Origin of the sequence: Pseudomonas sp. FP215, assembly GCF_030687795.1 — a bacterium.
Lineage (GTDB): Bacteria > Pseudomonadota > Gammaproteobacteria > Pseudomonadales > Pseudomonadaceae > Aquipseudomonas > Aquipseudomonas salmasensis.
Genome location: NZ_CP117447.1, coordinates 1,786,088 through 1,894,857, shown reverse-complemented (window position 1 = coordinate 1,894,857; position 108,770 = coordinate 1,786,088). Strand labels below are relative to the sequence as shown.

Sequence of the window (108,770 nt, the reverse complement as noted above, 5' to 3'; positions counted from 1 at the left end):
CACCAGTGTGCACTTCTCGTAGACGAGTTGGTCGAGACCGAGCGCATGCTGCATCGAGCGCGGGCGAATATCGCCGGGCTGGTGCAGATGAATGACCTACTGATGACGGGAAAGGCTGAGGCAGAAGAAAAGCTCCGTAATGCTGAGGATGAACTCAGTCGCGTAAATGTCGAATACTCGGAAAGAGGCAAGGAGATCATGAGCTTGAAGATGATCTCAAGCCAGAACGAACACCTGCGCAGGGAAAACCAGCGACTGCTGCTCGAGCTCACCTCGCTCCGGGCGCCACAGCCCTGACGAACGCCTGGCACGCACGCAACGCGATTATGGCGTTATCCCCGTCGTCGGTGATGCGGACAATTCGTTGCGCATGCGCTGGGTCAAGTTGGGCTCGACGGGCTGCATGAACCACGCCGACGGCGCCGGGGGCGGCAGGCACGTTGCAGCTACTGGTTGAATCCTCGATGAGGACTGACAGCCGGACATCAGCAGTAGCAAGCTGATCACGCAGGCGAGCCTGGTTACGTTGGGCATCGGACAATTCCTTGGTGTGTTGTTGGTCCTGGAGCGCGAGCTGTTGCTCGGTGGCCAGGCGCTTATCCAGTTCGGCCGACTGCTGACTCCAGGCCTCGCCAGTGATTGCATCCAGTTCCTTCTGGTGGAGGTCGCCCTGCTCCGCGATACGCTCAGCCATCTTCTTGCCCAGCCGCCAGTCCTGAACCTGCCACGCACCGGCAAAGCCGATGGCCAGCGCCAGCAGGATCGCCAGCCACAGACCGATCAGCTTCTGTACCGGCGTCATCACGGCACATCCTTGAAGAAGATGTGGTGACCAAGACGCAGCGTCTGCTTGGCCTTCGCCGCCCAGGCCGGGGCCTTGGGCATTGTTGTTGCGTAGTAGTGCGTGGCGCCGCCGGTTGGATCTGGTACCGCCCCCGACATCACCTGGTCAGCTGCACGCTGCGCCTGGGCGAACTGCGCTGCCGGGATCTGCTTGGCACCACTCAGGTAGGCGTAGTTTGGGTCGTTCTGGTTCCAGCAGCTGAACTGCCACGGCTTCAGGCAGACACCGGCGTAGCCCTCCCCCCACCAAGACTTTGCCTTGCCGTCGAACACACGGTTGCGGATGGTCCAGGCCACGGCGATCTGCCCGTCCAGCCCTTCCCCGCGGGCTTCGCCGTACAGCGTGCGCGCCAGGATGTCTCGGTCTCTCTCGGTTGCGTTCATGCTTTTCTCCAGGCGAAAAAAAGCCCGCTCAGTTGGCGGGCAATTACTCTTCAGTGATAGTCGGTGGTGGCGGTGTTTCGATCTTGGGCATTTCGAGCCGCACGTCAATCCAGCTATTCAGCGGGACATCCATCGGTGCACCTCTGCCAGGGAACATTTCGCCATCGTCGGATAGCGTCCAGCGCTGCTTGAAAAGGCGGATGATCACAGTGCCATCTTCGGATTGTTCGCTTTCTGTAACGCCGAGCGTGCGCCCCCCATCTGGCGAGCATGGATCCTGGGTTCGCCACCCTTCAAGCGCTAAGCCAAGGCTCCCAATTACCTTGTACTCACCCACACCAATGCGCTCCACGGTGACGCCCCGAGCTTCGCCGTTCACCACTCCCCATTCACCAGCAGGCACGAAGGTTTCTTCCTGAAGGTCGCGGCGCTCGCTGGTGGCCACACAGGCAATCCGCATGATTGGCGAGGCAGCAGAAAGCACGCCGCCTGAGCCCCGAGTGGTATTGCCGGTGTGGTAGATCGTGTTGAATGAGGTAGTGCTGTAATCACCGGATCTGAACCCAATGACACCGCTGCCCAGAGTGCTCATCCAAAGTTGAGCTCCAAGATAGCCTGTTCCGGGGAACGCGATATTTAGCAAAGTGCCGTAAGCGAAATTCGAAGGCTTGAACTGAGTTGTCTCGGTGATTACGCCGAATCCCGTTTCCCAAACGTTCATGGAATCGTAAATTCTGGAGTCCGATACTACTCTAGGACCAAGTCCATATGAGCCAACAGCCATAACATTTCCAGGGCCGGTTCCTATGTTGGCGTTAGATGCGGTGCCAAGCTGGGCGTTTCGCGAATAGAGCTCCTGCGTCATCGCGTTAATCTTTACCGCGCCACTGCGAGTTGTATCGCCCCCAGCGCCCGTTGGGGCTGTGCCGATATTGATTTCCTGTCTTGCCATCTATCTAAACTCCAAATTTTCAAGCAGAGAGCTTTCCAAATACAGCCGGAAGCAGAAAGTAAAAAGGATTAGTTACGCCTGTAACACTGAATCTTAAAACCGACGCCGCGAAGTCAAATCGTAGCCCAGTTGTCCGACTTTCATTATTCCCTCCCATCATTGGCATTCTTGCATTATTTATCATCAGGTAATCGCCTAGTTCATAGCTCAGCGGCACCGAATACCAATTCGTCCCGATACCTTGACCGCTGGTAGTCGAGTGGGTATATGTCCAGTTCTGCACAACTCTGGTAAAAACTGCCGCCTGAGTACCAGAATCGAATATTTGCTTGCCATCAGTTGCCCACAGTCTCAACCCATAAGATGCGGTTGGCTTCGATGAAAAGGCCGCAACAAAAATAGCGCCTGAGTGAGCCTGCCCCGATGTGATACTACACCCTGTCCATGCGCCGGGTGATCCAGCCAGCAGAACCCCTAGCTGAATGAACGACCCGTTACTTTGAGGCCGAATAAAAATAAGAGGAGGCTCCGGCGTGTCAATAGCTGAAGCAAACACAATGGAAGCGCCCGCTGTATACGTGCCTTTGTGAAAAACACACAGCCTCGCATATTCGGAATCAAGAGAGACGGATCCAGCGTCATTAACCACCTCTAGACCATAACTCATCAAGCCCACCTCATAACTATTAAACGCATCGTCGCCAGGGAAATAGAGTCATTCGGCCTCTGACCTAGAAAGTTTCTTACAGAGACTACTCCATTCCCCATCTCGCACTCCAACTGCCTATTAGTTGCCAAGCTGTCATCATTATTATTGTTGATCGGCAGCATGAAACATACTGAATTGCTAGGACTGCATCCAGGCACGGAAAACGTTTTTGTGGATCTACCCTCGCCCGCATATGAAACAAGTACGGACAAAACAACCCTATAAGTTGAAGTGCCCGTATCGAATTCCAGCATACCAGATGAAGACCATATCCTCAGACCGAAACTCATTCGCTCAAGTCTCCAATTTGGACGCGTTTGATATTACCGTTGTCCCAGAAGCGCAACGAGCGATTAGTCATCGTTGCTCTGCCCTGACCAGGAACAACGCCGTTCATTTCAAATGTCCCGTCGAAGAATAACTTCCAACCCGTCTTGCCTGGGTCATAGTTGTTCGACTGGATGTAGTTACCGATCTTGGCGTTGGTGATCGTACCGTCCTGGATGAATGCAGCATTAATGAACGTTTGCCCTCCCTGGACGGCAAACGGCACCGAACCAGCTTGGCCGATGGCGAACCTGTCGGCGTCGATGATGAACTGCGACTGCAACCCGCCAGGCCCGTTCTCTAACCCGAGCCCGATACCAGCGTACTTGTAGAGGCCGGTGGCGGTTTCGTACTGCATCCGCACCGACCAGTTCGCCGTGACCTTGCCGTCGACCGTTTGAATTGCCGTGGTGTTGGTCTGGATAGCCAGGGTGTTGCCGTTAACCGAGTTCTTGACCGTCTCAATGCTGGACGACAACGCGCCGTCGGCATTGATACGGGCGGTTTGCTCGGCTACGACTGCGGCGGCATTGTTGGCCACCTTCACTTCCACTGTGTCGGTTCGCTGCCCCTGCACCAGGTCGCCCTCGATCAGGGCGGACTGAACAGACCAGACGCCGACATAGCTCTCGTCCGAGCCGATCAGCGCCGTGTCATCCCCCTGAAGCGGTGGGTTGACCTGCAAGTAAATGCCGTCAACCCGCTGCGCCGTGGTGGTGACCTTGCCGTCGAGCGTGGTAACCGTGGCCATGAGGGTGCTTAACCCGCTGGCCGTCGCGTTCACGCCGGTTACTGGGTCGTTGACCGTAACCTTCACCGCATTGAGCTGTTGCGCCTGGGCGATGATGTCCTGGCCATGCTGGTTGATCGTCGCCGAGTTCTGCTGAACCTGGGTTACCAGGGCATTCACCGTCTGCGTTACCGTGCCGATGTCGGTCCAGTAGGTGGCGTTCGGTGGCGGGCTGTTTGCCGGTACCGGGCCGTTGGCCTGATACAGGTGCTGACCCATGCGCACGATATCGTTAAGCGCGTATTCCTTCGCAGGGACGTACTCAAGCGCGTCGACGATCTGGTCAATCAGCCCTTCCAGCTCATCCTTGGCTGCTTCAATGCGACCGTTGACCGAGCCAGGGCCGTTGCCGTCGATAAGGTTGATGCGTTCGTTGAGCAGTTGCCCCAGGGACGTCTCGTCGATTTGCCCTTTGATCTGCTCAAGGATCGGCCCAGCATCCGAGCTGGCCTGGCCCATCACCCCATTCACCACCGGATAGAACGGACCGATGTTGCCGGTACGGTCCACCAGGCGCGCCCAGAAGAACAGCGTGGCGCCCGCCAGCAGAGACTGCATCCGGTAGTCGGCCTGCGGATATGCCAGGTCGGCCAGCTTCGTCGCGGCCGGCAGGTTATTCGCCGGACCGTACCAAAGCTCGGTGCGCTGGGTATCCTCGGCGCCAGCAGGGAAGCCCCATTTGATGCCGATGCCGAACAGCTCGCTGGTGGTGGTCAGGAACGACACCGCAGGCGGAAGGCCTACCTTGCCTGTCAGCACCACCTCGGAACTGGTGCCCCAGATAGACGCCACGTCCATTGCGTTAACCGAACTGACACGGGCCACATATCGACCACTGTAGATCCCCTCAACATCCGCACCGAGGCTCCCCGTGCGCGGCAGGCGTATCCAGTTGCCGCTGTCCTTGCGCCATTCCACGTTATACGCAATAGCCCCCGGCACCGAATCCCAAGTAATACGCATGCTGGTTACAGCAATGCCCTGCGACACGACGCTGCGCGCCTCAATGCCGATGTTCTGCGGCGGAGACATCACCCCGGGGGGAATGATGCTCGTCGGCTGCGGGTCAATCCGTGCACCCGTGTCGATTGCCTGGTACTTCAGCGGCTCATGTTGAGTGGCCGCTATCTTGAACTGGTGCAGCCCTTGCGGCTCGATGGTCTGTACACGAAAGCGCATCACGGCCAGGTCAGCGCTTTCCACGGACCAGCTGCACTCCGGCTCTGGGAGTTCCGAATAGTCCGCCATGACGGTGACCAGGCGGCCGGAGACCGACTTCACAATGCGCCCTTCGGACTTGCCGCTGGGCAGGTTGAGGATCAGCCGATCCTCTTCGTGCACTTCGGCGTCGATGTCGAGCGTGATCACGCGCCTGGTCGCGGCACTGATGCGCCCACCATTTGCACGGCCAGAGAACATCTCATCAGCTACGCAGATAATCTGGCCGGGCTCGACGTTGCGGCCCTCCATGCCGGCGGTGAAGCTTACCGACCACTCCTCATACTGCTCCGACTTAAGCGCCCAAATGCCGTGGCGGATTGCTTCCCCTTCCACGGTGCAGCCGAAGCGTGAGATATCCAGCATCCGGTGCCCAAGCTCGCCGATCAACTCTTCATTGGTAACTGGGGCCGGCTGTGTCTTGAACTCATTTTCAGGATTGTCCCAGGCCACCTTCGCCCGTGTATGGCGATCAGGAAGCGCCGCAGAGACGTACTCAAATTCACCGATGATGTTCGAGCGCGTGAAGACGTAGCCGTCCTCGTTGCCGGGAATGTCCGCCACCATGGTGACCTGGGAACCGTTCCAGCAACTGCTCCCACGGAACACGCTGGCCAAGTCCGAAAGGAGTGCGTAGCCCTCAACTGAATCCTGAATGTAGACGTTGGTTGTCATGCGCGGCTGCATGCCGCCCTTCCCATCTGGAACCATTACATCGCAATAGCGGCCGATCTCGTACAGCGTCCAATGGTCCACCATGTCGGCGGTGATGCGACGGCCCAGGCCATAGCGACGGTGTAACAGCAGGTCGCGCCATACCCAGACAGGGTTGTTGGTGTAGGCAAGCTTAAAAGTGCCGTTCCAGTCACCTGTATAGGTTCGAGTCTCCGGGTTGTAGTTGGTTGGCACCTGCACAATGCGGCCGCGCATCAGGAAGCTGGCCTTCGGCGTGTCCTGGAACTGCTTCGCATCGAACTGCAGGCCGCCCAGCGCAAGGTTGGGATAGCGCAGCTTCTTGTCGATTACCTCTGTCAGCCCCTTGATACGCATCAGGTCTGCAAAGTTGGAGTCGTTGCGGTTAGGTGTGAGCCGACGCACGCGCACCAATGCGCTGGTAAAGCCTTCAGGGAGATCGATTCGATGGGTGCGCTCGTATTCAGTCGTCCCCTTGTCGTCCAGGGTCGCTGACAAAACCGTTTGATAGCTTCCACCATCTACGGAAAGATCAATGGCGTAGTCGATGCGGTAGCCGATCTGGTCGCCATTCGTCTTCACCTGCCAAATTTGCGGCCACGACAAGCGGATGCGTACCGCCGACAACTGCTGATCAGTGATAGCGCGCGTCCAGGCGTTGTCCGACTTCAGCTCAACCGGCAACCCCTGGGACGCCTCGTTTTCAATGGCCGGAAAGCCTGGGATGTGTTCTTGGTCCACAGTGCCCGGGCGGAAGTCCCAAATGGTGCCGGGGAAGTTCTCGCTACCGTCAGGCGAGACCAGCGGCGTGCCGTTGAGTTTTACCGACCGTCTATCATCGACCAGGCCAATAATTGGCCCCTCACTCAAGGCATAGAGCAGTTTCACGGTCGCGACAGAAAGCGCGGTGTCGGGTGCTTTGTAGGGCGTGTACGGCTTCTGCTCGCCGCCCTTGGCGCCCAAAACGCGGGCAGCAGTAGGCCGGCGCCGATGCTTTACAGCAGGCGCTGTTGCGATTTTGGACATGGTTTTTCCTTACTGCTGATCTTCCGAGAAGACCCCGGCCGAAATGAGGGCGCCGCCGATATCGCGCTCGCCATACAGAAGTGGCTTACAGCGGCCCTGGGCCGTGGTGGTGACAGCGCCACCGAACGCATAGGAAGGCCTGTTGCCGTCGCCCTCCTTGTCCAGCACGCCAACCGGTGACGGGGACATACTCATGGCGATGCCGCCAATCATCAGGCCCGCGCCAGCCGCTACCAAGTAGTACTGCTGGGTGATCGCGCCGATCACCACCAGGGCAAGACCGGCAATCGTGGCGAACAAGCCGCCTCCCTTGCTGCCGATCACCATTGGCGCGATGCGGATCGGCTCAACGGTGTCCTGACGCATCTCAATCTCGGTATCGCTCAGGTTCTTCTTCCCCCGGAACACTGCGTAGGTCAGACCGCGCTCTTCCGAAAAGCGCAAGAACCGTCTGAAGCCGGGGATCTTCACGCACAACGCATGAATCGCCTCAGCGCATGACGTCACGGCCAGGTGGTGTACCCGGCCAAATCGTGCGCCCAGCACACCATAAAGCATCACCAGCACCACTAGGGGTTGCGGGTTAACCGTTGTTTTCATTGCCATCAGTCAACCTCCGGCATTCGTTGGTGCCGAAGAATCAGCACGGTGTAATCAGCCCACATGCCGCCGTACACGTCTCGGGTGGATTTCTTGTTGTAGCGGTGATGCAGAAAGGTGCCCGGGGCCGGGTGTAGTTCCGGGGCGCTGGTCAGCAAACCGTCACCCAGATAGATTCCTGCGTGGTTCGGTGCAGCGGCGTTGATCTGCATGACGATCATGTCGCCCTTGCGCGGCATCGAAACCGGATAGAAACCGGCCTCCTTGTAGTATTTCTCGTAGAGGCTCTCACCATCGTTCCACCAGCCGTCCCGGCGTGGGTAGTTCGGCAATTCAATCCCATGCTCGCGCTCATAGTAATCGCGGCACAGGGCATAGCAGTCCAGCAGACCATGGCCGAACTCGCGGCCAACCAGCGGGGCCTGGTAACCATCAGGCTTGAACTCGAAGTACTCGCCAGACGGCCAGCTCACAATACCCCACGGCTTTTCATGCAATTCGCAGCTGACACGATCGGTCATGCTCGGCATGGGTGGAACGTCGGGATGAGAGTGAATGATCATCGTCACCTCGCCACGGTCCTCAGCGTCACACTTATCCTCAGGGTTGATGATGAAGTGCTCGCTCGGCGTCTTGGCATCGTTGCGGCAGGGAACGTACTTCAGCCGCCCGGCCTCTCGAATCACCACGCCGCAGCTTTCCTTCGGAAACTCCGCCTCAGCGTGGGCCTGAATTTGTTTCAGCATCGTCTTGTTCATGGTTTGCTTATCCGATCAGCGCGGCGCCTGGTGCGCCACCGAACGACAAGGGGTTGCCCTTGCCAAAACGTAATTCGCAATCACTCGGCCGGCCGCCGCAGCGATCCAGCGCCGGGTCGTCCACCGGGTTGCCGTCGAGGTCGAACATCTTGATCCCGGTGTAGTTGCAGTCCGGGCCGCGGTACTCGCCCCAAAGGCACCATTCGCACCGGTTCATGATCAGGCCGCCCGGCAACCTCTGACCTTTAACAGCAGTCGGAGGGGCCAGCGAGAACACCACCTCCTCGCGCAACAAGCTGGTGACCTGGTTGATATAGGAGATGTCGAGCCTCTCCATGGTGCTGGCCGTAGGGTTGCCCTCTGGAAAGTTCGCTGCATCCAGGTATTTCGCGTACGTCTGTCGAACCGTCAGCTTTACCCCGCTCATCCCCTGGAAGCGCCGACAGAGTGCGGTGATCGTGCCGTCGATGTTGCTGATCTTCAGCATGGGCGTGGAGTTGTTGCCCTCGACGCTTCGCCCGAACCCACCTGTTTCGTAAGGTCGGGGCATGTAAACGTCGCCCTTCCAGATGATCGGGGTGGACTGCTGGTGTGCGTGGTACCGCAAAATGCCCATACCGCGCGCTTCACCGTCCAGCTCGATCAACTGGATGATCGCGCCGGGCTCTAGCTTCTGGTCGTCCAACGTGATCATGGATTGAATACCTGCTGGAAGGTGGTGCTCAGGGTGTACTTCTTGTTGCCGTGGGTTTGCAGCTGCCAGCCTCCGGTGGTGATGAACGCCCCCTGAACCTCAAGCGGCGGGGTCCACAGAAAGTGATTTGCCCCCTTGTGCCGCTTGAAGAACTCCCGGATCGGCTTGATGTAAGCCTCACCGCCCGTGAAGGAAACGGTGTAGGCGCCAGCGACATTATTTATTCCGACCGATAACCGCTGGCTGTAGCCGTTGCCGAACTTCGACTCAAGCACGTCAGGCTGGTCGTCACCGGATGAGCCAACCCGGGGCGACCAGTTGAATACTTCTGCCATCAGCTGTTTCTCCGATTGTTTGGATCAAGTAGGCCGTTCTGGCCTTTTTCCTGCTGAATCACCTGCCGGGCGATCTTCGGCATTTCGGAACGGGCGGTGGCCAACAACGCTATGCCCATCTGCTCGTATCCTTCGGGAGCATTGACAGCTCCGCCCGAGCCGTCGCCATTGATGTGCAAGTGGATCTCCGGCGCCGATCCTGAGCCGGCGGTTGCTGCGACAGATGGAGCGGTGAAGGTCGGCGAGATGCCCGGGCTTCCGACGAATCCGCCGGTTGCGTAGCCCGGCTTACCGCTACGGTTCAGGCCGATGAGGTAATCCTTCATCCCAGGCTGATCGACCACTTCCTTGCGGATGACGACCTCGCCGCCGTGAACCACACCCTTCGGCTCAAACTTGCCACCGGGGCCGGTATAGCCACCCTCAGAGAAGCCGGCCAGCGCCATGCCGGCGACCATGCCCGCATTGGCATAGCCCGCAGCAAGCAGCGCCGCGCCCACCGGGATACCGCCCAGGATGGTCAGTTCCGCCGGTGCCTTCGCTGCAGCGATCTGCGCGTTCATGATGATCGACGCCACCGCGAACGCCTTTTGCGCTACAAACAATGCCTTGTACGCGCCGGACTGCTCGCCAGCGATCTTGCCAACCATGTCGGCGGCCTGGCCCGACAGTTCGCTGAAGGTGCCGATCACAGCTACTTTGTAGGCACCCTGAATGTCAGAAAGCCGCGCCTGGTTCGTCTGATTGATCTCGACGACTCGGTCCAGGTACTGCTGCTCGGCGGCGAGCTTCTGCTCGTTGGTGCTTTGCTGGTCGGCCAGGATCTGATCGCGCAGATCTGCCTGCATGGACAGCTGCTTGTCGTGCCACTTTTTGAGCGCTGCTTCAGCCTCGGCGATCTTTACAAGCTCCCCGGAGGGTCCACCTACCGAGGAGTCGATGCCGCCGAACTCCGGCGCCTCGGTAACCGTGGCTTTCGAGATGGCATCAGCGCCAGCGCGATAGTCGTCCGACGATAGCTTGCCGGCACGGTTGGCCGTTTCAAGCACCTGCATCCGCTCTTTCGTCGTTGCGAGCAGGGCTTGCTCTTTGGTTTGAAGGCTAGACATCAGGCCGTCATAGGCCTTTCTGGCATTTAGCGCATCAAGCTCAATCGCCTTGCCCTGAAGCATGACCTTGTTTTTCTCCGACAGCTTCGACAGCTCGCCCGTGGAGAGCTCGTAGCGGAGACGCCCTATCTCGGTTGTCTCACCGTAAAGCGCGACCTGCTGGGTAAGGTTGTCCAGGGTTTGCTTGTATGCATTGTTGAGCTGCTCAGCTTGCCGCTGGATATCCTCCGAGGCTTTCTTGGCTTTTTGTTGGGCCTCCTCAGAAGCCTTGGCCGCCGTTTCAGAACCCTTGATCGCGCCGGCTAGGATGCGCCAGCCCTCGGCAGTACCGGGGTCAACGCCCTCCCGTTCAATCCTCCGGTTCACCTCGCCAACCAGGTCGCCCCCATCCCTGACGGAGTTCAAGCGCTCAACGAGCGTTTTTGTGTAGGTGTTCCAGCCCTCAATAGTCTTCTTGTCGGGCCCCGCAATCTTTTTCAGCCCGGCGCCAGCTTGGCCGGCAGCGGTGGCCACATCGTTCAGGCGGGCGGAGAGCATATTGGCGACGTCGCCGTAATCGCCAGAGGCTTTGATCGCTTCGCCGTACGCGGATGCAGAAGCATTAATAGCCTTGGTCATCTCCTCGTTTGAGCCGATTGCTGCGACCAGTTGCTGGCTTGCCGAGTCAATACCCTGGCCGCCGGCAATGCGGCGATTGAAGTCCGTTACCGCCCGGTCGCGCTGAAATGGGTTGGCGGAGTAGGTATCGCCCCATTTGTCATTGGCTTGAGCGGCAGCGCGGATCTCGCGCAGTGCTTTCTGCGCCGCCACTTGGGCGTCGGCTTGCTGCTGAATCACTCCATCAAGCTTGTACCTGGCCTGCTCTTTGCCCAGCGCTGCAAATTCCTTGCGCAACTCCTCTACGGGCCGCTTGAGGTCGACGGAAGCCTGGCGGGCCTTGTCGCTGTTATCGCGGAAAAGCAGATAGCTTGCAGCCACTGCGCCAGCTGTGACCGCCAGACCGACAGGGCCACCCATGACTCCAAGAAGCGCTGACCCTGCACGGCCAGCCAGCGAGGTAGCGGCAGTTTGAGCGGCTTGTGCGGCTGTTTGCGCTGCTGTCGCTTGGGTATCCGCCAGCCTGGCGAGACGAAGGCGGCTAAGCGCGGCTGTATGGGCGTCAGTAAACCTCGTCGCCGCTACCTGGGATTCCGCAGCTACCAACTCAGCGGCAGTACGGCGCGCGGCAGCAGTAGCCGCATCAAGCTGAGCAGTAGTCCGGCCTATTTCGGCGGATCGGGCCTCGCGCAAGGCGCTAACCTGGTCGCGCAGTCCTTTGATTAGCTCACCTGACTTCAAGCCGACGTACGCAGCGCCCGCTGTTAGGGCCGACGCAGCCAGGACATCCATATTCTTGGCGACAAGATCAATCGCGCCAGAAAGCACCGCTGTGCTGCCGGTTGCAGTGTCAGCTCCTCCAATCCAAGCCTGAAAAGCATTTGTGAGAGCTGTAGTCGACCTGCTTACGGAAGGGGGCATTGCCTTGAACTCAGCATTCAAAACGCCAAGCTGCCCAACCAGCGCCGGTACAAGCTTATCTATCGTTATAAGGCCCTTGTCGGCCATGGCCTTGAGCTCGCTCCTGGCAACGCCCATCCCCGCAGCAAGCGCTCTCAGAACCCGATCACCACTGTCGGCGATGGAGTTGAACTCCTCTCCCCTGAGTACCCCTTGGGCCAGTGCTTGAGCGAATTGCGTGATAGCTGAGGATGCCTCCGTAGAGCTTGCGCCAGAAACCTGCAACCCCACTGAAAGGGCCTCAGTCACTCCCAGAACGTCTGAGGTGGAATATCCGAACTCACGCATCGATGATGCTGAGCGACTGAACAAACCAGCGTTGTCCGCAAATGACGTGCCAGTCCTCTGGCTGAGCTCAAAAAGCGATTTCTGGCTAACTGCAAAGTCTTCCGTGCCGGTCGTGGCCTGCTTCAGTCGGGCGTTTACTTGGTTCCAGGCGTCGGCTTGTTGAACCACATTGCCAACCGCCAGCGCCCCAGCCATCGCCGCTGCGTAGCTTCCCACTGTGGATGTAAGGGATTGCATAGCCGCACCCTGGGCGCGAACGGCTGCTTCCTGCGAGCGCCACGAACTGGTTGCATCCCTATTCCCAGAAGTGATGGTCCTGAGATAGCTCTGCCCCATGCGACTAGCGCGGGCCATTTCGCGTTGATACGCACTTGTTTCAGCGGAAACGCTTACGATCAAAGAGCGAAGTGTTTGCCCTGCCATGCTTTTCTCCAGACATTAAAAAACCCGCCGAGGCGGGTTTTCATGATTACTCAATGACTAGCTCGGGGGCTAGCCATAACTTTTCGTTCCTGTCATAGGTCATCGTGGCTTTGTAGTAGGTCCGTATACTCGCCCCGAACCCATTCTGAGAGTCCACATACGCAGACACAAAAAACGTGCATTTATGATCAGATACGGAAACAACGTCCCTGCCATTCAGATATGGGAATTCAGCTGACCCGGGAGCCTTAAGGCGTTGCTTTACGAAGTTCTGAGACATGACATAAGCCATTGTCGTGTCATCACAATCTTTCTGTGCGCGCTCAACCTCCCTATTTGGACTGCCAGCCCAAGATAGATACGCCCACCACATCCCGCCGATAATTGCGGCGCCAATGCCAAGCGTCCAGCGCAATAACCGCTCAGACCCGGTAGTTTTCGCAAACTCACGGCAAAGGCCGATTGCAAAAAAAACTATCAACGCTGTCACAATCCATAAAATAAAAGTCACTCGCCACCTCCTTTGTTGAGCGAGCGACTCTATCACCGCACAGCGGAGAAAAACGAGCCTCATCCTGCGACCTAGGTCTCCTCGGCCTTGACCATCAGGAAAGCCTTGAACATTTCTACCCCCTCCTCAGCCTGGGCCGCCTCATCAACCACCGCAGCCGCCTCATCCTTCCACTTTGGCATCAGGTCCACAGCCGAAACTTTCGCGCCTTGAGCCTGGAACACCGAAGCAGCAATGATCGAGGCCTGGATATCGCCGCGGGTGTCGCTTAGCGGTGACTCCTGGTTATAGGCCATCCACAGGAACAACTCCTCCGCGCTCATCCGTGAGCGCAGGTCCTGGAGCGTCATGCCAAGTCGGAGGGCAAGAGTCAGCATAAACGCCAACTCCGGCTCCTCCGTCAGTCGTTTCCCGCGGCCTCCACCGGGTCTTGCGCGCCAGCGCCGGCCGCTACGCCACTCAGCTCGAAAACCTTGCCGACGAGCCGGTCATGCACTGGGCTGAAAGCATCAGCTACGGAAGACACGTCCTCGTCCTGGAACACTCGAGCATTGTTCTCATCGAGCAAGGCCCGCACCAGGACGAATGCATAGAGCGGCGAGGAATGAATCTCCACCCGCGGCTCAAGCGGCGCCTCCTCGACACCTTCAGTTGCTGGAGGCTGGGCCGGAAGCCCAGCATCCTGACGGGCTTCAGCAACCGCCAAAGCAGCGCGGCGGCGATACTCAACCCAGTCGCCAGCGCTCAACGCCCTGACCACCACCTGGGCGCCCTCCCACTCGTCGATGGTGAGGCGCTCATGCTTGAAGTTGCGCATCGGGTCCAGTGCCATGGAGCGCAGATCCGCCACGGCGCCGATCTTCGTGCGCGCCATTATGGAGTCACCGGAGGCAGGTCGAAGGATACGGCGCCGGTGATGCGCACGTTGAAAGTGCCGTTGACGGTACCGTTCGGCGCAGCGTCCCAGGTGAACTGGGTCACTAGACCGAGGAAGCTTGAAGACGAGCCGTCCTTGAACAGCGACTTGAAGGCGCGCGGCTCGCCATCATCACGAGCAGTACGCAGCACGGTCTGTGCTTCGTCGTCGGCCTTCCAGTTGCCGGACATGCTGAAGGTGCCGTTGTCGGCCAGGCCTACGGTGAACTCTTTCGCCTCACTGGCGAGCACCGTTACTTCGATCTCATCCGACTGCCCGCCCTGGAACTGCGGCTGTTTGATCGTTACGGACAGATCGGCCCATTCAATGCCGACGGCCTTGGGGTCGAGTGTGGTGGTTTTAGAAACGCTGAGAGCCGTGCCCTGCGTTTTGACGAACTTCGCTTTCGTTGGAGTTTGAACGGCCATGTGGCCTCCTATGGTTGCAGGGTGTATTCCCAGCTCACGCTGAAAAGTTTGGTGTCGTTCTCGAACACATCCGCCAGGCGGTCTGCGCTGCCGGTGGTGAAGTCGGCGCCATCCGTGGTCATCGCGGTAAAGGCCAGGCCAGCAAGCGTGAGCGCCTCGAGGAAGCTCTCCCCCCATGCGTCGAGCTGAATAGCGAGGTCGCTGGATCCGTCCCAGCCGGCGAGCGTGAAACCGGTGGTGGTGCCTACCGTTTGAATCACCAGGCGTGGCTGGGCGGCGTCCACCGGCGCAACGCCGAAGTACACTCGCCCGTCGACCAGAGGCGAAAGCCTGTCGATGAGGGATTTCTCAATCATTGGGGTTACCGGGTGATGGCGTTGTCGATGCCTTCGGCCAGCTTGTCAGCAACGGCCTTTTCGATCTGAGGCAGGCTGCCGTCCCAAGATGGTCGAATGAATGGATGGGCCTGCATCTTCGATGTGCCCAGTTCCAGGAACTTCCAGTAGAACGGTGATTCGTAATCCGTTTTCGAGGTGCGCCCTTTTTTGCCGGGACGCTTGAGCGCCTTGGATTGTTTGCCCGTTGGATTTTTTACGCGAATACCGGCAGTAGCGCCGCCAGGCGTGTCAGCCTGTTTCACGCTGACCGCAATAATGTTTTTCTTCAATTTTCCCGTGCGAACTGGTGCAGTACTTCGGGCCTTGTCCCTGGCCACCCTGGCACCAGCCATAACTGCATCCCTGGCAATCTTGTTGCCCACGGACTTGGCCAGGCGTTCGAAATCGGCCTGCAGCTCACCAAGCCCCAGAACTGTCAGCGATCCGTTGCTCATTTTGGCTTCACCGTTTTGCACATGAGTTTCAGCATGTCGCGCTGGTTGGTGGCCAGCGGCGCGATGATTTCGTAAGTGGTGCCGTCGTGCACCAGGTGCTGGCCCGCCACCACGTCCTTGCGGTAGCGGATGTTGATCTCGGCGGTGACCGTGACCTGCATCTGTGACGCGGCCTCGTACATGCGACCGGAGGGAATGTTGATCTCCGCCCAGAGCTTGCCCAGGTCACCCCAAACCTTCGAGGGCTGGCCGAGGGCATCCTTGCCGTCGATGTAGCCACGGCGCATGCAGCAGTGACGCATTGGGCCGGCTCTCATCAGTAACGCTTCCTGTACATGAGCAACTGCTCAACAGCCAGCGGTACGGTGGTTGATATGGTGCCCATCGCCACGCCTTCGCGGTTTGCGAACCAATGGCCAACCAGCAACAGGATGGCCTGCTCAACGTCTGGGGTAATTCCCATCTGATCAGGTTCTACCGGCGCCGCCTCGACCAGTTCCCTGTCGCAGTGCATCGCTACGTGGGACTTGGCCGCCTCAAAGTAGCCGGCGATCAGAGCATCCTCTTCATCGTCATCGACCTTGAGGTGACTCTTCACTCGCGCCAGGTCGATCATTTACTTGGTCTCGTTGGGCTTGGCCGACTTATTCGCCGCCGGTTTCGCCTTTTCTGCGAGGCCTTTACCAATCAGCGCGTGCGCCAACTCTTCGTCCTCAACGTCGAGGGTGGTGCCGGCCGATACTCGGCCATTTGGAACCTTGAGCTTTTCGGGATCGCCCTCGAAGCCCCACAGAACTTTAATTTCCATGATATTCACCTGAGTTTTGTTCGGGGCCGTTAGGCCCCTGATGCTGGGTTGAGTTAGGCGACGTGCTTGAAGCGGCCTTTGACGAAGGCGTACTTCTTACGCACGGCCAGGCCGAGACGCTCTTCCACCAGGATGGCGCGCTGGTTCTTGATGAAGTCGTCATTGATCATGCCGACCTTGATGGTGAAGCCCATGCGATCGTAGATCCGCGCGCCTTGTTGGAACGAGCCAGTCAGGAACTCGCCGCCGGTCGTTTCGCCGTCACCCTCGTCCATGCTGTCCGAGGCAACGATTGGGCGGCCCCACAGGACCGGGGTAACAAGGCCTTGCAGGTTGGCGAACAGGTAGCGGTTCTCGCCGTCCTTCTGCAGCTCGATGTTCATCCAGTCCAGATCGGACATGACCACGGCATCGGCCGGCAGCTTAGACTGCTTGCGCGCCTGGTAGATCGCACGGCGCACGGTGTCGATGGCCGTGTCAGTGGCCTTGCTCAGCGCTGGGTCGAAAACGGTCGCCTGGGTCATGATGCCGTTCAGGTTATTACCGGTGCCATCCCCCTTCAGCAACTGACCTTCGCGCTTCAGCTCCAGGTCGAAGCGCAGCAATTCCTGAATGTAGCTGTAGAGCTGCGGAACATCGTCGAGCGCTTCGTCGGTCACCGGCATCCATACAGCAATCTTCTTGATGGTGTCGGTGACCTGCTCGAAGGTCACGTTGCTGGTTGGCTTGGCGCCACCTTCTGGCACCATGCCCGCGCCCAGGGTGTGCAGCAGTTCACGGTAGTAGGCAAACGCCTGGCCGGTTACCGGCGTGGTCGGGATCAAGTCGCGAATCAGCAGGTTCTGGCGCGGAGCGCCCTGGATGACAGGATCGTACTGAGGGGCAACCAGGCCGGCGCTGGTGACCTTAACTTCGGCCATGCTGGCCATATCGGACTTGGTGATCTCAATTTCGGCCGAGCTCTGAGTCTTTTTGGTCAGGGCTTGGTAGTTATCGTTACCCTTAACAAAGTCGATGAAGCTTTTCTTTTCCTGGTTCTGGTTGCGCAGCTTGATGCCCTTTTCTTCGAGCTTCTGCACCTGCTCGATGACACGCTCGATCTCACCTTTTTGGTTTTCGATCTGAGACTTCATCTCGGCGGTGACGGTGTTGCCCTTCTGCAGCTCATCGGCAACAGCGTCGTACTTCTTCTGCAAGCCGCCGAAACCTTCTTTCAGCTGGTTTTCGAGCGAGCTTTTTACTTCTTGGATTGGATCGGTCATGGCGACACCTTAAAAAATTGGTCAAATGTGTGTGAGAGTTTTTTCAGCTCTTCCACGGTCGCCGTGGCCTCAGTCTCACCATCGCGGTGAACTGCGGAGTAGCCGAGCGAGGCGACCGCTGCCGCCTCCTTTTGGGAGAGCCCCATGCGGTCGCGCAGGGCCTTCTCAAAAATTCTGATATCCGACTTCACGTCGGTTACTTGTGCAGCCGGGTTCATTCCGAACGGCACCAGGGATGCCTCCCAGAGCTCCGCCTGTTTGATGATTCGCACGCTTCGACCTTCGCGTTCTTCGTAGGCCGCCAAGATCGTGTTAAAGCCAATAGACATGCTGTCGAGCGTGCCTTCCTTCATCAGCTCATAGGCGTCACGGGCGTAACTCACCGCTAAGTTGACCTTGCCCTTGATGTAGAGGCCGTGGTCGTCCTGGGTGAATTCGGCAGAGCCAACAAGCCGCGTCAAGTCATGGAACAGGGCCAGCTTCAAACGGCCCGCTCGCGTGGTCTTCACTTTGGTGAATGCACCGGGAAGGATCACGTCATCGCCCAGGTCGATGTTGTTGAACACCGCGGCGTAGCCCTCGAAGTTGCCGAGCTCATCGCTGGCCTTCACCTCAAAGGGAACCTCAATCTTGCTTAGCATTGGTCTGCATCTCCCACCGGGTGACCCGGTCGTATTCTTCGCCAGCCAGGCGGGGCTCGTTTTCTTTCTCGCGGACGGCGTTGATACTTAACCAGCCAGAGCCACCAGAACCGCCAAGCGCAGCCTTGTAATAGGCCGCCCGGCCCGCGCTATCCGCACGCAGCAACCCCTCCACAATGAACTCCACAAACTGGGGCTTATCGCGGAAGAGCTTGTCGTTGATTTCATCCTCGATCGCGTCGAGGTAGGGCTTGAGCCCGAATGTCACGTAACCGCTGGTTTGCTGCTCCAGGTTCGAACCCATGATTGAGGTCTTGCCTGCGCGGTTGGCCAGGTACAGTGGTACGCCGTAGCAACCGGCAATTGCCTCTTCCTGGAACTGCTGTGACTCAATGAACTGGCTGTCCTTCTGGCTCAGGCCGGCGGGTACGATCTTAGGCCCTCCCTGCAAAATCCCCATTGACCCGATGTCATTGACGTCGCCCTTCCGGACGTCGGGGAATTTCGCCATGATTTGTTCCTGCTGAACCTTTGTCAGGAACTGGTCATAGATGACATAGCCACCAGTAAAGCCGCCCTTGCGCATGAACATCGCCGACCAGTTCTGCGCGGTCTTGGCGAGACCCATCGTTTCGGCCTGGTACTCAACAGGCGACAGTCCGTTGATTCCATCCATGCTGAACAGCTTGAAATGCAGCATGTTCTCTGGCGATACCGGGGAACGATCCCCGCCGATAGTGACCCAGTAGATCAAGTCATCAGACGTATCGATCTCGACGTTGTCAGCACTTACCGGGATGAAGCCGATCCAGTCACCGTTGTCGGCGCGCTCAATGATGCTGTACGCATTGCCCCGTAGCGCCATGTTCACCACGGCGCACTTTAGAAAGTTGAGTTTGGTCATGTACGGGTTAGGCTTTCTCAGCACCCTGGCTTGCCGCGACTTGGTGTCGGCCAGCACTCGACCCGACGGCGTATCTTCAAAGATCTTGAGCGGCAGCCCAGCGGCAGATTCGCTCAGGATCTTCACGCACGCCCAGACGATGGGGATAGTTATCGCAGCCTTGGACGTGATAGTGACGCCCGCCTTCGTGCGTTTACCCCCAGCCACCATTTCGACCTCGGTGTATTCGCCGGTCTTCGGGTCGGTGTAGCCGAACATGCGCCATGACAGCGGGTTGTACCAACGAGATGCCATATTCAGCCTATGAGTTCGAGCCGATGAGTCCGAAGAACCCATCAGCCAGGTAATTGTCGAGCCCGCTTTGGGCTTGAGGATTGAGCGACAGCAGCGAGATGGCATTGAAGGCCGCCATCAACGGGTCGATCTTCGCCAGGCCCGACGCCTGCTTGGTGATCAAAATGGCGTTTCCGGCTGGTACCACCCGCGCATTGCCGCAGCACCAGGCCATCATTGGTTGGCCGCCATGGACCAGGCCGCCCTCGGCGAGCTTTCGCTCAGTGGTCTTGATTGCACCGTTCAGCTTCCAGCCTTGGCTGATACCGATGATCTTCTCTTCCGGAATACCGGCCTCGGCGAGGGCGTCAAGAATTGCGCCGATACCGGAGGGGTCGACTCCGACCTTGTCGAGCAAGCCGGCAGCCTCGACTCTGGCCACCAGTTCAGCGACGTCCTGCACGTCGTCACCGATGGTCTCGACCAAGGTCAGGTCACCGTTGCCGGCGAAGTCTCGAAAGCGCGGTGCCTCGCTTTTGCGCCGTTCCAGCACCGACGGGTGAGCCCAGGCGTGCGTCCACACCAACCATTGCCGTGTGAGCTTGTCGCGGCCAGCTGCGGCGAATCCGAGCAAGTCATCCAGGCCACCGCCATCGATGCCAACGTCGACAACCTCAGAACGGTCAATAAGTTGCTCGAAGGTCAGGCCTTCCGGTGCCGCCTGAGCCTCCCAGAACTCAGCGCCGGCCCATCGATCCGAGCGTAGGTTCAGCCCTATCTCGATGTTGAGATGCTTAGCCAGAAATTGTTGAAGGGTGCCATCGGAGGCGCCCTGTTTCTTTTTGAGCTCGTCACCCAACCACTCAGCGCTAACCGAACGGGCTATGTTGGGGTTGGTGATGTAGAAGTTTTCTGACCTCAGGTACGCCTTGTCCTCAATCATCTGCAAGGGGAATTCGTACAAGATTCCCAGTGTTTTGCGATCGAGGATTTTGCCGTCTCGCACATTCCGCCAGTAGCTCAGCTTTTCCTTAAACACACCAGCGGGAGGGTCGTCGCTTTGGGTGGTCAGAAAGATGACCCACCCTTCTTCGCGGGAGATCTGACCGCCGAGCGCTTCCATAAACATGGATTCAGCATTGGAGCGCTTGCCGAAGACCCAAAGCTCATCGACCAAAACCTTGCCCGACTTCTTGCCTGACACGGTATCGGTATCAGCCGCAACGACCTTCAACGAGTTTCGCGTGGTGCGGTCCGTGATGGTCCTGATGTGATCCTGGATGTGGAACATTGCTGACAGCTCTGCGTCAGCCCTGACCATGGCCGCCGCCGGCTTGAATGCGTTGTCAGCAACCTCGCGGGTTGGAGCCAGGATCAGATGTTCTTCTTCCTCCCGCCAGCACAGGATCAGTGCGGTGAGCATGATGCCTGCGGCGATGGTGCTCTTCGTGTTCTTCTTGCTGATCAGCAGGCCGAACTCTCGTATCAGCTGCTTGCCAGTCTCAGCATCGTAGGCCCCGAAGATGCAGCGAACGAAATTGAACACCCACTCATCACAGCAATCCGCCATCCGTGGCTTACCTGGCAGATCAGGGACGCGTAGTTCCTTGAAGATCTGCAGGGCGCGCTCGGCCTCCTCCACGAAGATCGGCGGCGGGATAATCGATTCGCGGGCGACCAACCGCCGCTCCCAGTCGGGGCACGCTGTCGACCACTCCATAGTTAAACCTGCTTACCGTTCGTTGCGACTAATTTGGGTGGTGCCTGCCGGGAGAATTTCCCAGCGGCCTGCTCGGCTGCTTTCTGCTGCTCGTCCTTCTTTCCACCATCTGCCTTTTTGACATGGGTGTATTGAACGGCGGCAATGGCTGCCCGAACCTGTATTGGGCTGGCATCCAGCTCGCCCAGGGCGATCTTGGTCAACAAGGAAAGCATGTCCATCTCTGGAGCTGGGACCGGTACTGCCCTTTCTCGCTTCAGTGCACCGCCGTGTGGCTGCGCCTCGAACTCGACGGAGACCGCAGATGAGTTTGCTGATTCCGGCTCAACCTTCTTTTTCCGGCCAGCACCCGGCCGAGCGCCGCCAGAGTTGGGGCGAGCGCCCCCGCTCTTGCCTTTGACGCCTGCCATTTGCTGAATTCCTTTTTCAAAAGGGGGAAATAATCTGCGCGTGAGAGGGGGAGTGGTCTGGAGAAAACTCGATCCCCATATTTTGACCACCCCCTGGTCTCTTCGCGGGGAGTTGGCGTGCCGCAACGTGCGAGTGACGTGCTACAGATCGACTCAGGCGCCCTGCGCTTCCTCGCGCTGCTTCTTCGAGGAGTGGCAGGTGCCGCACAGGCTCATCCAGTTGGTCCGGTCCCAGAACAGCGTCATGTCGCCTCGATGAGGGGTGACGTGGTCAACCGTGTTGGCCGCCCTCACCACTCCCTCGCGCTCGCAGTACACACACAGCGGGTTGTCATTGAGGTGGACGAGCCGAGCCTTCTGCCACTCGTAGTTGTAGCCTCGCTGGCTTGAAGTTGTCTTGCCCGTTCTCCATGAGCCTGGCGCGGCCGTTGCCAACCTATTGCCCTGCGTCGCGACTCTGCTGCCCAAGGTCTGGAGACGTGCCATCAATCAGCATTCCGACCAGGCAACTTGAAACCGGTGACCCGATCAGCAAAGGCGCGGACCTTATCCACACCAAGCAGCCCGACCATGCCACCAAGCAAGCCGGCAGCTGACGGCGGGATGCCAATCAGCTCGAGGCCGGACAGCATCGACAATGTGATGCAGCCACACAGCAGGCTTTCAAAGAACGCAGCCTTGCGTGTGCCACCGCCATAGATGATCCGCAGCGCAGAGATCGATATTGCAAAGCCTGCGGCATAAAAGGCCGGGGCGTGCTGGCTCAGCCACGCGAGTACAAGAACCCAGGTGTCTGGCTTATCGGGCATGTTCGGCATCTCAGGTTCCTCCCTTTAGGGGAGTGAATAGATCGGCTCCAACAGCACTCCCAGCTCAGCGCGATGGGTGTGGTGGAGCCGAAAACGAAAAAGCCCCGGCAAATGCCGAGGCTCGATGTGGGTGGAGATGGAGACCCTGTCAGGCCTCTGTCGTGGCGTTTCCCTCCAGTCCCCACGCTGACTGTTACCCCTGCACGTTGCCGCCGGGCTTTGATCATCTCCAGAAAGCAAAAAGCCCAACTCTAGGGTCGGGCTTTGCTCGCGGAAAAACCGCAAAGTAACTTAAATCTATATATCGTCCCCGGGCCTGTCAAGCAGCCTGACGACGAATATCTAAAGCTCCATCAATCCACGCGACACCCGCCTTCCAGAGCTGCCGCGTCTTCTCTTCTCCGAAGCCCATCTTCTTGCCAACCTCCATTAAGGAGCTGTCGAGCCTGGTGTAGTACTTCATCAGCACCTGGCCGCATTCGGGGTAGCGCTTGAGCAGTCGCCCCATCAAGCCATCAATCATCAGGGCATCGTCGTCGGTGATCATTGGCGACAGGACGGTGTTCTCGCGGGAAGAGCAGCACGACACGCCGGAGCCCAGTACAACCCAGCGGCCCCAATGCTCCAGCAGATCCTCAGCAGTGCGCTCTCTAAAGCTCGGTGTGAAGGCCATGGCTCAATCCCCTGTGAAGTTGGTGGCACCTGGGCCACGGCGGTTGTTCTCGTTGTACTGGGCGGACTCACCTTGATGACTAGACCCGCGCTCCAAAGACTTCACCACGGCCCGCACGCTCCGCAGTTTCAGCCCCAACTGGATCACCAGGTCCTGCATCAGAAGAGCCTCAAGCGTTTCGGCGTGGACGAATCCCGAAGAGTGGCAGCCAATGCATTCGAGCTGATGGAACACGCCGCGTATCAGACCGGCTCCATGGCATGAGGGGCACTCGGTCATGGGTATCAGGCAGCGCACAAAGGCGGGGCCACAGCTCTTTTTCATCATTTTTAAACCTCGCCCTTAACAAATTGTGGTTCTGGCTCGCAGGCCCCGCCGTTCAAGGCGTCTACGAGGTTTTGCGAATCTTCATATCTAACGCCTGTCTGCGCGTGGATCGCCTTGAAGCCACGTTCATCTAACCAGTTGTGCCACTTCACCAAGGCCAGGCGCCGCTGCTCTTTGGCCTGGGTGTTGATGTAGGTGGAGGCGATCTTGCCCAGCGAGTGGTTGAGCAGCATCTCGCCGATGTGGCCGTCGACGCCGAGGTCAGTCCAGGCGGTACGTGCCACCTTGCGCAGGTCGTGACTGGTCCAGGCGCCCCGCCCTAGCCGTGTGAATACCGCGCTCGCCTGGTGGTCGCTGAGTGCCTTGCCACGGCGAGACGGGAATAGGAAAGCACCCTCGTATCCCTGGGCAATCTGGCGATCACGGTAGCGGCGCAGCAGTGCACATACCTGGTCAGTCAGTGGCACGCGCAGTTCGGTTTTGGTCTTGGTGTGTTCGGCGGGCAAAAACCACTCACGCGGAGTGAACGTAATGTCAGCCCAGCGGGACTGGCGGGTTTCGCCAATCCGGGTTCCGTGGCACAACATCATCAAGGCCAGCATGGCGTCACCCGGCGCGCTGTCGAACCGTTCGGCCAACAGGCTCACCAAGTCCTGCAGCTGCACGTCACGCAGCCGCGCCGGCTTAGGCAGGACCCGCGCCGTGGTGAAGTTGACGAACTTCATTTCCGCCATGGGGTTGACCGGGATCAGGTCCAGCTTGCGGGCCTGACGAAAGGCCACCGCGAGCAGGCGGTAAAGCTGCTGCACGTAGGACAGCGACAGCTCGGCCTGGGCCGGCCACATCAGCAGTTTGTCGAGGGTCTGGGCGCTAACGTCGCGCAGCAGCAGATCGTCCAAGCGAGGCTTGAGCTGGCAACTGATAGCCGACTTGCCAGCAGCCCGACGCTTGTCGGACAACGCGCGCGACTTGGCCATGCGATCACCGAACCAATCGAGCAGTTCACCCACGGTCACCCAGCCCGAAACACTGGCCGCGCTGTCGGCAGCAACCCGCAGGCGTACTGCCGGTAGTGCCGCGATCACCTGCTTGGCACTCAGGTCGGGGAAGCCACCGATGCGATGCCATTTGCGCTTGTTGAGCAGATACCAGGAGCCGCGCGTGCGATTCTTGGCGAAACGGAAATGCAGCGCCGGGTGGCCGGCGTCCCGCAGGTCGCGCACATGCTCAAGCTTGGCATTGCGGGCAATCTCAGCATCCGACAGCTTCACCGTCAGGGTTTTGATCTGGGTGTTCATGCGGCCACCCCTTGGACCTTGAGCAGGCCCTTGCCGATCCAATGAAGTTGGGTCTCGGCCAGGGCGCGTAGCAGGTCAGCCACTTCAAACTCACCACGTTTGCGGCCGTCGATGATCGAATGACAGCTATCGCACGCAAAGCAGGCAATCACGTCAGGCCCCTTCATGCCCATGCCCTTCTGTCCGCAGGGGATGTGTGCCAGAACGATGGTGTCGTCATCATGGCCGCAACCAGCCAAACGTAAGGTGCAGGCCTGACCCCGCGCGGAATCGCGAAGCTTCTTGGACTCAACTCTCATTCTTGCTCCCTGGCGGTTTTCCGCTCCAGTTCGATCAGCAGCTCAAGGAAGTGCTTCGCCTTCTCCAGGTCGGCCAGGCCACCCTTGTCACGCCAGCGCGTCACGTACTTGATGACACTGCCCTCGGCGAAAGGGATACCGTTTGCGTGGATGTATTCGATGGGCTGGATCTTCAAAGACTTGTAGTGGTCGCCTGATATCTGCTTTTCGAGTGCGCTCATCAAAATTTTTCCTTGCTGTAACGGCTGGCCATGCTGGTGACCTTTTGTGGCTTCTGCGGCTCAACCCAGCCCGAGGCCAATTGTTCGAATCGGCTGTACTGGCCCAGGAACGCGGCGCGGACGGTGCCGCCTGCAATGTCTCGGCCCTTGCCAATGATGATCTCGGCAATACCTTTGGCTTCGCTGTGCTCGTGATAAACCTCGTCGCGATATACAAAAAGGATGATGTCCGCGTCCTGCTCAATAGCGCCGGATTCGCGCAGGTCAGAACACATCGGGCGTTTGTTTGGACGCTTCTCACACTCGCGGGAAAGCTGGCTGAGCAAGATGACTGGAATGCCAAGCTCACGGGCCATCAGCTTCGCCGTCCGCGTCATATGGCTGACTTCCTGTTCACGACTGAAGGTGCGCGAATCTGATTCGATCAATTGCAGGTAATCGATCACCATCAGATCCAGCCCGTACCGGCGCTTGTGACGGCGTGCGGCAGCCCGCATACGGTTCATCGACATTGACGCACGGTCCGACAGGTACAGGCTGGAGTGCTTGAGCTTGCCGGCCGCACTCATCAGCTCCGCGCCGTGGCTGTGGGGAGCCTTTCCGTTCTTGATCAAGTGCAGGGGGATACGCCCTTCGGACGCCATGAAACGGTCCATCAGGTTGGTGTTATCCATTTCGAGACTGAACGCCATCACGCTCTTACCCTCACGGATAGCGGCATTGGATGCGATGTTCATGGCCAGGGTGGTTTTACCCATGGCCGGGCGGCCCGCAATGATGATCAGTTGGCCAGGCTTCAAGCCCTGCAGCTTCTCGTCCAGATCGGGAATGCCGGTGGATAGCCCGTCAATCTCGTCACCCCGGTCGGCACGGGCCTGAAGCACTTCGATGTAGTCATCCAGGATGTCCTCAGCCTTGATCACCTCGGACGTGGCCGACTGGCTGTCGACCGCCTGGGCCTCGGCCTGCACCGCTGCCACCTTGTCCACGGTGGTCTGGTCGCCGTAAGCGATATCGTTGATCCGAACGCTCAATGCGATCAGTGATCTATCCAGGCTGCGCTCACGAACGGTTCCGGCGTACGAGGCAGCGTTTGCAACGCTTGGAGTGTTCCGGGCGATATCGGCGGCGTACGCGAAGGCGGGTGAACCGCAAGGCAGGTCCCCGACACGAGCGCCGATAGTCACGATATCCACCGGCTGGCCTGCGCCATGTAAGTCCAAGATGCCGCGATAGATGGCGGCGTTATCCGCGTAGTAGAAATCCTCGACCGACAGGTCAGCACTGAGCAAGTCGATCAACTCAGGGCGCAGGAACATGGCCCCCAGCACACCGTGCTCGGCCTCAAGGCTGTATGGGTCACGCATTGAAATTACCCTCGATGACCTTCACGAAGTTGGTCGGCGCAATGAGCCAATCGAACACTGCGCGGAACGGTTTGCCGGCTCGCCCTTCTGTCTGGCCCATCAGGAAGGGGCTAGCGGCGACCAACTTGAAAAAGTCCGACCAGAAATCGAGATCCTGATGAACCACACTCTCATTCCACCGGGCGTTGAGCGTGGCTACACGGCTCTTGGTGATCATCACTACCCGAGGAAGCCCAGGAAGGGTTTCGTTGAACAGATCGACGATGGCCTGAGTTGGGCATTTCGGCTTGGAGGCTTTCGACGGATTTGCATCAACTCGAGAAGGTGATGGTTCACTTGATGGTTCTATTACGGTTCTGGGTGCGGCTGCTGCGGGGGGGGTGTGCTTCTCCTGCGGGGGTGGTGGTGCATCTGCTGCGGGGTGCACCTCCTGCGGGGGTGCGTATGCTGCGGGGGTCAGGGTGTACATAGTCGATCGTCCCATACGCTCGCGAAATGACAGAATCCCAGTTGCCCCCAGCCACTTAATTGCCGACTGAACCGTGCGCTCACCCAGGCAGGTGCGCTCAGCGATACGAGCAATAGAAGGCCAGCAAACACCCTCGTCGTTTGCGTTATCAGCCAGCGATATCAGGACAGCCTTTTGTGGGCCGCTCATGCCTTGCAACGGCCAGCACAGGCTCATGATGATGGTGCTCATGCGGAAACATCCTGGGCAGGTGCCAGGGACGCCTTCAGGTGACTGAGGCATTCCCGGCGAAATTTGGATTTAGATGCGTGCGAGTACTGGCCGCTGATCATCAGCGCGGCATCCATCGCGGCGGATTGATTTGTTGTGAGGTGTCGTGACACGTTTTTAGAGGTGTCGGAAAGTGTCGCGACATCCCTCGAACTGTTGACTGCGGGGGTTTTATTGATCATTATTCACCTCGAAATAAAGCTGTACTAAGCCGCCCTGCCAGGCGGTTTTTTTATGCCTGCGATTCAGGCGTTATGGGTGTCCGGTGCATCCGTGGTAGCTTTTTGCTTCCACACGAAAAGGTCACGGAGACCGGACATGACTGAGCTGACTGATAAAATCATCGCGACCATGAACTCCCAGAAAGGGGAGCTGATCGGGGTGCATGCAATGCTGGCTGCTATTGCTCGCTCGCTACCGCAAACACAGTTACAGGTGCTGCTGGATGAGTTCGACACAGAGGTCGCTGTAGCGCGATCCACGTTGGCGTACTCGCCCGTACCGGAAGAGGTCATTTCCGGCCTCGAAAACTACGTCCAGATGTGGAACGCGATTCGACTGGAGCCAAACCAGAATTGAGCGCTTCCCTGTAAAAGGCCTGGCGGCTTTCTTCGTCGGATCGGAGCAATTCCTTTTTGTGCGTGCCGCCGCGCTTTGATCCCATCTCTATTCCCTTCCTATGCACTGTATGAATTAACAGCTGATCCAGAATCTCTATCTGCCCTCCCCGCTTTGACGGAAGATGGCCTCATCAAGCGATCAGAGTGCTAACCGCTGCGATGGAAACGGGCGCTGCTCTTTCGCCTGGAAGCTGCCGTCAGGAAGCTCAAGCACCCGAATGTCCCGCTTAGCTGTTAGCGCCTTGTGAATTGCAGGAGCCGTGACGCGAAGAAGCCGGGCTGCCTCGGACTGGCCCTTTTTCGCAACAAACTCGTCGAGAGGGGTCTCGCTCATGATTTGAGCCTCGGTTGTAGATGAGGCCGATATTAACCATCTGTTAATTTTTAATCAATACCGATGGTTTCTTCTTATTTTTAACCATTGGTATACATTCGCGCGATGACCAAGAAACGAATACTCCCGCCCGAGCTGCTTGCCGAGTGCGCAGCTGCGCATAATTTGTTCCTCTCAAAGAAGAACGAACTAAAGCTCAGCCAGAAGAAAATCGCCGATGCGGCGGGCATGACACCGGCTGCCGTGAATCTTTACTTCAAGGGCATCAACCCGCTGAACACTAAGTTCGCCGCTGTGCTTGCGCGCATGCTTGATGAGCCTGTATCGGCTTTCAGTCCGCGTCTGGCTGAGGAAATATCATTACTGACCACCGGCCCGGCTAAGGCGACTGCAATACCTGGAGTAAGCGCTGCCGAAAAGGTGATGGAGATGATCCGAAAGCATGCAGGCAAGAGCCTCGATGCCGATGCTCAAGAGAAGATTGCCGCGGCGGCGCTCACAGCTGCCAGCGAGGCCCAGGGAAAGGTGATACAGGCAGACTTTTCTGGGTTGAAAGCGAGGTCGGATGAGCTTGTGATTCGCCAGTACGATGTACGCGCCTCAATGGGGCATGGCCAAGTACCGAATGACTACAACGAGGTAATCAGGAATCTGATTATTCGTGAAGACGTGCTCCGCGAGAAGGGTGTGTCATACACCTCCCCTCACGCACTGGCCATGATCACCGGCTGGGGCCAGAGCATGGAAGGCACGATCAACGACAAAGATCCGCTGATTGTGGACAAGGGTGTGAACGAGTTTGCTGGTGATGGGATATACGTTCTGACCTGGCTTGAGCATCTGTACATCAAGCGGATTCAGTTTTTGGACGCGGAGCGCTTCTTGCTCATATCCGACAATCCAAAACATAAAGACCAGGAAGCCAGGATGGAGGATGTAACCATTCACGCCAAAGTGCTGATGATCTGGAACGCGCGAAAGGCTTGAGCTTAAGCCCGGCTATGCGCCGGGCCTAACTTGAAGATCAGAATGGCGCGGCTTCCTCTTCGACAGCTTCCACCTCGCCTACCTCCAGCACCCTATCCTCTTCGCTTGGCGCCTCCCACTCAAGCAGCACCCCCCCGTCGTCCTGAAAGACCATATTGACGCCGTCAATTTCAGCAATTCTCCCCATTACCTCATCCCACTCTGCGTCCTTATCCGTATCCAAGCGGTGAATTACGGCTGAGCACCGATCCTGCGCCCTTGGCGAATTGATCATTGACGATACGCGCAACCCCAAGCGCTCTACCCCGGACATCTCAACTCGTAAAGCTGGCTTAACCTTCTGCGTTTTACTCATTTCTCCACTCCTTAACTGTATATCCATCCAGTTTAAGTCAGAGCATAACGCACGCCCACGAAAAATAAATTAACCATCGGTATTGACGATAAAATATACCGATGGTTAACTACATCCATCGAGTCACCCAACAGGGACTCGCAAGAGCCTCACGGCCCGCCGCTCTTTAAAACGCTGACGTGACCCAACGACGTACCGGCAACCCCGGTGGTGAGAAAGCTAAACCGTCGTCCATGCAGCCTCTGGATAGCTGCCGTACTCCCACATGTGAGTACGCGAAACCACGCACGCCAGCCGGGAAGAACACCGCCCACGAAATGTGTGACCTGGCCAGAGATATGAATCGGGCGATGCGCGTGGTGGAGAACAAACACCAATAGGAGGAAACAGCCAATGCACCAGTAAGACCAGCCGGAATCCGGACCGGCAACCCACGACGAACTGCCCTACCCAATAGGCCGCCGAGCTGCAGTTGGCAGTCGTGTAGCGAAACCTAACCCTACGACCACGGAGCCGAAGCCGATATAGGCAACGTGAACAGGGAAGCTCAAGGCCGAACAAGCGCAGCGTGAAGCCGTCGGCGGCGTAGCGCGACAAACATTGTTGACGCGGCACCCCGGTCTGACGCCAGCAGCGTGACCGGGGGTTTCACCGATAGACCTTGGCAGCAGGGCCTGACGGGAAACCAACCGGGAGTCACAACGATGGACGAAATCATCAGCGGCGCATGGAAGGGTCATCTCGGACGCGGCCTTGCGCCAAAGGAAGTTCAGTACCTGCTGGGCACCGCCCAGGGCAAGACAGCAAAAGAGATCGCACGCCAATTCGACGTGGCGGCGTGCACCGTGGCCAAGCGCCTTTCCTGCGCCATGTTCAAGCTCGGCGTGACCCGCCAGACGGCCGCAGTTGCCGAGGCCATGCGCCGGCAGATCATCTCGCCGATGTGCTTTGTGCTGGCCAGCCTGATCGCCATGCACGCAATGATCGGTGACGACTCAATGCGTCGTGATCGCCGAGTACCGGAACGCCGTACGGCCCAGGTGCGGTTGGTGCGCCGGGCCGAACAACCCGTGTTGCTCGCCTAATTCATCCACCAGAGGCATCCACCATGAAGCACGCAACAGCAATCTCCCAGCTCGAAACCCACGCATCCAACTGCGAAAACAACGCAGCCATCCAGGAGCGCGAAGGCGAACACGAAAGTGCCGCCACCAACCGCTCCAACGCTGCCGACTACCGCCAGGCAATCGAAGCGCTACGAGCCGAATAAACATCACTTGTGCACCTTGGCGACAGGGTGCAGCGGGATGACAACCGAGGACAAACCATGAACCTCTTCACACGAAAGGATGGCCTCCTTGCTCTCAAGCCTGAGCGGCAGGAGGTTTGTAAAGCAGCAGGAGTATCCGTACTGGGCTTCGCCGAGAAAATGCCCAAGGGTGGGATCTTGCTGGTCGATACCCGCCCGCGTGCTTTCGTAGGGGGCCGGGGGCCAGACGACCCGGCGGCCACCATGATCATCATCGGCAGCGTTTTCAAGCCGGATAAGACCTATTACTTCGAGAGCTTCGAGCGTGCGCTGAAGAAGGCGCTGAAGCTCGCAGCAGGAACAACCAGCGCCACGTCAGCCTGACGCAAACTGCCCGAGCACCTGGTACTCCCCAGCACCAGGCCGCATCGGGATGTGATCTGTTTGCCACGCAATGGGTGGGCCCAGTAATGGGAAGCCGGAGCGGAGGAATATGGGAGGCGAAAGCCAGTAAGCCGGGCAGCCCAGACCGGACGACAGATCACACCCCGATGCGGACGACCAATACCGCTATGCGGCCACCTGCATCAACCACCAACTGGAGAACACCATGCTCCTACTGATCCTGATCGGTGCCACGCTGAGTTTCGAGAGGCCAGAACCTCAAGTGCTTGCAAGCGTGCCTGGCGATCAAGTGCGCTTCCACCGCGAGGCCTGGCGATGTACCACCGGGGTCGCGGCGTTCTGGCGCTAACGGTCCCGCCCAAAACTCAAACTACTGCATCCGAGAATGGCCCGAACGTCCAACGGGCCTTTCTTTTGCGCGCGCCTTTACCCGTCAGCACCCTCCCCTGGGCCCACCGGCACATACCAGGCGGTCAGGGTGCTGACGAATAAACGCAACCCACTGAGGTATCCACCATGCACGCATCAATTCAACAGCGCGTAGACGGGGTTGCGGCCCTGCACATGCGCTCTCGCCTGGCCACCGCCGAGCTCTACGCCATAATCGGCAAAGAGCCGCCGGCGCAGAAGATTCGCTTTCAGATCCGCAACGCCGGCAAGGCTTACCACATCGTGGAGCTGGCAACTGAAAAGGTGAAGGGCTTCCGCTGGACCTGGAAGGATGCCAGCAACTTCGCCCAGGCCCTGGAATCTCGTGCAGACGGCGTGAAGGTGACGCTGTCGGGTGGTGCGCAATGATCGGCGAGCCAATGCCGGATCCACGGCACTCGATTATCGACAACCTGAACCAGCAGCTGGAAGCGTTCTTCGGCTCTGGCAAGAAAGCCCAGGTCATCCCGAACGGTGTTGGCGTCGATGGCCCTTTCAACGGCACCACGGCTCACCATGAGCGCCTGCGCAAAGAGCGCGACAAGCTCGCACCGTCCGTACGCGCTGAAGCAGCCAAGGGCGTCGTGGCCAGCGTCGCAGCAAAGAACCTGGGCATGCACATCAAGCGCGTGACGCTGATCGCCCAGGAGAACGGCTTCAAGTTCGCCGACACCCCATGAGACGCATCAGCAAGATAGCCGCCGCGCTGCGCAGACCGACCTGGCTGGCGTTGCCGGCAAGTGGAATAGAGGAATCAGGCAATGGCCGAGGAAGAGCAGCAGCCGACGGCGGAAGCCTTGAAGCAACGCCGCAAGCGCGAGAAAGCGGCAGCGAAGGATGCTGTATTGGGCGTCGAGAAATTTACAATTGAGGTGGCCGGCATCTTCAAGGCAGACCTCAAACGCCTGATGAAGCAGCACGGCTTCAACAACCAGCAGGAGGTGCACCAGACCCTTCTGCGCAACGTGATCGCCGCCGACTTCGAAACTGCGGCGCAGATGCTCAAGTGTGTCACGACACCTTTTGTTGTTACTGAAAAGGTGTCGCAGATCATCAGGGCGGCCGGCCTGAAGTCGCTCGCCGACGACCCACCCGAGCCTGACGACGAAATCGAAACACCAGCATAACCCACCCTACTCGCTGCATCCGTTAACCGGAGGGCGGCGCTTACCCGGAGCAACCTCATGACCAAGCAAGCACAGCAAACAGTACTCGCCGCCGAACTCCCCGAGCGCGGCCAACCTCTGGCCGGCGGTGTGTTCGTCACCCGCTACTGGCTCAACGGCGTAGAGCGTGCCCTGATCCTGCTGCCTGACGAACTCAGCGGCCAATGGGGCGAGTACGGCGTCGAGATTAAAGGCGCAGGCAGTTACAGCGACGGAGAAGCCAACACCCGGGCCATGGCCGAGTCTGGAAGCGTGATCGCCGTGAAGGCCTTGGAGCTGGATGGCTTCATCCCGTCTTGCCTGGAAGGCCAGCTGCTGATGGCGGCCAAGGCCGATGGCTTGGTGGAGCTTCGCGAAGACCGCTGGCATTGGCTGAGCTCGCAGCGCTCCGCCTACGACGCCTACGACATGGTCTTTGTAGGTGGCTGGCTCTCCGGCAACGCCAAGGACGACGAGCGGCTCGCGCGCCCTGTCCGCAGCCTTCCTATTCAGTAATTCATTTCTTCATTCGTTTTCGCAGGTGATTCCCGGGAGCGCCAGGACGGCGCTCAGACCAGAAGCTCGTCGGGAAGCGCCGGCTACCTGCACCCTTATCTCGCTCATAGGAGCATCCCATGCGTTCAAATGAACTGACTACCTACACCCGCGGCGATCTGACTATCAGCAGCCCGGACGAAGGGGTGGTGCTGAAACTCGCAACCCTGGCCATAGCCGCCGCGCCGACCATTGCGGCAAGCAGCATCCCAGCCATCGGCGAATACTGGCCTGGCGAGGGAGGTGTTAACGGCGGACTGTTCCCTGGCGGCGACAAGCCCTACTACTTGATTGTGCCGACTGGCAGCGACGCTGAGGCGACCCATGAGTGGGGCGGCTACGGGCAGGAGCTCGACGGCGCCAAATCCCCATGGGATGGACAGGCAAACACCGCTCACCTGGCAAGCAGCAATCGGGAGCACGACCACCCTGCCGCCCAGTTTTGCGCCGCATTCGAGCGCGACGGGCACAAGGACTTCTACCTGATGGCGCGTCGTGAGGCGTCCTTCCTCGAAATCACGGTGCCACAGGTATTCACCCAGGCTTACCACTGGACCAGCTCGCAGCGCTCCGCCTACGGCGCCTACAGCTTGGACTTTGAAGATGGCTGGCTCAACTACGACGACAAGTTCAACGAGCGGCTCGCGCGCCCTGTCCGCAGAAAGTTTATTTGATCATTCAATTCTTCATTCATGGGTGCGATAGCACCCTCGCTTTTCAGGAGGCCAGGGATGGCGCTGCATACGGATTTGGAAATCCACAAGGTGGCCGAGGAGTTGCTCGGGCTTTCGCTTGACCTGGTGCGCAATATCCCGCGTGACCTGAAACAGGCTGTCGGGGCAAAGATCCGAGACGAGTGCTTGCAGGTCCTGGTACTGATCGGCCGGGCCAACATGACCCGGGACAAACTGCCCCAGATCAACCTGCTGCTGGAAAGCATCTGGATGCTCAACTATTTGCTGCGCGCCCTAACCAATCGAGGGTTGATCAGTAAGGGGCAGCACGCCAAGGCAATGATGATGACGGCCTCAGTGGGCCGCCAGGCAAACGCCTGGAAGAAGTCCGCAACCGCGCCCGCTGCTTGAGGGTTAAGGCCCTCTTGCCTGTGCGCCAAATCTGGTCGAGCCGCTGACCTCCGGGTCACCGCCATGCGCACAACAGATACCGCCGGTCTAAAGCGTCCGCGTAGGTCTCGCGCAGTTTCCAAGCTGATCGGCAATGCCTTCGGTTTGGCGATGTAGATAGCTCGACAGGTCGCAGCGCTCCGCCAACAACGCCTACAACATGGACTTTGAAGATGGCTGGCTCAACAACAACGACAAGAACAACGAGCGGCTCGCGCGCCCTGTCCGCAGATTTAAGTGTTGCTCCCTTCCAGTTCGAGGATCTCGTCCAGGCTTACTACGACTGCCGACGCAACAAGCGGAACTCCGCGAGTGCCCGACAATTCGAGAAGGACATGGAGATCAACTTGCTGGAACTGTACGACGACCTGATTGCCGGCACTTACCGGCCAGGCCGATCCATTTGTTTCGTGGTCACCAGGCCGAAAGCTCGCGAAGTTTGGGCAGCAGCCTTTCGGGACCGCGTCGTCCACCACCTGATGTACAACCATGTGGCCCCGCGCTTCTACGCCAGATTCATAGCGGACAGTTGCGCATGCATTCCAGGGCGCGGAACGCTGTACGCCGCCACCCGGCTTGAATCGAAGATCCGCAGCGCCAGCGAGAACTGGTCGAAGCCGATCTTCTACCTCAAGTGCGACCTTGCCAACTTCTTTGTCGCCATCGACAAGGCCGTGCTCAGCAAGCAACTGGAAGCCAGGATCACCGAACCCTGGTGGCTGGCCCTGGCTACGCAGATCCTCATGCACGACCCGCGAGAGGATTACGAGACGCGCAGCCCGGCCCACCTGTTCAACCGGGTACCGCAGCATAAGCGCTTGGTTGCGCAGCCCGCGCGCCTCGGCTTGCCGATAGGCAACCTGTCGTCGCAGTTCTTCGCAAACGTCTACCTCGACGCGCTGGACCAGTTCGCCAAGCACCATATGCGGGCCAAGCACTACATCCGGTACGTCGATGACTTCGTGTTCCTGCATGAGTCGCCGCAACAGCTCAACCGGTGGCTGGCCGAGGTCGAAGCGTTCCTGCCCAGGCTCGGCGCCAAGCTGAACCCCACCAAGACGATCCTGCAGCCAGTGGATCGCGGTGTCGACTTCGTGGGCCACGTCATCAAGCCCTGGCGGCGTACCACCCGCAAGCGATCACTGGCCCAGGCACTGAAGCGCACCGCCGCGGCGCCGGCCGAGGATCTGCGCGAGACGGCCAACAGCTACTTCGGCCTGCTCAGCCAGGCCAGCCACAGCCATATGGACCGGGCAGCACTCGCCCGCGTCGTGCTGAAGCGCGGCAATAGCGTCAACGCCGCGCTGACCAAGACCTTTCAGAAAAAGTAACTCCCCCACTCCACCGCCCGGGCATGGCCCGGCAAGGACTCCCCATGCCTACAGAAAACAAACCGGCTGATCCATTCGGACCGCACGGCCGTACCTTTCACATTCACCTGAGCGTGCGCGGCGCAATCCGCGACTTCAGCAAGCGCCAGCTCAAGGGCATGTTCCGAGTGGATGGGCGTGAGTGCACCGCCGATGAGGCTAAGGATCATCTGCTCGAAGCGCTGGCCCAGGGCAAAGAGGTGCTTCCCTTTGGCCCGCCGTGTGAAGGCTTTGATTTCACCGGCGGCGGCTGCCCAGGCCATGACAAGGAGGTCGCATGAAGCGCATCTACCTCAGCGGCCCCATGAGCGGCTTGCCCGGGCTGAACTTCCCAACCTTCCACAGCATGACCGCCAGCCTCCGCGCCATCGGCCACACTGTCACCAACCCCGCCGAGATAAACCCAGAAGGCGGCACCTGGACCGACTGTATGCGCCGCGACATTGCCGCCCTGATGGACTGCGACACCGTGGCTACCCTGCCCGGCTGGGAGAATTCAAAGGGCGCAAAGCTGGAAGTGCTGATCGCCGAGAAGCTCGGCATGACCGTTGTGGATGCCCATGATCTGGTAACGAGGGAGGCTGTATGAACGAAGTAGATCGATTCACCCGGCAGGGTGTTGGGGCGTCTGACCGAGCGGGCTTTTGGGTTCACGCCGGCGACTTCAATCAGAAGATGTCGCAGGCGCAGGATCGGGAAGACTACCTAAAGGACCAGATCGAGAAGTGGACGGCGCTCCACGGCGAGCACTTCAAGCGCGCGGAGATCCTGAAGCTGGAGCGTGACGCACTGCAACAGCGCCTGACCGTATCGGATGAGCGGGCGGATGTGCTTGGTGGCTTGTTGCTCCAGACAAACGAACTGCTCTATGCGATCCAGGGTGACCCGGGTGCGGTGCCGTCTTCGTCGATTGATGCGATGCGCGGAAGAGTTTTTGAAGCACTAAAGCGCACCAAGCCACCAACCTGCACCTGGACTGAAGGCGGATTCTCCTGGCACACCGGCTGCGGCAAAGAATGGCAGTTCACCGATGGCGGGTTGCCGGCTGAAAACGGCATGCACTTCTGCCACTCCTGCGGGATGGCTCTGGTGGTGGACGAGGATCAACCAGAGAGCGAGCGGGAATCGTGAGCGGATTATGGATGATCAACATCCGGATGCGACGAGTTGAGGAAATTGAGCTGCATGCCCGGGCGAACCTGGCGCGGCTGAATGGGCCGAAGTGCTACCAAGGACCAGGCCGGACGTACATGCTCCACGCAAGCCAGGTTTACATCTCACGCGCATCGGCGCTGGCGGCCTTGAGTCGCAACTTGAAGGCGATCCACCAAGAACGAAACCTGAAGCAGCAGAAGCTGTTCGCCGAGATTGAATCGATAACCTCTGAGCTGGAGCATGAGCAAAATTCAGCGCCAGCCGCATAGGAGTACATCCGTACTCCACCCGCAAAACCTGTAACCCCCCCCCTTCAAAGTCAGCCGCTATAGCGGCAAGGACGAACTCGCCCAATGAAAGTTACCGACGCAGAAATCTTGCAGGCCATCTGGCGCGCGCAGGTCAAAAAAACAGCCCGGGGTGTGATCGACAACTACATCGGCGGTACCAAGGGCCTGAAGCACGATAGCGAGCAGGACCGCCACTACGCCCAATACCAGTACATGATCGGTCGAGGGAACCTGGGCATTGCGCTTGGCAAGGGCCAGCTCGCTCGGCGCTTAAAGGCGCTGATCGGCGGGGAGAACCTTCAATGGCAAGGGTCGCCAGGGCATGTCTACGAGTTCCGGACTGAAGCAGCCATGGACGTGTTCCGGTTCGCACGTATCTGGTGGGGAGCCCGCGGTGTGCCGAGCGGATGGGATGCGGACAATCAGTGTATGCGCACCATGCGGCTCGATAATTACGACACGCTCGCCGCCCAGCTCGAACAGGAATTGCTGGAGCGCTATGGCGATTTGGCGGTGACGCCATGATCACCCCCTCTGGTTCGCCTACGTCTTCATCTACAAGGTGAATAAGCCATGACGCAGACAGCGCAGGAAAAGTTCGAAGCGTGGCATTTGACCCGGTTTCCGGGAGCAAGTCTGTCGAAACGGACAAATGGTGAGTACATCAATCTGTACGTAGGCATGTGCTGGATTGGCTGGAGCGCATCCAGCGAGACGCTGGTGGTGGAGCTTCCAGCCGTCGAGGCCTGGGACAACGACGGGCGCCTGGACCGCGAGAAAGACGACACGGCTGATTGTGCAATCGGGCTGGTGCCGGTGATTGATGTACGCAATGCACTTACTGAGCTCGGCATCCCCTTCAAAGCAACAGCCTAACCCCAATCCCCCTACATGCCTGCCGGTGAGCGGCGGGCGAGGTATTCCTATGTCCACAATTGAAGAACAAATTGCCATTCTCACCGCGCCGTCCGCGCCTGCAATCGAGGTTGTCACGATGCCGCGCGTCTTGGCGGAGCAAAGCCTGGCAGCGCTTGAAGAATCGGGTGCCAGCGCCAGTAGCATCCTAGAACTGCGCGGCATCCTTGCCGAGCCTGCCTTGCAGCTATGGGCTATCCACAGCCCAGGCCCGGGAGAGGAATACCCCTGCATGGACAGGGAAGATGCAGAGCGGCGCGCAAAGGAAATTCGTGACTGCGGTGAACAGATGAAAGCCGAGCGTATTGCGCGCGGTGAAAGTGTCGAGATGTGGAGCGACTGGATAACGAACGTGGTCCCGTCACCCTGGGAGCCAGCCGAGCACTTCGAGATCATGGCTCAGGAATGGATGGATGATGCCGACAACCTGCGCCAACACGCGATCAAGCTGACTGCCGAGCGTGACGAATTGCTGGCCGACCTGCAGAAGGCTGCCTCTACCCTGCGTCGATACGAGCAGGCGCACCGTGCGAAAGGCACTGCCGACAGTATGACAAAGGCCGAGGTCAATGCCGCCCTGGCACTGCGATTCGAAGCAACCATCGCCAAATCCACCACCTAACCAACCTTCTGCCGCCCAGCGCGGCAAGGACACCCCATGTTCGCTATGAAACTCACCATGATACTGCTGGGCGCTTTTCTGTACCTGGTAGGAACACTCGCCTGGTTCGGCTGGTTCGCTATCGACCTGCTGGACACCGGCACCACCGAGGCACTGCTCTACGTCTTCGCCGGCACATGCGCCTGGCTGCTGATCAGCTTTGGCCTGGCAATCCATATCATCAAGACAGCGCGGCCCACGGTGGGCGGGAGGTAGCTATGGCAAAAGTCCTGGCGCAAATTACGGTCAAGCTGCCGCGCCTCATGGAGGCCGGGGAATACAGGAAGTTGCGGTACGTCGGTGGAAAGCCGAGCCTGCAGCAGTTGAAGAAATGGATTGAGGAAGGCGAAGTGATTGGAGAGGTAAAGGGCGGGATGTATTTCGTCGACGTGCAGGCGGCGGTCATGGGATCAAGTGACCCGCTGCTGGCCAAGATGCTGGAGATTGGGTGATGGCTGCCCGCCCCCGCACGCTGCAAAACAGAAAGCTGCCCCCAAACCTTTACCCGAACGGTAAGTATTGGCGGTACCGCAACCCGGTCACCGGCGTGATGACCAGCATCAACCGCCCACTGGAGGAAGCAATTAAGCTGGCCCGGGCGGCCAACCTCAAGTTCGCCGAGTTGGTAGTCGATGACGGCTCGCTGCTGGCCGTGCTGACCGGAGACCGGCTTCCCATGGTGAGCAACCTGCTGACGCGCTTCGAAGAGGAATGGCTACCTGATCGGTCATACGCTGCCCGCACACTGGAGGAAATCAAGTTCAAGCTTGAGCGGTACCGGCAGGACCTGGGCGACCGACTGATAGGTCAACTGGACGTGCTGGCGATGGCCGAGTATCTCGACAACTTCAGCAACAACGCCTACACGAAGCACCGCGGGCTATGGGTGCAGATCTTCGCCTTTGCGGTGGCCAAGGGCCTGGCCGAGCGCAACAACGCAGAGCTGACCCTGGTCAAGAAGGAGGCCGAGAAGAAGCGCCAGCGCCACACGCTCGACGGATTGAAGCTGATCATCGATGCCGCGACAACGCCGCCATGGCTGAAGCGCGCAATCCGCCTGGCTTTGGCCAGTCTTCAGCGCCGGGACGACATCGTCACTTGGCTAAAATCAGCAGCCGACATGGAAAAGAACACGCTGACCGTCTCCCCCGGAAAGACCCAGGGTTATGAAAACCCTGTGCACCTAAAAATCACCATGGGCGCTGCGCTGCGGGAGGTGGTTGGGGAGTGCCTGCGGTCGCCGCTCGCCTCGCCCTACCTGATCCACTACAAGCCCAAGGCCCGCCGGCGGGAACAGATAGACGCCAAGGATCACTGGACATCCGTGACGCCGGACTACTTGACCAAAGAGTTCAGCAAGGCTAGGGACGCCGCGCACGCCTACGACCATGTGCCGGCTGGTGAGCGCCCCACTTTTCACGAGATCCGCGCATTGGGCGCGTGGCTGTACGAGCAGCAGAAATTCCCACAGGAGTACATCCAGGCGCTCATGGGTCACGCGGACGAGAAGATGACGAAGCACTACCAGGAGGGGCACGACGAAAAGAAGATCGAGTATGTCGAGGTGGGCGCCGAATTGGCGTTTTGAGGTGGGGGTTTTGCAAAAGTTTTGCAAAAGTTTTGCAAATCGCAGAAAGCAAAAAGGGGTCACCGTTTACGATGACCCCTCTAGACCGCCCAGCAGAGCGGATTTTGTTTGGTAGGCGCGATTGGACTCGAACCAACGACCCCCACCATGTCAAGGTGGTGCTCTAACCAACTGAGCTACGTGCCTGCTGTGAGGCGGCATTCTACGGAATTCCGAAGGGGTGTCAACATCTTTTTTGCAGCTAACCCTATGAATATGCGAATTTTTTATTTGCGACGGGTCCACCCGTGATTTACGGGTGGCTGGCAGGCAATTTTCAACTCAGGTAGGATCGGCGCACTCGTAAAAAATATAAAACAGAGGTTCCAGGATGGCGAACACCCCCTACCCCCAGTCGTATTACGCAGCTTCTGCGAATGCAGTTGCGCCCCGTCCTGTGTTGCAAGGTGAAGTCGAGACCGATGTGTGCGTGATCGGGGCTGGCTATACCGGGCTTTCCAGTGCGCTGTTTTTGCTGGAGAACGGCTTTCGCGTCACGGTGCTGGAAGCCGCCAAGGTGGGTTTTGGTGCTTCAGGCCGCAACGGTGGGCAGATCGTCAACAGTTACAGCCGCGATATCGACGTGATCGAGCGCAGTGTCGGGCCTCAGCAGGCGCAGTTGTTGGGGCAGATGGCGTTTGAAGGCGGCAGGATCATCCGTGAGCGCGTGGCCAAGTATCAGATCCAGTGCGACTTGAAGGACGGCGGCGTGTTCGCCGCCCTCAACAGCAAGCACATGGGCCACCTGGAATCACAGAAGCGCCTGTGGGAGCGCTACGGCCATACGCAACTGGAGTTGTTGGACGAGCGTCGCATCCGCGAAGTGGTGGCCTGTGACAACTATGTGGGCGGCCTGCTGGACATGAGCGGCGGCCATATCCACCCGCTCAACCTGGCGCTCGGTGAAGCCGCGGCCGTGGAATCCTTGGGCGGTACGATCTATGAGCAATCGGCAGCAGTGCGCATCGAGCGCGGCGCCAATCCGGTGGTACACACCGCCGAAGGCAGGGTCAGAGCCAAGTTCATTATCGTCGCGGGCAATGCCTACCTGGGCAACCTAGTGCCGGAGCTGGCGGCCAAGTCGATGCCATGCGGTACCCAAGTGATCACCACAGCGCCACTGGGCGATGAAGTGGCCAAGACGCTGTTGCCTCAGGATTACTGTGTCGAGGACTGCAACTACCTGCTCGACTATTACCGTCTCACCAGCGACAAACGCCTGATCTTCGGCGGCGGCGTGGTGTATGGCGCACGGGACCCGGCGAATATCGAAGCGATCATCCGGCCGAAAATGCTCAAGGCATTTCCACAGCTCAAGGACGTGAAGATCGACTACGCCTGGACCGGTAATTTCCTGCTGACCCTGTCGCGTCTGCCGCAGGTTGGCCGCCTGGGTGACAACATTTATTACTCCCAGGGCTGTAGCGGCCATGGCGTGACCTACACGCACCTGGCGGGCAAAGTACTGGCGGAGGCCTTGCGGGGTCAGGCTGAGCGTTTTGATGCGTTTGCGGGCTTGCCGCATTACCCATTCCCGGGTGGGCAGATGTTGCGCACGCCGTTTGCGGCGCTGGGGGCTTGGTACTACGGGCTGCGGGATAAATTCGGGATGTAACCATTGTAGGAGCGAGCTTGCTCGCGAAAAACTCACAGCCGCCGCATTCATTCAGAATAAACGCGTTATCGTTGAAGTTTTTCGCGAGCAAGCTCGCTCCTACACCTACAGGGCTGCGCTTCAGAGCTGGTCGCGAGCAATCCCGCTACGAATCCGTACGATATCGGCCAATACTGCCAGCGCGATTTCCGATGGCGTCCTGCTGCCCAGGTTAAGCCCGATGGGTGCGTGTATCCGCGCCAATTCAGCCTCCCCTAACCCACCGATGCGGCGCAGTCGCTCAAAGCGTTTCTGCGAGGTCTGCAACGACCCCATCACGCCAATGTAGAACGCGTCGGTACGCACCGCTTCCATCATCGCCAGATCGTCGATACGCGGGTCATGGGTCAGCGCCACCACCGCCGTATCACGGTGACAGCCGCCGTCGGCAATAAACACCGACGGCAACTGGCGACGAATCTCCACGCCATTGAGCACCACACCTTCCAGCACTTCATCGCGCGGATCGCAGAGGATCACCTCAAAACCGAGGCCCACCGCAAACTCGGCACATGCCTGTGCCACACTGGAGTACCCGGCCAGCAACAGACGCTGAGCCGCACCAACACGGATGCGCACCCGCTCACTGTCACGCTCGATGCGCGCGCCCTGCTCGCCGTCAGCAAACAGGCTGCGCGCCTCGCTGGCCAGGCCCACCTCGCGAATCAAGCGGCGCTGCCCGAGCAGCGCCGACTCCATTTCACGCACGTGCGCCTGTACCTCGCAGTCAGGCTCGAGCTTCTCAACCAAGACATCAAGAATGCCGCCACAGGGCAAGCTGACCCGCGAGCGCGGATCGTCCCCTGCGCCATAGCGCACCACGTTGACCGCATCGAGAAACGCACCGTCGGCGACGCGCTCGAGAAAGTCTTCCTCGACGCAACCACCCGACAACGAGCCAATCCACTGCCCAGCGGCGTTCACCGCCAGCAGCGAACCCGGCGCACGCGGCGCCGAGCCGTAGGTGGCCAGCACCGTACAGAGCCAGATGCGCTGCCCGGCCACCGACCACTCCAGCGCCCGTCGCACCACTTGCAGATCCAGATGCTGCATGTCAGTGCGCCTTGTGCTCGATGGACGGCGCCTCGGCCTGCAGCTTCTGCACATCGCTCACCGCCAGCTCCGCCGATTGCCCGCCCCAACCTTGGCGCAGGTAATTGACCAGGTCGGTGAGTTGCTCCGAGCTGAGTTTTCCAGCGAAGCCCGGCATCGGTTGCATGTGCTCGAACCCGGAGAACTTCTGCTCGCCGATCCCGTCCTCGATCACCCGCACCAGGTTGCGCGGGTCTTCCAGACGCAGCGTGGTGTTGCCGCGCATCGCCACCGCGATATGCGGCTTGCCTTCGCCACCTACCGCATGGCAACCGGCACAGACGTTCAAGTATTCCTGACGACCGCGCTGGGCGCTCGGGCCAAGCTTGTCCACCGGCACTTCGACCAACGCCTTGGCTGCCGGCGGTTTATCGCCGAGCAGGAAGGTCGCCATCGCAGCCAGGTCCGCATCGCTCAGGCCCTGGGTGCTGTTGTGGAACACCGGGAACATCTCGTTGAACATCGTGCCTTGGGCGCTCATGCCGTGCTTGAGGAAGGTGCTCAGGTCCTGCTCATTCCAGCCGCGTGCGGCCAGGTCCGTGGCGAGCAGGCTGGGCGCCAGATAGCCATTGAGGATGCCGCCGGTCAGGCGCTTGTCCAGCTCCATCGCACCGGGCAGGCCGCGTGGCGTGTGGCATTCGCCGCAGTGGCCGAGCACTTCGACCATGTATTGGCCGCGCTTCCAGGCTTCGCTCTTGCCTTGGGCCGGTTCCAATTTCAGCGCTTTGCCGTACAGCACGTTCCAGCCCATCAGGCCCAGGCGCACGTTGAACGGAAAGCTCAGGCTCGTCACCGGCGCTGCGCGCTCGATCGGCTCGATGGTCTTGAGGTACGCATGAATCGCGTCCGAGTCTTCACGCGGCATCAGGTGGTACGAGGTGTAGGGCATCGCCGGATACAAGTACGCGCCGTCGCGACGCTTGCCTTCAGTCAACGCGGCGAAGAATTCGTCATCGTTGTACAAGCCGATGCCGTGCTCTTTGCTTGGCGTGATGTTGGTGCCGTAGATGGTGCCGAACGGCGAGACAATCGGCAGGCCGCCCGCAAACGGCGCGCCGCCCGGTGCCGTGTGGCAGGCCATGCAGTCAGCGGCGCGGGCGAGGTATTCGCCGCGCTTGGCTTGATCATCAGCGTGGGCAAACAATACCGGCGCAGCCAGGCCGACCGCCAAGGCCAGGCGGGTCAGAAAAAGCTTCATGCTTAACCCTCCTTGACCAGGCCGAGATCGGTCAGCACGTTGCGGGTGGCGTTGTAATAACGCACGTACCCGGTACAACGGCAGACATGATGACCGAGGCTGTCCTCGATGACTTGTTCCAGCTTGCTGTGCACGGTCGGCTGGCGTTGCAGTTTCTCCACCAACACGGTGGCCGCATTGACGAAGCCCGGCGCGCAGTAACTGCACTGAAAGGCGAACTCATCCACGAAGCGCTGCTGGATCGGGTTGAGCTCAGTGACCTGGCCCGACTCATCGCGCTTGGCGTGGCCTTCGATAGTGCGCACTTTTTTGCCTTCAAAGTAATGCGCGCCGGTGATGCAGGTGCGCACTTCTTCGCTGGTGCCGTCCGGGTTGTCGACGATCACCACGCAGGCGTGGCAAATGCCTTGGCCGCAGCCCAGCCGCGAGCCAGTGAGGTTTTTGTATTCGTGCAGGTAGTCGATCATCGGCAGGTCATCAGGGATGTCCACCGGGCCGACGGATTGACCATTGAGGGTCAGTTGAAGCGGACGGTTAGCCATTGAGGGCCTCCTTGATGCGGGCAGCCGTGATTGGCAGGTCGCGAACACGTTTACCGATGGCGTGCGCCACCGCATTACCAATGGCCCCGACAATCGGGATCATCACCACTTCAGCGATACCTTTGGACGGGTCGCTTGGCGACAGCGCCGGCAGAATCTCCGAGGTCTGTTTCCACACGGCAACGTGACGCGCCATTGGCAGGCGGTAGCGGTTGAAGTTCCAGTCACCCTCCCCCGGCCCGCCCTCGTACAGCGGCATTTCTTCCATCAAGGCGTGACCGATGCCCATGGCCACACCACCTTCGAGCTGGCCCTTGACCAACTCTTCAACCAGCACCCGCCCGCACTCGATCCACGAATGGTGATTGAGCACTTCGACCTGCGCCGAACCCTTGTTGACCTTCAACTCCACCAACGTGGCGACGGGGCTGTAGTACGTCACCGCAGCGTTGTTCAACTGGGTGGCGGGATAGCTGATGTTCTGGCGATCGAGCAGGTGGAAACCGGCCGTGCTCATCAGCGCCTGCTTGGCTTTCGGTGCGCCGTCGCCGTACTTCACCGCCAGACCGTCGAGCGGCAGGCGCTCGCGCACGCCGTCGATGCTGTATTCGGCTTCGGCCCAGCTCCAGCGGTTGAACCCGTGGACCGTGGCAGCGGTGACCAGGCCGCGCTCGTGCGCGCGCTTGGCCAGTTCTTCAAAGCTCAACGGCTGCATACCGTTGGCGGTGAGCTTGCCGTCCACCCAATGTGCGTCTTCGCGGCGTACCACATAGGGGTTGGCCTGGCCGCCGAACGGGCCCTGGCGCCAGATCTCCAGCGCTGCTGGCCACAGGCCGTGGTTGAACAGCACACGCGCCGCTTCACGGGTGGCATGGCTGAAGTAGTACGCCGAGTTGGTCGCCGAAGACGCCGACGCGAGCTTGCCCACCCAACGCGGGTTGCGCAGCAGGGTGTCCTGCTCGGCCTGGCTCATGGTGTAAGGGTTGCCGCCGGTGACCAGCTGCATTTCCTGCCACTCTGTTTCGCCAGTCTTCACTTCGTGGGCCGGGCTGCCGAGAAAATCGGCGACCACCAGCGATTGCGAAGTGGACATGCCGGTGCCGATTTCGATACCGATATGACGCAGGCTGATGCGACCGTCAGCGTTGAATTCAACACTGGCCATCGGCGCTTCGGAACCGGTGCCGAAGTCTTTCTGGCAGATGGCGAAACCAACGCCATACCAGTTATCCGGGTCGGCGGCTTCGCGTTGTTGCTTGATCGCGTCGCGGTTTTTCCATACGTCGTGCGCAGCGGCCTTGTCGAGAATTTCGTGCAGCCGCAACGCACCGGCAGGAATGGCGCCCTGAGTGTTTTTCATGCCCGAACGCAGTGCGTTCTTGCGCCGCAATTCAATGGCATCCACACCGAGGCGACCGGCGATTTCGTCGACCATCATTTCGGTCGCCGCCATGCTTTGCAGGGTGCCGTAGCCACGCATCGAACCGGCTTCAACGCCACGGGAGTGGTACGCGGTGACTTGCAGGTCGTTCTGCGGCATGTAGTAGATCGACTGCGCCGCCGTGGCGCCGACCGCAGCCACCGAGGGGCTGTAGTTGACCCGGCCACCGCCGTCGACGCTCATGTCGGCGAGGAAGATTTTGAAGCTGTGGTCGTTTTTGTCGACCGCCAACTGATAGCGGATATCGAACGCGTGGCGCTTGATGCCGCTCTGGAATTGCTCGTAACGGTCATTGGCCAGACGCACCGGCACACCAGCGCCATACAACGCAGCGAGGGCGGCGTAGTAGACGAAAATATTGTGGTCTTTGGAACCGTAACCCACGGTGTAACCCGGGTGCATGTTCAGATGGGCCAGGCCGAAGCGCGACGGCGAGATCATCTTGGCGGTCTCGGTCGCCACTTCCAATGGGCACTGGGTGGCCACCACAAAGTGCAGGGTCTTGGTCGCCGGATCGTACCAACCGTTGCCGTTGTCCGGCTCCATGGCGGCCGGTTCGATCGATGGGGTTTTGTAGCGCTCGTCAAACACCAGCCAGTTGTCCGGCGGCGTGCTGATCTGGCTCTTCATGCGCTCGGCGTAGAACAATCCGCGCTCAGTCAGGTTGCCGTGCAGGTTCGGCTGGGAATTCCACACCGGGCGACGGTTTTTCAGCATCGGGAACAGGATCGAATCCTTGAGGCTGGCGAATTCGTCTTCGTCGGCCGAGGTCGGGCCTCCCACCCGCACATAGCGGAAGCTGCCGTAGGGGTCGCCTTCGTAATACGGCACTTTGGCGCCGTAACGAATCGCCTTGTCATTGAACTTGAGCTTGTTCTTGGCCTGGCGGAAACGCTCGAAGTCGTTCCAGATCAAGATCGCCACCGGGTGACCGATGAACATCGGCACTTTGCCCTCGGGCAGCAACGGGTCCGGCGCATGTTCTTCCGGGAAGACGATACCGTCCTTGTCCAAGTCGGCAGCGGTGACGATACGATCCGGCTGCAGCTCGGCGCCAAGCCACGACAGGTCGTAGCCCGCGTAGATGTGGTCGGCCTTGATGGTTTTGAGCAACATGGCGTGACCTTGCTGCTGGGGCCAGCCCGGCATGTCCTTGGAACGAATGTCGCGGGCAAACACCTTGCTGCCGCAGACTTTCGACAAGGCATCGTTACGCTGGCGCGCCTTGCCGTTATGGCCGAGCCACTTTTCAGACGGCACGGTCACGCTGTTTTCCATCAAGGCAGCCAGCGCCTGGGTGCTGAGCGGCGTAAGCGTGACACTCACACCCGCCACCAGCCCGCCCTGGAGGAACGAGCGCCGGGTTATTTCACGGTTGGACATGGATCATCCTCTGAGCGGTTATAAATCCGCCCTTATGGTTAAGTACACCGAATCTGGAGACTTGCAGAAGCCTTTCTCGACGAATCAAAAGGCCATGATGACAGTGCAAAGTTGACCGAAGGGTTAACTTTAAAGGTTTCTGCGCCTGCGGCAAATAACCACATTGAAATTTTTTGACACAAGAACGCAAAACGGCCGACAGAATCGAAAGATCTGTCGGCCGTTTGCCGATAATGAGCGCTGGTGGTAGCGAAGAAGATGAGGTTTTTTTCAAACCCCAGACACAAAAAACCCCGGTCTTTCGACCAGGGTCTTTGCTATCGGATCAAGGTGAGCCAGTGGCTTTCCTTGTGCTTCAAGGCGTTCAGTGGGCCTTGAGGCAGATATGGCGCAGCGGACGGGACTCGAACCCGCGACCCCCGGCGTGACAGGCCGGTATTCTAACCGACTGAACTACCGCTGCGTATCGCTTGGCTGATTGAGCATGAACCCTCAACCACCTTTAAACATCTGACCGATCAGCCTTGGCTGTTCAATCTCAAGCCCGACGGATCGGACCTGGAAAATATGGCGCAGCGGACGGGACTCGAACCCGCGACCCCCGGCGTGACAGGCCGGTATTCTAACCGACTGAACTACCGCTGCGCGTCGGTGCAACCTTTAACGTTGCGTCTTGCCCTAAGGCAAAACTCTCAAGAAGTGGTGGGTGATGACGGGATCGAACCGCCGACCCTCTGCTTGTAAGGCAGATGCTCTCCCAGCTGAGCTAATCACCCTTTGCTTCGTTGAGGCCGCGAAATTTACGCAGGTAGCGGACCTAAGTCAATAGCCTGCTTGAAGTTTTTCTGAAAAAGACAAAATGACTTCAAGACGGCCACCGGCTCTACTCGCTGTAAATCATCTTCTTGCTCATGCCACCGTCCACCACGAACTCTTGCCCGGTGACGAACCCGGCCTGGCGTGACAGCAACCAGGCCACCATCGCCGCCACGTCCTCCACCGTCCCCACCCTGCCCGCCGGATGCTGGGCATGGTCGGCGTCGGTGAGCGGCTCTGCACGCCGCGCCGCCGGGTCACGTGCGTCGATCCAGCCAGGGCTGACTGCATTGACCCGCACTTCAGGCCCCAGGCTCATGGCCAAGGCGTGGGTCAGGGCCAACAATCCGCCTTTGCTGGCCGCATAGGCTTCGGTGTCGGGCTCGGATTGACGCGCCCGGGTCGAGGCCAGGTTGACGATGGCACCGCCATGGGCACGCAGGTAAGGCGCGCAGTGCTTGGCCAACAGCATCGGCCCACTGAGGTTGACCGCCAGCACGCGATTCCAGTACGCCAGGTCGAGGCTTTCCAGGGTGATGTTGCGCGGGTCGGCCACCGCCGCATTGCACACCAACGCATCCAGGCGCCCGAACTGCCCCAGCACCTCGGCAACACCCTGGGCCACTTGTTTCTCGTCGGCCACGTCCATGGTGATAAACCAGGCATTGTCGCCCAGCACCTTGGACACCTTGGCACCGCGCTCGCGGTCCAGGTCGGTCAGCACCACCTGCCAGCCTTCACTGATCAGCCACGCGGCAATCCCGAGGCCAATGCCTCGCGCCGCGCCCGTCACCAACGCCACGCGCCCGTTACTGGCCCCCGCGGCCTCCATGGACCACTCGATCACAAGGCCGCCAGCCCGCGGGCCAGGTCTGCCTGCAAGTCAGCAACGTCTTCCAGGCCCACCGCAATGCGGATCAGGCTGTCACGGATGCCGGCCGCTTCCCGCTCCTGCGGCGCCAGGCGGCCGTGGGAGGTGGTGCTCGGGTGGGTGATGGTGGTTTTGCTGTCACCCAGGTTGGCGGTGATGGAGATCAAGCGCGTCGCGTCGATAAAGCGCCAGGCGCCGTCTTTGCCGCCCTTCACTTCAAAGCTCACCACCGCACCGAAACCACGCTGCTGGCGCTGAGCCAAGGCGTGTTGCGGGTGGCTCTTGAGGCCGGCGTAATGCACCTTCTCGATACCGTCCTGCTGCTCCAGCCACTCGGCCAGGGCCTGGGCGTTGGCGCAATGGGCTTTCATGCGCAGGCTGAGGGTTTCCAGGCCTTTGAGGAAGATCCAGGCGTTGAACGGGCTCAGGGTCGGGCCGGCGGTGCGCAAAAAGCCCACCACTTCCTTCATCTGCTCGCTGCGACCGGCCACCACGCCGCCCATGCAACGGCCCTGGCCGTCGATGAACTTGGTTGCCGAGTGCACCACGATGTCCGCACCCAGCTTCAGCGGTTGCTGCAAGGCCGGGGTGCAGAAGCAGTTGTCCACCACCAGCATCGCGCCCTTGGCATGCGCGACTTCCGACAGCGCGGCGATATCCACCAGCTCAGCCAGCGGGTTGGACGGCGATTCGACGAACAACAGCTTGGTATTGGCCTTGATGGCCGCTTCCCAGCCGGACAGGTCCGCCAGGGGCACGTAGTCCACTTCAATACCGAAACGCTTGAAGTACTTCTCGAACAGGCTGATGGTCGAGCCAAACACGCTGCGCGATACCAGCACATGGTCGCCGGCGCTGCACAGGCTCATCACCACGGCCAGGATGGCCGCCATGCCGGTGGCGGTCGCCACGGCCTGCTCGGCACCTTCCAGGGCCGCAATGCGCTCTTCGAACGCGCGCACGGTCGGGTTGGTGTAGCGCGAATATACGTTGCCCGGCACTTCGCCAGCAAACCGCGCAGCGGCGTCGGCGGCAGTACGGAATACGTAGCTGGAAGTGAAGAACATCGGGTCGCCGTGCTCACCTTCCGGGGTACGGTGCTGGCCGGCGCGCACAGCCAGGGTATCGAAAGCTACGCCGTCGAGGTCGCTGTCCAACCGACCGGCATCCCATTCCTGACTCATGCTGCGACTCCTTATTCAATTCTTTATTTAAGATACAAAACCGGCCCCTCAGGGCCGGTGTTTACTCAGTTGTTATACAGATCGATGATCGCGCTGACCGCCTGGGTCTTGATCTTCGACGAGTCGTTGCGCGCCTGTTCGATCTTGTTCAGGTAGGCCTCGTCCACATCGCCAGTCACGTACTTGCCGTCGAACACGGCGCAGTCGAACTGCTCGATCTTGATCTTGCCACCGCCAACCGCTTCGATCAGGTCCGGCAGGTCCTGGTAGATCAGCCAGTCGGCGCCGATCAGGTCGGCCACGTCCTGGGTCGAACGGTTATGCGCGATCAGCTCATGGGCGCTCGGCATGTCGATACCGTACACGTTCGGATAACGCACTGCAGGCGCGGCGGAACAGAAGTACACGTTCTTCGCCCCGGCTTCGCGGGCCATCTGGATGATCTGCTTGCAGGTGGTGCCGCGCACGATGGAGTCATCCACCAGCATCACGTTCTTGCCGCGGAACTCAAGCTCAATGGCGTTGAGCTTCTGGCGTACCGACTTCTTGCGCGCCGCCTGGCCGGGCATGATGAAGGTACGGCCGATGTAGCGGTTCTTCACGAAGCCTTCGCGGAACTTGACGCCCAGATGGTTGGCCAGCTCCAGCGCAGCGGTACGGCTGGTGTCCGGGATCGGGATGACCACGTCGATGTCGTGCTCGGGACGCTCGCGCAGGATCTTCTCGGCCAGCTTCTCGCCCATGCGCAGGCGCGCCTTGTAGACCGAGACGCCGTCGATGATCGAATCCGGACGCGCCAGGTAGACGTGTTCGAAGATGCATGGAGTGAGTTTCGGCGCTACGGCGCACTGACGGGTGTGCAGCTTGCCGTCTTCAGTGATGTAGACAGCCTCGCCCGGCGCCAGGTCGCGGATCAGGGTGAAGCCCAGCACGTCCAGGGACACGCTTTCGGAAGCGATCATGTACTCGACGCCTTCGTCGGTGTGACGCTGGCCGAACACGATCGGGCGAATGCCGTGGGGGTCGCGGAAACCGACGATGCCGTAACCGGTGATCATCGCCACCACCGCATAACCACCGACGCAACGGTTGTGCACGTCGATCACGGCAGCGAACACGTCTTCTTCGGTCGGCTGCAGCTTGCCGCGCTGGGCCAGCTCGTGAGCGAACACGTTGAGCAGCACTTCCGAATCGGAGCTGGTGTTGACGTGGCGCAGGTCAGATTCGTAGATCTCCTTGGCCAGTTGTTCAACGTTGGTCAGGTTACCGTTGTGCGCCAAGGTAATGCCGTAAGGCGAGTTGACGTAGAACGGTTGAGCTTCGGCCGAGGTCGAGCTACCAGCGGTCGGGTAACGCACATGGCCAATGCCCATGTGCCCGACGAGGCGCTGCATGTGACGCTGATGGAACACGTCACGCACCAGGCCATTGTCCTTGCGCAGGAATAACCGGCCGTCGTGGCTGGTCACAATACCGGCAGCGTCCTGGCCGCGGTGCTGGAGGACGGTTAGCGCGTCATACAGCGCCTGATTGACGTTCGACTTACCGACGATACCGACGATGCCACACATGCGACGCAACCCCTACTTAATGAATCTTGACTGAACACAACTTACTGAGGCGTTTTGGCCGGCAAGAGGTGTTCCTTGAACGGAAGATCAGCGGGTACGCTGATTCCGCTGGCCAGCCACTGACTGCTCCACCCCAATATGAGGTTCTTGGACCAGTCTGCAACCAATAGAAATTTTGGCACGAGTACCGACTCCTGCCACCACGAATCCTGCTGTACCGGCCCCAGGCTCAACAACCCGACCGCCACGACCACCAGCAGCGCGCCACGCGCAGCCCCGAAGGCCATGCCGAGAAATCGATCGGTCCCGGAGAGGCCGGTGACACGTATCAACTCGCCAATAAGATAATTGACCATTGCCCCCACCAGCAGCGTGGCGATGAACATGATGGCGCAGCCCGCGATGACGCGAGCCGAAGGTGTCTCTATGTACCCGGCCAGGTAGACCGACAGTGAACCACCGAACATCCAGGCTACGACTCCTGCGATGATCCAGGTCAGCAACGACAGTGCTTCTTTTACGAAGCCGCGGCTCAGACTGATCAAAGCGGAGATGGCGACGATTGCAACGATCGCCCAATCAACCCAGGTAAATGGCACAGTGCAGCCTACGTACGGATAAGGCGGCGCATTTTAGCAGAGCGCCGGGCTATCGGTAAGCGGTGATTGCGGGTGCTTTGCAAATCAATAGATTGTGACGGGGCGATCGGATTTCAACCCCGGCACAAACCAATGTGGGAGCGGTATCTACATAGCTTAGGGCCGACGCTGAAGCTGTGGCGAGGGAGCTTGCTCCCGTGACGAACTGACAGCTGACGCTGATCTAGCTGACGCACCCCGATCAAAATGTGGGAGCTGGCTTGCCTGCGATGGCGGCCTGACAGCCGACACCTATCCACCTGACACCCCACGATCCAACTGTGGGAGCGGGCTTGCTCGCGAAGGCGGCCTTCTAGTCGACCAGTTAGTTGGGTTGGAATGAGTACATATCCATTGCTGCGGTAACGGCCACTTAGGGTTCCGCTCTGACAGCGGGTCACTTTTGGAAAAGAGCCCCAAAAGTAACCAAAAGGGCTCTTGCCCCACCACTCGGCACCTCGCTTAGGCTCGGTGTGCCCTCACTCCGGCTTGAATCCGTGGGCCGCCGCCACGCGCCATCCATGGCGCGGGGCGGCTAACCCGGCGTCCTGCCGGGTTACCCACGAATTCAAGCCTGCGTTCGGCCAGCGTGGTTTAACGGGGCGCCTGAGATCAAGATCAAAAGCAGATCAAGAGCAAGAGCGGCTCGCTTCGCATCGTGGAGTGTGTGGCCGGGCGCGGTCGACTGTGGGAGCTGGCTTGCCTGCGAAGGTATCGACTCGGTGTACCTGAATCACCGAGTTGACTGGATCGCAGGCAGGCCAGCTCCCACATTCAGGCCGTATTGCAGCCAAAGCCGGCAGTGGTTCAGCCGCGCTCGGGCTGGAAACGCACCACAAAACCGTTGAGGTTCTGCTGGCGACCCAACAAGTCGCGCAGGCGATCTGCCTCGGCACGCTCGATCAGCGGCCCGACAAACACACGGTTCTTGCCGTCGGCGCTGCGGATATAAGCGTTATAGCCTTGGGCACGCAGCTTTTTCTGCAAGGCGTCGGCACTTTCGCGATTGGCCAGGCTGGCCAGCTGGATCGACCAACTGACCGGCAAGCCATTAGGGTCGATGCGGCTCTGGCCCACATCCGGCTTGCCCGGTGCCGCAGGCTGCGGCGCTACCGGCTTGGGCGCAGGCGCAGGTGCGGCCGGCTTGGCAGCAACGGCCGGTGCCGGGGTCGGTTTAACTACCGGGACACTTGGCTGCACCGGCATCGAAGGCGCCTCTTGCGCGGCCACCTCCTCATCGGTGGGCACAGGCTCTTGCGGCAACGCCTGGGGCTCAGGCACAACCACCGGCTCGATCTGAACCTGCGGCACCACCGGCGCCTGGGGCGCGGCGGGGGCTTCAACCACCACTTGGCGCTGTTCGTCCTGGCGGGAAAACAGCATCGGCAGAAAGATTACCGCCAACGCCACCAGCACCAGGGCCCCGACCATTCGCTGCTTGTATGCGCTATCCAGTAATGCCATGTGCAGCTTCCTCCGTGGAGCGCCGGGCCAGCCATTCAAGCGCCTCGGCAACACAATAAAATGATCCGAACAACAGGATTTCGTCCTCGGCCGTCGCTACTGCGCACTGCGCCTCCAGGGCGGCAGTGACGCTTGCATACGACGTCACCGGCGCGCCAAGGTTCTGCAAGGCCGTTTCCAACTCAACCGCAGGACGGCTGCGCGGCGTATCCAGCGGCGCAACGGCCCACGACTGGACATTGGCCAGCAGTGGCGCAACCACGCCGTCCAGGTCCTTGTCGACCAATAACCCGAACACCGCCAGGCGATTGCCCGCCAGTGGGGTACGCGCCAGACGCTGCGCCAGGTACTGCGCAGCATGGGGGTTATGGCCTACGTCCAACATCAGGCTCAGGCGCTTGCCTTGCCAGTCGAAGGTTCGGCGATCCAGGCGGCCCACCACTTTGGTTGCCAGCAAGGTCGCGGCAATCTGCGCGACATCCCACGGCAGGTCCAGCAACAGATAGGCTTGCAGCGCGAGCGCGGCGTTTTCCATCGGCAGGTTCAGCAACGGCAAATCAAGCAGCTCTACCCGTTGGCCACGTGCATCCTGCCCACGCCATTGCCAATGGGTCTCGCCGATATCCAGAGTGAATTCGCGACCGCGCAGGTAGAACGGGCAATCGAGTTCACGCGCCTTGTCGAGCAAGGGTTGCGGCGGGTCCAGGTCACCACACAGCGCCGGACGGCCCTGGCGGAAAATCCCGGCCTTTTCAAAAGACACCGATTCGCGGGTATTGCCCAGGTAGTCAGCGTGATCGACACCAATGCTGGTCACCAGGGCCAGGTCGGCATCCACCACGTTGACCGTATCCAGGCGCCCGCCGAGGCCGACTTCCAGCACGACCACATCCAGTTGCGCACGCTCGAACAGCCAGAACGCCGCCAGGGTGCCCATCTCGAAATAGGTCAGGGAAGTGTCGCCACGCCCGGCCTCCAGCGCAGCAAAGGCTTCGCACAGTTGGGCATCAGTGGCTTCTACGCCATTGAGTTGCACCCGCTCGTTGTAGCGCAGCAGGTGCGGCGAGCTGTACACGCCGACTTTGAGGCCCTGGGCCTGCAACAGCGCGGCGACAAAGGCACAGGTGGAGCCTTTGCCGTTGGTGCCGGTGACCGTGATCACACGCGGTGCCGGCCGGCCCAACCCGAGGCGGGCCGCTACCTGTTGCGAGCGCTCCAGGCCCATGTCGATGGCGGACGGATGCAACTGCTCAAGGTAGGCGAGCCATTCGCCCAGGGTTCGTTGGGTCATAGGTTTGCAGGCACCGGCGGCACGACGATCGGCTCGACCTTAGGCGCAATGTACACAGGCGTCGGCAGGCCCATCATTTGCGCAAGCAGGCTGCCCAGGCGCGGGCGCAGTTCGCCACGCGGGATGATCAGGTCGATCGCACCGTGCTCCAGCAGGAACTCGCTGCGCTGGAAGCCTTCCGGCAGTTTTTCCCGCACGGTCTGCTCGATCACACGTGGGCCAGCAAAGCCGATCAGCGCTTTTGGCTCGCCAACGATCACATCGCCCAACATTGCCAGGCTGGCGGATACGCCGCCGTAGACCGGGTCGGTCAGTACGGAGATAAACGGGATGCCTTCTTCACGCAGACGCGCCAGTACCGCCGAGGTCTTGGCCATTTGCATCAGGGAAATCAGGGCTTCCTGCATACGCGCACCACCGGAGGCGGCGAAGCAGATCATCGGGCAACGGTTTTCCAGGGCATAGTTGGCAGCGCGAACAAAGCGCTCACCGACGATGGCGCCCATGGAACCGCCCATGAAGGAGAATTCGAAGGCCGAGACCACCACTGGCATGCCCAGCAGCTTGCCGCTGACCGAAATCAGCGCGTCTTTCTCGCCAGTCTGCTTCTGCGCACCGACCAGACGGTCCTTGTACTTCTTGCTGTCGCGGAACTTGAGACGGTCAACCGGCTCCAGGTCGGCGCCCAGCTCATTACGGCCGTCGGCATCCAGGAAGATGTCGATACGGGCGCGTGCGCCAATACGCATGTGGTGGTTGCACTTGGGGCAAACGTCCAGGGTCTTTTCCAGCTCCGGGCGATACAGCACCGCGTCGCAGGATGGGCATTTGTGCCACAGACCTTCAGGAACCGAGCTTTTCTTCACCTCGGAACGCATGATCGAAGGGATCAGTTTGTCTACTAACCAGTTGCTCATGCTTTCTTTTCTCCAGTACCGGTGGCTTGAACACAGCCCCGCGTATGCCCTTGAGCTAAATTCATATGTGGCGATGACACAGGCGGGACGGGGTCAGACGTTGGACCTGCCATTTCCCGCTCGTATCCTCAGCCTTCCAGACAACCTGCCAGCGCAGGGTTGCCACTTCGTTTCCGGGCCACCCACAGGCGGCGCCGGGCTGTTTTACACAGTGGTAGTTATGGACGGCGGCAGACTGCCAGCCGTCACATCCCACCCCTGCTGTCGCGCACGGCCTGCATGAACGCGCGAATCTTGCTCGGGTCCTTGACCCCCTTGCCCTGCTCCACCCCACCGCTGACGTCCACGGCATACGGCCGGACCTGTTCGATGGCCGCCTGGACATTCCCCGGGGTGAGCCCACCCGCGAGAATAACCGGCTTGCTCAAACCCTCGGGAATCAGCGACCAGTCGAACGCCTCGCCCGTACCACCGGGTACACCTTCGACGTAGGTGTCCAGCAGAATCCCGCGAGCGCCGGTATAGGCGGCGCAGGCTGCGGCAATATCGTCCCCGGCCTTGACCCGCAACGCCTTGATGTACGGGCGCTGATAGCTTTCGCATTCCTCAGGCGACTCGTCGCCGTGAAACTGCAGCATATCCAGCGGCACCGCATCCAGGGTTTCGTTGAGCTCACAGCGGCTGGCGTTGACGAACAACCCTACGGTGGTCACGAAGGGCGGCAACGCAGCGATAATCGCCCGCGCCTGCAGCACATTCACCGCCCGTGGGCTCTTGGCATAAAACACCAGGCCAATGGCATCCGCCCCCGCTTCGACTGCCGCCCGCGCGTCTTCTATGCGGGTAATCCCGCAAATCTTGCTGCGAACGGCTGACATGTCGTAGGAACCTCAGGATTGGACCGAGAAAGTCCCGGATGGTAACAAAAGCTTTTCCGGGCGTCAGCCGCCAAGTTCGCTGAAACCGGTGAGGAAGTGCGGCCCGATAAAGCGTTCCGGCAGTTCGAACTCATCGCGGTACTCCACATCCACCAGGTAAAGACCGAACGGATGTGCCGTAACCCCGCCTGTACGACGGACGCGGCTTTCCAGCACTTCCTTGGCCCACTCCACCGGGCGCTCACCGGTGCCGATGGTCATCAGCACGCCAGCGATGTTGCGCACCATGTGATGCAGGAAGGCCCCGGCACGGATATCCAGCACAATCATCTTGCCGTGGCGCGTCACCCGCAGGTGGTGGACTTCCTTGATCGGCGACTTGGCCTGGCACTGGCCGGCACGGAAGGCGCTGAAGTCATGCACCCCCACCAGATGCTGCGCGGCTTCGGCCATACGCTCGGCATCCAGCGGGCGGTGGTTCCAGGTGATTTCTTCATTGAGGTGCGCCGGGCGGATCTGATCGTTGTAGATCACGTAGCGGTAACGCCGGGCGATGGCCTTGAAACGCGCGTGGAAATGCGCCGGCATGACCTTGGCCCAGCTGACGCTGACGTCATGGGGCAAATTGATATTAGCGCCCATCACCCACGCCTTCATCGAACGCTCGGCCTGGGTGTCGAAGTGCACCACTTGGCCACACGCGTGTACACCAGCGTCGGTACGCCCGGCACACATCAGCGACACCGGCGAGTTGGCGACTTTGGACAGGGCGTTTTCCAGAGTTTCCTGCACCGTCAGCACCCCGGAGGCCTGACGCTGCCAGCCGCGATAGCGCGAGCCTTTGTATTCCACGCCCAGGGCGATGCGGTAAAAGCCTGCGGCCGCCATTTCGGCAGCCGCGTTATCTATATTTGCCAAGAACTGTGAGCCTGATGAGTTGCGCAAAGGCGGGCATTATAGGGCGTCAGGGTGCATGAGTGGACTTTAAATGTGGAAGCGGGCTTGCACATTTTTCTGCGTCGGCCGTTAGATTCGGCCGAGCATTTCCTTGGCTTCGCTACGCTGACCCTCGTCGCCTTCGGTCAGCACTTCGGACAGGATGTCACGCGCGCCGTCAGGATCGCCCATGTCGATGTAGGCCTGGGCCAGGTCAAGCTTGGTGGCCACTTCATTGGTGCCCGAGAGGAAGTCGAAATCCGGCTCATCCTCAGCACCCAGCGCGGCATCTTCAGCCGTGAAGGAAGGCCCGATCGGCGGATGTTCCAGGCTCTGGGACAAGCGATCCAGCTCAGCGTTGACGTCGTCCAGCTCCGAAGCGAAGGCATCGGGCTTGGCCGCAGGCGCGCTCGGCTCGTCCGCCAGCGACAGATCAAAATCTTCCGGCAGGTCGAATTCGTCCAGCGCAGCCGGCGTCAGGGTCGGCGGCTCTACCGGCGGCACATCCTTGATCTGCCCTTCAAGGCCTGACAGGAAGTCGTCATCAGATTGCGACGCGGGCGGGTCCAACTGCAGATCCAGGTCAAAGTCCGACAGGTCCGGCGCATCGGCCTTGGGCTCGGTCTGTTGTTTGAGCAGCGATTCAAAGGTTTGCTGGTCTTGCGCGATCTCGGCCGGTGAGGCGGCTTCCAGGTCATCCAGGCTCAGGTCGAAATCGGTGTCGAAGGTATCTGCCTGCGGGGCGGGGGCCGGCTTGTCGTCGAGCAGGTCCTTGACGTATTGCGCATCCAGGGCCGCAGCAGCCACTGCGGCACTGACACCCGCCGCCAACACGGCCATGGCCGGGAAGCGCGCCTTGAGCTGCTCGACCTGGGCATGGTTCTCACCGTTGGCCACCAACTGGCGCTCCTGGGTGACGAACCCGTCCTTGTTGTTCTGCAGGCCATAGACTTCCATCAGCTTCAAACGCAGGTCGCTGCGCTTGGGCTCGCGCTTGATGGCTTGTTCAAGCACATCCGCCGCCTGGTTCAGGTGGCCACGGTCGATATGGGACTGGGCCTGGGCCAGGGCGTCGCTGGAATTTTCCTGAGCCACGGCAACCGCCAACGGCGCCAGCACGGAAGCGACCGTCGGCACTACAGCCGGCTCAGCCACCGGCGCAGGTGCTGGCGGCGTTGCGGTGTCGAGCTTGACGCTCGGCGGCGGCACTTCAAGGCCCTCGAAGCTGTCAGGCGGCAGGTCTTGATCGATATTGGAAACGAACCCAGGCTCTTCGGCCAACGCCCGCGCCATGCGCAGGTGTTTTTCTTCTTCGCGACGAGCATTGCGATGGCGGGCCCACAGCAGCAGAAGCAGCAGCACCACCAGCAGGGCCGCACCGCCAAGGATGCCGAGCACAATCGGGTTGGTCAGCAGGTCGTTGAACTTGCCTTCAGTGCTGGCCGGCGCGGCAGCCGGCTTGACCGGTTCAGGCGCTGGCGCGGGTGTTGCGGCGGGAGCCGCAGGCTCGGCTGCAGGTTCACCCGGCAACTGCGCGGGTATCGCGGCTGTCTGCGGTTCACCCGTTTGCGCCTGCAAACGAGCCAACTGGTCATTCTTCAACTGGATCAGCTTTTGCAGCTTGTCCAACTGGCTTTGCAAGTCGGCGGCGCGGCTTTTCAGTTCTTCGTTGTCGCGCCGCGTGGTGTCGAGCTCTTCCTGGGTCATCGCCAGCTTGTCGCTCAGGGCGCGGCTGTCACCGACGGTGCCCTTTGCGCCTTTCTTGGCGGCCTCTGCCGACACCAGACTCAAGTTGTCCTTGGCCTGGGTGCTCGACGGCGCATTGCCGGCCTGGGTGCGCTTGGTCGCGTCCAACTGTGGCTTGCCGGCCACTTGGCTCTGAGGGCCACGGCGGCCCTGGCGCCAGGCGGCGTTCTGCGCGCTCACTTCGGCAATCGCTTGCGGCTGCGCCAGGGCGGTGCTTTGCGTAGCGTCCGGCAGGCGCAGGACCTGGCCGGTTTTCAGGCGGTTGATGTTGCCGTCAAGAAAGGCATCCGGGTTAAGCGCCTGAATGGCCAGCATCGTTTGCTGGACCGAGGCGCCATTGCGGTTCTTGGCGGCAATTTCCCACAAGGTGTCGCGGGATGTGGTGGTGTGCTGGGCAGGCGTGCTGGCGGCAGGTGCAGTACTGGCCGGCGCGGTGCTGGCCGGCGCGGTGCTGGCCGGCGCACTCGCCGTCGGGGCCGGCTGGTCGAACTTGGCCGGGTCGAGCAGCACGCTGTAGTCACGCATCAAACGGCCATTGGGCCATTGCACCTGCATGAGGAAGCGCACATAGGAATCGGGCAGCGGCTTGCTGGAGGTCACGCGCACCACGCTGCGACCTTCGGGATTGATCACCGGGGTGAACGTCAAGTCATCGAGGAACGCCTGGCGATCGACACCCGCGTCCACGAAGGCCTGGGCCGACGCCAGGCTGGGCGTGATCTCGGACGCCGTGAGCCCGCCCACATCGCGCAATTCGATTTCCACCGACAGCGGCTGGTTCAACTTCGACTTGAGGGTCATCTCCCCAAGCTGCAGCGCCTGCGCCATACCGGAGGACAGCGCCGAGGCGGCCGCTATTGCTAACACCAGTTTGCGAACTTGAACCATAGCCTCATCCTTTGTTTGAACGCTTCCCGCCCTGCGAGAAGGTTGGTAACCGCTGCCATTAGGCATGGCGAGCCGATAGGTCACCGACGCGCTTGTGTTTCACTTGGGACCAAGCATAGCGCCTGGTTAGAATCAATCTACAAATTGCCGCCAAGTATCTTTTACACAAGGCCTTTTATCAACAACTGCGCCAGCTCCACGGCGTTCAGGGCCGAGCCTTTGCGTACGTTATCTGACGTCAGCCAAAGATTTAGTTCCGCCGGGTCGTCGATACCGGCACGAACTCGCCCTACGTACACTACGTCTTGGCCAACGGCATCGCCTACGGCCGTGGGGTAATCACCCTCCTCCACCAGCTCGATACCCGGCGCAGCCTCGAGGGCGCGGTTCACTGCGGCCAGGTCGACCGGCGCGGCCAGTTGCAGCGACACAGTCAGGCTATCGCCGAAAAACACCGGGGCTTGAACGCAGGTGGCGGAAATCTTTAGTAAAGGTGTTTCCAGCACGGCACGCAGTTCGTGTACGAGACGTTTCTCCAGGGCGGTATGACCTTGGGCATCCGGCGTGCCGACTTGCGCCAGCAGGTTGAACGCCACTTGCCGATCGAAGAACGCCGGCTCCAAGGGGCGCACGTTCAACAGTTCGGCGGTCTGGCGCGCCAACTCGCTGACGGCCTCGCGGCCCTGGGCAGAAATCGCCAGGTTGGCGGTGACGCTGACGCGCTGGATGTCCACCACACCACGCAACGGCGCCAGCACCACCGCAAGGTAAGTGGCACAAGGGCTCGGGCTGCCGAGCTGAAAAGGTTTCTTCAACGCTTTCAGCACATGGGCGTTGGCCTGCGGCACCACTTGCGGCGCCTGCTCGGCGGGCAATGCGCCAGACAAATCGATCACCGCGCAGCCAGCGGCGGTGGCACGCGGGGCGAAGCTCAGGGTCACCGCTGGGCCTGCGGCGAAGAACGCCAACTGCACCTTGCTGAAGTCAAACGTGTCGACTTCTTTGACCCGCACGTTCTTGCCCCGAAACGGCACCGAAGCTCCCGCCGAGTTGCTACCCGCCAGCAGGTACAAGGTGCCCACCGGGAACTCCAGCTCTTCGAGAATCTGCACCAGGGTTTCGCCAACGGTACCGGTGGCGCCGATCACGGCGATTTCAAAGGTCTGGGTCATGGGATTGCCTCGGGCATTACGGGGGAGCGGCACTTTACCGGGTGGTGGCAAGTGAGGCAATTGGGCTGCTTTTTGCGGTGTGGTTGAGGGCCTCATCGCAGGCAAGCCAGCTCCCACATTTTGACCTGTGAATGTATTCAAGTGTGGGAGCTGGCTTGCCTGCGATAAGGGCTTCAAGGGCAACAAAAAAACCCGCGCCTGTCACCAGAACGCGGGTTTCTGTTATTGCCTCAAGCGATCAACGCTCCAGCAAAATCCGCAACATGCGACGCAACGGCTCAGCCGCGCCCCACAGCAGTTGGTCGCCGACGGTGAACGCGCCGAGGAACTGGCTGCCCATGTTCAGCTTGCGCAGGCGGCCCACCGGTACATTCAAGGTGCCGGTGACCTTGGTCGGGCTCAGCTCCTGCATGCTGATATCACGGTTGTTCGGCACCAGCTTGACCCAAGGGTTGTGCTGGCTGATCAGCCCTTCGATATCGGCGATCGGCACGTCTTTGTTCAGCTTGATAGTCAGCGCCTGGCTGTGGCAACGCATGGCGCCAATGCGCACGCAGATACCATCCACCGGGATCGGGTTCTTGAAGCGACCCAGGATCTTGTTGGTTTCGGCCTGGGCCTTCCACTCTTCGCGGCTCTGGCCGTTAGGCAGTTCCTTGTCGATCCACGGGATCAAGCTACCGGCCAATGGCACGCCAAAGTTCTCGGTCGGGTAAGCGTCGCTGCGCATGGCCTCGGCCACACGGCGGTCGATGTCGAGGATCGCGCTGGCCGGGTCAGCCAGTTGATCGGCGACAGCGGCGTGGGTCGCGCCCATCTGCTTGATCAGCTCGCGCATGTTCTGCGCGCCGGCGCCGGAGGCCGCCTGATAGGTCATGGCGCTCATCCACTCCACCAGGCCGGCTTCGAACAGGCCGCCCAGGCCCATCAGCATCAGGCTGACGGTGCAGTTGCCGCCTACGTAGTTCTTGGTGCCGGCGTCCAGTTGCTGGTCGATGACCTTGCGGTTGACCGGGTCGAGGATGATCACTGCGTCGTCCTGCATGCGCAGGCTCGAGGCGGCGTCGATCCAGTAACCCTGCCAGCCGGCTTCGCGCAGCTTGGGGAAGACTTCGCTGGTGTAGTCGCCACCCTGGCAGGTCAGGATCACGTCGAGGCTCTTCAACTCTTCAATGCTGTAGGCATCCTTGAGCGGGGCAATGTCCTTGCCCACGGACGGCCCTTGGCCACCTACGTTCGAAGTGGTGAAAAACACCGGCTCAATAAGATCGAAATCCTGCTCTTCCAGCATCCGCTGCATGAGCACGGAACCGACCATACCGCGCCAACCGATCAGACCTACACGTTTCATCGCAACTACACCTTGTTAAAAAGTGGGCCGTCTTGCAGCAACAACTGCAAGCGGGCCCGAGAGATTACAGATTCCGCAGCGCGGCGACTACTGCGTCGCCCATTTCTTGCGTCCCGACCTTGGTGCAACCCTGGGACCAGATATCGCCGGTACGCAGGCCCTGATCCAGCACCAGGCTGACGGCCTTCTCGATGGCGTCCGCGGCATCGCTCAGGTTGAAGCTGTAACGCAGCATCATCGACACCGACAAAATGGTCGCCAACGGGTTGGCAATGCCCTGCCCCGCGATGTCTGGCGCCGAACCGTGGCACGGCTCGTACATGCCTTTGTTGTTGGTATCCAGGGATGCCGACGGCAGCATGCCGATGGAACCGGTGAGCATCGACGCCTGGTCGGACAGGATGTCGCCGAACAGGTTGTCGGTGACGATCACGTCGAACTGCTTGGGTGCGCGCACCAGTTGCATGGCGGCGTTGTCGACGTACATGTGGCTCAGTTCGACGTCCGGGTAGTCCTTGGCGACTTCTTCGACGATTTCACGCCACAGTTGGCTGGAGGCCAGCACGTTGGCTTTATCCACCGAGCAGACTTTTTTGCCGCGCACGCGCGCCATGTCGAAACCGACACGGGCGATACGGCGGATTTCGCTCTCGCTGTACGGCAGCGTGTCGTAGGCCTGGCGTTCGCCATTGTCCAACTCGCGCACGCCCCGTGGCGAGCCGAAGTAGATACCGCCGGTCAGCTCGCGCACGATGAGGATATCCAGGCCCGCTACCACTTCCGGCTTGAGGCTCGATGCGTCGGCCAGTTGCGGATAGAGAATGGCCGGGCGCAGGTTGCCGAACAGGCCCAGTTGCGCACGAATTTTCAGCAGACCGCGTTCAGGGCGAATGTCACGCTCGATCTTGTCCCATTTCGGCCCACCCACGGCGCCGAGCAGCACGGCATCGGCGGCGCGGGCGCGGTCGAGGGTCTCGTCGGCCAGGGGCACGCCGTGCTTGTCGATGGCCGCGCCGCCGATCACGTCGTGGCTCAGCTCGAAGCCCAGGCTGTACTTGCTGTTGGCAAGCTCAAGGACCTTGACCGCTTCGGCCATGATTTCCGGACCAATACCGTCGCCAGGGAGAATCAGAATCTGCTTGCTCATGCGTTCCTCATTTCATCAAGCGACCCGCCCGTGGGCAGGTCGGGAAAAATCAATCAGCGTTCGGCGAAGACCACCAGCACATCGGTGCTGAAGGTGCCGTCGGCTTGAATGTCGTAATAATCGCGTACTTCCTGGCCCATCGCCTTTTGCAGCTCAAGGATTGCTGCACGCAGTACCTCTGGCGTGCGCATGCGCTCGACCCACGAGGTGTATTCCAGGCGCAAGCGCTGGCGGCTGCTGTTGCGTACGTGCAGGCCGGCCTCACTCAACTGGCGCATCCACTCGGCACCGGAGTAATCACGCACGTGGCTGGTGTCGCGCAGCACTTCGACGGTTTGCAGGTAAGTGTCCAACAGCGGGCTGCCCGGTGACAAGACATCCACAAATGCCGCCACGCCGCCCGGCTTGAGCACCCGGCGCACTTCACGCAGGGCCAGGCCGAGGTCGCTCCAGTGATGGGCCGAGTAACGGCTGAACACGAAGTCGAATTCACCGTCAGCGAAGGGCAGGCGCTCAGCGGCGCCGTGCACGGTGCGGATGTTGGTCAGGTTGCGGTCTTTGGCGGCAGCGGCCACCACGTCGAGCATAGGCTGGGACAGGTCGTAGGCCACCACCTCTTTGACCAGAGGCGCCACGTGGAAGCTGACATGACCGGCACCGCAGCCCAAGTCCAGCAGGCGCGCAGCGCCCTGCCCGGCCAGTTCGGCTTGCAGCACGGCGAATTCGGTGCCTTGGGCGTGCACGGCACTGCTCAGGTAGGCCGAGGCTTGCTCGCCGAATTGTTTTTGCACGACTTGGGTGTGGGCGGGGGTGGTCATGGTGGCTTTCCTTGGGTTTGTGGTGGTTGCACTGGCGCTATCGCAGGCAAGCCAGCTCCCACAGTTGGAATGCACTCCAATGTGGGAGTCGGGCTTGCCCGCGATGAGGCCCGCACGGTTTACCGCAAATCAGGCATCGCGAAACAACCAGGGCTGGCTCGCCCGATGCTTGGCTTCAAACGCAGCAATCGCATCGCCGTCCTGCAAGGTCAGGCCGATGTCGTCCAGACCGTTGATCAGGCAGTGCTTGCGGAAGGCATCCACTTCAAAGTGATACACCTTGCCATCCGGGCGGGTCACGGTTTGTGCGGCCAGGTCGACCGTCAACTGGTAGCCGACATTGGCTTCCACTTGCTGGAACAACTCGTCCACTTCAGCGTCGCTCAAGATGATCGGCAACAAGCCGTTCTTGAAGCTGTTATTGAAGAAGATATCGGCGTAGCTCGGCGCGATGATGCTGCGAAAGCCGTATTCTTCCAGAGCCCACGGGGCGTGCTCGCGGCTGGAGCCGCAGCCGAAGTTTTCCCGGGCCAGCAACACGCTGGCGCCCTGGTAGCGCTCGGCGTTGAGTACAAAGTCCTTGTTCAGCGGGCGCTTGGAGTTGTCCTGGTAGGCGTAGCCCACGTCCAGGTAGCGCCACTCGTCGAACAGGTTAGGGCCGAAACCGGTGCGCTTGATCGACTTCAAGAATTGCTTGGGGATGATCTGGTCGGTGTCTACGTTGGCACGGTCCAACGGCGCTACAAGGCCTGTGTGTTGGGTAAAAGCTCTCATCGGGTTTTCCTCAGATCAATTCGCGAACGTCGATGAAACGACCGTTGACGGCAGCGGCGGCAGCCATGGCCGGGCTCACCAAGTGGGTACGCCCACCCGCGCCTTGGCGCCCTTCGAAGTTACGGTTGGAGGTCGAGGCGCAATGCTCGCCCGACTCCAGGCGGTCCGGGTTCATCGCCAGGCACATCGAGCAGCCCGGCTCACGCCATTCAAAACCGGCTTCGAGGAAGATCTTGTCCAGGCCTTCGGCTTCCGCCTGGGCTTTAACCAGCCCGGAACCTGGTACCACAATGGCTTGCTTGATGGTCGAGGCCACCTTGCGGCCCTTGGCGATCACCGCCGCGGCGCGCAGGTCTTCGATCCGCGAGTTGGTGCAGGAGCCGATAAATACGCGGTCCAACTGGATGTCGGTGATCGCCTGATTAGCAGTCAACCCCATGTATTTCAAGGCGCGCTCGATGGAGCCGCGCTTGACCAGGTCGGCCTCTTTGGCCGGGTCCGGCACGTTCTGGTCAACGGCCAAGACCATTTCCGGCGAAGTGCCCCAGCTGACTTGCGGCTTGATCTGCGCAGCGTCGAGTTCGACCACGGTGTCGAACACCGCGTCGGCGTCGGAGACCAGGTCTTTCCAGGCTTCGACAGCGGCGTCCCAATCGGCGCCTTGCGGCGCGAACGGGCGACCCTTGACGTATTCGACGGTCTTTTCGTCCGCCGCCACCATGCCCACGCGGGCACCGGCTTCGATGGACATGTTGCAGATAGTCATGCGGCCTTCGATGGACAGGTCGCGAATCGCGCTGCCGGCGAACTCGATGGCATGGCCGTTACCGCCGGCGGTGCCGATCTTGCCGATCACGGCGAGCACGATGTCTTTGGCGGTCACGCCAAACGGCAATTGGCCTTCGACACGCACCAGCATGTTCTTCATTTTCTTGGCCACCAGACACTGGGTGGCGAACACATGTTCCACCTCGGAAGTGCCGATGCCATGGGCCAGAGCGCCGAACGCACCATGGGTGGAGGTATGGGAGTCACCGCAGACCACGGTCATGCCCGGCAAGGTTGCACCCTGCTCCGGGCCGATGACATGGACGATGCCTTGGCGCACGTCGTTCATCTTGAATTCGGTGATGCCGTACTCGTCGCAATAGTCGTCGAGGGTCTGCACCTGCAACCGCGAGACCTGGTCGGCAATGGCTTCGATCCCGCCTTTGCGCTCAGGCGTGGTGGGCACGTTGTGGTCCGGTGTGGCGATGATGGAGTCGACGCGCCAAGGCTTGCGCCCGGCCAGTCGCAGGCCTTCGAACGCTTGGGGCGAGGTCACTTCATGGATGATGTGACGGTCGATATAGATCAGCGACGATCCATCATCGCGACGTTTCACTTCATGGGAATCCCAAAGCTTGTCGTAAAGCGTTTTGCCGGCCATCAGTCGGTCCTCATCAGCGGTGCTTCTATACGCCGGGCTTTTCAATAACCCTTTGGCTTGTGAGGCTGATGGTATGGCGCTACATTAAATAACTCAAATTCATATTTTTTATGCTTTGGATTACCAACTGGAATAGCACCATGGACCTGGCCAACCTCAACGCCTTTATCTCCATCGCCGAGACCGGCAGCTTCTCCGGTGCCGGCGAACGCTTGCACCTGACCCAGCCGGCCATCAGCAAGCGCATCGCCGGCCTGGAGCAACAATTGAAGGTACGGTTGTTCGACCGCCTGGGCCGCGAAGTCGGTTTGACCGAGGCCGGACGGGCCTTGCTGCCCCGCGCCTATCAAATCCTCAACGTGCTGGACGACACCCGCCGCGCCCTCACCAACCTCACCGGCGAGGTCAGCGGGCGCCTGACCCTGGCCACCAGCCACCATATCGGCCTGCACCGCCTGCCACCGGTCCTGCGCACTTTCACGCGGCAATATCCGAATGTGGCGCTGGATATTCAGTTTCTGGATTCAGAAGTGGCCTACGAAGAAATCCTCCACGGCCGTGCGGAAGTCGCGGTGATCACCCTGGCGCCAGAGCCCCACAACCTGGTACGCGCTACCCGCGTGTGGGACGACCCCCTGGATTTTGTAGTGGCGCCAGAACACAGCCTGATCAGCAACGGCTCCGTCAGCCTGGCCGATATCGCCGGGCATCCGGCGGTATTTCCCGGTGGTAACACCTTTACCCACCATATTGTCAGCCGCCTGTTCGAGGCCCAGGGCCTCACGCCCAATATCGCGATGAGCACTAACTACCTGGAAACCATCAAGATGATGGTCTCCATCGGCCTGGCCTGGAGCGTGCTACCGCGCACCATGCTCGACGATCAGGTGGCAAGTATCGCTTTGCCGGGCATACAGCTCAGTCGCCAGCTAGGCTATATCGTGCACACCGAAAGGACGCTGTCGAACGCTGCGCGGGCTTTCATGAGCCTGTTGGATGCACAGGTCGATCTGCCAGGGTTACCGGCATGACACTGTGTGGGCCAGGGGTTTAGGTCAAACCGCGCGATTTTCTCAATGAGCCAAGGCCCTTTGATAATGCGCAACCCCGTTGACCCGGTTCCACCCCTGCCCCGCATCTACGCCCTGGACCCTCAAGCGGCGGAACAAAGCTGGGACAGCGCCCCGCAACTGCTGACGGCCCTCAATGCCGCGCGGCTGGGTGCCTGGTCCTGGGAAATCGACACGGGAAGAATCAGCTGGTCGCGGGGTACCCAAGCGTTATTCGGCTTTGACCCGCGCCAGCCTCTGCCCAAGGACCTCGACTACCTCGACCTGCTGGCCCCGCAAGACAGTGCGCGGGTGGTGCGCGGCTTTCATGCGGTGCTCGCCGGAGAGCCGCTCGACCGCGCCATGCACCACCGCATCCAATGGCCCGATGGCAGCCAGCACTGGCTGGAAATCAGCGGCAGCCTGGTTCCCGACAAAGCCGGACGGCGGCGCATGATCGGGGTGATCCGCGAGATCACCCACCAACGCGACCGTGAACACGCCCTCAGCCATTCGGAAAAACGCTTCGCCACCCTGTTCCACCTGTGCCCGAACATGGTGTTGCTGACGCGCCAGGCTGACGGTTTGATCAGCGAAGCCAACCAGTATTTCGAGATGCTGTTCGGTTGGCCAGTGGCCGATGCCATCGGCCGCACCACCCTGGAACTGGGCTTGTGGCGCCACCCGGAACAGCGTGCGCTGCTGGTCAAGGCCACGCAGCGCAAGGGTGAACCCATCACCATGGAAGTGCAGTTCTGCGCCAGCAACGGCCAGATCCATGACGGCACCCTTAGCGCGCAAAAGGTCGAACTGGACGGCGAGGCGTACCTGATCAGCACGTTCCTGGACACCACCGAACGCAAAAACGCCGAGCAAGCACTCAAGGACAGCCAGGAGCGCCTGGACCTGGCCCTGGACTCCGCGCAACTGGGCACCTGGGACTGGCACATCCCCAGCGGCATGCTTTACGGCTCAGCGCGTGCCGCCCAGCTGCATGGGCTGGAGCCAGCGCCGTTCCATGAGTCTTTCGAGGCGTTTTTTGAAGGCATGTCCGATGAGGACCGCGAGGGCATGCGCCATGCGTACCGCAGTTTGCGCGAAGGCCCGGGCGGCAACTATCAGCTGACCTATCGCGTGCAAATGGAAGACGGCAGCCCGCGCTACCTGGAGAGTCGCGCACGCCTGTATCGTGACGAATCAGGCAAGCCCCTGCGCATGGCCGGTACCTTGCTGGACATCACCGACCAGGTCGAGCGCGAGCAACGGCTGACCGCCTCGGAAGAGAAGTTCGCCAGCCTGTTCCAGGCCAGCCCCGACCCGATCTGCGTCACCTGCCTGGAGAGCGGCGCCTTTATCGAGATCAACCCGGCGTTTACCCAGACGTTTGGCTTTACAGCCGCCGAAGTGCTCGACAAAAGCGCCGAACAAATCGGCCTGTGGGACGACTCCAGCAAGCGCCTGCAGCGCATCGAGCAGGTGATACGCGAACAGGCCCTGAGCAATGTGGCCATCGTGGTGCATCACAAGGATGGCCAAAGCCTGACCTGCATGATTTCCAGCCGCTTGATCAAGGTCAGCGACCAGCCATGCATCGTCACCACGCTGCGCGATATCACCCAACAGCAACGCTCGGAAGCCGCACTCAAGGCCAGCGAAGAGAAGTTCGCCAAGGCGTTCCACTCCAGCCCCGACGCGATTTCCATCACCGAGCGCGACACCGGCCGCTATGTAGAGGTCAACGACGGCTTTTGCCGCCTGACCGGTTACCGCACCGAAGAGGCCATCGGCCTGACCCTGTACCAGATCGGCATCTGGGCCGACGAGAACCAGCGCGCCGCACTGTTGGCCGAGTTGCAGATCAAGGGGCGTATTCACCACCTGGAAATGCTCTGGCGCAACAAGCGTGGCGAGGTGCTGGCGGTAGAGGTGTCGGTGGAACCGATCACCCTGAATGAAACCCCCTGCCTGCTGCTGACCGCACGGGATGTGAGCCTATTGAAGAATGCCCAGGCGCAGATCCGTCACCTGGCCTATCACGACCCGCTGACCAACCTGCCAAACCGGGCACTGCTGATGGACCGCCTGAGCCAGCAGATCGCCCTGCTCAAGCGCCACAACCTGCGCGGCGCCCTGCTGTTTCTGGACCTGGACCACTTCAAGCACATCAACGACTCCCTCGGCCACCCCGTTGGCGACACCGTGCTGAAAATCGTCACCGCCCGCCTGGAAGCCAGCGTGCGCATGGAGGACACCGTGGCGCGCCTGGGCGGCGATGAGTTTGTGGTATTGCTCAGCGGCCTGGAGGGCACCCGCCAGACGGTCAGCAGCCAGGTGCAAGCGCTGGCCGATACCCTGCGCGAATTGCTCTCGGAGCCGATGTTTCTCGACGGCCATCGGCTGCAGGTCACGCCCAGCATCGGCGTGGCGTTGATCCCCGACCACGGCACCACCCCTGCCGATTTGCTCAAGCGCGCCGACATCGCCCTGTACCGCGCCAAGGACTCCGGGCGCAACACCACGCAGATGTTCCACAACAGCATGCAAAAAACCGCCAGCGAGCGCCTGCGCATGGAAACCGACTTGCGCCTGGCCTTGTCCCGCGGCGAATTCAGCGTGCACTACCAGCCCCAGGTGGATGCGCGCGGCAACAGGATAATCGGCGCCGAGGCTCTGGTGCGCTGGCAGCATCCTCAGTTGGGCGCGCAGTCGCCGACGGAATTTATCAAGGTATTGGAAGACAGCGGCCTGATCCTGGAGGTGGGTACCTGGATTCTCGATGAAGCCTGCGGCGCCTTTGCCCAGTTGATTGCCGACGGCCTGGTGGACCCGCTCAACTTCAGCCTGTGCGTGAACATCAGCCCCCGGCAGTTTCGCCAGAACGACTTTGTGGAACGGGTGGAGCACAGCCTCAAGCAACACGGCTTGCCGTTCAGCCTGCTGAAACTGGAAATCACCGAAGGCATCGTGATCCAGAACCTCGACGATACCGTGGTGAAGATGCGTCGCCTGAAAAAGCTCGGCGTGAGCTTTGCGATGGATGATTTCGGCACCGGCTACTCATCCTTGACCTACCTCAAGCGCCTGCCGGTGGACGCGCTGAAGATTGATCAATCGTTCGTGCGCGATGCGACCCACGACCCCAATGATGCGGAAATCATCCGCGCCATTGTGGCCATGGCCCGCAGCTTGAACCTGGAAGTCATCGCCGAGGGGGTGGAAACCCTGGAGCAGCTGGCGTTCCTGCAAAAGCTCGGCTGCCACTTATTCCAGGGGTATTTGCACAGCCGACCGCTGCCAATCGAGGGGTTCAGGCGGCTGCTGGATGAGGCATACCCAGCAGGCGGCTGACTTGGTTCAAGTCCGTCTCGCGGCGCAGGGCCGTGAACAACTCCACTGCCTCCGGGTAGTTACGCGTGAGCATCGCCAGCCATTGCTTCAAGCGGCCGGGCGCCTGCTTTTCCGTGAGTTGCGCCACCGACTGGCGCCAGAACTCCTGAAGCATGGGCTGCATCTGCGCCCAAGTCATCTCGACCACGTCTTCGCCGGCTTTGGCGGCAACAATCTGCCGTGCCAGATCGGGCCGCGCTACCAGGCCACGGCCCAGCATGATGTCTTCGGCGCCGCTGATTTCGCGGCAACGCTTCCAGTCTTCGACGCTCCAGATATCGCCATTGGCAAATACCGGTACCTTGACCACGTCCTGCACCCGCGGGATCCACTCCCAATGGGCTGGCGGCTTGTAGCCATCAGCCTTGGTGCGCGCATGCACCACGATATGCGCCGCGCCGCCCTCGGCCAAGGCCGTGGCGCACACCAGCGCGCCATCCGGGCTGTCGAAGCCCAGGCGCATCTTGGCGGTCACGGGAATATGCGCGGGTACGGCGCGGCGCACGTGCTCGACGATCTGGTTGAGCAGCTCCGGCTCCTTGAGCAGCACCGCGCCACCCCGGGATTTATTCACGGTCTTGGCCGGGCAACCGAAATTCAGGTCGATCACCTCAGAGCCCAACTCACAGGCCAGGGCGGCATTTTCCGCCAGGCACACTGGATCGGAGCCGAGCAACTGCACCCGCAACGGCACACCGGCCGCCGTGTGGGCACCGTGCAGCAGTTCAGGCGCGAACTTGTGGAAATAGGCAGGCGTGAGCAGGCGGTCGTTGACCCGGATAAATTCGGTCACGCACCAGTCGATACCGCCCACGTGGGTCAACACGTCCCGCAGGATGTTGTCGACCAACCCCTCCATGGGCGCCAAAGCAATTTGCATGGAAAACACTCAACAAAAATCGTGGCGCAGTTTACTGGGTTTCCAGCGACAACCGTTAACCCCCTGTCAGGGCGGGGCCGTAACCGTCGATAAACTCGGCGGGCATGCGCTTGGGCTTGCCGCTGGACAATTCAATGCACACGAAGGTGGTTTGCGCACGCAGCAGGGTCGCACCATCACGGGGGCGTACCAGCTGGAAACGACGGGTCATTTTCAGGCGTTGGTCCCAATCGACGATCCAGGTGGCCAGTTGTAATTCGTCGCCCTCATAGCCTGCCGCCAGGTAGTCGATCTCATGGCGCACCACAGCCATGGCGCGATCCAGGCGGCGATACTCGGTGAGGTCCAGCCCCAGGCGCTGGGAATGGCGCCAGGCGCAACGCTCCAGCCACGAGACATACACCGCATTATTGGCGTGCCCCAGGCCGTCGATGTCCTCAGCCGCAACCTGCAGATCGATGATGAACGGCGTTGCCAAATCCCAGCCCATGCCTTGCTCCAGTCGATTGATGTCGGCGGGGCAGTGTATCAGGCGCTCTGGCGCTCCTGTAGACGGCAGCCGGCCAATAGGGCGAGTACAGCGTCGATCACCTGCGGGTCGGCGAGCACTTTCTGGTGGCCGCCCTGCTCCAGGCGCAGCAGGCGGCTGTCGAACCAGGCTTCGTGAATGGCTTGAGCCGCCCTGACCGGAACGAAGGTGTCGTCTTCGGCGTGGACGATCAGGCCGGGAATGTTCATTTGGTAGTGGGCCACGTCCAGGTGCTTGAGCGGCATGCCCATGCTCAACTCCACTTCCTGGATAAAGGCTGAGCGCGCCCGTGGCGGCAAGCCGACCATGCGGGTGAACCCACGCAACACATCCAGAAAGCGCGACGGCGCGGCAATGCTGACCAATGCCTGTGTACGCAACCCCAACTGCACCGCCAGCATCGCACTGGCGCCGCCCATGGAATGGCCGACCACCGCATACAGCGGCGGCAGCTCGGCCGCCGCCTCAAGCATGGCGCGGGCAAACAGCAGCACATGGGCTTCACGCCCTGGTGAACGGCCGTGGGCGGGACCGTCCAAGGCAATCACTGAATAGCCGTTGTCGACCAATGCCGTAATCAAGCTGGCGAATTGAGTGGGCCGGCCTTCCCAGCCATGCATCAGCAGCACCGCCGGGCCTTGCCCCCATCGCAACGCCGACAGGCCGAAACGCAGGGTAATGCGCTCCGATTGCGCCAACAACGGCAGCTCCCAGTCACGCGGCGGCAGATCGCGCGGGGTCATGAAGGTGCGACGCATCTTGCTGGCGACCGCATGCGGCGCAAGGCGCCCCACCGTGCCATTGAAACCACGAACCCAGGTCAATGCGCCCATCTTGCGTCCCCTTTTTCAGCGTACCGCCGACTTGGCCGCACGTATCACGCGATCCGATAACTCGCCCGGCCCCAGCGCCCGCGCCAGGGTCAGCCCACCCACCATCAAGGCCATGTCCGCCAGGGCCTTGTCGATCTCTTCGGGGCTGCCGGCCAATTGCGCGGCCATCAACTCGACGTGTTCGTTCAAGACCTCGCGAAAAGCGTCCGGCAAGCGCCCCATCTCCCCCACTGTCGCGGGCAACGGGCAGGCCTGGGTCGTGGAGTCGCGGTGCTTGCGTGACAGATAAAATGCGGCGACCAAGGTGCGGCGCTCTTCGCCGGTCAGTTGCTCGTCCAAGTCATCGATGGAGGCGCGGCGCTGCGCCAGTAGCTGGTTGAACGCTTCCAACATCAAGGCGTCTTTGCTTTCAAAGTGCGCGTAGAAGCCTCCGACCGTCAGCCCCGCCGCCCCCATCACTTCGCCCACACTAGGCTCAGCCGGGCCACGCTGGATCAACGCCGCGCTGGCAGCCTGCAAAATACGTTCGCGGGTTTGCGCTTTTTTATCGCTCATCGAAGCCTCCGTCTCTCATGGGTTGAATATTATTACCATAATAATATTTGGCAAGCGACAAGCACGACCGCCCGTCAGAACAGAAAAATGAGTAATAAGGAGGGAATTGGCCAAACGCCAGACAAACAAAAGGGCCATTCAATAATTGAATGACCCTTAAAAATCCCGCAGAGCGGGTAATCGTGGCGTCCCCTAGGGGACTCGAACCCCTGTTACCGCCGTGAAAGGGCGGTGTCCTAGGCCACTAGACGAAGGGGACACAAACCTTCTATACAACTGATCAGCGCTGAGAACTGATCGATTCAAGGACGGTGTGGCCGGAACCTTGAACCTGTAAAATTGGTGGAGCTAAACGGGATCGAACCGTTGACCTCTTGCATGCCATGCAAGCGCTCTCCCAGCTGAGCTATAGCCCCGGATTTTTCGTCTCGCGACGCAGCAGACCTTTCGAGCTGCTTGTTGAAACTGGCGTCCCCTAGGGGACTCGAACCCCTGTTACCGCCGTGAAAGGGCGGTGTCCTAGGCCACTAGACGAAGGGGACAAAACCTTCTGCACATCTGATCAGAGCTGAGACCTGATCAATTCAAGGACGGTGTGGCCGGAACCTTGAACCTGTAAATTGGTGGAGCTAAACGGGATCGAACCGTTGACCTCTTGCATGCCATGCAAGCGCTCTCCCAGCTGAGCTATAGCCCCTCATCGGTGAGGACGGGGCGAATCTTAATGGCGGTTTGGAAACGTGTCAAATTTATTTTCAACAATTTCCAAAATTTTTTGCCGGGATAACAATCACTTACCGACGAAACCCCGGAAAACCGGGGTTTCGTGCCGCAAGCGGCCTGCTTAAGCGATAGCGCCCAGCAGCTTTTCCCATTCCTTGTTTTCTTTCTTCGACACACCACCAAGCAAATCAAGGGCTTGGCGCAGGCGGAAACGGGTCAGGTCCGGGCCGAGGATTTCCATCGCATCGAGCACCGACACCGAACTGGCCTGCCCGGTGATTGCGGCAAACATCAGCGGCATGGCATCGCGCAGTTTCAGCTCAAGGGATTCCACTACCGCCTGGATGGTCGCCGTGATTGCATCCTTCTCCCACTGACGCAGGCTTTCAAGCTTCCACAGGATCAACTGCATCAGCTGGCGAACCTGGTCACCGGAAAGCTTCTTGGACTCGAACAGCTTGGGATCGGGATTCACGCCACCAGCAAAGAAGAAACTGGCCAAGGGGGCGACCTGGCTGAAGGTCTCTACCCTGCCCTGCACCAGCGGCGCGATCTTCATCATGTACTCGGGGTTCAACGCCCACTGCTGCACGCGGCTGGCGAACTCTTGCACCGGCAGGTCACGCAGCCACTGGCCGTTGAGCCACGACAGTTTCTCGATATCGAAGATCGGCCCGCCGAGGGAGACGCGGGACAGGTCGAAGTTGTCGACCATTTCCTGCAGCGAGAACTTCTCGCGCTCGTCCGGCATCGACCAGCCCATGCGGCCCAGGTAGTTGAGCATCGCCTCGGGCATAAAGCCCATGCGCTCGTAGAACGTCACCGACGTAGGGTTCTTGCGCTTGGACAGCTTGCTCTTGTCCGGGTTACGCAGCAGCGGCATGTAGCACAGCTGCGGTTGCTCCCAGCCAAAGTATTCGTACAGCAGAATGAGTTTCGGTGCCGATGGCAGCCACTCTTCGCCGCGCAGCACGTGGGTGATGCCCATCAGGTGGTCATCGACCACGTTGGCCAGGAAGTACGTCGGCAAGCCGTCGGTCTTCATCAGCACCTGCATGTCCATGCGGTCCCACGGGATCTCGACGTCACCGCGCAGCATGTCCGGTACCACGCACACGCCTTCGCTTGGCACCTTCATACGGATGACGTGAGGCTCACCGGCCGCCAGGCGCGCAGCCACTTCTTCCTTGGACAACAGCAACGCACGGCCATCGTAGCGCGGGGTTTCGCCACGGGCCTGTTGCTCGGCGCGCATCTGGTCCAGCTCTTCGGCGGTGCAGAAGCACGGGAAGGCATGGCCCATATCGACCAGTTGCTGGGTGTACTGCTTGTAGATGTCGCTGCGCTCGCTCTGGCGATACGGGCCGTGAGGGCCGCCCACGTCCGGGCCTTCAGCCCAGGTAATGCCCAACCAGCGCAGGGCATCGAAAATCTGCTGTTCGGACTCACGGGTGGAGCGCAGTTGATCGGTGTCTTCGATCCGCAGGATGAACTCACCGCCATGCTGCTTGGCAAAGCAGTAGTTGAACAGGGCGATGTAAGCAGTACCGACGTGGGGATCCCCAGTGGGCGATGGCGCAATGCGCGTGCGGACGGTGGTCATGGCAGGTCTCGAATGGGCGATATAACTGAAAATTCAAACAAGGGGCGAATGGTAACAGCCTGGGGGATATCTGGAAAACCGAGGCGCGGCCATCGCAGGCAAGCCAGCTCCCACATTTTGAACGCATTCACAGATCAATGTGGGAGCCGGTTGCCCGCGATGAGCATAGGTATCTACACAACTTTGGGGATGACGCCGAACCTGTGGCGAGGGAGCTTGCTCCCGTCGCGGCCTGACAGCCGACGCTTATCTACCTGACGCGCCGCAGTCCAAATGTGGGAGCTGGCTTGCCTGCGAAGACGGCCTGACAGTCAACACCGTTGGACCGGGTGCATATCCATTCCTGCGGTAACGGCCACTTAGGGTTCCGCCCTGACGGCGGCTCACTTTCGAAAAGCGCGAAAGTAAGCAAAGCGCTCTTGCCCCACCACTCGGCACCTCGCTTAGGCTCGGTGTACCCGTAATCCGCCAGTGATTTGGGGGGCCGCCGCCACGCGCCATCCATGGCGCGGGGCGGCTAAACCGGCATCCCTGCCGGTTTACCCTCCAAATCCCTGTCGAATTCCGGCCAGCGTGGTTTGACGGGGCGCCTAAGATCAAAAGCAGATCAAGATCAAGAGCGGCTCGCTTCGCATCGTGGTTACCGTTGAGCGTTACAGTCTTGTGTAGATACCTATGCCGCGATGAGGCCAGCCCAATCAACGCAAATCAAACAGCCAACAGCCGCTCACGCAACTTGCCAATCTCATCGCGCGTCTGCGCCGCTGCCTCAAACTCCAGATCCCGCGCCAACTGGTACATCTTCTCTTCCAGTTGTCGAATCCGCTTGGTGATCTCACTCGGTGAGCGCAGTTCGTTCTCGTACTTGGCGCTCTCCTCGGCGGCCTTGGCCATGCCCTTGCGCTTCTTGCTGCGCGAGCCGGGCACGGTGGCGCCTTCCATGATGTCGGCAACGTCCTTGAACACACCTTTGGGGGTAATGCCGTGTTCGAGGTTGAACGCGATCTGCTTGTCGCGACGGCGCTGAGTCTCGCCAATCGCCCGCTCCATGGAGCCGGTGATGCGGTCGGCATAGAGAATCGCACGGCCATTGAGGTTACGCGCCGCTCGGCCGATAGTCTGGATCAACGAGCGTTCGGAGCGCAGGAAGCCCTCCTTGTCCGCATCCAGGATCGCCACCAGCGACACTTCCGGCATGTCCAGGCCTTCGCGCAGCAGGTTGATCCCCACCAGCACATCGAAGGTGCCCAGGCGCAGGTCGCGGATGATCTCCACGCGTTCCACGGTGTCGATGTCCGAGTGCAGGTAACGCACGCGCACGCCGTGGTCGGCCAGGTAGTCGGTCAAGTCTTCGGACATGCGCTTGGTCAGGGTGGTGACCAGCACCCGCTCTTCCAGGGCCACGCGTTTGTTGATCTCCGAGAGCAAGTCATCGACCTGGGTCAGCGCCGGGCGGATTTCGATTTCCGGGTCCACCAGGCCTGTGGGTCGCACTAGTTGCTCGATAACGCGGCCCGCGTGCTCGGCTTCATAGTTGCCGGGCGTGGCGGAGACGAAGATCGTCTGCGGGCTGATGGCTTCCCACTCGTCAAAGCGCATCGGCCGATTGTCCAGCGCCGACGGCAGGCGGAAACCGTACTCCACCAGGGTTTCCTTACGTGAGCGGTCGCCCTTATACATGGCGCCCACCTGCGGCACGCTGACGTGGGATTCGTCGATCACCAGCAAGGCGTCCGGTGGCAGGTAGTCATAGAGCGTCGGTGGCGGCGCCCCGGAGTCGCGGCCCGACAGGTAGCGCGAGTAGTTTTCGATGCCGTTGCAGTAGCCCAGCTCCAGGATCATCTCCAGGTCGAAGCGGGTGCGCTGCTCCAGGCGCTGGGCTTCCACCAGCTTATTGTTGGAGCGCAGGTATTCCAGGCGCTCGGCCAGCTCGACCTTGATGCCCTCGATGGCGCCCATCAGGGTTTCGCGCGGGGTCACGTAGTGGCTTTTGGGGTAGAAGGTGAAGCGTGGCAGCTTGCGGATCACTTCACCGGTCAACGGGTCGAAGGCTGACAGGCTTTCGACTTCATCATCGAACAGTTCGATGCGGATGGCTTCCAGGTCGGATTCGGCCGGGTAGATGTCGATCACATCGCCGCGCACCCGGAAGGTGGCGCGGGCAAAATCCATGTCGTTACGGGTGTACTGCAGGCTCGCCAGGCGGCGCAACAGTTCGCGCTGGTCGAGTTTGTCGCCCCGGTCAACGTGCAGCACCATCTTCAGATAGGTTTCCGGGCTGCCCAAGCCGTAGATGCACGACACCGTGGTGACGATGATCGCGTCCTTGCGCTCAAGCAACGCCTTGGTGGCCGAGAGGCGCATCTGCTCGATGTGGTCGTTGATCGATGCATCCTTCTCGATAAAGGTATCGGAGGACGGCACATAGGCTTCGGGCTGGTAGTAGTCGTAGTAGGAAACGAAATACTCCACCGCGTTGTTCGGGAAGAACGCCTTGAACTCGCCATAGAGCTGCGCCGCCAGGGTTTTGTTCGGCGCCAGCACCAGGGTTGGGCGGTTGGTCTGGGCGATCACATTGGCGATGCTGAAGGTCTTGCCGGAACCGGTCACCCCAAGCAGCGTCTGGTGCGCGAGGCCGGCTTCGATGCCTTCGACCATCTGACGAATGGCTTCCGGTTGATCGCCGGCGGGTTCAAAACGGGTAACGAGCTGGAAATCCGACATAACGTACCTCGTGAAGTCACCCCAGACTCGACACCGCCAGGGACGAAATAGCTCAGCAACCCGCGAATAATCATCGCAGGTTGCAGGAAAAAACCATGATAGCTGTAGAAGTGGTGTCGAATGTGACGGGTTTCAAGGCCGTCGTCCTACACGACCTTTCTCCTCAATGTTGCAATAAGACTAACGGTCAGCAAATAAACCGAAAAACATGGCCGAAAAGCCGTTTCCGTTGTCGCTCTCAGCCGTGATGGCCTCTATACTAGCTCCCCGTTTGTGCACCGCTCTAGTGCATTCGGCTGGAGCGCGACACGTCCCTCCTACCCCCCATAGAGCTGCCGCAAAAATGAGCCTGTTCTCCGCTGTCGAAATGGCACCACGCGATCCAATCCTGGGCCTCAACGAAGCATTCAACGCCGATACACGAACCACCAAGGTGAACCTTGGCGTGGGCGTTTACTGCAACGAGGAGGGGAAGATTCCACTCTTGCGTGCCGTTGCCGAAGCGGAAGCCATTCGTGTGGCGCAACACGCCGCCCGTGGCTACTTGCCGATCGACGGCATCGTGGCGTACGACCAGGCCGTGCAAAAACTGCTGTTTGGCGCTGAGTCGCCGCTGTTGAGCGAAGGCCGTGTGATTACCGCCCAGGCCGTGGGCGGCACGGGCGCGCTGAAAATCGGCGCCGACTTCCTCAAGCAACTGCTGCCCAACGCCGTCGTCGCCATCAGCGACCCGAGCTGGGAAAACCACCAGGCGCTGTTTGAAAAAGCCGGTTTCCCGGTGCAGACCTACCGCTACTACGACGCCGCCACCCACGACGTAAACCGTGCCGGCCTGCTCGAAGACCTAAACGCCCTGCCGCCGCAGTCCATCGTGGTGCTGCACGCCTGCTGCCATAACCCGACCGGCGTCGACCTCAGCCCGGCCGACTGGCAAAACGTGCTGGACGTGGTCAAGGCCAAGAACCTGGTGCCATTCCTCGACATGGCCTACCAGGGCTTCGGCGACGGCATCCACGAAGACGCCGCCGCGGTGCGCCTGTTCGCGGAATCGGGCCTGACCTTCTTTGTGTCCAGCTCGTTCTCCAAGTCGTTCTCCCTGTACGGCGAACGTGTTGGCGCGCTGTCGATCGTCAGCGAGTCCAAGGAAGAAAGCGCGCGCATCCTGTCCCAGGTCAAGCGTGTGATCCGCACCAACTACTCCAACCCGCCCACCCACGGCGCAGCCATCGTTGCCGCCGTGTTGAACAACCCTGAGCTGCGCGCCCAGTGGGAAGCCGAGCTCGCCGAGATGCGCCTGCGCATCCGCGGTATGCGCGAGCAGATGGTCGCCGAACTGGCCAAGGCTGCTCCAGGCCATGACTTCAGCTTTGTCGGCCGTCAGCGCGGGATGTTCTCCTACTCCGGTTTGAGCGTTGAGCAAGTCACCCGCCTGCGTACCGAGTTCGGCATCTATGCGCTGGATACGGGTCGCATCTGTGTAGCGGCGCTGAATCAGTCGAACATTGGTGCGGTGACCAAGGCGATTGTCCAGGTGCTGTAAGCCGGCAAGCGTTATACGAAGGGGGAAGCCATGGGCTTCCCCCTTTTTATTGGCGAACACACTAGACTGAACACCGACTGCCCCCTTGCTGTGAGAGCTTTATGAGAAACGACGACCTGGACCTGCGCGCCGACCGCGACGAACTGCACGACTACGCCCCACGCGCACCGCAAGCCAAGCGCCAGAAGAGCCTGGTGCTGCAAGTGGCGCTGGGGGTATTTCTGGGTGGGCTGGCCTTGTGGCTGGTGCAGTTGGGTGCAACGGCGATCATGGCCAAGCTGGCCATGGGCACCCTGCAATTTGGTGGCTGATGAAGTTCAAGCCCCCTATAACTGTAGGAGCGAGCTTGCTCGCGAAAAACTCACAGACGCCGCGTTTATTCATGAAGCACGCGTAATCGTTGACGTTTTTCGCGAGCAAGCTCGCTCCTACAGGTATCAGGGCTTGCCCCTTTCACATTGGATTTAGGTTGCCACCAGATCGCGTTCTTCCAGCAGCTTTACGAAACTGTTCAAGCTCTGCGACACCGTGCCCCGGCGCCAGATCAGCCAGGTATTGAGCAGGCGGAAGCTGTCCGTCAACGGCCACACACTCACCGCCGCACACCCCGGCATACTCTCCAGCATGCTGCGTGGCATCAGCGCCAGCCCTGCCCCGGCGCTGACACACGCCAACATGCCGTGGTACGACTCGATCTCGAAGATCCTGCCCGGCACCGCGCCATCCTGTGAGAACCAGCGTTCGAAGTGATGCCGGTACGAGCAGTTGGAGCGAAACGTATAGATGTTCTCGCCATTTACCTCCTGCCCCCGGGTGATCGGCGCGTGATGCAGTGGCGCAATCACCACCATCTCCTCCTCGAACACCGCCACGCCTTCCAGCGTGGAATGCAGCACTGGCCCATCGACAAAGGCCGCCGTTAGCCGGCCCGACAGCACCCCTTCGATCATGGTGCCCGAGGGGCCGGTGCTCAGGTCCAGCTCGACCTTGGTGTATTGCTGGTTATACGCCGCCAGTAACGCCGGGATACGCACCGCCGCCGTGCTCTCCAGCGAGCCCAGGGCAAAGGCGCCCTGGGGCTCCTCCCCCGCCACCGTCGCACGGGCTTCTTGCACCAGATCAAGAATGCGCCGTGTATAGCCGAGGAAATTCCACCCGGCCGGCGACAGGCGCAGGCGGCTTTTCTCGCGGATGAACAACTCCACGCCCAGGTCCTGCTCCAGTTGTTTGATGCGCGTGGTGAGGTTCGATGGCACGCGATGAATCAACTGCGCGGCGGCGCTGATGCTGCCTTGCTCGGCAACGGCCTTGAAGATTTCCAGCTGCACCAGATCCAAATCATTCTCCATTCATGAATGTATTGCTTAATATTATTCAGTTTCCAGAAAACATACAGCCCCGTACGCTGGCCCCATTCCACTCATTCAGCTGGACGGTGCCATGAACAACCCTATTTCCCACCAGACCCACGCCCTGTCGATCAACCCCGCCAGCGGCGAGACAGTCGGCAGCTACCCCTACGAAAGCGCAGAACAACTGGATGCCGCCCTCACCCGCGCGACCCAGGCCTTCCGCACCTGGCGCCGCACTTCGGTAAGCCAGCGCGCCGAATACCTGCTGGCCCTGGCCGCTGCCCTGCGTGAACAGGCTGAAGACATGGCGCAAATGATCACCCTGGAAATGGGCAAACCCATCGCCCAGGCCCGCGCCGAGATCGAAAAATGTGCCCAACTGAGCGAGTGGTACGCCGCCCATGGCCCGGCGATGCTCGCCCCGGAGCCCACCCTGGTGGACAACGGCAGCGCGCAGATCGAATACCGCCCACTGGGCCCGATCCTCGCGGTGATGCCGTGGAATTTCCCGGTGTGGCAAGTGCTGCGCGGCGCGGTGCCGACCCTGCTTGCCGGCAACACCTATGTGCTCAAGCATGCGCCCAACGTGATGGGCAGCGCCTACCTGATCCAGCAGGCGCTGCGCAAAGCTGGTTTTGCTGAAGGCGTATTTGAAGTAATCAACGTCACCCAGGACGGCGTGTCCACCGCCATCGCCGACCCACGCATCGCCGCCGTGACGCTCACCGGCAGCGTGCGCGCCGGTATCGCCATCGGCTCCCAGGCCGGCGCCGCCCTGAAGAAGTGTGTACTGGAACTGGGCGGCTCCGACCCGTTTATCGTGCTCAACGACGCCGACCTCGACGCCGCTGTGCAAGCCGCCGTGATCGGCCGTTTCCAGAACAGCGGCCAAGTCTGCGCCGCCGCCAAGCGCCTGATCATTGAGGCCGGTGTGGTGGACGCCTTCACCGCCAAATTCGTTGAGGCCACCCGCGCCCTGGTGATGGGCGACCCAGTGTCAGCCAACACCTATGTGGGCCCGATGGCTCGCTTCGACCTGCGCGACGAGCTGCATGGCCAGGTACAGGCCACGCTGGAAGAAGGCGCTACCCTGTTGCTGGGCGGCAACAAAGTCGTTGGCGCTGGCAATTACTACGAGCCGACCGTGTTAGCGAACGTCACCGACCAGATGACCTCGTTCAAACAGGAACTGTTCGGCCCTGTGGCGTCGATCATCACCGCCCGCGATGCCGAGCATGCCGTCGCCCTGGCCAACGACAGCGAGTTTGGCCTGACTGCGAGCATCTTCACCAGCGACGCGGCAAAGGCGCGGGGTATCGCCGATCAGTTGGAAACCGGTGGGGTCTTCGTCAATTCGTTCAGCGTGTCAGACCCTCGGGTGGCGTTTGGCGGCGTGAAGAAGAGTGGGTTCGGTCGCGAGTTGTCGCACTTCGGCGTGCGCGAGTTTTGCAATGCGCAGACGGTGTGGCTGGATCGTAAGTAGCTTGCCAAGAGCCACAAATCAGCCTTGGCGCGCTTCAACAATTTATGTGCCGCCGCACGCACTGCACCAACCCGTCCAGTGCCGGGGGATTCACCGGCGCGAGCACACAAACCGTGTGCTCACGCTTGCCCTCCGCGACTGTCAGGGTGTAATGCACCCGGCCTGGGTTGCCAGGCTCGGGATCGGTACTTTGCGGCAACTTGAAAAAATCGGCCGCTTCGATCAGTTGCCGTAACTCCAGCTGGTCGGGTTCGGGCAGCGAGTCCAGTTCCACCGTACGCGGCTTGGCCAGCCCCGGAAAATACGCCGCCCCGCCGCTTTCCTTGATTGAAATTCGCATGGCTGTTCCTCGCCGCCCAGGCGGCTTCGTCAAACGTTTATGCCCACCGCTTTCCAGCCGGCCTTGACCGCCTTCTGTTCATCCTTGTTCACGCCATAAAGCTGGCCGGCAACGTCGTGGGTGATGCGCGCAAAACGCAAAAACCCGGAGTTGGGCCGCAGCCGCGAATCGCGCAGTGCGTCGTACCATATACGCCCGGCACGCTCCCAGGCGAACCCGCCTATATTGATCGCCACCTGATAGAACGCATGGTTGGGAATGCCGGAATTGATATGCACCCCACCATTGTCCTCGTAAGTCTGTACAAAATCATCCATGTGCCCCGGCTGCGGGTCTTTGCCCAGCAGCTTGTCATCAAAGGCGGTGCCTGGCGCTTTCATCGAGCGCAGGGCGGTGCCTTTGATCTTTTTGGTAAACAGCCCCTTGCCGATCAACCAGTCGGCGTCCTCGGCCTTTTGCTTTAACGCGTATTGCTTGATCAACGAGCCGAACACGTCCGATAACGACTCGTTCAGCGCGCCAGACTGGTTGAAGTACATGAGCTTGGCCTCATCCTCGGTCACGCCATGGGCCAACTCATGGCCGATGACATCGAGTGCCACGGTGAAGCGGTTGAATAACTGCTGGTCGCCATCGCCAAACACCATCTGGGTCGAATTCCAGAACGCATTGTTGTAGTCCTGGCCGAAGTGCACGGTCGCGTCCAGGGCCATGCCCGCGTCGTCGATGGAATTGCGGTCGAACACTTGGTCGAAAAAGTCGAAGGTTGCGCCCAGGCCGTCATAGGCTTCATCCACCGCAGCATCGCCACTGGCGGGCTGCCCTTCGCCACGGATCAGCTTGCCGGGCAGGCTGTCGGTGTTGTTGGCGCTGTAGATCGAGCGCTGTTTTTCACTGCCCGCCGCCAATGCCATCCGCGCGGGGCTTTTGGCGGGTTCGGCGACCATGCGCAACGAGCGGAACGTGCTGTCCTTGGCACGCGTGCGTAACGCGACCTCCCGTTGGGCTTTGTCGCCGTGGCGAGCGATCTGATCGAGCATGTACGGCGGAATCAGGCAGAAAATCGGATTGCGCGGTTGGCGAACACACATGAGCTGGCTCCTTTTTGGCGTGTGATGAACGTCCGGGTAACGTTTTTCAGGATAGCCCTGGGATCGCCACCCGGGCCAAATTGTCATGAGTTTGTGTTGCAGTGGTGTTTATCCGAGGCCCATAAGGAACATGCCCATGCCCGCCCGCACAGTCAAAATCGACCTGTCGCACCGCCCCAGGCTCGCCGATCTGCGACCGTTGATCGCGCCCAGCCCCACCCTGCTGGAAGCCAGAGCCGCGACGCCGCGTGTCACAGCGGCCAAGGACCTCAAAAACCGCGTTGGCTACGTCGACGATTTCCTCAGTGACTTCGTGGTGCCATGGCCCACGGTTGGCGAGCCACTGGCGGGCGACGTGCAACCCAAGCGCCTGGACTACACGCATTTCTCCATCACCATGTCGCGCTCTCGACGACTGGCGCTGTACGTGGGGGTAAATATCGACGGCGCCAAGCATGTGGACATTGTGCGCAGCAACGACTCCTGGGCCTACGATGGCCGCCTGCCCACCGACGCGCAGGTCGGTGAAGACCTGTACGCCGGCAACGGCCTGGACCGCGGCCACCTGGTGCGCCGCCAGGACCCCAACTGGGGCGACGAGGCGACCACGGCCAACCTCGACACCTTCCACTTCACCAACTGCTCGCCACAGATGAGCGGCTTCAACCAGAAGACCTGGCTGGAGCTCGAGGACTATATCCTCGACAACACCCAGCGCTGGAAAGCCCGGGCCACGGTGTTCAGCGGCCCGGTGTTCAGCGACAACGACCGCGTGTATCGCGGGGTAAAAATCCCCCAGGCGTTCTGGAAAGTGGTGGCCTACCTCAGCGACGACGGCAAACCGTCCGCCAGCGCTTACATGATTGACCAGCGCCGCGAGCTGGACCAATTGGACCTGGTGTTCGGCCAGCTCAGGACCTACCAACGCAGTGTGATTGCGATCGAACAATTGACCGGCATTCGCTTCGGCCAATTGGCTGACTACGACGGCTTCAGCAACGAAGAGCGCGCTACCGGCACGCGCATCGAAGCCCTGATCCGCGGCCCCCAAGACATTCGGCTCTAACCACTCCCCCTGTAGGAGCGAGCTTGCTCGCGAAGACCGTCAACGATAACGCAGGGGCGCCTGATGGCCCGCGATGTTCTCAAGTTCTTCGCGAGCAAGCTCGCTCCTACAGGGCGTGATCGCTTACCATACCGGCGCCGGTTCCCACGTGGGACTAATAGGGAATTCGAAACGCCGCCCAGGCGTCAATCGAAACTGCCCCCGCAACTGTAGGTGCTGAGCCTGCCCCTGAATGCCACTGGACCTTGTCCGGGAAGGCGGGGGCGTGGCGATGACGCATCAGTCAGGAGACCTGCCGGCCCAGCAACATCACTAACCGGCGGGGTGTCCGGGAAGGACATCCTGGCCCTGCGCACCTGTAGCGTCCCAGGGCGTATTTCCGAGCCGTAACTCCCCAGCTGCACCCCTGGCTCACTCGGAGATCGCCCCATGCTGCCACGTGTTACCGCCCTGCTCGCAGGCTTGAGTGCCTGCGCCCTGGCCCACGCCACGCCAAGCCACTACCCGCTGACCGTGGAAAACTGCGGCAGCAGCCTGACCTTCCAGCAAGCACCCGCTCGCAGCGTGAGCATCGGCCAGGCCGCCACCGAGATGCTTTATGCCTTGGGCGTGGGCGATAAAGTGGTAGGCACCTCGCTGTGGTTCAACAACGTGTTGCCACAGTACAAAGCGCAGAACGACCGCATCGAGCGCCTGGCCAACAACGAGCCAAGCTTTGAAGCGGTGATCGCCAAGCGCCCGCAACTGGTGGCCGCCGAACTGGAATGGGTGGTGGGCCCGCAAGGCGTGGTCGGCACCCGTGAGCAATTCCATGAGCTGAAGATCCCCACCTACGTGCTGCCGTCCGACTGCGAGGCCAAGGACAACCTGGTCGGCGCCGACGGCACGCGGTTGCAACCGTTTCGCATCGAGACGATTTACCAGAGCATCCAGCAGCTTGCGCAGATTTTCGACGTGCAGGCGCGCGGCCAACAGTTGAACGATGAGCTCAAGGCGCGCCTGGCCACATCCATCGCCACCGCCCAGGGCAAAGGTTTGAAGCAGGCCAGCGCACTGGTGTGGTTCTCCAGCGCCGAAATGGCCAGCGACCCTTATGTGGCCGGCCATAAAGGCGTGCCGCAATTCATGCTGCAAACCCTGGGCCTGCACAACGTGGTGCAGTCCGATGAAGAATGGCCCGCCGTCGGCTGGGAAACCATCGCCAAGGCCAACCCCACCTTCCTGGTGATTGCACGCATGGACCGTCGCCGCTACCCCGCCGACGACCACGAGAAAAAACTCGCCTTCCTGCGCAGCGACCCCGTCACCCGCAACATGGACGCGGTGAAACACAACCGCATCATCATCCTCGACGCCCTGGCACTGCAGGCCAGCCTGCGCACGTTCGACGGCCTTGAACAACTCGCTACGGCCATCGACGGCTACGACCTGGGCCAATGATGCGCACCGTCATTGCCCTCGCCCTGCTGTTGCTCGCCCTGCTCGCTGGCGTGGCCATCGGCGAAACCGCCATCAAACCGCAGGTGGTGCTGCAGGTGCTCGCCAATAAGCTCTGGGCCGCGGGCTACGCGCTGGACCCGATCGATGAAGGCGTGGTGTGGAACTACCGCCTGACCCGTACGCTGGTGGCCGCAGCCTGCGGTGCCGGGCTGGCGACCTGCGGGGTGATCTTGCAATCGTTGCTGCGTAACCCGCTGGCAGACCCGTACCTGTTGGGTATCAGCGCCGGCGCCTCCACCGGGGCCGTGCTGGTCGTGCTGATCGGTGTGGGCGGCGGGCTGGTGTCGCTGTCGGCAGGGGCGTTTGTCGGCGCCATGGCCGCGTTTGCGCTGGTGATTCTGCTCGCCCGCGCCAGCGGATCGTCCAGCGGCACCGGGCAGATCATCCTCGCGGGCATCGCCGGTTCGCAATTGTTCAATGCCCTGACCGCGTTCCTCATCACCAAGTCGGCCAGTTCCGAACAAGCCCGCGGCATTATGTTCTGGCTGCTGGGTAACCTCAGCGGCGTGCGCTGGCCGTCGGTGTGGCTGGCGGTGCCGGTGGCGGCGCTAGGGCTGGCGGTGTGCCTGTGGCATCGTCGCGCACTGGATGCGTTTACCTTTGGCAGCGACTCGGCGGCCTCCCTGGGCATTCCGGTGCGCCGCGTGCAATTTGTGCTGGTGGCCTGCGCCGCGTTGGTCACGGCGGTGATGGTGTCTATCGTCGGCTCCATTGGTTTTGTCGGGCTGGTGATTCCCCACGCCGCGCGCCTGTTGCTCGGCACCGGGCATTCGCGGTTACTGCCGGCCAGTGCCTTGGGCGGCGCGCTGTTTCTGATCGCCGCCGATGTGCTCTCACGCACCCTGATCAAGGGCCAAGTGATTCCCGTTGGGGTGGTCACGGCGCTGGTAGGCGCGCCGGTATTTGCGTTGATTTTGATTGGCCGGAGGAACGCCCGATGAGCGTGCTCAGTTGCAGCGGCTTGGGTTTCAAGGTGCGTGAGGCCCAGTTGCTGCACGGTATCGACCTGGACGTGCAGGCGGGCGAAACCCTGGGCATCGTCGGGCCGAACGGCTCGGGCAAGTCCACCCTGCTCAAACTGCTCGCCGGTTTGCGCCCGCCGGCCAGCGGCGAAGTGCGCCTGGGTGGCAAGCGGCTGGGTGAGTTGTCGCGCCGCACCATCGCGCAACAGCTGGCGGTGGTGGAGCAACAGGCCGACACCGATGACGCCATCCGTGTGTTCGACGCCGTGGCCCTGGGTCGCACGCCATGGCTGTCGGCGTTGAGCCCGTGGTCGCGTGAAGACGACGCCATCGTGCACCAGGCGCTGCACGACGTAGACGCTACCCACCTGAGCCAACGCGCCTGGCGCAGCCTCTCTGGCGGCGAACGCCAACGCGTGCACATCGCCCGCGCCCTGGCGCAGCGCCCGCAGATTTTGTTGCTGGATGAGCCGACCAATCACCTGGATATCCAGCATCAACTGGCGATCCTCAAAGGCGTGCAAGGCTTGCCGGTGACCACTTTGATTGCGCTGCACGACCTGAACCAGGCACTGACCTGTGATCGCCTGGCCGTGCTGGATCGTGGGCGTCTGGTGGCGCTGGGTACGCCACTGGAAGTGCTGACGCCACAGCGTTTACAAGAGACATTCGGAGTGCAGGGGCATTACCTGACGGACCCGTTCGACGGCGCAAAAATCCTGCGCCTGCGCTCCAACTGAAACTGAACCTGTAGGAGCGAGCTTGCTCGCGAAAAACCCACAGGCGCCGCGTTCATCCAGGAAATACGCGTTATCGTTGACGTTTTTCGCGAGCAAGCTCGCTCCTACAGAAGTCGGTGCATATGGGTGGTCTGCCAGATCGGGTCTGCCTCGACATCTACCACCTCGAACCCCTGCCGCCGCCAGAAATCAATCGCCCCCGGCAGAAACGGATGGGTGTGCAGGTAAACCACTTTCACACCCGCCTCCCGCGCCAGCGCCTCCAATGAGCGGTATAACCGGCCCGCCAGGCCCAAGCGACGGAACGCCGGGCGCACATACAGGCGCACCACTTCCACTGTCTTGCAGCCCCGGTAGTCCAACTGGGGAAAACGACCGTCATAAGGCCGATAGCCCACCGCAGCCACGATTTGGCCGTCGGCGCGGGCAATCAAAAACTGCCCGCCACCCTGAAGGTAAACGGCTTCGAACTGCGCCAGATCATGGGGCATTCCGGTTGTGCTGAGCGTTGGAAACAGCTCATCGCGAGCCTGCAAAGCGAAGCTCAGCACCTCGGGAATGTCAGCGGCTTTTACCGCCTGAATGCTAACGCCCATTGCCAAGGATTCGACCTGTTATCCACTGGCGGCTGTACGCCAACACCCTGTCGGCCATCGCCACCGGAAAATGAATAAACCCATGAGCCGCCTCCGGCAGCAGGTGCGCCTCAACCCCTGCCCATCTCTCGGCAATCAGCAGGGTGTCATCCTTGAGCGGGTCCAACTCGCCCACAAACATCAACGCAGGCGGCAACCCTTCAAAATCCCCATACAAGGGCGACAACGGCGGCTGCTGGCGCGCTTCGTCGCTGAGCCCCGGGGTCAGCAGGCGCAGCGCGTCGACCATGCCCGGCCCGTCCAGCAACAAGGTGTCCGGCCCGGCCGTGCGCACGCTCGGTGTGCCGGTCAAATCGTAAACGCCGTAGTACAGCACCGCCCCGCTCACCCGTTGCAGCAACTCGGGCCATGGCTTGAGCGCCAACAAGGTGGCCGCCGCCAAGTGCCCACCGGCCGACTCACCGACAAAAATCACCGGCAGGCCGGCAAACTCCGGGCAGTCGGCCAACAGCCAACGCGCCGCCACCAGGCAGTCGTCCAGCAGCCCTTCAATCGGCGTATCGACCGCCAGCCGGTAATCCACCGACACCACCGCGACGTCGCAGGCATTCACCATGCCCAGGTTCAAGTCGTCATCCATTTGCGCATTGCCGATCACCCAGCCACCGCCGTGGATATCCAGCACCACGCCTTTGGGCTTGCCGCTGGGGCGCAGGATGCGCACGGGCACCGTGCCCAGCTTTTTCAGCTCCACCACAGGCGCCTTCTTGAACGTCTGGCTGGCGCGCAGCAGTGCCTGGATCAGGCGCGGCGTGACGCGGTTGCGGATCTTGAACCGCGGCGTCCACGCCAGTTTCTGATTGAAGCGGCGCATCTGCGCCAGTTCGGGCTCGCTGGCGGGCCAGTGCTGGTAGGCCATCAGCGGTTATTACGCAGGATCGAGAAGTTCAACGCCGCGGCCACGCACAGCCACACCAGGTATGGGAACAGGATCAGCCCGGTAATCAGGTCCAGGCGCACAGCCAGCAGCACCATCGCTGCCACGGTCAGCCACAGCAGCACGATAATCACCATCCCTGCGAGCAACCGATGGGCACCGAAGAACACCGGCGTCCACAGCGTGTTCAACGCAATCTGCGCCGCCCACAGGGCCAATACCATTTCGCTGCCGGGGATCAGGGTCAGGCGGTAGCCGGCCCAGGCCAGCAGCAGGTAGATGATCGTCCAGGCCACCGGGAACAGCCAATTGGGCGGGGTGAAGCTGGGCTTGACCAGGGATTCGTACCAGGCGCCCGGTTTGAAGATCACCCCGGTACTGGCGGCAGCGGCGCAGGCAAGCAGGAAGATGAAGAAAGTCATGGTCGGTCCTTGAGGTCGAGTGGGTGGAAAACAACGCTCTGCTTTCAGTGACTCAAATCAGCGCGCATAAATTCAATGTGGGGCGCAAAAATGACATGCGGGCGGCCTCTTCTACGCGTCATAAAAAATGGTTAAGGTTCTGAAACCTATCGATCTGCGCTGGATTGAACAGCTCGCCCCGAGGCAACCCTTGCCCCCTATCGCCGATCACCGTAGCAGCCCCTGGTCAGTATTTCTGATCTTCCTGCGCCTGGGCCTCACCTCCTTTGGCGGCCCGATCGCGCACCTGGGCTATTTTCGCGAAGCCTTCGTCATTCGGCGCCAGTGGCTGAGCGAGCGCAGCTACGCCGAACTGGTTGCCCTGTGCCAATTCCTGCCCGGCCCGGCCAGCAGCCAAGTCGGCATCGCCCTGGGCCTGTCACGCGCGGGCTACAGCGGCGCAGTGGCGGCCTGGGCCGGGTTCACCTTGCCGTCGGCCATCGCTCTGATTCTGTTTGCCGTGGGGCTGACCCATTACGGTGGCGCCCTGCCCAATGGCGCGCTGCATGGCCTCAAAGTTGTCGCCGTAGCCGTGGTGGCCCAAGCCGTGTGGGGCATGGCGCGTACCCTGTGCCGAGGCGCCTTGCGGATGGCGTTGATGTTGATTGCCGCAGGCGTGGTGCTGCTGACACCCTCCGCCTGGGCTCAAGTCGGGGTCATGATCGCCGCTGGCATGGCTGGCCTGCTGTTGTTCAAGCCCCAGACCCGTGCCGAGCCCGACGCACTGCCCATCGCCATCAGCCGCCGTGCCGGGGCCTTGTGGTTGATGCTGTTTGTGCTGTTGCTGATGGGCTTGCCGATCCTCGCCGGCTGGGTGTCCAACCCCACGCTGGCACTGGTAGACGCCTTCTACCGCACCGGCTCACTGGTGTTCGGCGGCGGCCACGTGGTGTTGCCCTTGCTGCAAGCCGAAGTGGTGCCCAGCCAATGGGTGAGCAACGACGTGTTCCTGGCCGGCTACGGCGCCACCCAAGCCGTGCCGGGCCCGCTGTTCACCTTCGCCGCGTTCCTTGGCGCCTCCATGAGCCACGCCCCGAGTGGTTGGCTTGGAGGGGCAATCGCCCTGCTGGCGATCTTCGCACCGTCGTTTCTGCTGATCTTTGGCGCGCTGCCTTTCTGGGCCAGCCTGCGCAAAAGTCCGCGTACCCAGGCGGCGCTGGCCGGTGTCAATGCGGCGGTGGTCGGCCTGCTGTTGGCAGCGCTGTATCGGCCGGTCTGGACCAGCGCGATCTTCAACGGCTACGACCTCGCACTGGCGTTGCTGGCACTGGTGGCGTTGATGGTGTGGAAACTGCCGCCCTGGTTGGTAGTGATAAGTGGCGGCCTACTCGGCACGTTACCGAACTTGTAGGAGCGAGCTTGCTCGCGAAAAACTTACAGGCGCCGCGTTAATCTGAAGGCACGCGTTATCGTTGACGTTTTTCGCGAGCAAGCTCGCTCCTACAGCATTGGGGCTACAATCTTGAGCCATGGCCAGCGCGCCTGATAACTCCTGGCCTTGTGCAAAAACAGCTCCGGCTCCGGATGCAAAGGGTTGATACGCAACACCCCCTGCTCCACATCCTCCAAGCCATAAGGTGCATACACCTCGCCCGAGGCAATCTCCAGCGCAATGCAAGTACCCGCCACCAGGTACCGATCAACCCCCTGCCGGGCCGAATGCAACTGCGGATAGGGCCGGCCAAACCGCTGGCCGTACCAAAGGTGAACCCGCGCCTGATTCCTGACCTCCACGTTCACGCCCAGGTCTTGGAATAGCACCTGCGCCGCACGAATTACCGCGTCTTCCGCCTCGTAAGACAGGTCCTCGTCAAAGTAAAAAACGTCGTAGTCCTTCACGCCCTGATCAGCCGGCAGATTCGCCTGATGATTCCACACCGCCTGGAACAGGCAGCCTGCCGTAAGCATGCATTGCTGCACACCAAGATCCGGCAGACGCGCGGTGATTTGCGCATTGATCGGATTGGCCATCGCCAATTCAAGCAGGGTGTCGACAGTCAATGTCATGTTCAATCCTCCATCGTCAGCGCCAACCATAACACCGGAATATGGCACTTCTGTAGGAGCGAGCTTGCTCGCGAAAAACCCAAACGATCACGCAGCGCCTGAAGGCAAAATCCGATTCCCCTGCCGCACCTTGTTCCATTGCCTACACGTGCATCTGCCGCCGGGCGCCGATACTGCTTATCCCTACCTTTAGTCGGATATTGCTGAGGGTTTTAGCGCAACGGCTAGCCTTCAGCCTAGCGTAAGGGATAACGCTGAACTATCGGTCCATGAAGGGCCAGTACGCCTCGTCGTCCCGACGCTTTATCTGCTGAGGAGACGATAATGAAAATAACCTTGAAACGGTTGGCGTGCCTGGGTGCAAGCTTCACCAGCGCGCTCGCCATGGCCGATACGGCCAGCCCGCCGGTACTGTCACCTGCGATCCCCTTCGACGTCACCGCCAACTCCCCCATCACCCTGGATAGCCTGCAACACGATTTCGACGTGCTGTCGTGGCAGACCTTCGTCGCCCTGAACTGGCCCGCCAACGCCGACGGCAGCGCCAACACCTCGGCGCAGATCGGCGCGCCGGGGCAGACGGTTTGGGAGTCGTGGAAGGAGAGCTACGAGATTTTCCTGCCCCAAGGCCAGAAGCCTGTCGCCTGGAACCAGAAGGCGCCGCTGCCCCCGGCCTGCCAAGGCAAGGGAGACCTGCCCGTGCTGCAGCAGATGGGCAAGGTCGCCGGTGTGCTCGACGAGACCATCCAGCCGTTCAAGACCGGCCCACTGGTGGATCAGAGCGGCACTTACACGCGCAACGCGATCATGGTCAACCAGCCAATGTTCGACAACATCGTCAACAATGGCCTCTATAGCAAGGAAGGCCAGCAAGCGTTCCTGAGCAAGGCCGACAACCGCATCGCCTTCTCCTGCGGCGTGAAGGACAAGCAGGTCGGCGCGATCATGGTCAAGTCGGCCTGGAAGGTACTCGGCGGCAACGACAACCCGCAGGAATTCCACGCCGTCGACGCCCTGGTCTACACCCCTGGCAATACCGACCCGAACACAGGCGCGGTGATCCCCGAGTCGTGCAGCGCGCAGAAGGTCGGGTTGGTCGGCCTGCATATCGTGCACAAGACCAAAAATGCGCCGCAGTGGGTGTGGTCCAGCTTCGAGCACGTGCGCAACGTGCCGGAAAAGACCACGCCGATGAACGAACGCAAGGGGCCCTACCTGTTCTACGACGCCCAGGCCAGCAACCTCCCGGTGAACGAGCCGCCCGCGCAACCGTGGGACCCGTCGAAGAAAGCCACACCTTCGCAGATCGTGCGAGAAATACCGCTCACCGCCGCGACCCACCAGCTCAATGCGCAATGGCAAGGCGCGCTCAAGGGCACGGTGTGGGCCAACTACCAGTTGATCAGTACCCAATGGCCAACCGCCCCCGCCGATGACTGCCAGGCACCGTCGCCAACCAACCCGCTGGGTACGCCTGCGCCGAACTTTCTGGCCAACGCCACGCTGGAAACCTACAACCAGGGCACTACGCCGCAGGCTTCATCCAGTTGCATGGAGTGCCACAACAACGCGACCACCCGGGTGACCCAGTCACCGCGCACCAGCTTCGCCGATTTCACCTTTCTGCTTGAACGTGCCCAATCCACCGGTGCCAAGGAGTGATGCCATGAGCGACCCGAACCTGCAAGACTTCGTCGACCTGTCCGCCGTGCTCACTGGCCTGTCAGCCAAACTGCTGGCGCCCTCCCTCGACCCGATCAAACTGCCGCCGCTGTTCTTGGCCACAGCCCAGCAAGGCATGGGTACCGCAGCGTTGAACAACCTGCTGGGGCTGTACGCCAGCATCAAGAGCCAACCGCCTGAGCAAATCGCCAGCACCGTGCTCGGCAACTCAGACCCGCAAATCGCCCAGGGCGCCCGCTCGATCATGAAGCTGTGGCTGCTGGGCAGCTGGTACCAACCTTATGACCAGGGCACCGCCCACAAGGGTGACATCCGTGTGGTCTCCGACCAGGCTTACAAGGAAAGCTGGGCGTGGAAGATCGCCCAATCCCACCCCATGGGCTACAGCGAGTACCACTTCGGCTACTGGGCCGAGCAACCACCGACCCTCAAGCAATTCACCGGTGTCGACGCCAAGGAAGGGCAGCAGCCATGAGCACTCTAAACACCCAGAACATTGAAACCGCCGATGTAATCGTCGTGGGCGCCGGCATGGCTGGTAGCGTCATGGCCTATCAGTTGGGCCTGGCCGGCTTGAAAGTGCTGGTGCTCGAGTCGGGCCCGGCGATACCGCCTAACCGCAGCGAGTACCTGGAGCGTTTCTACACGGCCGTGCTCAAGGCGCCCGAGTCGCCCTACCCACCGGAGCAGAGTGAGCAGACCCCGGCCAAACAGTTCGCACCGCGAGCGACTATCCAGGACTTGATCACCGCCGGCAGCCACGACAAGGACAAGGTGCAGAAGAGCTATCTGGTACAGAACGGGCCGCAACTGTTCGCCAGCACCTACGAGCGGGTAGGCGGCGGTACCATGTGGCACTGGATGGGCACGGCCCTGCGCCTGTTGCCCAACGATTTTCGTATGCAGAGTGTGTACAAGGTTGGGGTCGACTGGCCGATCAGCTACGACGACCTGCAGAGCGCCTACTGCCGCGCCGAGGAAGAGATGTGCGTTTCCGCCGATGTGGCGTCGCAGACTTACCTGGGCGTGACCTTCCCCCAGGGCTACCAATACAGCATGCACGGCATTCCTCCATCGTTGGTCGACCAGGGCGTGGGCAAGGCCATCAATGACAAGCAGTACCAGGGCTTCACCCTCAACGTGCGGCAAACGCCAGCCGGGCGTAACTCGCAGAACGACAACGGCCGCCGGGTATGCGCCGGCAACACCAGCTGCACGCCGATCTGCCCGATCCAGGCCAAGTATGACGCCACCGTGACCATGGCCAAGGCGCTGGATACCGGCAACGTGCGTATCCTCTATCAATGTGTGGCGAGCCAGGTGCAGGTCGATGCCAATGGGGTCGCGGGGATCGATTTCATCCAGTACCAGAACGATGGCACCCGCCAGAACGGCACGGCTCAGGGTAAGCGCTACGTGATCGCCGCCCACGCGATCGAAACGCCGAAGCTGCTGCTTAACTCCATCGGCCCGCACAGCCCCAACGGCGTGGCCAATAGCAGCGGCCAGGTCGGCAAGTCGCTGGCCGACCATCCGGTGTACCTGGCCTGGGGCCTGATGCCTGAAGGCAAGCCGGTGTTCCCGTTCCGTGGGCCATTGTCCACCTCGGGGATCGAGGACATGCGCGATGGTGCGTTCCGCAGCACGCGTGCCGCCTGGCGTATCGAGATCGGCAACGAGGGCTGGAATTGGTCGGCGAATGATCCGTACGCTGCCGTATGCGACTTCATCGACGGCACCAACGAAGGCGGCGCCAACCCTGGTAAAAAGGCGTTGTCCGGCGTGGCGCTGGTGCAGCAGCTCAACAGCGTGCTGACCCGCCAATTCCGCCTGGGCTTCTTGATTGAGCAGGTGGAGAAAGAGCCCGACGAAGCGCTGTGCCGGGTGGAGAGTAGCAAGCATTTCACCGACGGCTTGGGCCTGCCTCGGCCACAGATCGCCTACGAACTGTCCGACTACACCAAGGAGGGCTTCAAGCAGGCGCGCCTGGCCGCCACTCATATCATCACCAAACTGATGGGTGCCACCGAGCTGACCAACCTGAACCCCACGCTCGACCCCACGCTCGGCTCGCAAACGGTGTTCAACTACGATCACCAGAACTACGCCTTCTACGGCGCTGGCCACCTGATGGGCACCTACCGCATGGGCTCGGACCGCAACAAGTCGGTGGTGGACAAAGACCAGCGCAGCTGGGACCACCCCAACCTGTTCCTGGTCGGCGACGGCGTGTTCCCCTCCACCGGCACCGCCAACCCGACCTTGACCATCACCGCGCTGACTTTTCAGGCCGCCGACGTGGTCGCCAGCGACCTGCTCAAGCGTACCGTGCAGGTGCAGGCCAGAGACCCCTGGCAGGGCACAGGCGTGCAGGTCAACGGACAGAGCTGGCAACTGGCGGTGTGCACCGGTGGGCAGTGGACGGCCAACCCGGGCACCGGGATGGTCGGCGCGGCAGGCCACCCAGGCCTGACCGCCAAGCCCGGCTATACCCTGCCCGGTCAACCGGAAGGCGCGTTGATCGGGCGTATCGGCACCAGCGGCGCGCCGTTCCTGGTGGGCAACCAGGCGCAATTGCCGCGTGGCCAGCAGGGGGAGTTGCAGTTGTGCATCAATGACGACCTGGCCGGGCGTTACGGGGCTGGCCTGAGCGATAACCAGGGCAGCCTGTCAGTGGAGGTGCGTTTCGGGGCGGTGTAGGCGCTGGCGTAGCAACCCCACAATGCCGCGGTATTGTGGGGTTGTTTTCTGTCGGCAAGTTGGCTTTTGATGAAGTTGGACGCGTGGTTACCGTGCGGTTGCCGGCAACTCCTGGCACCACTTGATAGAACGCAGCGCTTCCTCGGCAGGCACAAGCGCGTAGCGCGAGTAAAACATTGTCCCGCTGAAACGACGGCCGTCGACTTCACCCAAGGTCTGCCCATCCTTGTAGTCAGAGGTGCTGAGTTGGTCGGCGATGTAATACACCTTCCCATTCTCGACGGTGATATCGAAACGCTGGTTAACCATGCCGCTGATGATCGGTGGCGACGTGGAGGCGACGCTGTGTTTGCCGGCGGGAATGCCGGCCTTGAAAAAACTACCGGAAGGCAAGCTGCCGACAGTACGGCCATCGACCTGAATAGTCGGGGCGACCCCGCTACCGATGCTCGCCGCCGTGCGATAAAAGTAAACCGTGGCCTCATCCGCACGAGGTTCAGCCGGTGACGTGAAGAACGGTTGGCCTTTGAGGTCCGGACCGCTGATGCAACCGGTCAGTGAGACCAGGCCTGCGAACAGGCTGGCCCAGAGTAGCGTAGAGCGCTTCATGCATGAATTCCTTGAACGTGGATCAATGGGCGTCGGGTTTGATGACTGTCACCGGTACCGGCTTCAGATCGTGCACAACCCTTTACCGAAGTCAGTGGCATCAGAACTCGGCCAAGGCGCAAAACCGCTCTTCGGCGTCAGATTCACGATGTTCCGGTCCTTGAGCATCGGGTACTTGCGCTTGAGCGCCTGCACCGTGTCCTCGGCATTGTTCACGTTGGACAGGCAAAAGCGCAGGGCATCGACGCGCAGATCACCGATATAGAGAGTTTCCCCGGCCTTCACCGAGAAAACCGCAGGCACCGGGCGCGGCATCGACTTGCCCGCGTAATACACGTAATGCCACTGCGTGTACTCATACTCACCCGGCGGCACTTCATACATGAAGTAATGGCCCAGCACAGAGGGGGATGGCTGATCGTCTTCGTTGCCCAGCGTGGTCAGCCGTAATGCGGTGCCGGGGGCTCCCTGTTGCTTGATCTCAACCACCAGCCCATGGGGCTGCATCATCGGAAAGCTCTCACCAACCGAACCCACGATGATCGCCTTACTTGGGTCCGGTGCGTGCTTGCCGTCGTAGCGTGACGTAGCGCACCCGGACAGAAGCGTCGCGCAAAGTGCGATCGCGGCCCAGACGAGATGTTTACTGCTGACTTTCCCTAGCATTGGTCTTTTTTCCGATCAGTAATCTTGCAGTTCGTAGAGCCCAGCCAAGCGAACCAAAAGTTCGCACATCTGATGCTTCGTTGCTGGCTCGTCGGCATCTATTGTCCAGCTACCCGCCCCTTGATAACAACCCACTCTTGACCCACTCCTGTAGGAGCGAGCTTGCTCGCGAAAAACTCAAACGATCACGCAGCGCCTGAAGGCAAAATCCGATTCCCCTTCCTCACCGCCAGGCTCCTGGACCGCGAAGCGCCCTGCCCTGGCTGATGATCAGCCCTTCATTCAATATTTCGATAACTCACCGCGTCGTCATAAACCACGTATAACGCCTCGGCGAGTTGGCTTTTAGAGAGCCTAGGTGAGAATTACCTGATTGTTACCCGTAGCTGATGATTCCAAGTTGTTTTGCCATAAACAGTTCGTTCCGTTCAACGATCTCCTCGATCACCTTACCCTCCTTGTTGAACCGAAAATATGTCAAGGCCGTCCACGTCAAGCTCTTGCCTTCTACGTTAAAACCGTGCCATGTATTGGAGCCCGTTGCACAGTGTGTCAACGCAACGACAACAACGTCATCTGTAACAACTTCCTTGCTGAAGGAAGTTTTAATTGTCTCATATCGCTCAACTACATTTGCGCTCAAGGCTCGCTTGAAATTTTCCAACCCACCTATCGGGGCATCGCAGTCCGGCCGATGCACGACTACATCGACATCGAAATACTCAGAAACCCGCTCAACATCCTTACCATCCACACAGTGCTTAAAATAATTTTTTACCGTCTCTAGATTTTTTAAGTTCATACGCAACTTACTCCTCTTGCATTGATAATATGCAACCATTACAACCACCTTATAAAAGACTGCCCCACTTAAAAGAAGTCATATCCTGTGAAAACCCATCAATACGGACAGGACTCTCTCGCACACTTCACATGTGTTTAATGGGAACAACCCAGCGGTCAAGCACAGTCTAAAAGAGGTTCTGATATTCGTAAATCTATAATATAGTGCATGTGATATCGGCGATAGGAATACCACATGAGTCTGGAACGGTTGGAAAAGTGGGCGACAGTGAGGCACTTCCGCTTGGCGATTGCATTGTTTGAATATGGCAGCATTTTGCACGCCGCACGCTCGCTGCACCTCTCACAACCTACAGCGAGCAAACTGCTACAAGATCTGGAGGAGGCGGTAGAGGCTCAGCTCTACACTCGCAATCGCAGGGGGGTCACACCTACAGAGCTTGGCCGGGACTTTGTGCAGCGCAGCCGGATGATCCTTGCCCAGCTGGATCATGTATCCCAAGCGATCGACGCGCTGGGAAAAGGGCATGCCGGGCGTGTTGCCATAGGAAGCGTGTTAACGGGGTCAAGTTATCTTGTGCCTGCCGCCATCGCGCGACTCCAGGCAAGCCGACCAAGCATCCGCATCAAAATTGTCGAGGGTGTGAGCGCAGAACTGGTACCTCGGCTTATCTCAGGCGAGTTGGACTTCTTGATTGGAAGACTTTCTGATGTCAGCTCAAGCGTCGTTGTTACTCAGGAGGCGCTCTTCAGCGAAAACGCCATCATCGTTGCGCGCCGCGACCACGCTCTTGCTCAGCAACCTGGGGTTAAACTGGAAGAGCTCGCGCGCCAAGCATGGATTCTGCCGCCAATAGAAACGACTTTACGCAAGCAGTTCGATAGTGTCTTTCATCAAAAGGGAATTGAACCACCCCATGCAACGATAGAAACAGCCTCATTCTTCAATATACTTTGGTTATTAAAACAAACCGATCTTCTTGGCATATTACCTCAATCAATTATTTCTGACCCCGCGCACAGTAATGAGCTAGTTCGCCTCCCCGCTTTCGAACCTCTCATTCTTGAGCAAATCGGTGTTTCACGATTAAGAGACGCTACATTATCACCTGCTGCATCGGCTCTATTGGATGCACTAAGAGAAGTCATGCACCGCGCGCACAAACGGGAGAACACTAGCTAACAATCCGCCGAGCCTGTTGAAATCAGTTGAATATTCAGTTTGCCCTTAAAGCCAATAGCCGGCTAACGAGAGCGGTGATTGCTTTCGACCAGAAGTTGTCAGTCGACTGGCTAGCGTGGGACGGTTAGGCTAACGCTTTTCGCATGACTGGAAAGCGTATGAAAGAGGTGTACCTAGGAAGCTGCTTATGCGCAGCCGTCACTTACGAGCTATCCGCCACGCCCAAATCAGTGAGCCATTGCCATTGCCGCCAGTGCCGCAAAAGTCACGGGGCCGCATTCGCGTCTTACGGCAGTGTTCCCCGTAACGCACTACGCCTACTTTCCGGCGCCAACAGCATCAAAACCTATGCATCCTCAGAGGCAGTGTTGCGCGAATTTTGCACGCACTGCGGCTCGACATTGTTCTGGTCACGGTCTCAAGGGGAATTTGCCGACTGGGTGTCGATAGCGCTGGGCACGCTCGATACGCCCTTCATAGCTGAAAAGCAAAAACACGTTCATCTCGACTCCGCAGTCCACTGGTGCAGCTACCCGCCTCAGAAACCGCCAAGCTGCATGATATGAGTCGCCTGGGCATCATCTGTTCGCTTGAAGCCACAGCGCTCATAAAAGGCGCTTCCTTGAGCCGTATCCGTGAAAAGACGCACGACCTGAAACCTGAGAGCGGCACGTTCAACAAGCGCCTTTACCAGCGCCTGCCCGACGTGTTGCCCCCTTGAGGAAGCTGCGACATACACCCGCCGCAGTCTGGCCACATTATTGTCAGCATAGGGATCAACTGAAAGACCGCCAATGCCGATCAGTTGCTGATTCAAATAGGCCGCCATCAGACACTCGCCGGGTGCATCAAAGCGGTTTGCTCCAGAGTGCCATTCGTTAATCAGACGAGTGAGAAACCTGAAACCCTCCCCAACGGCTTCCTTTTCCAGCGCCTGTATCTGGCGCGGAAGGTATGTGATTGGTTGAACCTCATATCGTTTCATTCCATCCCTGCCTCCAATATGAAACGCGTTCAATGCTAACAATCTCGTTTGAGGTGATGAACACTCCTGTAGGAGCGAGCTTGCTCACGAAAACCCCAAACGATCACGCAGTGCCTGAAGGCAAAATCCGATTCCCCTGCCGCACCTTGCTCCATTGCCTACGCCTGCGTCAGAATCCGCCGGCTTGTGCGCTGAGGTGGCCGTCTCTAAGGTGGCTCAGTCGCTGAATTGTTCAGTGATTCGGGTTTAGTAGCCTGAATTTGGGTATCTATAAGTGCATGAGCGTCACCAATCAGACAGTGCGTCTGTGCTCGATGGTGGCTGTGCGTAGGGCGTCTTCGGGCGCGCCGGCTTTAGATATCCACCGGTCTACTAACCTGCGTACAGCTGCCACCCACTGTTTAGTAGCAGCGAGGTGCTGGCATCACTCAGGATGTCTACTCATGTTAAAAGCAGATTCAACCACCCTCTTCACCGTCGCCCCCAACGCCAGCAACGAAACCCTCATCACCAACAACTACGAAACCTTCACCAGCGTCAGCACCCTGCTGCTCGACCTGTCCGAAGACCTCAACGGCAAACACCGCGACATCGCCCTGGCCATCCACCAACTGAGCGAACTGGGCGTACTCCTCACCGCCAGACTCCTGGACCGCGAAGCGCCCTGCCCTGGCTGATGATCAGCTCTTCAATTCATTAGATCGATGATCTCGTCGCGTCGTTGTAAGCCACATACAACGACTCGACGATTTGGCGCTTGATGGCTTTGGTGGATTCAGCCTCAGCACAAAGCCCTCTGCGATGACGAGAGCGACGACTGCTTTAAAAGTGCGCTTGTACTTTCGCTGGCTCGAAACTGATGGGCGATGAGTGTGCTAATCCGCTCAAGTACTAGCTGGCTTCGCGATGCGGTATCCTAACCAACTCGTTAAACAAGGAAGAATAATGCGCTCGTCGTCATTTCTGTCGTATCTCAAACTCCCAGCTGTTCTGCTGATTGCCGGTCTCACAACCGCTTGTTCCAACTACCACTACAAGGATTACCAAGGCGATTGGGCACCGGAGTTGATGACGCCATATGACCTGTCCAATAACGCGGCCAATGCGCCAGTGGTGTATTTCGCCACCACCCGTTTTCGCGGATTGGGAGTAAAATTCCATCGATTGCTGCTGGCCACGCATGTGGACGACCAACTACTAGAGGGTTCCGGGCGGCGCTCAATCCTTGACGTTTCCGGCAAGCAGGCACTGCGCTTGACCCCAGGCAAACACTCCTTGAGCTGGTGTTGGGTATCGATGAATGCCTTGGGTACCGGTGGCGCCAAGTGCGGCTTCGTTGCTCGCGATGTGGAATTCCGCGCAGGCCAGCGATATGTCGTGGACTTCACCACCCGCGACGACATCAATGGGCCCCCGGGGCGTCAGGTCTCGACCATTACTATCGAATCCGAGATTCGAAATCTGGACACCCATGAAGTGATCTATCCGGTGAGAGGTATTGCAGAGCTGGAGAAGGAATAACGATTGCGACGATCACCGTCACATACTGGGTTGGGCGGTGATCGAATGCTACGTGGCAAAGGAGAGCATCCGACGCTAACCTGCCCTCCACGAAGGGCAGCAATCGGCCAGAAGCAGACGTTCAGCGATTGGGGCTAAACGATGTCTGCGCCCCCATCAGGAGCTTGAGAAAGCTTTCAGCCTCTGAGCGGTTCTGGAACATTAAAGTGAAGGTGCCCAGAGTAAGCAAGCAGCAAGGGGGAGATTCGATTTCTTCGAAAACGATTTTCACAGACGTCCTCCAGTCAAACCTTAATTACGTAGTTACAGGACGTAGCGGTTTGACCTGCTTTCCATCCTGAAACACCCGATCCTTACCATCATGCTTCGCTTTATACATATTGCTGTCGGCGCATTTGAGCACTGCGGACATGTCCGATGTCGCTCGGAACTGCGCGACGCCCGCGCTGCAAGTGAACTGATGCGGAGGCAATACACTGCAACGGATGTTGCCCAGCAGGCGCAATGCGTACTCATGAGCAACCGCATCATCTTCGCCCAACAACAAGACACCGAATTCCTCACCTCCAATCCGCCCGACACTGTGGCTGCCAGGGGTGGATTTCAGGCACGCGGCCATGGCACACAAAATCTTGTCACCGACATCGTGACCGTACTGATCGTTTTTTAATTTAAATTCGTCAATGTCCAACATTATAAAGTAGCCGCTGCGGCCTTCTGCCAATGCATTTTGGAAGAACCCCATAAAGGCCCGTCGATTAAGTAAGGAGGTGAGAAAATCTGTCTCCGCCAATGTCCTGAATTCACTTTCGACCAACAACACTGAGCGCATGTTTCTTAGATAGGTAAAGCTGAGAGTAAACCCTATGGACATGGAAGCAACGCAAAAAATGACCAGATAAACTTCCAGTTCCCGGTAAAAGCCAACGTCCAAATTGGGCCACATCAGTATCCAGACCAGCAATGTAGAGAGAAGATAGTCCTGAACCGTGACGAATAAGATAGCACTGCTTACCACGATGATCACAGCTAGGGGCAGCGTAAAGACGCGCAGCTGCACATTGGTGTCAATCACATGCGCAAAGCCGAGTGACAAAATCAATATATACACGCCACCGAGCATTCTCCATATGCGAAAATCAGCAACTACGCGATGAACGTACCAAATAACCAACAACGATGCTGTAACCAACATATTTAACAGATTTAACGTTGTCGCAGGCTCAATCAGCAACACACAAAGCCAGGAAACAATTCCCGCCATTTCAATCTTGGTTACCGCTGGTGATAGCAGTGTTCGCATTCTTGGTCTGATTTTGAAAGTCGCCGGCATCCCTAAACTCCTTTTCCGAAACGGCCTGAATGTGATGTCAACGTCTGGGCAATACCTAATCAATGAATTAAGTGTGCTTTGGCATCCAAATTCCTGTTATCAATCGGAAAAACCGTACGCAAAAACTTCCATATTGCTTTCACCAAAGGAGGAGGCGTTACCGCGACGCAGATAAAGCGTTCAATGCAGATCGCTGGTGACTCTACCAATGGCTTTCACTACTTGCTTTGCGCCTGACTGGATAGCTGCCATCGCCATACCTGCCTGTTCGGACAGTTCCAATAAAACGTTGGCTTGGTCTCTGCTGCACTGGACATGCAACGCGGCTTCGCCGGCCAATTCTCGATTTTGCCTGACCACACCGTTAATCTCCTGGGTGGCCGCACTGGTACGGCCGGCGAGCTTGCGCACTTCATCCGCCACGACAGCGAATCCTCGTCCATGCACTCCAGCGCGTGCAGCTTCGATAGCGGCGTTAAGCGCCAAGAGATTTGTCTGGGTGGCAATGGCGCCGATCGTGTCGACGATTGAAGCGATCAACTGCGACTGCGATTCAAGCGCGGTCATGCTGTCGGTCACCAAGGCCATCTGTTGGGAAATATTCTGTGTGCCGAGCACGGAGTCGGCGACCAGTTCCATCCCTCGGTTAGCTTTCACATCGGTATCTAGCGACACGTCGTAAGCCATGGTCGCTGCTTGTTTGATTCCGTCGGCTTTTTCAACTTGCTCGGTCACTACGCTGGCGAATTTGGCAATTTTATAAACCCGACCGGAAGCGTCTCTGATGGGATTGTAAGTGGCCTCCAGCCAAACCACTTTTCCGCTTTTATCTACCCGGCGAAAGCGACCAGCGTTAAACACGCCCTTGTTCAGACTCCTCCAGAATTCGTCGTAATGCGCCGACGCCACGTCCTCCGCCAGGCAGAACAGACGGTGATGCTTGCCCTGTATCTCCGCAAGGCTGTAACCCATCGCTTGGACGAACGATTCGTTGGCGTAGACGACCTCACCCGCGAGACTGAACTGGATCATCGCCATCGAGCGGTTCAGTGCGCTGAACATTTCGATAATCTCCTGTTCGTCCCGCGCCAGCGCAGGTGCAACCATGCCGTAGCCTTGAAACGTCCGGTTCGCTGCAGCGATCCAGCCTATATTGAGTGTCACAGCACGGCCGTCGGAGGCACGATAGCGTTGCCGTTCGATGGCGCACAGGTTGGGTGCAAAATCATTCTGCGGTTGCGCGTTGATGTTACTCATTACCATTTTTGAAAGCTGTTCCAGCGAGTATCCCAGCGTTTGCGCAAACCGCTGGTTGGCCGAGATAATCCGGCCAGCTCCATCGACACGTACTGAAAGAAACATTGCTTCGACGTCGGCGACTGTCCCGAGCGCCAGGCACAATTGCTCTTGGCAGGTAAAAAGAGCATTCTTCAACTGGCGATTAAACACGCTGAACTCCGGCATAAAAATTACAACAAAAAGGACATTGCTTAGTGATTAAATCGCTCCCCAAAATAACAAGCGAACTCGCGCTAACGCTCACACACACAGCGAATACCGCCAGGCTCGTTTCCTACTTCGCTCTCATCAACTCCCAACTCCATGCTGACACGGGCAATTGCAAAGTAGATTGACATGGCCCGCCGCATCAATTCGAGAAAGGCCGGACTCAACCCCACCAAACGTTTGTCGCATTTGAAATAGCCCTGTAACTGGCCTTCTTTGATCATGCGCTGCATGTGTGTTTTGGACACGCCCAGACGCGTTGAAAGCTCCACGTAAGAGGATACGTTGTAGCCGGTCTCTAACGAGCCGGTGCGCAGGGCATCGGCATAGAGTGCGAGCATCGGCAGATGACCGCCGTCCCGATTGAGAATCCATTTCGCTTCAGGCAACAGCTTGTCGAGCAGGAAGTCCCCTTCAAGTATCTTGGCAAACCCTCGAAAAAATACGCGCAATAGATCAACATTCTTCCCCACAACCGATAACCCACTGTCGTATGGAGAGATCATCTGCGAAGGCAGCAAATAAGATTTGATTAGCTGCACGGTATTGCTTAGCGCTTTTTCCGTAGGTCGGAAACTACGTTGACGCCCGTCCTGCACATGTAACCGAACATCCAGATATCCGGCAATGGACAAAAATGAACAATAAGAATCCAGGCTATTTCGAGACATATAGCCACGTTCGTAGCAGAATGCCTTTACTCTGGATAAAGGAACTTTCTCGTCTTTGTAGCTGAAGCTCAATAAAGACAGGGCAACCATGAATCGGTCATATTTCAACAAATTTTTATAAAATGAAGGCTTTTCTCGATAGCTTTCCATGACCAAATCGAAATGCAGCAGAACAGCTTCATCTATATTGTCTCGGGTCATTTCCGAACTGGTCTCTTTCAAATACTCAAGCAGATCAGTCTTGTTCATCGAAGTTACACAACCTTTAGCCGGCAATATCAAACTGCTACCATTCGCAATACGCACAGTATATGCGTATTCGAACCGCTGGCAGGTTCACCCCAAAAATGTTTTATGACCTGACGCGCTTCGATCGCAGCTCACCCGAGCGTGTCTGATCGATGCCCACCGGCCTAAAGGTGAGCTGCGTGCATGAATCTCTTCGACCAATAGCAGCCATCACCGCGTCACTATAATTCCCGCCCTTGCATCATGATGCTCGCCACGATCCATCAGGTTGGTAGAGCGGTTGGGTGAGAGGCGGATTTGCTCAATCTGAATTTGAATCTGAGCCAAGCCGATATTCAGGTTTGGGGTTCAGCGGACGTAGTTCAACGTCCGCTAATGGCCGATTTCTGCCGTTCGTGCAGGCCAGCAATCGCAAACCCGATGCCTAGAGCTAACCCCCCGGTATCTGATACACAACCGAATCATATTTTTCCGCCGTCCGCCTTTCGATGACGACTCCCCCCAGAGCTTCAGCAATACGTCGACTCGCACGGTTCTGCGTCGCAACAGGGTAAATGAAGTGCTTTGCCACCACCCACTGGCTAGCCCACTGAACAACCGCCTGCACCGCTTCACCACCAAACCCCAGCCCGTGTTTATCTTCACGGATCCAGATCCCCAACTCCGGCGTTTCACTGCCGGTATGGTGCAGCCCGACCAAGCCGATAAAACGAGCACCTACCCGCTCCCTGACCGTAAACACAATGTCGCTGCGATCCGCTATCGCAGGCAGCCACCGCCCCCAGACTTGCGCGTACTCTTCCAGCGAGGCAGGCGGTTCCCAGGACATGTAGCGAGTCAAAGACGGTGTGATACAAGCGAAAGACTCAACAGCGTCCTGCTCGCAGAAGGGCTCGATGCTCAGGCGTTGCGAGAGAATGCGGATTGGGTGGGTGT

The 108,770-nt window shown here is 60.0% G+C and carries 116 protein-coding genes, 8 tRNA genes, 2 pseudogenes and 1 riboswitch (2 of these 127 running past the window's edge); of the genes and pseudogenes, 42 read left to right on the top strand and 84 right to left on the bottom strand.

Annotated features, from left to right (window positions below):
- On the top strand, positions 1 to 297 hold the 3' portion of the coding sequence (locus PSH76_RS08640; protein ID WP_305493927.1) for a hypothetical protein. It extends 63 nt beyond the left edge of the window; 297 of the gene's 360 nt are visible here — the last part of the coding sequence; the start codon falls outside the window, past its left edge; the stop codon is at positions 295 to 297.
- On the opposite strand, the gene PSH76_RS08635 is transcribed toward PSH76_RS08640, so the two are convergent.
- The 32 genes from PSH76_RS08635 to PSH76_RS08480 all read right to left on the bottom strand — a co-directional run bounded on the left by PSH76_RS08635 (position 269) and on the right by PSH76_RS08480 (position 27,326).
- Positions 269 to 802, bottom strand: coding sequence for a lysis system i-spanin subunit Rz (locus tag PSH76_RS08635; RefSeq protein ID WP_305493926.1), 534 nt, complete (start codon positions 800 to 802; stop codon positions 269 to 271). The genes PSH76_RS08640 and PSH76_RS08635 overlap by 29 nt on opposite strands.
- Positions 802 to 1,227, bottom strand: a complete 426-nt coding sequence (locus PSH76_RS08630) for a cell wall hydrolase (protein ID WP_305493925.1) — start codon at positions 1,225 to 1,227, stop codon at positions 802 to 804. Before PSH76_RS08630 ends, PSH76_RS08635 begins: the two co-directional genes overlap by 1 nt.
- Positions 1,228 to 1,270: 43 nt before the next feature.
- Complete coding sequence (locus PSH76_RS08625; RefSeq protein WP_305493924.1) at positions 1,271 to 2,179, bottom strand: hypothetical protein; 909 nt, start codon at positions 2,177 to 2,179, stop codon at positions 1,271 to 1,273.
- A 19-nt stretch (positions 2,180 to 2,198) separates the two neighbouring features.
- Positions 2,199 to 2,846: a hypothetical protein gene (locus PSH76_RS08620; RefSeq protein ID WP_305493923.1), complete on the bottom strand. Its 648-nt coding sequence runs from the start codon at positions 2,844 to 2,846 to the stop codon at positions 2,199 to 2,201.
- 328 nt (positions 2,847 to 3,174) lie between these two features.
- Entirely contained in the window at positions 3,175 to 6,942 is a 3,768-nt protein-coding gene (locus PSH76_RS08615) for a phage tail protein (RefSeq protein ID WP_305493922.1), read from the bottom strand.
- Between the two features lie 9 nt (positions 6,943 to 6,951).
- Complete coding sequence (locus PSH76_RS08610) at positions 6,952 to 7,548, bottom strand: tail assembly protein (RefSeq protein WP_232241612.1); 597 nt, start codon at positions 7,546 to 7,548, stop codon at positions 6,952 to 6,954.
- Entirely contained in the window at positions 7,548 to 8,300 is a 753-nt protein-coding gene (locus PSH76_RS08605) for a C40 family peptidase (protein ID WP_305493921.1), read from the bottom strand. The genes PSH76_RS08610 and PSH76_RS08605 overlap by 1 nt, the downstream gene beginning before the upstream one ends.
- A gap of 7 nt (positions 8,301 to 8,307) precedes the next feature.
- The gene (locus PSH76_RS08600) at positions 8,308 to 8,994 is read right to left on the bottom strand and encodes a phage minor tail protein L (protein WP_068966491.1); all 687 of its coding nucleotides are present in this window, start codon (positions 8,992 to 8,994) and stop codon (positions 8,308 to 8,310) included.
- Positions 8,991 to 9,329, bottom strand: coding sequence for a phage tail protein (locus tag PSH76_RS08595; RefSeq protein ID WP_005785361.1), 339 nt, complete (start codon positions 9,327 to 9,329; stop codon positions 8,991 to 8,993). Before PSH76_RS08595 ends, PSH76_RS08600 begins: the two co-directional genes overlap by 4 nt.
- On the bottom strand, positions 9,329 to 12,520 hold the full coding sequence (locus PSH76_RS08590; RefSeq protein WP_305493920.1) for a tape measure protein: 3,192 nt from the start codon (positions 12,518 to 12,520) through the stop codon (positions 9,329 to 9,331). The genes PSH76_RS08595 and PSH76_RS08590 overlap by 1 nt, the downstream gene beginning before the upstream one ends.
- A gap of 768 nt (positions 12,521 to 13,288) precedes the next feature.
- Positions 13,289 to 13,594 carry a DUF4035 domain-containing protein gene (locus tag PSH76_RS08585; RefSeq protein WP_305493919.1) on the bottom strand — a complete coding sequence of 102 codons (306 nt, stop codon included), beginning with the start codon at positions 13,592 to 13,594 and terminating at the stop codon, positions 13,289 to 13,291.
- Positions 13,595 to 13,617: 23 nt separating this feature from the next.
- Positions 13,618 to 14,091 (bottom strand): phage tail assembly chaperone, encoded by a 474-nt coding sequence (locus PSH76_RS08580; RefSeq protein ID WP_305493918.1) that lies wholly within the window; start codon positions 14,089 to 14,091, stop codon positions 13,618 to 13,620.
- Positions 14,091 to 14,561, bottom strand: a complete 471-nt coding sequence (locus PSH76_RS08575; RefSeq protein ID WP_305493917.1) for a phage tail tube protein — start codon at positions 14,559 to 14,561, stop codon at positions 14,091 to 14,093. Before PSH76_RS08575 ends, PSH76_RS08580 begins: the two co-directional genes overlap by 1 nt.
- A gap of 8 nt (positions 14,562 to 14,569) precedes the next feature.
- Positions 14,570 to 14,917, bottom strand: a complete 348-nt coding sequence (locus PSH76_RS08570) for a DUF3168 domain-containing protein (protein ID WP_305493916.1) — start codon at positions 14,915 to 14,917, stop codon at positions 14,570 to 14,572.
- A 5-nt stretch (positions 14,918 to 14,922) separates the two neighbouring features.
- Positions 14,923 to 15,393 (bottom strand): HK97-gp10 family putative phage morphogenesis protein, encoded by a 471-nt coding sequence (locus PSH76_RS08565; protein ID WP_068966478.1) that lies wholly within the window; start codon positions 15,391 to 15,393, stop codon positions 14,923 to 14,925.
- Entirely contained in the window at positions 15,390 to 15,710 is a 321-nt protein-coding gene (locus tag PSH76_RS08560; protein ID WP_305493915.1) for a phage head closure protein, read from the bottom strand. Before PSH76_RS08560 ends, PSH76_RS08565 begins: the two co-directional genes overlap by 4 nt.
- Positions 15,710 to 16,009 carry a head-tail connector protein gene (locus PSH76_RS08555; RefSeq protein ID WP_305493914.1) on the bottom strand — a complete coding sequence of 100 codons (300 nt, stop codon included), beginning with the start codon at positions 16,007 to 16,009 and terminating at the stop codon, positions 15,710 to 15,712. The genes PSH76_RS08560 and PSH76_RS08555 overlap by 1 nt, the downstream gene beginning before the upstream one ends.
- On the bottom strand, positions 16,010 to 16,201 hold the full coding sequence (locus PSH76_RS08550; RefSeq protein WP_005785356.1) for a hypothetical protein: 192 nt from the start codon (positions 16,199 to 16,201) through the stop codon (positions 16,010 to 16,012).
- 53 nt (positions 16,202 to 16,254) lie between these two features.
- Positions 16,255 to 17,463: a phage major capsid protein gene (locus PSH76_RS08545; RefSeq protein ID WP_305493913.1), complete on the bottom strand. Its 1,209-nt coding sequence runs from the start codon at positions 17,461 to 17,463 to the stop codon at positions 16,255 to 16,257.
- Complete coding sequence (locus PSH76_RS08540; protein WP_005785353.1) at positions 17,460 to 18,104, bottom strand: HK97 family phage prohead protease; 645 nt, start codon at positions 18,102 to 18,104, stop codon at positions 17,460 to 17,462. The genes PSH76_RS08545 and PSH76_RS08540 overlap by 4 nt, the downstream gene beginning before the upstream one ends.
- On the bottom strand, positions 18,088 to 19,302 hold the full coding sequence (locus PSH76_RS08535; RefSeq protein ID WP_305493912.1) for a phage portal protein: 1,215 nt from the start codon (positions 19,300 to 19,302) through the stop codon (positions 18,088 to 18,090). Before PSH76_RS08535 ends, PSH76_RS08540 begins: the two co-directional genes overlap by 17 nt.
- A gap of 7 nt (positions 19,303 to 19,309) precedes the next feature.
- Positions 19,310 to 21,001: a terminase large subunit gene (locus PSH76_RS08530; protein WP_068966476.1), complete on the bottom strand. Its 1,692-nt coding sequence runs from the start codon at positions 20,999 to 21,001 to the stop codon at positions 19,310 to 19,312.
- 2 nt (positions 21,002 to 21,003) lie between these two features.
- Positions 21,004 to 21,411 (bottom strand): hypothetical protein, encoded by a 408-nt coding sequence (locus PSH76_RS08525; RefSeq protein ID WP_201787728.1) that lies wholly within the window; start codon positions 21,409 to 21,411, stop codon positions 21,004 to 21,006.
- 153 nt (positions 21,412 to 21,564) lie between these two features.
- Positions 21,565 to 21,897, bottom strand: a complete 333-nt coding sequence (locus PSH76_RS08520; protein WP_034118362.1) for an HNH endonuclease — start codon at positions 21,895 to 21,897, stop codon at positions 21,565 to 21,567.
- Positions 21,897 to 22,229, bottom strand: a complete 333-nt coding sequence (locus PSH76_RS08515; RefSeq protein WP_034118361.1) for a phage holin, lambda family — start codon at positions 22,227 to 22,229, stop codon at positions 21,897 to 21,899. Before PSH76_RS08515 ends, PSH76_RS08520 begins: the two co-directional genes overlap by 1 nt.
- A 310-nt stretch (positions 22,230 to 22,539) precedes the next feature.
- Positions 22,540 to 22,893 (bottom strand): antiterminator Q family protein, encoded by a 354-nt coding sequence (locus PSH76_RS08510; protein ID WP_034118360.1) that lies wholly within the window; start codon positions 22,891 to 22,893, stop codon positions 22,540 to 22,542.
- Positions 22,894 to 23,222: 329 nt separating this feature from the next.
- Positions 23,223 to 24,518: a site-specific integrase gene (locus PSH76_RS08505; protein ID WP_305493911.1), complete on the bottom strand. Its 1,296-nt coding sequence runs from the start codon at positions 24,516 to 24,518 to the stop codon at positions 23,223 to 23,225.
- Positions 24,515 to 24,817: a nuclease domain-containing protein gene (locus PSH76_RS08500; RefSeq protein ID WP_305493910.1), complete on the bottom strand. Its 303-nt coding sequence runs from the start codon at positions 24,815 to 24,817 to the stop codon at positions 24,515 to 24,517. Before PSH76_RS08500 ends, PSH76_RS08505 begins: the two co-directional genes overlap by 4 nt.
- Positions 24,814 to 25,038, bottom strand: a complete 225-nt coding sequence (locus tag PSH76_RS08495; protein ID WP_305493909.1) for a DUF3310 domain-containing protein — start codon at positions 25,036 to 25,038, stop codon at positions 24,814 to 24,816. The genes PSH76_RS08500 and PSH76_RS08495 overlap by 4 nt, the downstream gene beginning before the upstream one ends.
- The gene (gene dnaB / locus PSH76_RS08490) at positions 25,038 to 26,405 is read right to left on the bottom strand and encodes a replicative DNA helicase (RefSeq protein ID WP_305493908.1); all 1,368 of its coding nucleotides are present in this window, start codon (positions 26,403 to 26,405) and stop codon (positions 25,038 to 25,040) included. The genes PSH76_RS08495 and dnaB overlap by 1 nt, the downstream gene beginning before the upstream one ends.
- Complete coding sequence (locus PSH76_RS08485; RefSeq protein WP_305493907.1) at positions 26,398 to 27,105, bottom strand: helix-turn-helix domain-containing protein; 708 nt, start codon at positions 27,103 to 27,105, stop codon at positions 26,398 to 26,400. The genes dnaB and PSH76_RS08485 overlap by 8 nt, the downstream gene beginning before the upstream one ends.
- A complete protein-coding gene (locus tag PSH76_RS08480) occupies positions 27,102 to 27,326 on the bottom strand; it encodes a hypothetical protein (RefSeq protein WP_217880324.1) in 225 nt (74 codons plus the stop codon). Before PSH76_RS08480 ends, PSH76_RS08485 begins: the two co-directional genes overlap by 4 nt.
- Before the next feature lie 136 nt (positions 27,327 to 27,462).
- Between PSH76_RS08480 and PSH76_RS08475 the strand changes: the two genes are divergently transcribed.
- On the top strand, positions 27,463 to 27,723 hold the full coding sequence (locus PSH76_RS08475) for a hypothetical protein (protein WP_169905292.1): 261 nt from the start codon (positions 27,463 to 27,465) through the stop codon (positions 27,721 to 27,723).
- A 180-nt stretch (positions 27,724 to 27,903) separates the two neighbouring features.
- Here the strand turns inward: PSH76_RS08475 and PSH76_RS08470 are convergent, their stop codons facing one another.
- The gene (locus PSH76_RS08470; RefSeq protein WP_305493906.1) at positions 27,904 to 28,098 is read right to left on the bottom strand and encodes a Cro/CI family transcriptional regulator; all 195 of its coding nucleotides are present in this window, start codon (positions 28,096 to 28,098) and stop codon (positions 27,904 to 27,906) included.
- A gap of 105 nt (positions 28,099 to 28,203) precedes the next feature.
- Between PSH76_RS08470 and PSH76_RS08465 the strand changes: the two genes are divergently transcribed.
- Complete coding sequence (locus tag PSH76_RS08465) at positions 28,204 to 29,085, top strand: XRE family transcriptional regulator (RefSeq protein WP_305493905.1); 882 nt, start codon at positions 28,204 to 28,206, stop codon at positions 29,083 to 29,085.
- 37 nt (positions 29,086 to 29,122) lie between these two features.
- Here PSH76_RS08465 and PSH76_RS08460 read toward each other — a convergent pair whose 3' ends face one another.
- Positions 29,123 to 29,440 carry a DUF1654 domain-containing protein gene (locus PSH76_RS08460; RefSeq protein ID WP_305493904.1) on the bottom strand — a complete coding sequence of 106 codons (318 nt, stop codon included), beginning with the start codon at positions 29,438 to 29,440 and terminating at the stop codon, positions 29,123 to 29,125.
- Positions 29,441 to 30,144: 704 nt separating this feature from the next.
- Here PSH76_RS08460 and PSH76_RS08455 point away from each other — a divergent pair.
- From PSH76_RS08455 to PSH76_RS08355, 21 genes are all read left to right on the top strand, one after another.
- Complete coding sequence (locus PSH76_RS08455) at positions 30,145 to 30,525, top strand: LuxR C-terminal-related transcriptional regulator (protein WP_305493903.1); 381 nt, start codon at positions 30,145 to 30,147, stop codon at positions 30,523 to 30,525.
- Positions 30,526 to 30,548: 23 nt separating this feature from the next.
- Positions 30,549 to 30,710, top strand: a complete 162-nt coding sequence (locus tag PSH76_RS08450) for a hypothetical protein (RefSeq protein WP_305493902.1) — start codon at positions 30,549 to 30,551, stop codon at positions 30,708 to 30,710.
- Between the two features lie 57 nt (positions 30,711 to 30,767).
- The gene (locus PSH76_RS08445) at positions 30,768 to 31,073 is read left to right on the top strand and encodes a hypothetical protein (protein ID WP_032903579.1); all 306 of its coding nucleotides are present in this window, start codon (positions 30,768 to 30,770) and stop codon (positions 31,071 to 31,073) included.
- Positions 31,074 to 31,299: 226 nt separating this feature from the next.
- Positions 31,300 to 31,443 (top strand): hypothetical protein, encoded by a 144-nt coding sequence (locus tag PSH76_RS08440; RefSeq protein WP_305493901.1) that lies wholly within the window; start codon positions 31,300 to 31,302, stop codon positions 31,441 to 31,443.
- A gap of 167 nt (positions 31,444 to 31,610) precedes the next feature.
- Positions 31,611 to 31,892, top strand: a complete 282-nt coding sequence (locus PSH76_RS08435) for a hypothetical protein (RefSeq protein ID WP_305493900.1) — start codon at positions 31,611 to 31,613, stop codon at positions 31,890 to 31,892.
- A complete protein-coding gene (locus PSH76_RS08430; RefSeq protein WP_305493899.1) occupies positions 31,889 to 32,203 on the top strand; it encodes a hypothetical protein in 315 nt (104 codons plus the stop codon). The genes PSH76_RS08435 and PSH76_RS08430 overlap by 4 nt, the downstream gene beginning before the upstream one ends.
- 81 nt (positions 32,204 to 32,284) lie before the next feature.
- Positions 32,285 to 32,650 (top strand): hypothetical protein, encoded by a 366-nt coding sequence (locus PSH76_RS08425; protein ID WP_305493898.1) that lies wholly within the window; start codon positions 32,285 to 32,287, stop codon positions 32,648 to 32,650.
- A 57-nt stretch (positions 32,651 to 32,707) separates the two neighbouring features.
- Positions 32,708 to 33,184: a hypothetical protein gene (locus PSH76_RS08420; RefSeq protein WP_305493897.1), complete on the top strand. Its 477-nt coding sequence runs from the start codon at positions 32,708 to 32,710 to the stop codon at positions 33,182 to 33,184.
- A gap of 119 nt (positions 33,185 to 33,303) precedes the next feature.
- Positions 33,304 to 33,897 carry a DUF1566 domain-containing protein gene (locus PSH76_RS08415; RefSeq protein WP_305493896.1) on the top strand — a complete coding sequence of 198 codons (594 nt, stop codon included), beginning with the start codon at positions 33,304 to 33,306 and terminating at the stop codon, positions 33,895 to 33,897.
- Between the two features lie 57 nt (positions 33,898 to 33,954).
- Entirely contained in the window at positions 33,955 to 34,308 is a 354-nt protein-coding gene (locus tag PSH76_RS08410; protein WP_305493895.1) for a four helix bundle protein, read from the top strand.
- 212 nt (positions 34,309 to 34,520) lie between these two features.
- Complete coding sequence (locus PSH76_RS08405; protein WP_305493894.1) at positions 34,521 to 35,678, top strand: RNA-directed DNA polymerase; 1,158 nt, start codon at positions 34,521 to 34,523, stop codon at positions 35,676 to 35,678.
- 44 nt (positions 35,679 to 35,722) lie between these two features.
- Complete coding sequence (locus PSH76_RS08400) at positions 35,723 to 35,998, top strand: hypothetical protein (RefSeq protein ID WP_305493893.1); 276 nt, start codon at positions 35,723 to 35,725, stop codon at positions 35,996 to 35,998.
- Positions 35,995 to 36,306, top strand: a complete 312-nt coding sequence (locus tag PSH76_RS08395; RefSeq protein WP_305493892.1) for a DUF4406 domain-containing protein — start codon at positions 35,995 to 35,997, stop codon at positions 36,304 to 36,306. The genes PSH76_RS08400 and PSH76_RS08395 overlap by 4 nt, the downstream gene beginning before the upstream one ends.
- Entirely contained in the window at positions 36,303 to 36,848 is a 546-nt protein-coding gene (locus PSH76_RS08390; protein ID WP_305493891.1) for a hypothetical protein, read from the top strand. Before PSH76_RS08395 ends, PSH76_RS08390 begins: the two co-directional genes overlap by 4 nt.
- Before the next feature lie 11 nt (positions 36,849 to 36,859).
- Positions 36,860 to 37,141 carry a hypothetical protein gene (locus PSH76_RS08385; protein ID WP_305493890.1) on the top strand — a complete coding sequence of 94 codons (282 nt, stop codon included), beginning with the start codon at positions 36,860 to 36,862 and terminating at the stop codon, positions 37,139 to 37,141.
- An 84-nt stretch (positions 37,142 to 37,225) separates the two neighbouring features.
- A complete protein-coding gene (locus PSH76_RS08380; RefSeq protein ID WP_305493889.1) occupies positions 37,226 to 37,687 on the top strand; it encodes a hypothetical protein in 462 nt (153 codons plus the stop codon).
- A 48-nt stretch (positions 37,688 to 37,735) separates the two neighbouring features.
- Complete coding sequence (locus PSH76_RS08375; protein WP_305493888.1) at positions 37,736 to 38,038, top strand: hypothetical protein; 303 nt, start codon at positions 37,736 to 37,738, stop codon at positions 38,036 to 38,038.
- Between the two features lie 49 nt (positions 38,039 to 38,087).
- Positions 38,088 to 38,699 (top strand): hypothetical protein, encoded by a 612-nt coding sequence (locus PSH76_RS08370; RefSeq protein WP_289328866.1) that lies wholly within the window; start codon positions 38,088 to 38,090, stop codon positions 38,697 to 38,699.
- 36 nt (positions 38,700 to 38,735) lie between these two features.
- Entirely contained in the window at positions 38,736 to 38,954 is a 219-nt protein-coding gene (locus PSH76_RS08365; RefSeq protein WP_288855724.1) for a hypothetical protein, read from the top strand.
- Between the two features lie 2 nt (positions 38,955 to 38,956).
- Positions 38,957 to 39,190, top strand: a complete 234-nt coding sequence (locus PSH76_RS08360; RefSeq protein WP_034134173.1) for a hypothetical protein — start codon at positions 38,957 to 38,959, stop codon at positions 39,188 to 39,190.
- Positions 39,190 to 40,326: a tyrosine-type recombinase/integrase gene (locus PSH76_RS08355; RefSeq protein WP_069556732.1), complete on the top strand. Its 1,137-nt coding sequence runs from the start codon at positions 39,190 to 39,192 to the stop codon at positions 40,324 to 40,326. Before PSH76_RS08360 ends, PSH76_RS08355 begins: the two co-directional genes overlap by 1 nt.
- 109 nt (positions 40,327 to 40,435) lie before the next feature.
- Here PSH76_RS08355 and PSH76_RS08350 read toward each other — a convergent pair.
- Positions 40,436 to 40,512 (bottom strand) — tRNA-Val (locus tag PSH76_RS08350).
- 184 nt (positions 40,513 to 40,696) lie between these two features.
- Here PSH76_RS08350 and PSH76_RS08345 point away from each other — a divergent pair.
- Positions 40,697 to 41,980: an FAD-binding oxidoreductase gene (locus PSH76_RS08345; protein ID WP_056785797.1), complete on the top strand. Its 1,284-nt coding sequence runs from the start codon at positions 40,697 to 40,699 to the stop codon at positions 41,978 to 41,980.
- Positions 41,981 to 42,100: 120 nt separating this feature from the next.
- Here PSH76_RS08345 and PSH76_RS08340 read toward each other — a convergent pair whose 3' ends face one another.
- From PSH76_RS08340 to leuC, 23 genes are all read right to left on the bottom strand, one after another.
- Positions 42,101 to 43,072, bottom strand: a complete 972-nt coding sequence (locus PSH76_RS08340) for an XdhC family protein (RefSeq protein ID WP_305493887.1) — start codon at positions 43,070 to 43,072, stop codon at positions 42,101 to 42,103.
- Position 43,073: 1 nt separating this feature from the next.
- Positions 43,074 to 44,309, bottom strand: a complete 1,236-nt coding sequence (locus PSH76_RS08335) for a cytochrome c (RefSeq protein WP_305493886.1) — start codon at positions 44,307 to 44,309, stop codon at positions 43,074 to 43,076.
- A 2-nt stretch (positions 44,310 to 44,311) separates the two neighbouring features.
- Positions 44,312 to 44,851: a (2Fe-2S)-binding protein gene (locus PSH76_RS08330; RefSeq protein WP_044275296.1), complete on the bottom strand. Its 540-nt coding sequence runs from the start codon at positions 44,849 to 44,851 to the stop codon at positions 44,312 to 44,314.
- Positions 44,844 to 47,675, bottom strand: coding sequence for a xanthine dehydrogenase family protein molybdopterin-binding subunit (locus PSH76_RS08325; protein WP_305493885.1), 2,832 nt, complete (start codon positions 47,673 to 47,675; stop codon positions 44,844 to 44,846). The genes PSH76_RS08330 and PSH76_RS08325 overlap by 8 nt, the downstream gene beginning before the upstream one ends.
- Before the next feature lie 386 nt (positions 47,676 to 48,061).
- A tRNA-Asp gene (locus PSH76_RS08320) sits at positions 48,062 to 48,138 on the bottom strand.
- 105 nt (positions 48,139 to 48,243) lie between these two features.
- Positions 48,244 to 48,320 (bottom strand) — tRNA-Asp (locus tag PSH76_RS08315).
- A 55-nt stretch (positions 48,321 to 48,375) separates the two neighbouring features.
- Positions 48,376 to 48,451, bottom strand: a tRNA-Val gene (locus tag PSH76_RS08310).
- A gap of 107 nt (positions 48,452 to 48,558) precedes the next feature.
- Positions 48,559 to 49,323, bottom strand: coding sequence for an SDR family oxidoreductase (locus PSH76_RS08305; protein WP_044274697.1), 765 nt, complete (start codon positions 49,321 to 49,323; stop codon positions 48,559 to 48,561).
- 11 nt (positions 49,324 to 49,334) lie between these two features.
- Positions 49,335 to 50,546 carry an O-succinylhomoserine sulfhydrylase gene (locus PSH76_RS08300; protein ID WP_014719150.1) on the bottom strand — a complete coding sequence of 404 codons (1,212 nt, stop codon included), beginning with the start codon at positions 50,544 to 50,546 and terminating at the stop codon, positions 49,335 to 49,337.
- A 65-nt stretch (positions 50,547 to 50,611) separates the two neighbouring features.
- Positions 50,612 to 52,117 (bottom strand): amidophosphoribosyltransferase, encoded by a 1,506-nt coding sequence (gene purF / locus PSH76_RS08295; protein ID WP_003192537.1) that lies wholly within the window; start codon positions 52,115 to 52,117, stop codon positions 50,612 to 50,614.
- A 41-nt stretch (positions 52,118 to 52,158) separates the two neighbouring features.
- Positions 52,159 to 52,716, bottom strand: coding sequence for a CvpA family protein (locus PSH76_RS08290; RefSeq protein WP_003192538.1), 558 nt, complete (start codon positions 52,714 to 52,716; stop codon positions 52,159 to 52,161).
- Between the two features lie 846 nt (positions 52,717 to 53,562).
- Positions 53,563 to 54,219 carry an SPOR domain-containing protein gene (locus PSH76_RS08285; protein WP_032896150.1) on the bottom strand — a complete coding sequence of 219 codons (657 nt, stop codon included), beginning with the start codon at positions 54,217 to 54,219 and terminating at the stop codon, positions 53,563 to 53,565.
- Complete coding sequence (folC, locus tag PSH76_RS08280) at positions 54,203 to 55,510, bottom strand: bifunctional tetrahydrofolate synthase/dihydrofolate synthase (protein ID WP_305493884.1); 1,308 nt, start codon at positions 55,508 to 55,510, stop codon at positions 54,203 to 54,205. Before folC ends, PSH76_RS08285 begins: the two co-directional genes overlap by 17 nt.
- Complete coding sequence (gene accD / locus PSH76_RS08275) at positions 55,507 to 56,427, bottom strand: acetyl-CoA carboxylase, carboxyltransferase subunit beta (protein WP_003192545.1); 921 nt, start codon at positions 56,425 to 56,427, stop codon at positions 55,507 to 55,509. The genes folC and accD overlap by 4 nt, the downstream gene beginning before the upstream one ends.
- A gap of 245 nt (positions 56,428 to 56,672) precedes the next feature.
- Positions 56,673 to 57,305 carry a phosphoribosylanthranilate isomerase gene (locus PSH76_RS08270; protein ID WP_305493883.1) on the bottom strand — a complete coding sequence of 211 codons (633 nt, stop codon included), beginning with the start codon at positions 57,303 to 57,305 and terminating at the stop codon, positions 56,673 to 56,675.
- Between the two features lie 63 nt (positions 57,306 to 57,368).
- Positions 57,369 to 58,193 (bottom strand): tRNA pseudouridine(38-40) synthase TruA, encoded by an 825-nt coding sequence (truA, locus tag PSH76_RS08265; protein WP_305494445.1) that lies wholly within the window; start codon positions 58,191 to 58,193, stop codon positions 57,369 to 57,371.
- Positions 58,194 to 58,331: 138 nt separating this feature from the next.
- Positions 58,332 to 60,875 (bottom strand): FimV/HubP family polar landmark protein, encoded by a 2,544-nt coding sequence (locus PSH76_RS08260; RefSeq protein WP_305493882.1) that lies wholly within the window; start codon positions 60,873 to 60,875, stop codon positions 58,332 to 58,334.
- A gap of 161 nt (positions 60,876 to 61,036) precedes the next feature.
- Entirely contained in the window at positions 61,037 to 62,047 is a 1,011-nt protein-coding gene (locus PSH76_RS08255) for an aspartate-semialdehyde dehydrogenase (protein WP_098950842.1), read from the bottom strand.
- Positions 62,048 to 62,285: 238 nt separating this feature from the next.
- Positions 62,286 to 63,398 (bottom strand): aspartate-semialdehyde dehydrogenase, encoded by a 1,113-nt coding sequence (asd, locus tag PSH76_RS08250; protein ID WP_003192554.1) that lies wholly within the window; start codon positions 63,396 to 63,398, stop codon positions 62,286 to 62,288.
- Between the two features lie 64 nt (positions 63,399 to 63,462).
- Positions 63,463 to 64,545 (bottom strand): 3-isopropylmalate dehydrogenase, encoded by a 1,083-nt coding sequence (leuB, locus tag PSH76_RS08245; protein WP_044274704.1) that lies wholly within the window; start codon positions 64,543 to 64,545, stop codon positions 63,463 to 63,465.
- Between the two features lie 53 nt (positions 64,546 to 64,598).
- Entirely contained in the window at positions 64,599 to 65,363 is a 765-nt protein-coding gene (locus PSH76_RS08240; protein WP_098950841.1) for a class I SAM-dependent methyltransferase, read from the bottom strand.
- 129 nt (positions 65,364 to 65,492) lie between these two features.
- Complete coding sequence (gene leuD, locus PSH76_RS08235) at positions 65,493 to 66,137, bottom strand: 3-isopropylmalate dehydratase small subunit (RefSeq protein WP_003192559.1); 645 nt, start codon at positions 66,135 to 66,137, stop codon at positions 65,493 to 65,495.
- 10 nt (positions 66,138 to 66,147) lie between these two features.
- A complete protein-coding gene (gene leuC / locus PSH76_RS08230; RefSeq protein WP_003192562.1) occupies positions 66,148 to 67,566 on the bottom strand; it encodes a 3-isopropylmalate dehydratase large subunit in 1,419 nt (472 codons plus the stop codon).
- Positions 67,567 to 67,706: 140 nt separating this feature from the next.
- On the opposite strand from leuC, the gene PSH76_RS08225 reads away from it, so the two are divergent.
- A complete protein-coding gene (locus PSH76_RS08225) occupies positions 67,707 to 68,597 on the top strand; it encodes a LysR family transcriptional regulator (protein ID WP_305493881.1) in 891 nt (296 codons plus the stop codon).
- Between the two features lie 66 nt (positions 68,598 to 68,663).
- Complete coding sequence (locus PSH76_RS08220) at positions 68,664 to 71,963, top strand: EAL domain-containing protein (RefSeq protein ID WP_032896136.1); 3,300 nt, start codon at positions 68,664 to 68,666, stop codon at positions 71,961 to 71,963.
- On the opposite strand, the gene PSH76_RS08215 is transcribed toward PSH76_RS08220, so the two are convergent.
- From PSH76_RS08215 to uvrB, 10 genes are all read right to left on the bottom strand, one after another.
- On the bottom strand, positions 71,923 to 72,882 hold the full coding sequence (locus PSH76_RS08215) for a tRNA-dihydrouridine synthase (RefSeq protein ID WP_305493880.1): 960 nt from the start codon (positions 72,880 to 72,882) through the stop codon (positions 71,923 to 71,925). The genes PSH76_RS08220 and PSH76_RS08215 overlap by 41 nt on opposite strands.
- A gap of 55 nt (positions 72,883 to 72,937) precedes the next feature.
- The gene (locus PSH76_RS08210) at positions 72,938 to 73,372 is read right to left on the bottom strand and encodes a thioesterase family protein (protein WP_003192568.1); all 435 of its coding nucleotides are present in this window, start codon (positions 73,370 to 73,372) and stop codon (positions 72,938 to 72,940) included.
- Between the two features lie 38 nt (positions 73,373 to 73,410).
- Positions 73,411 to 74,244: an alpha/beta hydrolase gene (locus PSH76_RS08205; protein ID WP_032896134.1), complete on the bottom strand. Its 834-nt coding sequence runs from the start codon at positions 74,242 to 74,244 to the stop codon at positions 73,411 to 73,413.
- A 15-nt stretch (positions 74,245 to 74,259) separates the two neighbouring features.
- Entirely contained in the window at positions 74,260 to 74,799 is a 540-nt protein-coding gene (locus PSH76_RS08200) for a TetR/AcrR family transcriptional regulator (RefSeq protein ID WP_003192571.1), read from the bottom strand.
- Positions 74,800 to 74,982: 183 nt separating this feature from the next.
- Positions 74,983 to 75,058, bottom strand: a tRNA-Glu gene (locus PSH76_RS08195).
- Between the two features lie 81 nt (positions 75,059 to 75,139).
- Positions 75,140 to 75,215 (bottom strand) — tRNA-Ala (locus PSH76_RS08190).
- Between the two features lie 50 nt (positions 75,216 to 75,265).
- Positions 75,266 to 75,341: transfer RNA gene (locus PSH76_RS08185), tRNA-Glu, on the bottom strand.
- A gap of 79 nt (positions 75,342 to 75,420) precedes the next feature.
- Positions 75,421 to 75,496, bottom strand: a tRNA-Ala gene (locus tag PSH76_RS08180).
- 147 nt (positions 75,497 to 75,643) lie between these two features.
- The gene (gene gltX / locus PSH76_RS08175; RefSeq protein WP_032896132.1) at positions 75,644 to 77,125 is read right to left on the bottom strand and encodes a glutamate--tRNA ligase; all 1,482 of its coding nucleotides are present in this window, start codon (positions 77,123 to 77,125) and stop codon (positions 75,644 to 75,646) included.
- Between the two features lie 708 nt (positions 77,126 to 77,833).
- Positions 77,834 to 79,849 (bottom strand): excinuclease ABC subunit UvrB, encoded by a 2,016-nt coding sequence (uvrB, locus tag PSH76_RS08170; RefSeq protein WP_003192575.1) that lies wholly within the window; start codon positions 79,847 to 79,849, stop codon positions 77,834 to 77,836.
- A 343-nt stretch (positions 79,850 to 80,192) separates the two neighbouring features.
- Between uvrB and PSH76_RS08165 the strand changes: the two genes are divergently transcribed.
- Together PSH76_RS08165 and PSH76_RS08160 are read left to right on the top strand one after the other, a co-directional pair.
- Positions 80,193 to 81,389: an amino acid aminotransferase gene (locus tag PSH76_RS08165; protein ID WP_047711411.1), complete on the top strand. Its 1,197-nt coding sequence runs from the start codon at positions 80,193 to 80,195 to the stop codon at positions 81,387 to 81,389.
- Positions 81,390 to 81,490: 101 nt separating this feature from the next.
- Positions 81,491 to 81,700: a hypothetical protein gene (locus PSH76_RS08160; protein ID WP_005789784.1), complete on the top strand. Its 210-nt coding sequence runs from the start codon at positions 81,491 to 81,493 to the stop codon at positions 81,698 to 81,700.
- A gap of 153 nt (positions 81,701 to 81,853) precedes the next feature.
- On the opposite strand, the gene PSH76_RS08155 is transcribed toward PSH76_RS08160, so the two are convergent.
- A complete protein-coding gene (locus tag PSH76_RS08155; protein WP_069558290.1) occupies positions 81,854 to 82,726 on the bottom strand; it encodes a LysR family transcriptional regulator in 873 nt (290 codons plus the stop codon).
- 103 nt (positions 82,727 to 82,829) lie between these two features.
- Here PSH76_RS08155 and PSH76_RS08150 point away from each other — a divergent pair, with 103 nt between their 5' ends.
- Positions 82,830 to 84,224: an aldehyde dehydrogenase family protein gene (locus tag PSH76_RS08150; RefSeq protein WP_305493879.1), complete on the top strand. Its 1,395-nt coding sequence runs from the start codon at positions 82,830 to 82,832 to the stop codon at positions 84,222 to 84,224.
- 34 nt (positions 84,225 to 84,258) lie between these two features.
- On the opposite strand, the gene PSH76_RS08145 is transcribed toward PSH76_RS08150, so the two are convergent.
- Together PSH76_RS08145 and PSH76_RS08140 are read right to left on the bottom strand one after the other, a co-directional pair.
- The gene (locus PSH76_RS08145; protein WP_078803485.1) at positions 84,259 to 84,564 is read right to left on the bottom strand and encodes a protealysin inhibitor emfourin; all 306 of its coding nucleotides are present in this window, start codon (positions 84,562 to 84,564) and stop codon (positions 84,259 to 84,261) included.
- A 29-nt stretch (positions 84,565 to 84,593) separates the two neighbouring features.
- Complete coding sequence (locus PSH76_RS08140; protein ID WP_305493878.1) at positions 84,594 to 85,655, bottom strand: M4 family metallopeptidase; 1,062 nt, start codon at positions 85,653 to 85,655, stop codon at positions 84,594 to 84,596.
- A 136-nt stretch (positions 85,656 to 85,791) separates the two neighbouring features.
- Here PSH76_RS08140 and PSH76_RS08135 point away from each other — a divergent pair, with 136 nt between their 5' ends.
- The 4 genes from PSH76_RS08135 to PSH76_RS08120 all read left to right on the top strand — a co-directional run bounded on the left by PSH76_RS08135 (position 85,792) and on the right by PSH76_RS08120 (position 89,923).
- Entirely contained in the window at positions 85,792 to 86,721 is a 930-nt protein-coding gene (locus PSH76_RS08135; RefSeq protein WP_305493877.1) for a DNA/RNA non-specific endonuclease, read from the top strand.
- A 121-nt stretch (positions 86,722 to 86,842) separates the two neighbouring features.
- A riboswitch (cobalamin riboswitch) is annotated at positions 86,843 to 87,036 on the top strand.
- Between the two features lie 114 nt (positions 87,037 to 87,150).
- Positions 87,151 to 88,161 (top strand): ABC transporter substrate-binding protein, encoded by a 1,011-nt coding sequence (locus PSH76_RS08130; protein WP_305493876.1) that lies wholly within the window; start codon positions 87,151 to 87,153, stop codon positions 88,159 to 88,161.
- Positions 88,158 to 89,162 carry an iron ABC transporter permease gene (locus PSH76_RS08125; protein WP_305493875.1) on the top strand — a complete coding sequence of 335 codons (1,005 nt, stop codon included), beginning with the start codon at positions 88,158 to 88,160 and terminating at the stop codon, positions 89,160 to 89,162. The genes PSH76_RS08130 and PSH76_RS08125 overlap by 4 nt, the downstream gene beginning before the upstream one ends.
- Positions 89,159 to 89,923 (top strand): ABC transporter ATP-binding protein, encoded by a 765-nt coding sequence (locus tag PSH76_RS08120; protein WP_098950832.1) that lies wholly within the window; start codon positions 89,159 to 89,161, stop codon positions 89,921 to 89,923. Before PSH76_RS08125 ends, PSH76_RS08120 begins: the two co-directional genes overlap by 4 nt.
- A 104-nt stretch (positions 89,924 to 90,027) precedes the next feature.
- On the opposite strand, the gene PSH76_RS08115 is transcribed toward PSH76_RS08120, so the two are convergent.
- Genes PSH76_RS08115 through PSH76_RS08105 form a run of 3 tightly spaced genes read right to left on the bottom strand, consistent with a single transcriptional unit; the run spans position 90,028 to position 91,878 of the window.
- The gene (locus PSH76_RS08115; RefSeq protein ID WP_305493874.1) at positions 90,028 to 90,519 is read right to left on the bottom strand and encodes a GNAT family N-acetyltransferase; all 492 of its coding nucleotides are present in this window, start codon (positions 90,517 to 90,519) and stop codon (positions 90,028 to 90,030) included.
- Entirely contained in the window at positions 90,509 to 91,438 is a 930-nt protein-coding gene (locus tag PSH76_RS08110) for an alpha/beta hydrolase fold domain-containing protein (RefSeq protein ID WP_305493873.1), read from the bottom strand. Before PSH76_RS08110 ends, PSH76_RS08115 begins: the two co-directional genes overlap by 11 nt.
- Entirely contained in the window at positions 91,438 to 91,878 is a 441-nt protein-coding gene (locus PSH76_RS08105) for a TspO/MBR family protein (protein ID WP_032896119.1), read from the bottom strand. The genes PSH76_RS08110 and PSH76_RS08105 overlap by 1 nt, the downstream gene beginning before the upstream one ends.
- Before the next feature lie 190 nt (positions 91,879 to 92,068).
- Here PSH76_RS08105 and chrA point away from each other — a divergent pair, with 190 nt between their 5' ends.
- A complete protein-coding gene (gene chrA / locus PSH76_RS08100; protein ID WP_305494444.1) occupies positions 92,069 to 93,268 on the top strand; it encodes a chromate efflux transporter in 1,200 nt (399 codons plus the stop codon).
- A gap of 89 nt (positions 93,269 to 93,357) precedes the next feature.
- On the opposite strand, the gene PSH76_RS08095 is transcribed toward chrA, so the two are convergent.
- Positions 93,358 to 93,924: a nucleotidyltransferase family protein gene (locus PSH76_RS08095; protein WP_305493872.1), complete on the bottom strand. Its 567-nt coding sequence runs from the start codon at positions 93,922 to 93,924 to the stop codon at positions 93,358 to 93,360.
- 324 nt (positions 93,925 to 94,248) lie between these two features.
- Between PSH76_RS08095 and PSH76_RS08090 the strand changes: the two genes are divergently transcribed.
- The 3 genes from PSH76_RS08090 to PSH76_RS08080 are packed head-to-tail and all read left to right on the top strand — an operon-like array spanning position 94,249 to position 98,307.
- Positions 94,249 to 95,586 (top strand): cytochrome C, encoded by a 1,338-nt coding sequence (locus tag PSH76_RS08090; RefSeq protein ID WP_305493871.1) that lies wholly within the window; start codon positions 94,249 to 94,251, stop codon positions 95,584 to 95,586.
- A 4-nt stretch (positions 95,587 to 95,590) separates the two neighbouring features.
- Positions 95,591 to 96,082: a sorbitol dehydrogenase gene (locus PSH76_RS08085; RefSeq protein ID WP_186606726.1), complete on the top strand. Its 492-nt coding sequence runs from the start codon at positions 95,591 to 95,593 to the stop codon at positions 96,080 to 96,082.
- Entirely contained in the window at positions 96,079 to 98,307 is a 2,229-nt protein-coding gene (locus PSH76_RS08080) for a GMC oxidoreductase (RefSeq protein ID WP_305493870.1), read from the top strand. The genes PSH76_RS08085 and PSH76_RS08080 overlap by 4 nt, the downstream gene beginning before the upstream one ends.
- A gap of 87 nt (positions 98,308 to 98,394) precedes the next feature.
- Here the strand turns inward: PSH76_RS08080 and PSH76_RS08075 are convergent, their stop codons facing one another.
- From PSH76_RS08075 to PSH76_RS08065, 3 genes are all read right to left on the bottom strand, one after another.
- Entirely contained in the window at positions 98,395 to 98,916 is a 522-nt protein-coding gene (locus PSH76_RS08075) for a DUF2846 domain-containing protein (RefSeq protein ID WP_032896111.1), read from the bottom strand.
- Positions 98,917 to 98,979: 63 nt separating this feature from the next.
- Positions 98,980 to 99,582 carry a hypothetical protein gene (locus tag PSH76_RS08070; RefSeq protein ID WP_032896109.1) on the bottom strand — a complete coding sequence of 201 codons (603 nt, stop codon included), beginning with the start codon at positions 99,580 to 99,582 and terminating at the stop codon, positions 98,980 to 98,982.
- Positions 99,583 to 99,958: 376 nt separating this feature from the next.
- A complete protein-coding gene (locus tag PSH76_RS08065) occupies positions 99,959 to 100,384 on the bottom strand; it encodes an ester cyclase (protein ID WP_032896108.1) in 426 nt (141 codons plus the stop codon).
- A 237-nt stretch (positions 100,385 to 100,621) separates the two neighbouring features.
- Between PSH76_RS08065 and PSH76_RS08060 the strand changes: the two genes are divergently transcribed.
- Together PSH76_RS08060 and PSH76_RS08055 are read left to right on the top strand one after the other, a co-directional pair.
- Positions 100,622 to 101,569 carry a LysR family transcriptional regulator gene (locus PSH76_RS08060; protein ID WP_050499484.1) on the top strand — a complete coding sequence of 316 codons (948 nt, stop codon included), beginning with the start codon at positions 100,622 to 100,624 and terminating at the stop codon, positions 101,567 to 101,569.
- A gap of 158 nt (positions 101,570 to 101,727) precedes the next feature.
- A complete protein-coding gene (locus tag PSH76_RS08055; RefSeq protein ID WP_084571033.1) occupies positions 101,728 to 102,135 on the top strand; it encodes a GFA family protein in 408 nt (135 codons plus the stop codon).
- Here PSH76_RS08055 and PSH76_RS08050 read toward each other — a convergent pair.
- Positions 102,108 to 102,554 (bottom strand): GNAT family N-acetyltransferase, encoded by a 447-nt coding sequence (locus PSH76_RS08050; protein WP_032896107.1) that lies wholly within the window; start codon positions 102,552 to 102,554, stop codon positions 102,108 to 102,110. The two genes, PSH76_RS08055 and PSH76_RS08050, sit on opposite strands and share 28 nt — an antisense overlap.
- A 443-nt stretch (positions 102,555 to 102,997) precedes the next feature.
- Here PSH76_RS08050 and PSH76_RS08045 point away from each other — a divergent pair, with 443 nt between their 5' ends.
- The gene (locus PSH76_RS08045; RefSeq protein ID WP_305493869.1) at positions 102,998 to 103,231 is read left to right on the top strand and encodes a DUF6124 family protein; all 234 of its coding nucleotides are present in this window, start codon (positions 102,998 to 103,000) and stop codon (positions 103,229 to 103,231) included.
- A 268-nt stretch (positions 103,232 to 103,499) separates the two neighbouring features.
- Positions 103,500 to 104,075 carry a hypothetical protein gene (locus PSH76_RS08040; RefSeq protein ID WP_032896105.1) on the top strand — a complete coding sequence of 192 codons (576 nt, stop codon included), beginning with the start codon at positions 103,500 to 103,502 and terminating at the stop codon, positions 104,073 to 104,075.
- Positions 104,076 to 104,370: 295 nt separating this feature from the next.
- Here the strand turns inward: PSH76_RS08040 and PSH76_RS08035 are convergent, their stop codons facing one another.
- The 5 genes and pseudogenes from PSH76_RS08035 to PSH76_RS08020 form a co-directional block, all read right to left on the bottom strand.
- Positions 104,371 to 105,408 (bottom strand): GGDEF domain-containing protein, encoded by a 1,038-nt coding sequence (locus PSH76_RS08035; protein WP_305493868.1) that lies wholly within the window; start codon positions 105,406 to 105,408, stop codon positions 104,371 to 104,373.
- Positions 105,409 to 105,588: 180 nt separating this feature from the next.
- A pseudogene (locus tag PSH76_RS30725) lies at positions 105,589 to 105,954 on the bottom strand (methyl-accepting chemotaxis protein); the annotation flags it as partial.
- 186 nt (positions 105,955 to 106,140) lie between these two features.
- Positions 106,141 to 106,770 (bottom strand): annotated as a pseudogene (locus PSH76_RS30720) (PAS domain-containing protein); the annotation flags it as partial.
- Positions 106,771 to 106,940: 170 nt separating this feature from the next.
- Positions 106,941 to 107,834 (bottom strand): hypothetical protein, encoded by an 894-nt coding sequence (locus PSH76_RS08025; RefSeq protein ID WP_305493866.1) that lies wholly within the window; start codon positions 107,832 to 107,834, stop codon positions 106,941 to 106,943.
- 430 nt (positions 107,835 to 108,264) lie between these two features.
- Positions 108,265 to 108,770, bottom strand: partial view of a GNAT family N-acetyltransferase gene (locus PSH76_RS08020; protein WP_305493865.1) — the 3' portion only. 10 nt of this gene lie beyond the right edge of the window; the window shows 506 of its 516 coding nt (coding positions 11-516); its start codon lies beyond the right edge, outside the window — the gene reads right to left on this strand; its stop codon occupies positions 108,265 to 108,267.

What these genes read in the sequence shown, in the direction of transcription:
- PSH76_RS08635 (WP_305493926.1), bottom strand. Translation starts at nt 802, where the DNA reads ATGACGCCGGTACAGAAGCTGATCGGTCTGTGGCTGGCGATCCTGCTG.
- PSH76_RS08630 (WP_305493925.1), bottom strand. Translation starts at nt 1,227, where the DNA reads ATGAACGCAACCGAGAGAGACCGAGACATCCTGGCGCGCACGCTGTAC.
- PSH76_RS08625 (WP_305493924.1), bottom strand. Translation starts at nt 2,179, where the DNA reads ATGGCAAGACAGGAAATCAATATCGGCACAGCCCCAACGGGCGCTGGG.
- PSH76_RS08620 (WP_305493923.1), bottom strand. Translation starts at nt 2,846, where the DNA reads ATGAGTTATGGTCTAGAGGTGGTTAATGACGCTGGATCCGTCTCTCTT.
- PSH76_RS08615 (WP_305493922.1), bottom strand. Translation starts at nt 6,942, where the DNA reads ATGTCCAAAATCGCAACAGCGCCTGCTGTAAAGCATCGGCGCCGGCCT.
- PSH76_RS08610 (WP_232241612.1), bottom strand. Translation starts at nt 7,548, where the DNA reads ATGGCAATGAAAACAACGGTTAACCCGCAACCCCTAGTGGTGCTGGTG.
- PSH76_RS08605 (WP_305493921.1), bottom strand. Translation starts at nt 8,300, where the DNA reads ATGAACAAGACGATGCTGAAACAAATTCAGGCCCACGCTGAGGCGGAG.
- PSH76_RS08600 (WP_068966491.1), bottom strand. Translation starts at nt 8,994, where the DNA reads ATGATCACGTTGGACGACCAGAAGCTAGAGCCCGGCGCGATCATCCAG.
- PSH76_RS08595 (WP_005785361.1), bottom strand. Translation starts at nt 9,329, where the DNA reads ATGGCAGAAGTATTCAACTGGTCGCCCCGGGTTGGCTCATCCGGTGAC.
- PSH76_RS08590 (WP_305493920.1), bottom strand. Translation starts at nt 12,520, where the DNA reads ATGCAATCCCTTACATCCACAGTGGGAAGCTACGCAGCGGCGATGGCT.
- PSH76_RS08585 (WP_305493919.1), bottom strand. Translation starts at nt 13,594, where the DNA reads ATGCTGACTCTTGCCCTCCGACTTGGCATGACGCTCCAGGACCTGCGC.
- PSH76_RS08580 (WP_305493918.1), bottom strand. Translation starts at nt 14,091, where the DNA reads ATGGCGCGCACGAAGATCGGCGCCGTGGCGGATCTGCGCTCCATGGCA.
- PSH76_RS08575 (WP_305493917.1), bottom strand. Translation starts at nt 14,561, where the DNA reads ATGGCCGTTCAAACTCCAACGAAAGCGAAGTTCGTCAAAACGCAGGGC.
- PSH76_RS08570 (WP_305493916.1), bottom strand. Translation starts at nt 14,917, where the DNA reads ATGATTGAGAAATCCCTCATCGACAGGCTTTCGCCTCTGGTCGACGGG.
- PSH76_RS08565 (WP_068966478.1), bottom strand. Translation starts at nt 15,393, where the DNA reads ATGAGCAACGGATCGCTGACAGTTCTGGGGCTTGGTGAGCTGCAGGCC.
- PSH76_RS08560 (WP_305493915.1), bottom strand. Translation starts at nt 15,710, where the DNA reads ATGAGAGCCGGCCCAATGCGTCACTGCTGCATGCGCCGTGGCTACATC.
- PSH76_RS08555 (WP_305493914.1), bottom strand. Translation starts at nt 16,009, where the DNA reads ATGATCGACCTGGCGCGAGTGAAGAGTCACCTCAAGGTCGATGACGAT.
- PSH76_RS08550 (WP_005785356.1), bottom strand. Translation starts at nt 16,201, where the DNA reads ATGGAAATTAAAGTTCTGTGGGGCTTCGAGGGCGATCCCGAAAAGCTC.
- PSH76_RS08545 (WP_305493913.1), bottom strand. Translation starts at nt 17,463, where the DNA reads ATGACCGATCCAATCCAAGAAGTAAAAAGCTCGCTCGAAAACCAGCTG.
- PSH76_RS08540 (WP_005785353.1), bottom strand. Translation starts at nt 18,104, where the DNA reads ATGCTAAGCAAGATTGAGGTTCCCTTTGAGGTGAAGGCCAGCGATGAG.
- PSH76_RS08535 (WP_305493912.1), bottom strand. Translation starts at nt 19,302, where the DNA reads ATGGCATCTCGTTGGTACAACCCGCTGTCATGGCGCATGTTCGGCTAC.
- PSH76_RS08530 (WP_068966476.1), bottom strand. Translation starts at nt 21,001, where the DNA reads ATGGAGTGGTCGACAGCGTGCCCCGACTGGGAGCGGCGGTTGGTCGCC.
- PSH76_RS08525 (WP_201787728.1), bottom strand. Translation starts at nt 21,411, where the DNA reads ATGGCAGGCGTCAAAGGCAAGAGCGGGGGCGCTCGCCCCAACTCTGGC.
- PSH76_RS08520 (WP_034118362.1), bottom strand. Translation starts at nt 21,897, where the DNA reads ATGGCACGTCTCCAGACCTTGGGCAGCAGAGTCGCGACGCAGGGCAAT.
- PSH76_RS08515 (WP_034118361.1), bottom strand. Translation starts at nt 22,229, where the DNA reads ATGCCGAACATGCCCGATAAGCCAGACACCTGGGTTCTTGTACTCGCG.
- PSH76_RS08510 (WP_034118360.1), bottom strand. Translation starts at nt 22,893, where the DNA reads ATGGCCTTCACACCGAGCTTTAGAGAGCGCACTGCTGAGGATCTGCTG.
- PSH76_RS08505 (WP_305493911.1), bottom strand. Translation starts at nt 24,518, where the DNA reads ATGAACACCCAGATCAAAACCCTGACGGTGAAGCTGTCGGATGCTGAG.
- PSH76_RS08500 (WP_305493910.1), bottom strand. Translation starts at nt 24,817, where the DNA reads ATGAGAGTTGAGTCCAAGAAGCTTCGCGATTCCGCGCGGGGTCAGGCC.
- PSH76_RS08495 (WP_305493909.1), bottom strand. Translation starts at nt 25,038, where the DNA reads ATGAGCGCACTCGAAAAGCAGATATCAGGCGACCACTACAAGTCTTTG.
- dnaB (WP_305493908.1), bottom strand. Translation starts at nt 26,405, where the DNA reads ATGCGTGACCCATACAGCCTTGAGGCCGAGCACGGTGTGCTGGGGGCC.
- PSH76_RS08485 (WP_305493907.1), bottom strand. Translation starts at nt 27,105, where the DNA reads ATGAGCACCATCATCATGAGCCTGTGCTGGCCGTTGCAAGGCATGAGC.
- PSH76_RS08480 (WP_217880324.1), bottom strand. Translation starts at nt 27,326, where the DNA reads ATGATCAATAAAACCCCCGCAGTCAACAGTTCGAGGGATGTCGCGACA.
- PSH76_RS08475 (WP_169905292.1), top strand. Translation starts at nt 27,463, where the DNA reads ATGACTGAGCTGACTGATAAAATCATCGCGACCATGAACTCCCAGAAA.
- PSH76_RS08470 (WP_305493906.1), bottom strand. Translation starts at nt 28,098, where the DNA reads ATGAGCGAGACCCCTCTCGACGAGTTTGTTGCGAAAAAGGGCCAGTCC.
- PSH76_RS08465 (WP_305493905.1), top strand. Translation starts at nt 28,204, where the DNA reads ATGACCAAGAAACGAATACTCCCGCCCGAGCTGCTTGCCGAGTGCGCA.
- PSH76_RS08460 (WP_305493904.1), bottom strand. Translation starts at nt 29,440, where the DNA reads ATGAGTAAAACGCAGAAGGTTAAGCCAGCTTTACGAGTTGAGATGTCC.
- PSH76_RS08455 (WP_305493903.1), top strand. Translation starts at nt 30,145, where the DNA reads ATGGACGAAATCATCAGCGGCGCATGGAAGGGTCATCTCGGACGCGGC.
- PSH76_RS08450 (WP_305493902.1), top strand. Translation starts at nt 30,549, where the DNA reads ATGAAGCACGCAACAGCAATCTCCCAGCTCGAAACCCACGCATCCAAC.
- PSH76_RS08445 (WP_032903579.1), top strand. Translation starts at nt 30,768, where the DNA reads ATGAACCTCTTCACACGAAAGGATGGCCTCCTTGCTCTCAAGCCTGAG.
- PSH76_RS08440 (WP_305493901.1), top strand. Translation starts at nt 31,300, where the DNA reads ATGCTCCTACTGATCCTGATCGGTGCCACGCTGAGTTTCGAGAGGCCA.
- PSH76_RS08435 (WP_305493900.1), top strand. Translation starts at nt 31,611, where the DNA reads ATGCACGCATCAATTCAACAGCGCGTAGACGGGGTTGCGGCCCTGCAC.
- PSH76_RS08430 (WP_305493899.1), top strand. Translation starts at nt 31,889, where the DNA reads ATGATCGGCGAGCCAATGCCGGATCCACGGCACTCGATTATCGACAAC.
- PSH76_RS08425 (WP_305493898.1), top strand. Translation starts at nt 32,285, where the DNA reads ATGGCCGAGGAAGAGCAGCAGCCGACGGCGGAAGCCTTGAAGCAACGC.
- PSH76_RS08420 (WP_305493897.1), top strand. Translation starts at nt 32,708, where the DNA reads ATGACCAAGCAAGCACAGCAAACAGTACTCGCCGCCGAACTCCCCGAG.
- PSH76_RS08415 (WP_305493896.1), top strand. Translation starts at nt 33,304, where the DNA reads ATGCGTTCAAATGAACTGACTACCTACACCCGCGGCGATCTGACTATC.
- PSH76_RS08410 (WP_305493895.1), top strand. Translation starts at nt 33,955, where the DNA reads ATGGCGCTGCATACGGATTTGGAAATCCACAAGGTGGCCGAGGAGTTG.
- PSH76_RS08405 (WP_305493894.1), top strand. Translation starts at nt 34,521, where the DNA reads ATGGCTGGCTCAACAACAACGACAAGAACAACGAGCGGCTCGCGCGCC.
- PSH76_RS08400 (WP_305493893.1), top strand. Translation starts at nt 35,723, where the DNA reads ATGCCTACAGAAAACAAACCGGCTGATCCATTCGGACCGCACGGCCGT.
- PSH76_RS08395 (WP_305493892.1), top strand. Translation starts at nt 35,995, where the DNA reads ATGAAGCGCATCTACCTCAGCGGCCCCATGAGCGGCTTGCCCGGGCTG.
- PSH76_RS08390 (WP_305493891.1), top strand. Translation starts at nt 36,303, where the DNA reads ATGAACGAAGTAGATCGATTCACCCGGCAGGGTGTTGGGGCGTCTGAC.
- PSH76_RS08385 (WP_305493890.1), top strand. Translation starts at nt 36,860, where the DNA reads ATGATCAACATCCGGATGCGACGAGTTGAGGAAATTGAGCTGCATGCC.
- PSH76_RS08380 (WP_305493889.1), top strand. Translation starts at nt 37,226, where the DNA reads ATGAAAGTTACCGACGCAGAAATCTTGCAGGCCATCTGGCGCGCGCAG.
- PSH76_RS08375 (WP_305493888.1), top strand. Translation starts at nt 37,736, where the DNA reads ATGACGCAGACAGCGCAGGAAAAGTTCGAAGCGTGGCATTTGACCCGG.
- PSH76_RS08370 (WP_289328866.1), top strand. Translation starts at nt 38,088, where the DNA reads ATGTCCACAATTGAAGAACAAATTGCCATTCTCACCGCGCCGTCCGCG.
- PSH76_RS08365 (WP_288855724.1), top strand. Translation starts at nt 38,736, where the DNA reads ATGTTCGCTATGAAACTCACCATGATACTGCTGGGCGCTTTTCTGTAC.
- PSH76_RS08360 (WP_034134173.1), top strand. Translation starts at nt 38,957, where the DNA reads ATGGCAAAAGTCCTGGCGCAAATTACGGTCAAGCTGCCGCGCCTCATG.
- PSH76_RS08355 (WP_069556732.1), top strand. Translation starts at nt 39,190, where the DNA reads ATGGCTGCCCGCCCCCGCACGCTGCAAAACAGAAAGCTGCCCCCAAAC.
- PSH76_RS08345 (WP_056785797.1), top strand. Translation starts at nt 40,697, where the DNA reads ATGGCGAACACCCCCTACCCCCAGTCGTATTACGCAGCTTCTGCGAAT.
- PSH76_RS08340 (WP_305493887.1), bottom strand. Translation starts at nt 43,072, where the DNA reads ATGCAGCATCTGGATCTGCAAGTGGTGCGACGGGCGCTGGAGTGGTCG.
- PSH76_RS08335 (WP_305493886.1), bottom strand. Translation starts at nt 44,309, where the DNA reads ATGAAGCTTTTTCTGACCCGCCTGGCCTTGGCGGTCGGCCTGGCTGCG.
- PSH76_RS08330 (WP_044275296.1), bottom strand. Translation starts at nt 44,851, where the DNA reads ATGGCTAACCGTCCGCTTCAACTGACCCTCAATGGTCAATCCGTCGGC.
- PSH76_RS08325 (WP_305493885.1), bottom strand. Translation starts at nt 47,675, where the DNA reads ATGTCCAACCGTGAAATAACCCGGCGCTCGTTCCTCCAGGGCGGGCTG.
- PSH76_RS08305 (WP_044274697.1), bottom strand. Translation starts at nt 49,323, where the DNA reads ATGGAGGCCGCGGGGGCCAGTAACGGGCGCGTGGCGTTGGTGACGGGC.
- PSH76_RS08300 (WP_014719150.1), bottom strand. Translation starts at nt 50,546, where the DNA reads ATGAGTCAGGAATGGGATGCCGGTCGGTTGGACAGCGACCTCGACGGC.
- purF (WP_003192537.1), bottom strand. Translation starts at nt 52,117, where the DNA reads ATGTGTGGCATCGTCGGTATCGTCGGTAAGTCGAACGTCAATCAGGCG.
- PSH76_RS08285 (WP_032896150.1), bottom strand. Translation starts at nt 54,219, where the DNA reads ATGGCATTACTGGATAGCGCATACAAGCAGCGAATGGTCGGGGCCCTG.
- folC (WP_305493884.1), bottom strand. Translation starts at nt 55,510, where the DNA reads ATGACCCAACGAACCCTGGGCGAATGGCTCGCCTACCTTGAGCAGTTG.
- accD (WP_003192545.1), bottom strand. Translation starts at nt 56,427, where the DNA reads ATGAGCAACTGGTTAGTAGACAAACTGATCCCTTCGATCATGCGTTCC.
- PSH76_RS08270 (WP_305493883.1), bottom strand. Translation starts at nt 57,305, where the DNA reads ATGTCAGCCGTTCGCAGCAAGATTTGCGGGATTACCCGCATAGAAGAC.
- truA (WP_305494445.1), bottom strand. Translation starts at nt 58,193, where the DNA reads ATGGCGGCCGCAGGCTTTTACCGCATCGCCCTGGGCGTGGAATACAAA.
- PSH76_RS08260 (WP_305493882.1), bottom strand. Translation starts at nt 60,875, where the DNA reads ATGGTTCAAGTTCGCAAACTGGTGTTAGCAATAGCGGCCGCCTCGGCG.
- PSH76_RS08255 (WP_098950842.1), bottom strand. Translation starts at nt 62,047, where the DNA reads ATGACCCAGACCTTTGAAATCGCCGTGATCGGCGCCACCGGTACCGTT.
- asd (WP_003192554.1), bottom strand. Translation starts at nt 63,398, where the DNA reads ATGAAACGTGTAGGTCTGATCGGTTGGCGCGGTATGGTCGGTTCCGTG.
- leuB (WP_044274704.1), bottom strand. Translation starts at nt 64,545, where the DNA reads ATGAGCAAGCAGATTCTGATTCTCCCTGGCGACGGTATTGGTCCGGAA.
- PSH76_RS08240 (WP_098950841.1), bottom strand. Translation starts at nt 65,363, where the DNA reads ATGACCACCCCCGCCCACACCCAAGTCGTGCAAAAACAATTCGGCGAG.
- leuD (WP_003192559.1), bottom strand. Translation starts at nt 66,137, where the DNA reads ATGAGAGCTTTTACCCAACACACAGGCCTTGTAGCGCCGTTGGACCGT.
- leuC (WP_003192562.1), bottom strand. Translation starts at nt 67,566, where the DNA reads ATGGCCGGCAAAACGCTTTACGACAAGCTTTGGGATTCCCATGAAGTG.
- PSH76_RS08225 (WP_305493881.1), top strand. Translation starts at nt 67,707, where the DNA reads ATGGACCTGGCCAACCTCAACGCCTTTATCTCCATCGCCGAGACCGGC.
- PSH76_RS08220 (WP_032896136.1), top strand. Translation starts at nt 68,664, where the DNA reads ATGCGCAACCCCGTTGACCCGGTTCCACCCCTGCCCCGCATCTACGCC.
- PSH76_RS08215 (WP_305493880.1), bottom strand. Translation starts at nt 72,882, where the DNA reads ATGCAAATTGCTTTGGCGCCCATGGAGGGGTTGGTCGACAACATCCTG.
- PSH76_RS08210 (WP_003192568.1), bottom strand. Translation starts at nt 73,372, where the DNA reads ATGGGCTGGGATTTGGCAACGCCGTTCATCATCGATCTGCAGGTTGCG.
- PSH76_RS08205 (WP_032896134.1), bottom strand. Translation starts at nt 74,244, where the DNA reads ATGGGCGCATTGACCTGGGTTCGTGGTTTCAATGGCACGGTGGGGCGC.
- PSH76_RS08200 (WP_003192571.1), bottom strand. Translation starts at nt 74,799, where the DNA reads ATGAGCGATAAAAAAGCGCAAACCCGCGAACGTATTTTGCAGGCTGCC.
- gltX (WP_032896132.1), bottom strand. Translation starts at nt 77,125, where the DNA reads ATGACCACCGTCCGCACGCGCATTGCGCCATCGCCCACTGGGGATCCC.
- uvrB (WP_003192575.1), bottom strand. Translation starts at nt 79,849, where the DNA reads ATGTCGGATTTCCAGCTCGTTACCCGTTTTGAACCCGCCGGCGATCAA.
- PSH76_RS08165 (WP_047711411.1), top strand. Translation starts at nt 80,193, where the DNA reads ATGAGCCTGTTCTCCGCTGTCGAAATGGCACCACGCGATCCAATCCTG.
- PSH76_RS08160 (WP_005789784.1), top strand. Translation starts at nt 81,491, where the DNA reads ATGAGAAACGACGACCTGGACCTGCGCGCCGACCGCGACGAACTGCAC.
- PSH76_RS08150 (WP_305493879.1), top strand. Translation starts at nt 82,830, where the DNA reads ATGAACAACCCTATTTCCCACCAGACCCACGCCCTGTCGATCAACCCC.
- PSH76_RS08145 (WP_078803485.1), bottom strand. Translation starts at nt 84,564, where the DNA reads ATGCGAATTTCAATCAAGGAAAGCGGCGGGGCGGCGTATTTTCCGGGG.
- PSH76_RS08140 (WP_305493878.1), bottom strand. Translation starts at nt 85,655, where the DNA reads ATGTGTGTTCGCCAACCGCGCAATCCGATTTTCTGCCTGATTCCGCCG.
- PSH76_RS08135 (WP_305493877.1), top strand. Translation starts at nt 85,792, where the DNA reads ATGCCCGCCCGCACAGTCAAAATCGACCTGTCGCACCGCCCCAGGCTC.
- PSH76_RS08130 (WP_305493876.1), top strand. Translation starts at nt 87,151, where the DNA reads ATGCTGCCACGTGTTACCGCCCTGCTCGCAGGCTTGAGTGCCTGCGCC.
- PSH76_RS08125 (WP_305493875.1), top strand. Translation starts at nt 88,158, where the DNA reads ATGATGCGCACCGTCATTGCCCTCGCCCTGCTGTTGCTCGCCCTGCTC.
- PSH76_RS08120 (WP_098950832.1), top strand. Translation starts at nt 89,159, where the DNA reads ATGAGCGTGCTCAGTTGCAGCGGCTTGGGTTTCAAGGTGCGTGAGGCC.
- PSH76_RS08115 (WP_305493874.1), bottom strand. Translation starts at nt 90,519, where the DNA reads ATGGGCGTTAGCATTCAGGCGGTAAAAGCCGCTGACATTCCCGAGGTG.
- PSH76_RS08110 (WP_305493873.1), bottom strand. Translation starts at nt 91,438, where the DNA reads ATGGCCTACCAGCACTGGCCCGCCAGCGAGCCCGAACTGGCGCAGATG.
- PSH76_RS08105 (WP_032896119.1), bottom strand. Translation starts at nt 91,878, where the DNA reads ATGACTTTCTTCATCTTCCTGCTTGCCTGCGCCGCTGCCGCCAGTACC.
- PSH76_RS08095 (WP_305493872.1), bottom strand. Translation starts at nt 93,924, where the DNA reads ATGACATTGACTGTCGACACCCTGCTTGAATTGGCGATGGCCAATCCG.
- PSH76_RS08090 (WP_305493871.1), top strand. Translation starts at nt 94,249, where the DNA reads ATGAAAATAACCTTGAAACGGTTGGCGTGCCTGGGTGCAAGCTTCACC.
- PSH76_RS08085 (WP_186606726.1), top strand. Translation starts at nt 95,591, where the DNA reads ATGAGCGACCCGAACCTGCAAGACTTCGTCGACCTGTCCGCCGTGCTC.
- PSH76_RS08080 (WP_305493870.1), top strand. Translation starts at nt 96,079, where the DNA reads ATGAGCACTCTAAACACCCAGAACATTGAAACCGCCGATGTAATCGTC.
- PSH76_RS08075 (WP_032896111.1), bottom strand. Translation starts at nt 98,916, where the DNA reads ATGAAGCGCTCTACGCTACTCTGGGCCAGCCTGTTCGCAGGCCTGGTC.
- PSH76_RS08070 (WP_032896109.1), bottom strand. Translation starts at nt 99,582, where the DNA reads ATGCTAGGGAAAGTCAGCAGTAAACATCTCGTCTGGGCCGCGATCGCA.
- PSH76_RS08065 (WP_032896108.1), bottom strand. Translation starts at nt 100,384, where the DNA reads ATGAACTTAAAAAATCTAGAGACGGTAAAAAATTATTTTAAGCACTGT.
- PSH76_RS08060 (WP_050499484.1), top strand. Translation starts at nt 100,622, where the DNA reads ATGAGTCTGGAACGGTTGGAAAAGTGGGCGACAGTGAGGCACTTCCGC.
- PSH76_RS08055 (WP_084571033.1), top strand. Translation starts at nt 101,728, where the DNA reads ATGAAAGAGGTGTACCTAGGAAGCTGCTTATGCGCAGCCGTCACTTAC.
- PSH76_RS08050 (WP_032896107.1), bottom strand. Translation starts at nt 102,554, where the DNA reads ATGAAACGATATGAGGTTCAACCAATCACATACCTTCCGCGCCAGATA.
- PSH76_RS08045 (WP_305493869.1), top strand. Translation starts at nt 102,998, where the DNA reads ATGTTAAAAGCAGATTCAACCACCCTCTTCACCGTCGCCCCCAACGCC.
- PSH76_RS08040 (WP_032896105.1), top strand. Translation starts at nt 103,500, where the DNA reads ATGCGCTCGTCGTCATTTCTGTCGTATCTCAAACTCCCAGCTGTTCTG.
- PSH76_RS08035 (WP_305493868.1), bottom strand. Translation starts at nt 105,408, where the DNA reads ATGCCGGCGACTTTCAAAATCAGACCAAGAATGCGAACACTGCTATCA.
- PSH76_RS08025 (WP_305493866.1), bottom strand. Translation starts at nt 107,834, where the DNA reads ATGAACAAGACTGATCTGCTTGAGTATTTGAAAGAGACCAGTTCGGAA.